The sequence below is a fragment of the Hymenobacter nivis genome (assembly GCF_003149515.1).
In the GTDB taxonomy this organism is placed as follows: Bacteria; Bacteroidota; Bacteroidia; order Cytophagales; family Hymenobacteraceae; genus Hymenobacter; species Hymenobacter nivis.
Genome location: NZ_CP029145.1, coordinates 689,609 through 802,174 on the forward strand (window position 1 = coordinate 689,609; position 112,566 = coordinate 802,174).

At 65.1% G+C, this 112,566-nt stretch carries 102 protein-coding genes, 1 tRNA gene and 3 pseudogenes (2 of these 106 only partly in view); 62 read left to right on the forward strand and 44 right to left on the reverse strand.

The genetic code is table 11. The features are described from left to right. The 8 genes from DDQ68_RS02845 to trmB form a co-directional block, all read left to right on the forward strand. Nucleotides 1–312 carry the final stretch of a tetratricopeptide repeat protein gene (locus DDQ68_RS02845; protein WP_109654643.1) on the forward strand. The gene continues 2,961 nt to the left of window position 1, outside the view, so 312 of the gene's 3,273 nt are visible here — the last part of the coding sequence; its start codon lies off the left edge, out of view; it ends in the stop codon at nt 310–312. A gap of 37 nt (nt 313–349) precedes the next feature. Beyond that, a complete protein-coding gene (locus DDQ68_RS02850) occupies nt 350–2,074 on the forward strand; it encodes a TonB-dependent receptor (protein ID WP_162549766.1) in 1,725 nt (574 codons plus the stop codon). Between the two features lie 124 nt (nt 2,075–2,198). Continuing rightward, nucleotides 2,199–3,410 carry an HU domain-containing protein gene (locus DDQ68_RS02855; RefSeq protein WP_109654647.1) on the forward strand — a complete coding sequence of 404 codons (1,212 nt, stop codon included), beginning with the start codon at nt 2,199–2,201 and terminating at the stop codon, nt 3,408–3,410. A gap of 15 nt (nt 3,411–3,425) precedes the next feature. Continuing rightward, nucleotides 3,426–4,133: a MotA/TolQ/ExbB proton channel family protein gene (locus DDQ68_RS02860; RefSeq protein ID WP_109654649.1), complete on the forward strand. Its 708-nt coding sequence runs from the start codon at nt 3,426–3,428 to the stop codon at nt 4,131–4,133. Between the two features lie 102 nt (nt 4,134–4,235). Next, nucleotides 4,236–4,652 (forward strand): ExbD/TolR family protein, encoded by a 417-nt coding sequence (locus tag DDQ68_RS02865; protein ID WP_109654651.1) that lies wholly within the window; start codon nt 4,236–4,238, stop codon nt 4,650–4,652. Between the two features lie 99 nt (nt 4,653–4,751). Beyond that, nucleotides 4,752–5,666 carry a hypothetical protein gene (locus DDQ68_RS02870; protein ID WP_109654653.1) on the forward strand — a complete coding sequence of 305 codons (915 nt, stop codon included), beginning with the start codon at nt 4,752–4,754 and terminating at the stop codon, nt 5,664–5,666. Nucleotides 5,667–5,916: 250 nt separating this feature from the next. After that, entirely contained in the window at nt 5,917–7,233 is a 1,317-nt protein-coding gene (locus DDQ68_RS02875; protein ID WP_109654655.1) for a bifunctional folylpolyglutamate synthase/dihydrofolate synthase, read from the forward strand. Between the two features lie 88 nt (nt 7,234–7,321). After that, nucleotides 7,322–7,987 carry a tRNA (guanosine(46)-N7)-methyltransferase TrmB gene (gene trmB / locus DDQ68_RS02880; protein ID WP_109654657.1) on the forward strand — a complete coding sequence of 222 codons (666 nt, stop codon included), beginning with the start codon at nt 7,322–7,324 and terminating at the stop codon, nt 7,985–7,987. A 121-nt stretch (nt 7,988–8,108) separates the two neighbouring features. Here trmB and DDQ68_RS02885 read toward each other — a convergent pair whose 3' ends face one another. Beyond that, nucleotides 8,109–8,945, reverse strand: a complete 837-nt coding sequence (locus DDQ68_RS02885) for a redoxin domain-containing protein (protein WP_211320223.1) — start codon at nt 8,943–8,945, stop codon at nt 8,109–8,111. A gap of 211 nt (nt 8,946–9,156) precedes the next feature. Next, complete coding sequence (locus tag DDQ68_RS02890; RefSeq protein ID WP_109654659.1) at nt 9,157–9,801, reverse strand: hypothetical protein; 645 nt, start codon at nt 9,799–9,801, stop codon at nt 9,157–9,159. Nucleotides 9,802–10,031: 230 nt separating this feature from the next. Here DDQ68_RS02890 and mnmA point away from each other — a divergent pair, with 230 nt between their 5' ends. The 5 genes from mnmA (at nt 10,032) to DDQ68_RS02915 (ending at nt 16,386) form a co-directional block, all read left to right on the forward strand. Beyond that, nucleotides 10,032–11,192 carry a tRNA 2-thiouridine(34) synthase MnmA gene (mnmA, locus tag DDQ68_RS02895; protein ID WP_109654661.1) on the forward strand — a complete coding sequence of 387 codons (1,161 nt, stop codon included), beginning with the start codon at nt 10,032–10,034 and terminating at the stop codon, nt 11,190–11,192. A gap of 159 nt (nt 11,193–11,351) precedes the next feature. After that, a complete protein-coding gene (locus DDQ68_RS02900) occupies nt 11,352–12,101 on the forward strand; it encodes a hypothetical protein (RefSeq protein ID WP_109654663.1) in 750 nt (249 codons plus the stop codon). Nucleotides 12,102–12,148: 47 nt separating this feature from the next. Next, entirely contained in the window at nt 12,149–13,825 is a 1,677-nt protein-coding gene (locus DDQ68_RS02905) for a S8 family serine peptidase (protein ID WP_109654665.1), read from the forward strand. Nucleotides 13,826–13,930: 105 nt separating this feature from the next. After that, a complete protein-coding gene (locus DDQ68_RS02910; RefSeq protein ID WP_109654667.1) occupies nt 13,931–15,658 on the forward strand; it encodes an acetate--CoA ligase in 1,728 nt (575 codons plus the stop codon). 65 nt (nt 15,659–15,723) lie between these two features. Continuing rightward, nucleotides 15,724–16,386: a carbonic anhydrase gene (locus DDQ68_RS02915; protein WP_109654669.1), complete on the forward strand. Its 663-nt coding sequence runs from the start codon at nt 15,724–15,726 to the stop codon at nt 16,384–16,386. Here the strand turns inward: DDQ68_RS02915 and aspA are convergent. Beyond that, nucleotides 16,376–17,782 carry an aspartate ammonia-lyase gene (gene aspA / locus DDQ68_RS02920; RefSeq protein ID WP_109654671.1) on the reverse strand — a complete coding sequence of 469 codons (1,407 nt, stop codon included), beginning with the start codon at nt 17,780–17,782 and terminating at the stop codon, nt 16,376–16,378. The genes DDQ68_RS02915 and aspA overlap by 11 nt on opposite strands. A 286-nt stretch (nt 17,783–18,068) precedes the next feature. On the opposite strand from aspA, the gene DDQ68_RS02925 reads away from it, so the two are divergent. Next, the gene (locus DDQ68_RS02925; RefSeq protein ID WP_068231792.1) at nt 18,069–18,392 is read left to right on the forward strand and encodes a hypothetical protein; all 324 of its coding nucleotides are present in this window, start codon (nt 18,069–18,071) and stop codon (nt 18,390–18,392) included. Nucleotides 18,393–18,450: 58 nt separating this feature from the next. On the opposite strand, the gene DDQ68_RS02930 is transcribed toward DDQ68_RS02925, so the two are convergent. Then, complete coding sequence (locus tag DDQ68_RS02930; protein ID WP_109654673.1) at nt 18,451–20,013, reverse strand: NAD(P)/FAD-dependent oxidoreductase; 1,563 nt, start codon at nt 20,011–20,013, stop codon at nt 18,451–18,453. Between the two features lie 150 nt (nt 20,014–20,163). On the opposite strand from DDQ68_RS02930, the gene DDQ68_RS02935 reads away from it, so the two are divergent. Next, nucleotides 20,164–20,694 (forward strand): DUF2911 domain-containing protein, encoded by a 531-nt coding sequence (locus DDQ68_RS02935; RefSeq protein WP_109654675.1) that lies wholly within the window; start codon nt 20,164–20,166, stop codon nt 20,692–20,694. A 100-nt stretch (nt 20,695–20,794) separates the two neighbouring features. Here DDQ68_RS02935 and DDQ68_RS02940 read toward each other — a convergent pair whose 3' ends face one another. The 3 genes from DDQ68_RS02940 to DDQ68_RS02950 form a co-directional block, all read right to left on the reverse strand. After that, nucleotides 20,795–21,223: a hypothetical protein gene (locus DDQ68_RS02940; protein WP_162549768.1), complete on the reverse strand. Its 429-nt coding sequence runs from the start codon at nt 21,221–21,223 to the stop codon at nt 20,795–20,797. A 120-nt stretch (nt 21,224–21,343) separates the two neighbouring features. Beyond that, a complete protein-coding gene (locus DDQ68_RS02945; RefSeq protein ID WP_162549769.1) occupies nt 21,344–21,850 on the reverse strand; it encodes a hypothetical protein in 507 nt (168 codons plus the stop codon). After that, entirely contained in the window at nt 21,847–22,842 is a 996-nt protein-coding gene (locus DDQ68_RS02950; RefSeq protein ID WP_109654681.1) for a tryptophan 2,3-dioxygenase family protein, read from the reverse strand. The genes DDQ68_RS02945 and DDQ68_RS02950 overlap by 4 nt, the downstream gene beginning before the upstream one ends. A 154-nt stretch (nt 22,843–22,996) precedes the next feature. Here DDQ68_RS02950 and sdaAB point away from each other — a divergent pair, with 154 nt between their 5' ends. The 4 genes from sdaAB to DDQ68_RS02970 all read left to right on the forward strand — a co-directional run bounded on the left by sdaAB (nt 22,997) and on the right by DDQ68_RS02970 (nt 28,004). Then, nucleotides 22,997–23,677, forward strand: a complete 681-nt coding sequence (gene sdaAB / locus DDQ68_RS02955; RefSeq protein WP_109654683.1) for an L-serine ammonia-lyase, iron-sulfur-dependent subunit beta — start codon at nt 22,997–22,999, stop codon at nt 23,675–23,677. 175 nt (nt 23,678–23,852) lie between these two features. After that, nucleotides 23,853–25,400: a TolC family protein gene (locus DDQ68_RS02960; protein ID WP_162549770.1), complete on the forward strand. Its 1,548-nt coding sequence runs from the start codon at nt 23,853–23,855 to the stop codon at nt 25,398–25,400. 107 nt (nt 25,401–25,507) lie between these two features. Then, nucleotides 25,508–26,911, forward strand: coding sequence for an efflux RND transporter periplasmic adaptor subunit (locus DDQ68_RS02965; RefSeq protein WP_109654687.1), 1,404 nt, complete (start codon nt 25,508–25,510; stop codon nt 26,909–26,911). 103 nt (nt 26,912–27,014) lie between these two features. Then, a complete protein-coding gene (locus DDQ68_RS02970; RefSeq protein ID WP_109654689.1) occupies nt 27,015–28,004 on the forward strand; it encodes an NAD(P)H-dependent glycerol-3-phosphate dehydrogenase in 990 nt (329 codons plus the stop codon). Between the two features lie 176 nt (nt 28,005–28,180). On the opposite strand, the gene DDQ68_RS02975 is transcribed toward DDQ68_RS02970, so the two are convergent. Further along, complete coding sequence (locus DDQ68_RS02975) at nt 28,181–28,495, reverse strand: DUF3592 domain-containing protein (protein ID WP_109654691.1); 315 nt, start codon at nt 28,493–28,495, stop codon at nt 28,181–28,183. A gap of 19 nt (nt 28,496–28,514) precedes the next feature. Between DDQ68_RS02975 and DDQ68_RS02980 the strand changes: the two genes are divergently transcribed. Beyond that, nucleotides 28,515–28,946, forward strand: coding sequence for an EamA family transporter (locus DDQ68_RS02980; protein WP_109654693.1), 432 nt, complete (start codon nt 28,515–28,517; stop codon nt 28,944–28,946). A 28-nt stretch (nt 28,947–28,974) separates the two neighbouring features. Here DDQ68_RS02980 and DDQ68_RS02985 read toward each other — a convergent pair whose 3' ends face one another. The 7 genes from DDQ68_RS02985 to pdxH form a co-directional block, all read right to left on the reverse strand. Further along, nucleotides 28,975–30,747 carry a hypothetical protein gene (locus DDQ68_RS02985; RefSeq protein WP_162549771.1) on the reverse strand — a complete coding sequence of 591 codons (1,773 nt, stop codon included), beginning with the start codon at nt 30,745–30,747 and terminating at the stop codon, nt 28,975–28,977. A 111-nt stretch (nt 30,748–30,858) separates the two neighbouring features. After that, entirely contained in the window at nt 30,859–32,622 is a 1,764-nt protein-coding gene (locus DDQ68_RS02990; RefSeq protein ID WP_109654697.1) for a hypothetical protein, read from the reverse strand. Between the two features lie 27 nt (nt 32,623–32,649). Further along, a complete protein-coding gene (locus tag DDQ68_RS02995; protein WP_109654698.1) occupies nt 32,650–33,240 on the reverse strand; it encodes a Maf family nucleotide pyrophosphatase in 591 nt (196 codons plus the stop codon). A gap of 76 nt (nt 33,241–33,316) precedes the next feature. Then, on the reverse strand, nt 33,317–34,576 hold the full coding sequence (locus DDQ68_RS03000; protein ID WP_162549772.1) for a hypothetical protein: 1,260 nt from the start codon (nt 34,574–34,576) through the stop codon (nt 33,317–33,319). A gap of 62 nt (nt 34,577–34,638) precedes the next feature. Continuing rightward, on the reverse strand, nt 34,639–35,079 hold the full coding sequence (locus DDQ68_RS22455) for a hypothetical protein (protein WP_162549773.1): 441 nt from the start codon (nt 35,077–35,079) through the stop codon (nt 34,639–34,641). Between the two features lie 13 nt (nt 35,080–35,092). Next, on the reverse strand, nt 35,093–36,451 hold the full coding sequence (locus DDQ68_RS03010; RefSeq protein ID WP_109654704.1) for a DUF1015 domain-containing protein: 1,359 nt from the start codon (nt 36,449–36,451) through the stop codon (nt 35,093–35,095). 307 nt (nt 36,452–36,758) lie between these two features. Continuing rightward, nucleotides 36,759–37,412, reverse strand: coding sequence for a pyridoxamine 5'-phosphate oxidase (gene pdxH, locus DDQ68_RS03015; RefSeq protein ID WP_109654706.1), 654 nt, complete (start codon nt 37,410–37,412; stop codon nt 36,759–36,761). Between the two features lie 264 nt (nt 37,413–37,676). Here pdxH and DDQ68_RS03020 point away from each other — a divergent pair, with 264 nt between their 5' ends. The 4 genes from DDQ68_RS03020 (at nt 37,677) to DDQ68_RS03035 (ending at nt 41,504) form a co-directional block, all read left to right on the forward strand. Beyond that, nucleotides 37,677–38,234 carry a YqgE/AlgH family protein gene (locus DDQ68_RS03020; protein ID WP_109654708.1) on the forward strand — a complete coding sequence of 186 codons (558 nt, stop codon included), beginning with the start codon at nt 37,677–37,679 and terminating at the stop codon, nt 38,232–38,234. A gap of 100 nt (nt 38,235–38,334) precedes the next feature. Further along, nucleotides 38,335–40,755 (forward strand): DUF349 domain-containing protein, encoded by a 2,421-nt coding sequence (locus DDQ68_RS03025; RefSeq protein ID WP_109654710.1) that lies wholly within the window; start codon nt 38,335–38,337, stop codon nt 40,753–40,755. A 287-nt stretch (nt 40,756–41,042) separates the two neighbouring features. Then, nucleotides 41,043–41,366, forward strand: coding sequence for a glyoxalase superfamily protein (locus tag DDQ68_RS03030; RefSeq protein WP_245897412.1), 324 nt, complete (start codon nt 41,043–41,045; stop codon nt 41,364–41,366). A gap of 65 nt (nt 41,367–41,431) precedes the next feature. Then, nucleotides 41,432–41,504: transfer RNA gene (locus DDQ68_RS03035), tRNA-Thr, on the forward strand. Between the two features lie 174 nt (nt 41,505–41,678). On the opposite strand, the gene DDQ68_RS03040 is transcribed toward DDQ68_RS03035, so the two are convergent. Continuing rightward, nucleotides 41,679–42,500 (reverse strand): universal stress protein, encoded by an 822-nt coding sequence (locus DDQ68_RS03040; protein ID WP_109654714.1) that lies wholly within the window; start codon nt 42,498–42,500, stop codon nt 41,679–41,681. A gap of 184 nt (nt 42,501–42,684) precedes the next feature. Here DDQ68_RS03040 and DDQ68_RS03045 point away from each other — a divergent pair, with 184 nt between their 5' ends. The 15 genes from DDQ68_RS03045 (at nt 42,685) to DDQ68_RS03115 (ending at nt 57,476) form a co-directional block, all read left to right on the forward strand. Next, a complete protein-coding gene (locus tag DDQ68_RS03045; RefSeq protein WP_109654716.1) occupies nt 42,685–43,671 on the forward strand; it encodes an NAD(P)-dependent oxidoreductase in 987 nt (328 codons plus the stop codon). 42 nt (nt 43,672–43,713) lie between these two features. Further along, a complete protein-coding gene (locus DDQ68_RS03050) occupies nt 43,714–44,190 on the forward strand; it encodes a BLUF domain-containing protein (protein ID WP_162549774.1) in 477 nt (158 codons plus the stop codon). Between the two features lie 13 nt (nt 44,191–44,203). Continuing rightward, nucleotides 44,204–45,697: a L,D-transpeptidase family protein gene (locus DDQ68_RS03055; protein ID WP_162549775.1), complete on the forward strand. Its 1,494-nt coding sequence runs from the start codon at nt 44,204–44,206 to the stop codon at nt 45,695–45,697. A 431-nt stretch (nt 45,698–46,128) separates the two neighbouring features. Next, nucleotides 46,129–46,569 (forward strand): hypothetical protein, encoded by a 441-nt coding sequence (locus DDQ68_RS03060; protein ID WP_162549776.1) that lies wholly within the window; start codon nt 46,129–46,131, stop codon nt 46,567–46,569. A 207-nt stretch (nt 46,570–46,776) separates the two neighbouring features. Beyond that, nucleotides 46,777–48,231 carry a BON domain-containing protein gene (locus DDQ68_RS03065; protein WP_109654724.1) on the forward strand — a complete coding sequence of 485 codons (1,455 nt, stop codon included), beginning with the start codon at nt 46,777–46,779 and terminating at the stop codon, nt 48,229–48,231. 9 nt (nt 48,232–48,240) lie between these two features. After that, entirely contained in the window at nt 48,241–48,462 is a 222-nt protein-coding gene (locus DDQ68_RS03070) for a hypothetical protein (protein ID WP_109654726.1), read from the forward strand. A 36-nt stretch (nt 48,463–48,498) separates the two neighbouring features. After that, a complete protein-coding gene (locus tag DDQ68_RS03075) occupies nt 48,499–49,368 on the forward strand; it encodes a universal stress protein (RefSeq protein WP_109654728.1) in 870 nt (289 codons plus the stop codon). Nucleotides 49,369–49,474: 106 nt separating this feature from the next. Further along, nucleotides 49,475–49,543: a hypothetical protein gene (locus DDQ68_RS24575; RefSeq protein WP_369076535.1), complete on the forward strand. Its 69-nt coding sequence runs from the start codon at nt 49,475–49,477 to the stop codon at nt 49,541–49,543. Between the two features lie 115 nt (nt 49,544–49,658). Then, nucleotides 49,659–49,904, forward strand: a complete 246-nt coding sequence (locus tag DDQ68_RS03085) for a hypothetical protein (RefSeq protein ID WP_109654732.1) — start codon at nt 49,659–49,661, stop codon at nt 49,902–49,904. A 382-nt stretch (nt 49,905–50,286) separates the two neighbouring features. After that, nucleotides 50,287–50,622, forward strand: a complete 336-nt coding sequence (locus tag DDQ68_RS03090; protein WP_109654734.1) for an ammonia monooxygenase — start codon at nt 50,287–50,289, stop codon at nt 50,620–50,622. A gap of 83 nt (nt 50,623–50,705) precedes the next feature. Then, nucleotides 50,706–51,989 carry a hemolysin family protein gene (locus DDQ68_RS03095; RefSeq protein ID WP_109654736.1) on the forward strand — a complete coding sequence of 428 codons (1,284 nt, stop codon included), beginning with the start codon at nt 50,706–50,708 and terminating at the stop codon, nt 51,987–51,989. A 239-nt stretch (nt 51,990–52,228) separates the two neighbouring features. After that, a complete protein-coding gene (locus DDQ68_RS03100; RefSeq protein ID WP_109654738.1) occupies nt 52,229–52,981 on the forward strand; it encodes an SDR family NAD(P)-dependent oxidoreductase in 753 nt (250 codons plus the stop codon). 8 nt (nt 52,982–52,989) lie between these two features. Beyond that, nucleotides 52,990–53,625: an HAD family hydrolase gene (locus DDQ68_RS03105; RefSeq protein WP_109654740.1), complete on the forward strand. Its 636-nt coding sequence runs from the start codon at nt 52,990–52,992 to the stop codon at nt 53,623–53,625. A gap of 377 nt (nt 53,626–54,002) precedes the next feature. Beyond that, complete coding sequence (locus DDQ68_RS03110; protein ID WP_109654742.1) at nt 54,003–56,405, forward strand: phosphoketolase family protein; 2,403 nt, start codon at nt 54,003–54,005, stop codon at nt 56,403–56,405. A 57-nt stretch (nt 56,406–56,462) separates the two neighbouring features. Next, entirely contained in the window at nt 56,463–57,476 is a 1,014-nt protein-coding gene (locus DDQ68_RS03115; protein WP_109654744.1) for a class I fructose-bisphosphate aldolase, read from the forward strand. Nucleotides 57,477–57,597: 121 nt separating this feature from the next. Here DDQ68_RS03115 and DDQ68_RS23345 read toward each other — a convergent pair whose 3' ends face one another. Further along, complete coding sequence (locus DDQ68_RS23345; RefSeq protein WP_211320224.1) at nt 57,598–57,927, reverse strand: CsbD family protein; 330 nt, start codon at nt 57,925–57,927, stop codon at nt 57,598–57,600. 665 nt (nt 57,928–58,592) lie between these two features. Here DDQ68_RS23345 and DDQ68_RS03125 point away from each other — a divergent pair. The 4 genes from DDQ68_RS03125 to DDQ68_RS03135 all read left to right on the forward strand — a co-directional run bounded on the left by DDQ68_RS03125 (nt 58,593) and on the right by DDQ68_RS03135 (nt 62,676). After that, a complete protein-coding gene (locus DDQ68_RS03125) occupies nt 58,593–58,802 on the forward strand; it encodes a hypothetical protein (protein ID WP_162549777.1) in 210 nt (69 codons plus the stop codon). Next, nucleotides 58,803–58,979 carry a hypothetical protein gene (locus DDQ68_RS22460; RefSeq protein ID WP_162549778.1) on the forward strand — a complete coding sequence of 59 codons (177 nt, stop codon included), beginning with the start codon at nt 58,803–58,805 and terminating at the stop codon, nt 58,977–58,979. A 36-nt stretch (nt 58,980–59,015) separates the two neighbouring features. Then, nucleotides 59,016–59,921, forward strand: coding sequence for a bestrophin family protein (locus DDQ68_RS03130; RefSeq protein ID WP_109654749.1), 906 nt, complete (start codon nt 59,016–59,018; stop codon nt 59,919–59,921). Between the two features lie 268 nt (nt 59,922–60,189). Beyond that, complete coding sequence (locus tag DDQ68_RS03135) at nt 60,190–62,676, forward strand: cation-translocating P-type ATPase (RefSeq protein ID WP_109654751.1); 2,487 nt, start codon at nt 60,190–60,192, stop codon at nt 62,674–62,676. A gap of 173 nt (nt 62,677–62,849) precedes the next feature. Here DDQ68_RS03135 and DDQ68_RS03140 read toward each other — a convergent pair whose 3' ends face one another. The 5 genes from DDQ68_RS03140 to DDQ68_RS03160 all read right to left on the reverse strand — a co-directional run bounded on the left by DDQ68_RS03140 (nt 62,850) and on the right by DDQ68_RS03160 (nt 67,874). Continuing rightward, nucleotides 62,850–63,833, reverse strand: coding sequence for an MlaD family protein (locus tag DDQ68_RS03140; protein WP_109654753.1), 984 nt, complete (start codon nt 63,831–63,833; stop codon nt 62,850–62,852). Nucleotides 63,834–63,898: 65 nt separating this feature from the next. After that, nucleotides 63,899–64,654: an ABC transporter ATP-binding protein gene (locus DDQ68_RS03145; protein ID WP_109654755.1), complete on the reverse strand. Its 756-nt coding sequence runs from the start codon at nt 64,652–64,654 to the stop codon at nt 63,899–63,901. Between the two features lie 121 nt (nt 64,655–64,775). Beyond that, nucleotides 64,776–65,534 carry an MlaE family ABC transporter permease gene (locus DDQ68_RS03150; protein WP_245897267.1) on the reverse strand — a complete coding sequence of 253 codons (759 nt, stop codon included), beginning with the start codon at nt 65,532–65,534 and terminating at the stop codon, nt 64,776–64,778. 325 nt (nt 65,535–65,859) lie between these two features. Further along, a complete protein-coding gene (locus tag DDQ68_RS03155) occupies nt 65,860–67,014 on the reverse strand; it encodes a TIGR03364 family FAD-dependent oxidoreductase (RefSeq protein ID WP_109654759.1) in 1,155 nt (384 codons plus the stop codon). 284 nt (nt 67,015–67,298) lie between these two features. Continuing rightward, nucleotides 67,299–67,874 carry a helix-turn-helix domain-containing protein gene (locus DDQ68_RS03160; protein ID WP_109654761.1) on the reverse strand — a complete coding sequence of 192 codons (576 nt, stop codon included), beginning with the start codon at nt 67,872–67,874 and terminating at the stop codon, nt 67,299–67,301. A 111-nt stretch (nt 67,875–67,985) separates the two neighbouring features. Between DDQ68_RS03160 and DDQ68_RS03165 the strand changes: the two genes are divergently transcribed. The 3 genes from DDQ68_RS03165 to DDQ68_RS03175 all read left to right on the forward strand — a co-directional run bounded on the left by DDQ68_RS03165 (nt 67,986) and on the right by DDQ68_RS03175 (nt 69,786). Next, nucleotides 67,986–68,723 (forward strand): HAD family hydrolase, encoded by a 738-nt coding sequence (locus tag DDQ68_RS03165; RefSeq protein ID WP_109654763.1) that lies wholly within the window; start codon nt 67,986–67,988, stop codon nt 68,721–68,723. A gap of 113 nt (nt 68,724–68,836) precedes the next feature. Next, nucleotides 68,837–69,340: a transposase family protein gene (locus tag DDQ68_RS03170; RefSeq protein ID WP_109654768.1), complete on the forward strand. Its 504-nt coding sequence runs from the start codon at nt 68,837–68,839 to the stop codon at nt 69,338–69,340. Between the two features lie 5 nt (nt 69,341–69,345). Then, nucleotides 69,346–69,786, forward strand: coding sequence for a transposase family protein (locus tag DDQ68_RS03175; RefSeq protein WP_109654769.1), 441 nt, complete (start codon nt 69,346–69,348; stop codon nt 69,784–69,786). A 243-nt stretch (nt 69,787–70,029) separates the two neighbouring features. On the opposite strand, the gene DDQ68_RS03180 is transcribed toward DDQ68_RS03175, so the two are convergent. The 6 genes from DDQ68_RS03180 to DDQ68_RS03205 all read right to left on the reverse strand — a co-directional run bounded on the left by DDQ68_RS03180 (nt 70,030) and on the right by DDQ68_RS03205 (nt 80,027). Next, the gene (locus DDQ68_RS03180; RefSeq protein WP_109654771.1) at nt 70,030–71,295 is read right to left on the reverse strand and encodes an alkaline phosphatase family protein; all 1,266 of its coding nucleotides are present in this window, start codon (nt 71,293–71,295) and stop codon (nt 70,030–70,032) included. A gap of 74 nt (nt 71,296–71,369) precedes the next feature. After that, nucleotides 71,370–72,575: an alkaline phosphatase family protein gene (locus tag DDQ68_RS03185; RefSeq protein ID WP_109654773.1), complete on the reverse strand. Its 1,206-nt coding sequence runs from the start codon at nt 72,573–72,575 to the stop codon at nt 71,370–71,372. Nucleotides 72,576–72,728: 153 nt separating this feature from the next. Then, nucleotides 72,729–74,312: a SusD/RagB family nutrient-binding outer membrane lipoprotein gene (locus DDQ68_RS03190; protein ID WP_109654775.1), complete on the reverse strand. Its 1,584-nt coding sequence runs from the start codon at nt 74,310–74,312 to the stop codon at nt 72,729–72,731. A 19-nt stretch (nt 74,313–74,331) separates the two neighbouring features. After that, nucleotides 74,332–77,637, reverse strand: a complete 3,306-nt coding sequence (locus DDQ68_RS03195; protein WP_109654777.1) for a SusC/RagA family TonB-linked outer membrane protein — start codon at nt 77,635–77,637, stop codon at nt 74,332–74,334. A 105-nt stretch (nt 77,638–77,742) separates the two neighbouring features. After that, entirely contained in the window at nt 77,743–78,324 is a 582-nt protein-coding gene (locus tag DDQ68_RS03200; RefSeq protein ID WP_109654779.1) for a phosphonate degradation HD-domain oxygenase, read from the reverse strand. A gap of 359 nt (nt 78,325–78,683) precedes the next feature. Then, nucleotides 78,684–80,027: an MFS transporter gene (locus DDQ68_RS03205; protein WP_162549779.1), complete on the reverse strand. Its 1,344-nt coding sequence runs from the start codon at nt 80,025–80,027 to the stop codon at nt 78,684–78,686. 283 nt (nt 80,028–80,310) lie between these two features. On the opposite strand from DDQ68_RS03205, the gene DDQ68_RS03210 reads away from it, so the two are divergent. From DDQ68_RS03210 to DDQ68_RS03220, 3 genes are all read left to right on the forward strand, one after another. Next, on the forward strand, nt 80,311–80,826 hold the full coding sequence (locus tag DDQ68_RS03210; RefSeq protein WP_109654783.1) for a hypothetical protein: 516 nt from the start codon (nt 80,311–80,313) through the stop codon (nt 80,824–80,826). A gap of 147 nt (nt 80,827–80,973) precedes the next feature. Further along, nucleotides 80,974–81,498, forward strand: a complete 525-nt coding sequence (locus DDQ68_RS03215) for a hypothetical protein (RefSeq protein WP_109654785.1) — start codon at nt 80,974–80,976, stop codon at nt 81,496–81,498. A 28-nt stretch (nt 81,499–81,526) separates the two neighbouring features. After that, on the forward strand, nt 81,527–81,736 hold the full coding sequence (locus DDQ68_RS03220; protein WP_109654786.1) for a hypothetical protein: 210 nt from the start codon (nt 81,527–81,529) through the stop codon (nt 81,734–81,736). A 487-nt stretch (nt 81,737–82,223) separates the two neighbouring features. Here DDQ68_RS03220 and DDQ68_RS03225 read toward each other — a convergent pair whose 3' ends face one another. Next, on the reverse strand, nt 82,224–83,228 hold the full coding sequence (locus tag DDQ68_RS03225) for an IS701 family transposase (RefSeq protein ID WP_109654788.1): 1,005 nt from the start codon (nt 83,226–83,228) through the stop codon (nt 82,224–82,226). Between the two features lie 83 nt (nt 83,229–83,311). Beyond that, entirely contained in the window at nt 83,312–83,671 is a 360-nt protein-coding gene (locus tag DDQ68_RS03230) for a helix-turn-helix domain-containing protein (protein WP_109654790.1), read from the reverse strand. Between the two features lie 239 nt (nt 83,672–83,910). Here DDQ68_RS03230 and DDQ68_RS03235 point away from each other — a divergent pair, with 239 nt between their 5' ends. Beyond that, nucleotides 83,911–84,351, forward strand: coding sequence for a hypothetical protein (locus DDQ68_RS03235; RefSeq protein ID WP_109654792.1), 441 nt, complete (start codon nt 83,911–83,913; stop codon nt 84,349–84,351). Nucleotides 84,352–84,528: 177 nt separating this feature from the next. On the opposite strand, the gene DDQ68_RS03240 is transcribed toward DDQ68_RS03235, so the two are convergent. Next, nucleotides 84,529–84,888 carry an Imm51 family immunity protein gene (locus tag DDQ68_RS03240; RefSeq protein ID WP_109654794.1) on the reverse strand — a complete coding sequence of 120 codons (360 nt, stop codon included), beginning with the start codon at nt 84,886–84,888 and terminating at the stop codon, nt 84,529–84,531. A gap of 721 nt (nt 84,889–85,609) precedes the next feature. Between DDQ68_RS03240 and DDQ68_RS03245 the strand changes: the two genes are divergently transcribed. Both DDQ68_RS03245 and DDQ68_RS03250 read left to right on the forward strand, forming a co-directional pair. Further along, on the forward strand, nt 85,610–85,921 hold the full coding sequence (locus DDQ68_RS03245; protein ID WP_109658301.1) for an IS1/IS1595 family N-terminal zinc-binding domain-containing protein: 312 nt from the start codon (nt 85,610–85,612) through the stop codon (nt 85,919–85,921). A 73-nt stretch (nt 85,922–85,994) separates the two neighbouring features. Continuing rightward, nucleotides 85,995–86,099: pseudogene (locus DDQ68_RS03250) on the forward strand (IS1 family transposase); the annotation flags it as partial. Nucleotides 86,100–86,257: 158 nt separating this feature from the next. Here the strand turns inward: DDQ68_RS03250 and DDQ68_RS03255 are convergent. Then, a complete protein-coding gene (locus DDQ68_RS03255; protein WP_109654796.1) occupies nt 86,258–86,797 on the reverse strand; it encodes a hypothetical protein in 540 nt (179 codons plus the stop codon). A 139-nt stretch (nt 86,798–86,936) separates the two neighbouring features. Between DDQ68_RS03255 and DDQ68_RS03260 the strand changes: the two genes are divergently transcribed. After that, complete coding sequence (locus tag DDQ68_RS03260; RefSeq protein WP_109654798.1) at nt 86,937–90,596, forward strand: AAA domain-containing protein; 3,660 nt, start codon at nt 86,937–86,939, stop codon at nt 90,594–90,596. 29 nt (nt 90,597–90,625) lie between these two features. Here the strand turns inward: DDQ68_RS03260 and DDQ68_RS03265 are convergent, their stop codons facing one another. Beyond that, the gene (locus DDQ68_RS03265; protein WP_109654799.1) at nt 90,626–91,702 is read right to left on the reverse strand and encodes a hypothetical protein; all 1,077 of its coding nucleotides are present in this window, start codon (nt 91,700–91,702) and stop codon (nt 90,626–90,628) included. Nucleotides 91,703–92,046: 344 nt separating this feature from the next. On the opposite strand from DDQ68_RS03265, the pseudogene DDQ68_RS03275 reads away from it, so the two are divergent. The 4 genes and pseudogenes from DDQ68_RS03275 (at nt 92,047) to DDQ68_RS03290 (ending at nt 96,182) form a co-directional block, all read left to right on the forward strand. Continuing rightward, a pseudogene (locus DDQ68_RS03275) lies at nt 92,047–93,312 on the forward strand (alkaline phosphatase). Next, on the forward strand, nt 93,313–93,966 hold the full coding sequence (locus DDQ68_RS03280) for a T9SS type A sorting domain-containing protein (protein WP_109654805.1): 654 nt from the start codon (nt 93,313–93,315) through the stop codon (nt 93,964–93,966). 276 nt (nt 93,967–94,242) lie between these two features. Continuing rightward, the gene (locus DDQ68_RS03285) at nt 94,243–94,557 is read left to right on the forward strand and encodes an L-rhamnose mutarotase (RefSeq protein WP_109654807.1); all 315 of its coding nucleotides are present in this window, start codon (nt 94,243–94,245) and stop codon (nt 94,555–94,557) included. A gap of 77 nt (nt 94,558–94,634) precedes the next feature. Further along, nucleotides 94,635–96,182: a M20/M25/M40 family metallo-hydrolase gene (locus DDQ68_RS03290; protein ID WP_109654808.1), complete on the forward strand. Its 1,548-nt coding sequence runs from the start codon at nt 94,635–94,637 to the stop codon at nt 96,180–96,182. Between the two features lie 45 nt (nt 96,183–96,227). Here the strand turns inward: DDQ68_RS03290 and DDQ68_RS03300 are convergent. The 3 genes and pseudogenes from DDQ68_RS03300 to DDQ68_RS03310 form a co-directional block, all read right to left on the reverse strand. Continuing rightward, a pseudogene (locus tag DDQ68_RS03300) lies at nt 96,228–97,184 on the reverse strand (IS630 family transposase). A 333-nt stretch (nt 97,185–97,517) separates the two neighbouring features. After that, nucleotides 97,518–97,730 (reverse strand): ribosomal maturation YjgA family protein, encoded by a 213-nt coding sequence (locus DDQ68_RS03305; protein ID WP_162549782.1) that lies wholly within the window; start codon nt 97,728–97,730, stop codon nt 97,518–97,520. Nucleotides 97,731–97,809: 79 nt separating this feature from the next. Beyond that, nucleotides 97,810–98,646, reverse strand: coding sequence for an oxygenase MpaB family protein (locus DDQ68_RS03310; protein WP_109654815.1), 837 nt, complete (start codon nt 98,644–98,646; stop codon nt 97,810–97,812). A gap of 285 nt (nt 98,647–98,931) precedes the next feature. Here DDQ68_RS03310 and DDQ68_RS03315 point away from each other — a divergent pair, with 285 nt between their 5' ends. Next, complete coding sequence (locus DDQ68_RS03315) at nt 98,932–100,041, forward strand: Gfo/Idh/MocA family protein (RefSeq protein ID WP_109654817.1); 1,110 nt, start codon at nt 98,932–98,934, stop codon at nt 100,039–100,041. 17 nt (nt 100,042–100,058) lie between these two features. On the opposite strand, the gene DDQ68_RS03320 is transcribed toward DDQ68_RS03315, so the two are convergent. Beyond that, on the reverse strand, nt 100,059–102,356 hold the full coding sequence (locus DDQ68_RS03320) for an efflux RND transporter permease subunit (RefSeq protein WP_109654819.1): 2,298 nt from the start codon (nt 102,354–102,356) through the stop codon (nt 100,059–100,061). A gap of 156 nt (nt 102,357–102,512) precedes the next feature. Here DDQ68_RS03320 and DDQ68_RS03325 point away from each other — a divergent pair, with 156 nt between their 5' ends. After that, entirely contained in the window at nt 102,513–102,764 is a 252-nt protein-coding gene (locus DDQ68_RS03325) for a hypothetical protein (protein ID WP_109654821.1), read from the forward strand. A 463-nt stretch (nt 102,765–103,227) separates the two neighbouring features. Here DDQ68_RS03325 and DDQ68_RS24580 read toward each other — a convergent pair whose 3' ends face one another. Together DDQ68_RS24580 and DDQ68_RS03335 are read right to left on the reverse strand one after the other, a co-directional pair. Continuing rightward, nucleotides 103,228–103,548, reverse strand: a complete 321-nt coding sequence (locus DDQ68_RS24580; RefSeq protein ID WP_109654823.1) for a transposase — start codon at nt 103,546–103,548, stop codon at nt 103,228–103,230. 9 nt (nt 103,549–103,557) lie between these two features. Then, nucleotides 103,558–103,809 (reverse strand): hypothetical protein, encoded by a 252-nt coding sequence (locus DDQ68_RS03335; RefSeq protein WP_109654824.1) that lies wholly within the window; start codon nt 103,807–103,809, stop codon nt 103,558–103,560. Between the two features lie 822 nt (nt 103,810–104,631). Here DDQ68_RS03335 and DDQ68_RS03340 point away from each other — a divergent pair. Then, nucleotides 104,632–105,387 carry a (Fe-S)-binding protein gene (locus DDQ68_RS03340; protein WP_109654826.1) on the forward strand — a complete coding sequence of 252 codons (756 nt, stop codon included), beginning with the start codon at nt 104,632–104,634 and terminating at the stop codon, nt 105,385–105,387. 276 nt (nt 105,388–105,663) lie between these two features. Here DDQ68_RS03340 and dapA read toward each other — a convergent pair whose 3' ends face one another. Next, nucleotides 105,664–106,530, reverse strand: coding sequence for a 4-hydroxy-tetrahydrodipicolinate synthase (gene dapA / locus DDQ68_RS03345; protein ID WP_109654828.1), 867 nt, complete (start codon nt 106,528–106,530; stop codon nt 105,664–105,666). Between the two features lie 70 nt (nt 106,531–106,600). On the opposite strand from dapA, the gene DDQ68_RS03350 reads away from it, so the two are divergent. Together DDQ68_RS03350 and DDQ68_RS03355 are read left to right on the forward strand one after the other, a co-directional pair. Beyond that, entirely contained in the window at nt 106,601–107,539 is a 939-nt protein-coding gene (locus DDQ68_RS03350; protein WP_245897269.1) for a polysaccharide deacetylase family protein, read from the forward strand. A gap of 246 nt (nt 107,540–107,785) precedes the next feature. Next, nucleotides 107,786–108,988 carry a lactonase family protein gene (locus tag DDQ68_RS03355; protein ID WP_109654830.1) on the forward strand — a complete coding sequence of 401 codons (1,203 nt, stop codon included), beginning with the start codon at nt 107,786–107,788 and terminating at the stop codon, nt 108,986–108,988. A gap of 23 nt (nt 108,989–109,011) precedes the next feature. Here DDQ68_RS03355 and ligA read toward each other — a convergent pair whose 3' ends face one another. From ligA to DDQ68_RS03370, 4 genes are all read right to left on the reverse strand, one after another. Then, entirely contained in the window at nt 109,012–111,099 is a 2,088-nt protein-coding gene (ligA, locus tag DDQ68_RS03360) for an NAD-dependent DNA ligase LigA (RefSeq protein ID WP_109654832.1), read from the reverse strand. Between the two features lie 144 nt (nt 111,100–111,243). Next, nucleotides 111,244–111,420 (reverse strand): hypothetical protein, encoded by a 177-nt coding sequence (locus DDQ68_RS22465; RefSeq protein WP_162549783.1) that lies wholly within the window; start codon nt 111,418–111,420, stop codon nt 111,244–111,246. A 48-nt stretch (nt 111,421–111,468) separates the two neighbouring features. Then, entirely contained in the window at nt 111,469–112,068 is a 600-nt protein-coding gene (locus tag DDQ68_RS03365) for a hypothetical protein (protein ID WP_109654834.1), read from the reverse strand. A gap of 136 nt (nt 112,069–112,204) precedes the next feature. Continuing rightward, a protein-coding gene (locus tag DDQ68_RS03370) for a hypothetical protein (RefSeq protein WP_162549784.1) crosses the window boundary here: on the reverse strand, nt 112,205–112,566 show its final stretch. Its footprint extends 400 nt past the window's final position; only the last 362 of its 762 coding nucleotides appear in the window; its start codon lies off the right edge, out of view; its stop codon occupies nt 112,205–112,207.

Below are 112,566 nucleotides of genomic sequence, written 5' to 3' on the forward strand. Positions count from 1 at the left end.
CGTGGCACGCTGAACTCCATCATCGACAACAAATTTCCGGTGGCTGAAATCGTGGCTGGCGCCCGCGAAAAGCTGGCCGCCCTGGGCCCCGACGATGCCGCTGCCCCAGCCAAAACCACCCCCGCCCGGCCCGCCAAGGCCGCGCCTGCCAAGCCCGCGCCGGCCCCCGCCAGGGGCGCGGCCGGGGCCCCGCGCAGCCAGCCGGCCGCGCCCCGCAGCGGTCTGTTGCCGGCTGCCACCCCCGCCGCCGGGGCCCCGGCCGATACGCTGCAACGCGCTGCCCCGGCCCCCGACAGCACCAGGCTCCGCTAGGCGCGAGCCCCATACTCTACTGTTTACTCAATTGCTAATGAAGCATTTATTAATTCGCCGCTTAAGTAAAGGTTTGCGCTTGCCGCTGGTGGGAGCGGGGGTGCTGGTTGCGGCCGGGGCCCTGTCCGCCCAGGCCCAGGCCACCAAGCCCCGCAAGGGCGGCACCATTCAGGAGGCGGAGATTGAGATTGTGAAGGACCGCGTGAACGAGCTGGGCACGGCCACCCGCAACTTCGATAAAGCTGCGGTGCCCGCCCCGCCCAAAACAACGCGCGCCCCTGCCTACACCTTTCCCGATTTCCGGCTGCCGCCCGACCGCCTCGTGCCCTCGGTGCAGGTGCTCACCATCAAGCAGGAGGAGCTGACGCCGCTCACCGGCAACTTACTCAAGGCGGGCATTGGCAACTATGGCACGTTCTACGGCCGCGCCTACCTGCACAGCGCCCGCAGCACCGACCACAGCTACGGCCTCGACCTCAAGCACATCAACTCCCTGACCGGGCCCGTGGACGGCCGCAACTCGGGCGTGTCGCAAACCAGCGCCGCCCTCACCGGCGAAATTTACCGCGGCAATGCGGCCTTCGGCGGGGCCCTCGACGTGAGCCGCGAGCGGTACAACTTCTACGGCTACACCGGGCCGGCCACCTCGCCGGTGCCTCAGCCCACGCCCGACGCCGGCGACCTTAAGCAGGTATTCACCCGCTTCGGGGCCCGGGCCTACGCCCGCAACCAGGCCCCCAGTGCCGCCCTGCAATACGACCTGGGCGTGGGCTACAAGTACTGGAACGACCATTTTTCGGCCTCCGAAAGCAACGTGCTGCTGAACGCCAAGCTCGGCTACGCCCTGAGCGACGACAGCCGCTTCGTGCTGAACGGCGACGCCTCCTTCATCACCGACAAGGACTCGGCCACCCGCTCGCGCAACTTCGTGCAGGTGACGCCGGCCTACGAGGTGAAGCGTGACCGCCTGAACCTGGCCCTGGGCCTCACCCTGGGCTACTCTTCCGACCTGCTCAATGGCGTGAGCCGCGGGGCCGTGTATCCGGCCATCCGGGTGGGCTACGCCGTGGTGCCCGAGCAGTTCACCGTGTACGGGGGCCTGGGCGGGGCCATCCAGCGCGTGACGCGCAACGACATCACCGCCGAAAACCCCTGGCTGAACCGCAACGTGTACGTGGCCGACACCCGCCGGGGCCCTACCGTGTACGCGGGCTTCACCGCCGCCCCGGCGCGCGGCCTGGCGCTGAACGGCCGCCTGACCTTCAGCCGCGACAAGAACCTGTACTTCTACCTCAGCGACCCCTTGCACCAGGATAAATTCAACTTGGTGTACGACGACGAGGGCACCACCAACGTGAACCTGCACGCCGAGGCCCTGTACGGCACGGGTGAAAAATTCCGCGTGGGGGCCCGGGCCGACTACAACCACTACGGCACCCGGGCGCTGGCCCAGCCCTACGGCCGGCCCGAGTTCCAGGCCACTATGTTCGGCACCTACAACGTATCGGAGAAGCTGCTGCTGGGCCTCGAAACTTACTTCTACTCGGCCAGCTACAGCGTCAGCTACGTCAACCAGGTGCCCGATTTTTACCGCGCCACGTCGCCGATTTACGACCTCAACCTGCGCGCCGATTACCGCATTACGTCAAATTTATCCATCTTTGCAATGGGTAATAACCTCGCCAACCGCCAATACCAGCGGTTTTACCGCTACCCCGTCAAGGGAATTAACATCATCGGCGGGGTGACTTACACGTTTTAAAGATTTAATTGTCGCTGGTTGAATTGTTGATTGTTAAGCGCTTACTGCCGGGCTAACGACCCGCGCTGGGAAGCGACCTTGAACAGCCAATCCTTGCCCCAGCCGCCGCCCAACGCCACTCTCTATGCACCTCGCCGACCACATCCGCCCCCTGCTCCGCGACCACGACTGCGTGATTATTCCGGATTTTGGGGGCCTGGTGGCCGACGCCGTACCAGCCCGCGTGCAGGCCAACCGCCACGCTTTAAGCCCGCCGGCCCGCCTCGTGGCCTTCAACCAGGCCCTTACCCGCAACGATGGCCTTCTCGTGGACGCCCTGGCCCAGCACTTGGGCGTACCCACCGCGCAGGCCCGCGAGGCCCTGCGCACCGCCGTAGCCGGCTTACAGCACGACCTGGACGCCACCAGCCGCACCGAACTGCCGGGCATCGGCGTGTTCCGCCGGGCTGCCGGCCGCGGCCTCTCGTTCGAATACACCGGCACTGATACGCTGCTGCCCGCCGCCTACGGGTTGCCCGAGCTGGCGGCGCGGCCCGTGCGCGCCGCGGCCCGCACCGGGGCCCGGGCCCCGCAGGTGCTGCCCGCGCCACGCCTGCACCCGTCCCGGCCCACCCGCCGCCGCGTGTTCAGCTACGCGGTCATCGGCCTGGTGGCCGGGCTGGTGGTGTCGGCCAACTACTTGTTTGCCCTGCACACGGGCTACATTCCCGTGGCCTGGCAGAGCCGCCTGCCGCTGTGGGCCAATGCCCGCCCCGCCACGCCGGGGCCCCAGCAGGCCGGCCTGGCCCGCCAAACCTGGAACGCAGTGCCCGTAGTCCCTACGGCTATCGTTGTGCCCACCGCTGCGGCCCCCAGCCTGTTGGCCGAGGCCAACGCCCTGGCCGCGACCCCTGAAATCCCCGCGCCGGTACCCGCCGCTAAAGCGGTGGCCGCGCCCATCACTGTTGCGAAAACCGCAGCTCCTGCGGCCAAGCCAGTAGCAGCCGTCGCCAAGCCTGCGGCGGTTAAGCCGGCCGTGGTAGCAGCAGCCAAAGTTGCGCCGGCCGCCGCCAAAGCTGCTCCGGTAGCCGCTGTGTTTAGCACCACAATTAATGCGCCCACGGGCCGTTACTACATCGTGGGCGGCAGCTTCCGCACGTTGGCGGCGGCGCAGGTGCAGCGGCAGGCGTTGGCCAAGCTGGGCCACCGCTCGCGCGTGGTGCTGCCCCGGTTCAGCGGCCATAAAATCAAGGTTTCCATCGACGACTACGCCGACAAGCTGACGGCCGAGCGCGAGGCCCAGCGCATGCGCACCCAAACCCACCTGGGGAAAGACCTCTGGGTGCTGGCTAATTAAAGCTACTTCGTACGAATGTCCATTTTCCTGTTGCAGGTTACCAACGCGGCGATATCAGCCGCCCCCGATTCTGTAAACGCGGCCGTGAACGCCGCTAACCAAGCCGACGGTGGGCTCTCGCTCATCGACCTGATTCTGAAGGGCGGCTGGATCATGCTGCCCCTGTTCATTCTGCTGTTCGTTTCGGTCTATATCATCCTGGAGCGCTACCTCACCATCCGCAAGGCCGGGGGGCAGCCCGAGTCGTTCATGAACGGCATCCGGGCCCTGATGGTGAAGAGCGACATCCAGGGCGCCAAGCTGCTGTGCGCCCAAAACCCCTCGCCGCTGGCCCGCATGGTCGAGAAAGGCCTGCGCCGCCTGGGCCTGCCGCTCACCGAAATCGAAGCCAGCGTGGAAAACGTGGGTAAGATTGAAATCGCCCGCCTCGAAAAGAATATCAATATCCTGGGCATCATCGCCGGCATCGCGCCCATGCTAGGCTTCGTAGGCACGATCATCGGCGTAATTAAAATCTTCTACGCCATCAACGCCACCGGCGACTTCGGCATCGCCCAGATTGCCGGGGGACTCTACACCAAGATGGTAACTTCGGCCGCGGGCCTTATCGTGGGCATCATCGCCCACGCCGGCTACCACTGGCTCAGCATCCTGGTCGAGCGCATGGTGTTCCGCATGGAAAACTCGGCCATCGAGTTCATGGACATTTTGCAGGACAATTAGTGAATGAGTGAATGAGCGAATGAGTGAGGTTTTCGTTTCCAGCGTTACCTCGCTTACTGGCTCTTAACAACTCACTCATTCGCTCATTCACTCACTCATCGCATGAATCTTTCCCGCCGCCATCGCCTGACCTCGCACGTCGAAACTGGGTCGATGAACGACATCATGTTTTTTCTGATGCTGTTCTTTCTCATCGTCAGCACGATGGTGAACCCGAACGTCATCAAGCTGTTGCTGCCCAATGCTAAAAGCAGCAAGCAGGTGATGAAGCAGCCTATCACCGTATCGGTGGATGCCGCGGGGGCCTACTTCGTCAACAAGAAGCCCGTGCAGCCCACCGAGCTGGAAACGGAACTGACGGCCCTCATCGGCAAAAACAACCTCGACACGCCCACTGTGGTGCTGCGCGTCGATGTCTCGCAAAACGTGCAAAAGCTGGTTGACATCCTGGAAATTGGGAACCGTTTGAAGATCAAAATGGTGATGGCTACCCAGGCTCAGCAGGCTGCTAGGAAATAGCTTGGCTTTAGCTGATACCTATCAGCAGTTAGCTCTCGTTTAAGAAGCAGTAAACCACAAGCTAACAGCTGACAGCTAGTAGCTAACCGCTCAAAAGCAATGGCCCTCGATTATCCCGAACAGCACCGCCGCGAGGCCCTGATTGGTACCGTGGCCATCCACGTGGCCCTGGTGCTATTTTGCCTGTTCACCGTATTCAGGGGCCCCAACCCGCCGCTTGATGAGATTGCCACGCCCGGCGGCGGCGGCTTGGAACTTAACTACGGCGTGGACGCCGCCGGCAGCGGCGACGTGCAAACCACGGCTACCGCCAACGCCTCGCCCAACCGCCAGGACAGCCGCCCGCCCGCCGCCGCGCCCGAGCCCCGGCCCGTAACAGCCGTGGCCCCGGCCACGCCCACGCCCCCGGCCGCCGAAAAAATCATCACCAGCGACGCCGAGGAAAGCCCCGTGACTGCTCCCGTGGTGGCCACGCCCGCGCCGCCCAAGGTGGAAGTAAAGGAAGTGCCTAAGCCGGCCCGCAAGGTGGCCGTCACATTCTCGCCCAAGGGCACGGCCACCGGCGGCGGCAACGGCGTGAACGGCAGCAGCACCGCGCCCACTGGCAACAGCAACGGCGACCGCCCCGGCACCGTGGGCGACCAAGGCGACCCGCGCGGCTCGCTGAACGCTAAGGCACTGTACGGCAGCGGCAATGGCGACGGCGACGGCTCGGGCGGCGGCAGTGGCCGGGGCCGCGGCAACGGCAGCGGCGACGGCTTGGAAATGAGCGGTTGGGCAGCGGCGGCGGTGCCCAAGGTGGCCGCCGTGGATGATAACTCGGGCATCGTACGCTTTCGCATCAAAATCGATGAAAACGGCGAGGTGGAAGGCGTCACCAAGGTATCGGGCAACGTGTCGCCGGCCCAGGAAAAGCTGTGCCGCGACGCCCTGCAAAACGCCAGCTTCCGGCGCACCAATAACGGCAGCGGCGGAGCCACGGGTTTCTACACGTTCAAAATATCGGTGCAATAACCTGCCATTTAGAGCAGTTTCCAAGCAAGTGTATAGGGCGGGCTACCGGCTTTTCGCCGGCTGTCCGCTCGCCTTTCGCGCCGGTAGTTCTACCGACGAGCGGACAGCCGGCGAAAAGCCGGCAGCCCGCACCCAATAAGCTGTACACTGACTTGGAAACCGCTCTAAAAATTAACATCTATCATTTAACAGTTGGACTCTGACCGTTTGATTGACTGTAGATTGTTAAATGATAAATGTTAATTGTTAAATGAACTACGAAGAAACTCTGGCTTTCCTTTACGCACAACTACCCATGTACCAGCGGGTAGGGGCGGCGGGCTTCAAAAAAGGGTTGGGTAACACCGAGGCCCTGCTGGCGGCCATGGGCCACCCGGAGCGGCGCTTCCGCAGCGTGCATGTGGCGGGCACTAATGGCAAGGGCAGCAGCTCGCACCTGCTGGCGGCGGTGCTGCAAAGTGCGGGCTACCGCGTGGGCCTCTACACCTCGCCGCACCTGCGCGCTTTTACCGAGCGGGTGCGCCTGAACGGGCAGGAACTGGCTCCCGAGTACCTGGTGGTGTGGGTGGAAAAGTGGCGCGGCCTATTTGCCGACGTGCAGCCCTCATTTTTTGAAATGTGCGTGGCCCTGGCCTTTTGCTACTTCGCCGATGAAGCCGTGGACGTGGCCGTGGTGGAAGTGGGCCTGGGCGGCCGCCTCGATTCCACGAACGTCATCACGCCGCTCGTGTCGCTCATCACCAACATCAGCTACGACCACCAGGCCCTGCTGGGCGACACGCTGCCCGAAATTGCGGGCGAGAAAGCGGGCATCATCAAGCCCGGCGTGCCGGTGGTCATCAGCCAAACGCAGCCCGAAGTAGCGGCCGTATTCGCGGCCAAAGCCGCCGCCGAAACCGCGCCCCTCACCTGGGCCGACCGCGTGTACGCCGTGGTGCCGGGGCCCGCCGGGGCCCCAGCGGACACGGCGGCGGGCACCCAGCTTTTCGACGTTGCGCGCGCCGGGGCCTCGTACCTGCCCAGCGCCGCCCTGGGCTTGCTCGGCGACTACCAGGCCCTGAACCTGCCCGGCGTGCTGGCCGTGCTCGACGAGCTGCGGACCCAGGGCTTTGCGCTGCCCGAGGCCGCCGTGCGCCAGGGCCTGCGCGACGTGGGGCCCCTCACCGGCCTGCGCGGGCGTTGGAGCATTCTGGGCCACGCGCCGTTGGTAGTGGCCGACACGGGCCACAACGAGGCCGGCCTGCGCCTGGTGATGCAGCAGCTGCTGCGCGTGCCGCACGAGCGGCTGCACCTGGTCATCGGCACGGTGAACGACAAGGACGTGGGGCCCGTGCTGGCACTGCTGCCGCCCGACGCCACGTATTATTTTTGCCAGGCCGATATCCCCCGGGCCTTGCCGGCCGATGAGCTGGCGGCCCGCGCCGCCGCCGCGGGGCTGGCCGGCCGCTCCTACGGCCCGGTAGCCGCCGCGGTAGCCGCCGCCCGTGCCGCCGCGGGCCCCGCCGACGTGGTGTTCATTGGCGGTAGCACCTTCGTAGTGGCCGAGGTGGCCGAGCTGTACCAATAGCCTGTAGCGCAGCTGTAGCTAAAGTCTGCGCTACGGCCGTTCAGCCGGCCCTATAACTTTCATCCATTACTCTGCTTACTTTCCTGCTTTGCCCCGCGTCAAACTCCACCGCTTTGCTGACAACGCCACCCGCCCCGACGTCATCGAGCCAGGTAAATCCGAATTTGGGACCTTGGCGGGCCGCTGGCGGGCCGATTTCTTCCATAACGACCACCCGCTGACCCTGGAAATGGGCTGCGGCAAGGGCGAGTACACCGTGGGCCTGGCCCAGCGGCACGCGCAACGCAACTTTTTGGGCCTCGACATCAAGGGCGAGCGGCTGTGGTCGGGCAGCACCCGGGCCGCTGCCCTGGGCCTGGCCAATGTGGGCTTCGTGCGGGCCCAGGCCGAGGCCCTAACGGCGCAGTTCAGCCCCGGGGAGCTGGGCGAAATCTGGATTACGTTTCCGGACCCGCGGCCGCGCGACCGCGACATCAAGCGCCGCCTCACTTCGCCGCGCTTCCTCAACCAGTACCAGGAGCTGCTGGCCGCCGGGGCCCCGCTGCACCTCAAAACCGACAACGACGGCCTGTTCGACTACACCCTGGAAATCCTGGCCGCCCGCCCGGGCACGGCCGTGGAGGTGAGTACCCGCGACCTGTACGCCGAGCAGGGCCCCGGATTTGCCGAGGCCCAGGCCATCCAAACCAACTTCGAGGGCAAGTACCGCGCGGTGGGCGTGCCCATCAAGTACCTGCGGTTCCGGCTGAGTTAGGGCCCCAGGTCAGCCAGTTTTGCCCAGGTGTAAGATGCCGTTGCCCGGGCTCCGGGCCCCAAAACTAATACTCCGGCGCACCGCTCATTGGGCGGTGCGCCGGAGTATTAGTTTTGGGCCATTACAGGGTACTTAAGATGAATTTGGCGTTGATTACGTGTTCGTTGGCTTCGCTGAGGGAGTTGAACACGTAGCGCACGCGCCCTTCGCCGTCGAGCACGTAAGTGACGCGGCCCGGGAGCAGGCCCAGCGCGGCGCGGGGCACGGCGTACTTCTTGCGCAGCTGCCCGCCGTTGTCGCTGAGGAGCGGAAACGGCAGGTCGTACTTGGCGGTAAACTGGCGGTGCGAGCGTTCGGAGTCGGAGCTGATGCCGATGACTTCCGCGCCCAGGGCCGCAAAGTCTTGGTACTGGTCGCGGAACGAGCAGGCTTCCTTGGTACAGCCCGACGAGCCGTCTTTGGGGTAGAAGTACAGCACCACGGGGTGGCCGCGGTGCTCACTGAGCTTGAAGGTGGTGCCGGCGGTGGTTGGCAGGTCGAAGTCCGGCGCCAGGTCGCCCACGCGCAGGGCGTGGGCGAGGCCGTCGGCCAGAATCGGCCGCAGGTGCACGTTGAGCTGGAGCTGGTTGGGGCCCAGGGGTAGGGTGAGGTCTTCGCAGCCGCCGTAGCCCGCCACCAGTGTGTTGGGGGTGCGGGTGGGTAGCTCCAGCGTGAAATTACCCGCCGCGTCGGTACTGACCACCTGGCTCGTACCCTTGACCAGCAGCGTGGCCCCCGGCAAGGGGTTGCCCTCGGGGTCGAATACCCGGCCTGCCAGGCGGTAGGTCAGGGCCGGCGCGGAGGATCCCGTATTTCCCTGCATGGCGAGCAAGGCGGCGGACGGACGGGTTTTAACGGTTTGCGCCTGCCCGGCGAAGACGGTGCCAAGGGCAAGGACGAAAGCGAGCGAGTAGTTCATGGGGAGCGAAGAGTTGGACCACCTACGCTCCAGGTGCCGCGGCCAGTTTGCCGCCCCACTTGCCCACTCGGCCAACGGCTACTTATTCCTCGTAAAATGCTCGAATAACCAGGCGAAAGGCGCCCCGCCTTCGCCAAGCGATAGGGCCCAGTTGGGCCCCTGGGCGTGCAATTTGCCGTGCAGCTTGGGACCGCGGGGCCCCAACTGGGCCCTATTCCACTGCCTCCAGGGCCTCAAAAATCTCTTCCAAACCGGTGAAATCGCGCAGGCCGGGCTTGAGCTCGTCGCCGCCTTGCAGCACCAGGCCGGCCGGGCGCACGCCGTCGAGCAGGCCGGGCAGGTCGGCGGCGGCGAAGTCGCCGCCCAGCCACAGCGGAAACTGCCGGGCCAGGGCCTCCAGCTGCGCCTGCCAGCCCACGAGGTCGGCCCCAGCGGGCAGCGTGACCAGCAGGGCCCCGCCGGTGGGGGCGAAGTCGGCGCTGCGCAGCTCGTGGGCCAGGTCGGGGTCGATGAGCGCCTGCAGAGCGGTGAAGAGGTCGGTTTCGCGCAGCACCGGGAAGGGCAGGGGCTCGTGCATACCGGGGATGAAAAAGGGTGCGTCGTGCAGCAGTACCCGGTCGAGGCCGCAGGCGGCGGCCACGGCCACGAGCTGCGCGGGGTCGGCGTTGCCGAACTCGCCGATGAGCTCCACGCCCGCCACCCAGCCGGCCAGCTCCCGGGCCGTGGCGGGGTCGATGGCGCCGGGTAGCTCGGGGTCGAGGGTGAAGATGAGGCCGTCGGCGCCCATGCCGGCGCAGTAGCGCGCGTCGGATAAGTTGTTGATGCCGCGGACGAGGACGGGGATGCGAAGGGCCATGGTTTGAATGTGAAGAGGCGGAGGAATATGGCAGATGTGGTAAATGATACCGGGGCAAAGGTCGCACGGACAAATCTTCATTTGCCTATGCCCTTCACATCTGCCGCATTCACTTACATCCCTCACATCCTTTGCATTCCCCCACATTCTTCACATTTTACTATCCGCCGTACCTTTGCGTTTCGAACCGCAGCCAAACCATTCACCTTTCGGGTGCTGTTCAGAACCAAATGGAAAACAACCCCAAAGGCCGCGTTCTCGTGGCCATGAGCGGTGGCATCGACTCGTCGGTGGCCGCCGTGCTCCTGCACGAGCAGGGCTACGAAGTGGTCGGTATGACCATGAAAACCTGGGACTACGCCTCGGCGGGCGGGTCGAAAAAGGAAACCGGCTGCTGCTCCCTGGACAGCATCAACGATGCCCGGCAGATTGCCGTGGACCTGGGCTTCCCGCACTACATCATTGACATCCGCGAGGAATTCGGCGATTTCGTCATCAACAACTTCACCGATGAGTACCTGGCTGGGCGCACGCCCAATCCCTGCGTGCTCTGCAACACCCACATCAAGTGGGACGCGCTGCTACGCCGGGCCGACCAGCTCGGCTGCCAGTTCATCGCCACGGGCCACTACGCCCAGGTGCGGCAGGGCGCTGATAGTGGGCGCTTTATCGTGAGCAAAGGCCTGGACGACAACAAGGACCAGAGCTACGCGCTGTGGGGCGTGAGCCAGGCTAGCCTGAGCCGCACGCTGTTTCCGCTGGGCCAGATGCGCAAGACCGAGATTTACGACGAGGCCCGTCGCCGCGGCTTCACCGCGCTGGTGAACAAGCCCGAGAGCTACGAAATCTGCTTCATCCCCGACAACGACTACCGGGGCTTCCTGCGCCGGCGTGTGCCAGGCTTGGAGGCCCGCGTGGCCGGCGGCCGCTTCGTGGATAAAAAAGGGGTCGAGCTGGGCCGCCACGAGGGCTACCCGTTCTACACCATCGGGCAGCGTAAGGGGCTGGGTATCGCGCTGGGCTTCCCGGCCTACGTGACGGAAATCCGGCCCGATACCAACGAGGTGGTGCTGGGCAACTACGACGACTTGGCCAGTACGGCCACCGTGGTGGGCCAGCTTAACCCCGGCAAGTATGCCACCTTGGAGGGGCACGGCCTGGTGCCGGCCGTGGTGAAGGTGCGCTACAACCACGACGGGGCCCCCGCGTTCCTGGAAGAAGTAGGCGGCAAAATCCACGTCTATTTCGAGGAGCCCGTGCACGCCATTACCCCGGGCCAGGCGGCCGTATTCTACGAAGGCGACGACGTGCTGGGGGGCGGCTGGATCGAGCGCCACGTCATCGGCGAGGCGCCCGTGCCGTTTGCCCACGCCGCCGCGCCGGTGGCGTAGGGCCCCGGCAGGCGGCCACCGCGCCAAGATAAAAAAGCCAGGATAAAATAAGATTATTGGCGGGTTGCGGAAGAATTCTACGGGTCTTCGGCGGCCCGCCAATAACTTGCCGGCTGTTCCCGTTTATTCGCTGTTCTATTGTCTATTCTACCGATTGCTATGCGTTTACGCTACCCGCTCCTGAGCGCTGCCGGGGCCCTGTTGGCCTTGGCCGGGTGCCGCACCCAAGATTCGCCCGCGCCCGACCTGGGCAACACCTACTACCCCGTGGCCGTGGGCACCTACCGCGCCTACCAGGTGGTGGACACGACCTGGAATAACTACGTACGAACGGTGGGCACGCCCTACCAGCTGCGCGAGGCCATCACGGGCACCTACGCCGACGCCGCCGGCCAACTGGCCTACCGCGTGGAGCGCGCCCGCCGCGCCACCACTGCCGATGCCTGGGTGGCCGACAGCGTGTTTGCCCTGAGCGTGAGCCTCAACGCCGTGGTGCTGAACCGCGGCAACAAGCGCACCGTGGAGGCGGTATTTCCGGCGCGCACCGGCCGTATCTGGAACTTCAACGCCTTCAACAACAACTCGGCCGACACGGTGAACGCCGACACCCGCAGCTACCGCCGCGTGGGGGCCCCCTACACCACGGCGGTGCCCGGCGGCACGGCCCGCGCCTACCCCACCACGGCCACCGCCGTGGACACGGCCCTGAACAACACCAACGTGTACGAAGACAACCTCTACTACCTGCGCACCTACCAGCAGGTACTGGCCCAGGGCGTGGGGCCCGTGCTGCGGCGGCGGCGGCGCTTCATCTACACCGGCGGCACGAGCGGCGCGCTGCCGGTGCCGGGCCAGGTGTTCGCCGGCTACATCCACCGCGAGACCCTGATTGACGCCGGCAACCTATAAGCTGCGCTTTGGCTAATGCTATTTTTCTACTTGATTCTGTGAAGTATATGCGTGCGTTTTGGGTGCGGGCCCTGGCCCTGGTGGCAGCAGTGCTGATTGGCGAAACAGCTCCCGCCCGGGCCCAGGGCCCCGTACGCCGCCACCTGGTATATTTCCGCGATAAGGCCGGCACGCCCTACCGGGTCGACCAGCCCGAGGCGTTTTTGTCGACCCGCGCCGTGGCGCGGCGGCAGCGCCAGGGCATCGCTGTGGCCTCGCGCGACCTGCCCGTGAGTCCCGCCTACCTGGCCCAGGTGCGGGCCGTGCCCGGGACCCAAATCGTGTACCCTTCGCGCTGGCTGAACGCCGTGCTGGTGGCCTGCGACTCGGCCGTGCTGGCGCAGGTGCAGGCGCTGCCCGCCGTGCGCCAGGCCACCACTCTCAGCCGGGGCCCCCGCCCGGCGGCCCCGGTGTGGGCCCCCGCCCCGGCCCAGACCAGCCAGCAAACCTACGTGGTGGGCACCCGCCCCGACTACGGCCGCACTTTCGCCCAGGACCAGCTCATCGGGGCCGTGGCCATGCACGACGCTGGCTACCAGGGCGAGGGCATGCAAATAGCCGTCTTCGACGCGGGCTTTCCGGGGGCCAACGCGCCGGGGCCCCTCCAGCCGCTCTTTGCCGAGCAGCGCGTGCTGGGCACCCGCAACTTTGTGGACGGTGGCCAGCAGGTGTACCTGCGCAGTAGCCACGGCACTAGCTGCTTGTCGCTGATTGCTGGGGCCCAGGCGGGCGTGTTCGTGGGCACGGCCCCCAAGGCCTCGTTTCACCTGTGCATCACCGAAGATACGGGGTCGGAGCGGCCCGTGGAGGAAGCCAACTGGCTGGCTGCCGCCGAGTACGCCGACTCGGTGGGCGTCGACGTTATCAGCTCGTCGCTGGGCTACACATCCTTCGACCCACCCGCCGCACCCCATACTTACGCCGACCTCGACGGGCGCACGGCCCTGGGCTCGCGGGCCGCGGTGCTGGCCGCCCGGGCGGGGATGCTGGTGGTGAGCGCCGCCGGCAACGAGGGCGCTAACAACTGGCGCTACGTGGCCGTGCCGGCCGACGCCGACTCCATCATCTCGGTGGGGGCCGTCGACTCGCTGCGCCGCCACGCCAGCTTCAGCTCGTACGGGCCCACGGCCGACGGGCGCATCAAGCCCACGCTGGCGGCCATGGGCGTGGCCAGCGCCGTGGTCACGGCCAGCGGGGCCGTGGTGCGCGGCAACGGCACCTCCTACGCCTGCCCCGAGCTGGCCGGGCTGGCGGCGGGCCTCTGGCAGGCCCACCCGCGGCTCTCGGCCCAGCAAATCATCCTGGCCCTCACGCGCACGGCCTCACAGAACGGGGCCCCCGACAACGTGCTCGGCTACGGCATCCCCGATTTTGCGGCCGCCGATGCCTACGCTGCCACCCTGGTGCCGCCCGTTCCGCTGGGGCCTGTGCCCGCCCGTGTGCAGCTCTACCCCAACCCCACGCACACCGGCCAGCTGCTGCTGGTGCTGCCCAAAGAAATGCAGGACAAGGCGTTAGAGATTAGCATCATCGACGAGCGCGGGGCCGTGGTGCGCCGCGTAGCACTGGCGCCCGCCGGGGCCCAGGAGGTGGCTCTCGACGCCGGGGCCCTGGCCAAGGGCACGTACCTATGCGAGGTGCGCGGCGGCGGCCAGCAGCAAACCGTGCGCTTCGTGCAGCAATAGGCGGGCAGCAGGCACGGGAATAGGACTAAATAATAGAAATATAGTTCAATATCGTGGGCGTGGGGCGGGCCGTATTGACGGTTTATATGCTTCCCTACCCACCTTATGAAAGAGTATTTTCAGCATTTCCAGCGCCTGGCCCGGGCCGGCGCCTACGCCGGGCTAGGCCAGCAGCCCGTGCCCAAGCCGGAGTTTTTCAACTGGACCGCTGAGATTTTTGAGGGCCTGCACGTGGCCGCCCACCCTGGCAAGGCCGCCCTCGTGCTGGTGGGCGACGAGGTGGGGACCCCGGCCCAAAGCTTCAGCTATGGTGAGCTGAGTGGCCGCGCCAACCGCCTGCTCAACTACTGGCAGGCCGCTGGCGTGGGCCCCGGCCAGGCCGTGTTGCTGATGATGCCGGTGGTGGTCGAGCTTTGGCTCACCTACCTGGCCAGCATTAAGGGCGGACAGGTGCTGGTGCCGGTGGCTACTATTCTTTCGGTGCCCGACCTCGTGTATCGCTTCGGCCGCCTGCTGCCCGCCGTGGTGATGGCCGATGCCGAGAACGCCGAAAAGATCGACCGTGCCGAGCAGATTTTGGGCCAGTGTATTGGGTTGAAGATGCTGGTGGGCCCTACCGAGCGCCCCGGCTGGGTAAGCTTCGGGGCCACCGACGACCAGCCCGCGGACGCTGCCGCCGCCGCCACCCGCGCCGACGACCCGCTGTTTTTGTTCTTCACCTCGGGTACCACGGGCCTGCCCAAGGTGGTGGTGCACACCCACTTCTCGTACCCGGTGGGCCACCTGAGCACCGCCGCCTGGATTGGCCTGCGGCCCGACGACGTGCACTGCAACGTATCGCAGGCCGGCTGGGCCAAGTTTGCGTGGAGCAGCTTTTTCGCGCCCCTGAGCGTGGGGGCCACGCTGCTGGTGCACCGGCCAGCGGGCAAGTTTGCGGCCGGGGCCCTGCTGCGGGTGCTGGCCCAGCAGGGCGTCACCACGTTTTGCGCGCCGCCTACGGTGCTGCGCCTGTTGATTCTGGAAGACCTGGCGCAGCACGCGTTCCAATTCCGCGAGTGCGTGAGCGCCGGCGAACCGCTCAATCCGGAGGTCATCGACGCCTGGCGACGGGGCACTGGCGTGCTGCTGCGCGACGGCTACGGCCAAACCGAGAGTACCGCCATGGTGTATAACCTGCCCGGAAGTACGGTGCGACTGGGCTCGATGGGCCGGCCCTCGTTTATGTACGATGTGGTGGTGGCCAACGACGAAGGGGTGGAATTGCCGGCGCTGGCCGAGGGCCACATCGCCGTGCGGATGCACCCCGACCGGCCCAACGGCATCTTCAAGGAGTATTTCGGCGAGCCCGAGCGGGCGGCTACCGTGTTTCGCCACGGCCTGTACTACACCGGCGACAAGGCTTACCGCGACGCCGACGGCTACGTATGGTTCGTGGGCCGCGACGACGACGTGATTAAATCGAGCGACTACCGCGTGGGGCCTTTCGAGGTCGAAAGCGTGTTGATTGAGCACCCGGCCGTGGTGGAAGCCGCTGCCGTGGGCTCACCCCATGCCATCAAGGGCTATGAAATCAAAGTATTTCTGATGCTGCGCCCCGGCGTGGAGGGCTCGCCAGCCCTGGCGGCCGAGCTGTTCGCTTTTTGCCGCGAACACCTGGCCCCCTATAAAATGCCGCGCATCCTGGAGTTCGTGCCGGAGCTGCCCAAAACCACCAGCGGCAAAATCCGCCGCGTCGAGCTGCGTGCCCAGGAAGCCCAGCACCGCCAACTGGGAGCCGCGCGCCCGCACGAGCACTTCTACGGCAAACTGGCTTCCGAAAGCAGCCCAACCTAAGGCCGGCCAGGCGAAGCCGGGGCCGGTAGCTGCGTCAGTTTTATGGGCTCTAATCCCTTTTGAACATGATTTCTTACGAAACACTCTTCGAAAACAACCGCCAGTGGATTGCGCAAAAAACCGCTGACAACCCAGCCTATTTCGCGGAATTGGCCAAAGCGCAAACCCCGGATTATCTCTACATCGGCTGTAGCGACAGCCGGGTGACGGCCGAAGAACTCATGGGGGTGGGCCCCGGCGAAGTGTTCGTACACCGCAACATTGCCAACCTGGTGAACAACATCGACCTCAACGTGATGTCCGTCATCAACTACGCGGTCAAGCAGTTGCGGGTGAAACACATCATTGTGTGCGGGCACTACAACTGCGGCGGCGTGCAAGCGGCCATGGTACCGGAAGACCTGGGCATCCTCAACCCGTGGCTGCGCAACATCCGGGACGTGTACCGGCAGCACGCCCCGGAGCTGAACGCCATTGCCGACCCGCAGGAGCGCTACAACCGGCTGGTGGAGCTGAACGTGCGCGAACAGTGCGTCAACGTCATCAAAACCGCTGTGGTGCAGTTGGCCTACCTGTCCGACGGGTACCCGGTGGTGCACGGCTGGGTGTTCGACCTCCACACGGGGAGCCTCATCGACTTGAACATCGACTTTGAAGGAATTTTGAAGGACATCATGGACATGTACAACCTGGCAAGCCACTCGCCCGCGGGCCCGCCTACTGCATGAACACCGGCCGGATAAGGTTCTCAAACGTGAAAATCTCGTCCCATTTGGCCTGGGTGAGCAGCTGGCGCTCGGTCACGGCGATGTCGTGCACGGATTTGCCGGTGGCCAGTGCCTCCTTAGCAATGCTGGCGCTGGCTTCGTAGCCCAGCACGGGGTTGAGCTGCGTGACGATGCCGATGCTGTTGTGCACCAGGGCCGCGGCGTGCGCAGCGTTGGCCGTGATGCCCACCACGCATTTCTCGCGTAGCGTATCGCAGGCGTTGGTGAGGTACGAAATGGAAGTGAACAGGGCGAAGGAAATGACCGGCTCCATCACGTTAAGCTGCAACTGGCCGGCCTCGGCGGCCATCGTCACCGTAAGGTCGGCCCCGATGACGTAGAAGGCCGTCTGGTTCACCACCTCGGGCACTACCGGGTTCACTTTGCCCGGCATGATGCTGGAGCCGGGCTGCAAGGCCGGCAGGTTAATCTCGTTGATGCCACACCGGGGCCCCGACGAGAGCAGGCGCAAGTCGTTGCAAATCTTGCTCAGCTTCACCGCTGTGCGCTTCAGCACGCCCGAGAGCTGCACGTAGGCCCCCGTGTCGTAGGTGGCCTCGATGAGGTCGCCGGCCAGCAGCAAATCCAGGCCCGTGACGGCGCGCAGGTGCTGCGTGACGAGGCCCGCATAGCCGGGCGGCGTGTTCACGCCGGTGCCGATGGCGGTGGCCCCCATGTTGATTTCGGAGATGAGCCGGCGCGAATCGTCAATGCGCAGCAGCTCCTCGCGCAGGTTGGTGGCGAAGGCGTGAAACTCGTCGCCCATGTTCATCGGCACAGCATCTTGTAGCTGAGTGCGACCCATTTTCAGCACGTTGTGGAATTCCGCACCCTTGGCGGCGAAGGCCTCGGCCAGGGCCCCCAGGGCCTCGCGGTAGCCCACCAGCTTGTTGTTGAGGGCAATGCGGAAGGCGGTGGGGTAGGCGTCGTTGGTGCTCTGCGAGCAGTTGACGTCGTTGTTGGGGTGGCAGTATTGGTAGTCGCCCTTGGGATGGCCCAGCGCCTCCAGGGCCACGTTGGCAATCACCTCGTTGGCGTTCATGTTCACCGACGTGCCCGCCCCCCCCTGGATCATGTCGGTCAGGAACTGGTCGTCGAATTCGCCCGCCGCCACCCGGTCGCAGGCCGCCACGATGGCATCGGCAATGGCCGGATCGAGTACGCCCAACTCCTTGTTGGCCAAGGCCGCGCCCTTTTTCACGTAGGCCAGCGCCTGCACAAATAGCGGCTCGGAGCGAATGGGGATGCCCGTGATGCGGAAGTTTTCCAGCGCCCGCAGCGTCTGGATGCCGTAATACACGTTGTTGGGAAGGGCGCGCTCGCCCAGGAAATCGTGCTCGATGCGGGAGGTGCTCATGCTAAAAAGGGGAGGGGAAGGGTAAAATAATTGGTGGTGCTCCAACGCAAAGGTGTGCTTCGTCGCGCAATTTCTGGTCAGGCCGCGCGGCGGGTAGCGAACCGATAGGGCCCCGGGGCCCCGGCCAGACCAGGCCATTGCGGCTTCACCATATTTGACCAAAATAATTAGCCAAATACTTTGCGGGTGCTAATATGATTGTGAAAAAAATCTGCTAAATTAGCGTTCCCGCGCACGAAATGCGGGTTAATCTGGTTAGTAAACCGTACTACTAATTCTGCGCATTATGCTGCAAATGATGATTACCAAGCGCATCGGGCGCCGCCAGTTCCACTTCACCGTGCAAGGCAGTAACTTCCATGAAACCGTGGCCGAGTACGACCGCCTGAGCTTCCCCGACGTGGCCGCCTGCGGCCTGTGCGGCTCCGACAACCTTGACCTGACGAGCCGCGTGGCCCAGGGCAAGTTCAAGTACACCTCCGTAAAATGCCTGAGCTGCCGTGGCGACCTGACCTTCGGCAAGATGGAGCGCGACGACCAGACCGTGTTCCTGCGCAAGAAAGACAGCGGCGAGCTGGACTGGCGCGCCTACGAAAAAGCGGAGAAATAGGCCCCCGCGCCCGGGGCCCCCAGGGATTTTCCTTGGGGCCCCCGCCCTTTCTACCACGCTACAGCAGCGCGGCAATGGCCTCGGCCACCCGCTCGCCGTCCATGGCGGCGCTCACGATGCCGCCGGCGTAGCCCGCACCCTCGCCGCACGGAAACAGGCCCCGCACCACCGGGTGCTGCAAGGTGTGCTGGTCGCGCGGAATGCGCACCGGGGCGGAGGTGCGGCTTTCCACGCCCACGATTTGGGCGGCGTTGGTGGCGTAGCCGGGTATTTTACGGCCGAAGCTGGCGAAGCCCTGGCGCAGGCGCTCGGCCAGCGGGGCCCCCAGCACGTCGTCCATCTGCACCGATACCAGGCCGGGCTGGTACGAGGTTTCGAGCAGCTGGGCGGAGGGTTTTTTCTTCAGGAAGTCGCCCAGCAGCTGGGCCGGGGCCCGCTGGGTGCCGCCGGCCGCCTGGCAGGCGCGCTGCTCCAGCGCCTGCTGGAAGCGTAGGCCGGCCAGGGCCCCGTACTGGGCCACGTCGAGGTCCTCCAGCTCCACGGCGGCCACGATGCCCGAGTTAGCGAAGCGCGAGTCGCGGCGGCTGGGGCTCATGCCGTTCACCACCACCTCGCCGGGGGCCGTGGCCGCGGGTACGATGAAGCCGCCCGGGCACATGCAAAACGAAAACACGCCCCGCTGGCGGCCCTGCACCTCGGTTTGCTGCACCAGGGTATAGGAGGCGGCCGGCAGCAGCCCGCGTTCGGGCCGGCGGTACTGGGCGCGGTCAATCAGCTCCTGCGGGTGCTCCACGCGCACGCCCAGGGCAAACGGTTTGGCCTCAATCAGTATCCCGCGCCGGTGCAGCAGCTCGTAAATATCGCGGGCCGAGTGGCCGGTGGCCAACACCGTGGCGTCGGCGGTCAGGGCCGCGCCGTCGGCCAGCACTACGCCGCGCAGCTGGTTATTTTCCAGGATAAAATCCGTCACCCGGGCTCCGAAGCGCACCTCGCCGCCGGCGTCGGCAATGGCCTCGCGCAGGGCCCGCACCACGTCGGGCAGCTTGTTGGTGCCGATGTGGGGGTGGGCGTCGACCAGGATATCGGGCGTGGCGCCGTGCTGTACCAGGCGGCGCAGCACGCGGCCCACGTCGCCGCGCTTGGTGGCGCGGGTGTAGAGCTTGCCGTCGGAATACGTGCCCGCGCCGCCCTCGCCGAAGCAGTAGTTCGAGTCAGGGTCCACGGTTTGCTCCTTATTGATGGCGGCCAGGTCGCGGCGGCGGGCGCGCACGTCCTTGCCGCGCTCCAGCACGATGGGCCGCAAACCCAGCTCGATGCAGCGCAGCGCGGTAAACAGCCCCGCCGGCCCGGCCCCCACAATCAGCACCGTGCGCCGGGCCCCGGCCACGCTCGGGTACTGAAACCAGGGCCCGAACAGCTCGCGCGGCGGGGCTCCGCGGTACACCTCGGCCCGCAGGCGCACCAGCGGCTGGCGGCCGCGCGCGTCAATCGAGCGGCGCAGCAGGTGCACAAAATCGGCCTCGCCGGGCCGCAGGCCGGCCTGGCGCAGGATGGCCTCGTAGCGGGCAAATTCGTCAAAGGCCACCTCGGGCGGCAGCAGTATTTCCAGTTCTTGTTTCACGGGGTGGGGCGGAAGGTGGTTATCCTTCTAACGGGTGAATGCGGGCGTAAAGATCGGCACCCGCGGCGGATTTTTGGGCCCCGGGCCAAACCAATAGCCGGGCTTGTATCTTGTGGGTCTATTCACTCCACCCACTTTTTTGTTCGTTTTATGCAATTCCGTTTTTTCGCGCCGGCCCTGGGGGCCCTGCTGTTCGTTTCGGCCGCCGTCCAGGCGCAGAACAAGATGCCGGAGGATAAATCTAAGCGGCCCAGCCCGCCGGCCACTGCCACGGCCGTCGTGAACGGTACTACCGTCACCATCGATTACAGCCGCCCGTCGCTGAAGGGCCGCAAGGCGTTCGGCGGGCTGGAGCCCTACGGCAAGGTGTGGCGCACGGGTGCCAACGAGGCTACCACGTTTACGGTGGATAAGCCGGTGAAAATTGAGGGTAAAACGCTGCCCGCCGGCAAGTACGGCCTCTTCACCATTCCCACCGCCACTACCTGGACGGTCATTTTCAACAAGGTGCCCAACCAGTGGGGTGCCTTCGGTTACAAGGTCGCCGACGACGCGCTGCGCATAACCGTGCCCGCCAAAAAGCTCGCCGCCCCGGTCGAGGTATTCGACATCGCCGTCAACAAAGCCGGCAAAGTGGCCATGAAGTGGGACAACACCGAGGTCGCCTTCACCGTGAAGTAGGGCCCCGGGCGTTCATTTCGACGCAAAAAAAGCGTCGGCCCGCAGGGGTCGGCGCTTTTTTTGCGTAGGGCCCCAGGGGGCACGTGGGCGCGGCTTGTAGTTACCGGACGGTCACCGTGTCGGTCAGGAACTTGGTGCCGTCGGTGGTGCGCGTGAATTGCACCAGGTACTTGCCAGCTTGCTTGGCTGTGAAGTAGTACGACAGGGCCCGGGGGGCGGGCGTTTCGCCGGTGCAGGCGCACTTGGCATAGTAGCCCACCGGCCGCACAAACAGGGTGGTGCTGCCCGTGCCCGCCGGCGTTTCCTGGAACTGCCGCAGCTCGATGCAGCTGGGCGTGCCCAAATCGACGGTGGTTTTGATTTCGAACGCCACGCCCACTTGGGCCGAGCCAGTGGTAGGCGCCGTCAACACGGCGGCAAAAAACTCATTTTCGGCGCAGGCGTCGTCATTTTTCTTGCAGCCGGCCAGCTGTCCGGCCGCAGCCAAGGCGAGGAGGAGTAGGGCCCCGCGGGTAAAATTTGTCCTCATAACAGGAAAGGAAATAATAATTGGTAGGGGATGGTACCGGTAGGGATTTGTGCCGCCGCAAGGATAAGGTCAATGCCGCTAACAAGTTCAAAAACGGGCGTGTTTGTTGTCTATCCATGGTTATGCAGCGGGCTGGGACCTGAGTAGCCCGAGCTGCTTGTTGCATAAAAAGAGCAGGTAAACGGCGACAACGTTGATCCCGAGCGTAACCAGGTCATGCTCCCGGTTTATTGTTATTTCAAGGCTTGAAAGGGTCAAATTGCACAAGAACTTCGGTGCGGCCGTCAGGTCCATTCCTAGCATAAACCCAGCGCCCGCCACGTATTTCAAGGCGTAGCCATTCACCGCAAAAGAGAAGATTTGCATGGCTTGGTTGATGGCGGACAGGCGCAAGCCCCGTGCGGGCTGTTGCAAAACTAGGGGCCCACAGTAAATGGAAAACCCTTCCCAAAGCACCATCGCAACAATAAGTAAATAGATGCCCGAAACATTCTGAACGTGCGCGACCATCCACGCCCACAAGGCAATTCCTAAAACTCCACCTGCTATTTGATAATAGGCCAGAAATTTGACCGCACCAACATACTGTTTATCAACATATTTGGTCAGTTGGATATTCCTAATCATATTGACTGCGGCGCCACCTCCGCCAGCACGTTTTCCACCCAACTTTTGCCCCAGTCTTCCAGCTCCTGGGCGCTCCAGAGAGCGGGGTAGAAGATGCGGCGCTGGAACTTGGGCGGCAGGTAGCTGCGCCAGTTGGTGCCGCCGGTGGCCGCCACGTCGATGGGGTCGCGCTGGAGGTAGCGCACGGCTGACTTGAAGTGCACCAGCGGCCAGTTCACGTTCACGCTCACGTCGAGCTGGCGCAGGGCCCGCACCAGGCGCGGGTGGCGCTGCTCGGCTTCGGGCAGGCGTTGCACCACGGCCCACACGTTGCGCTGCTGGTAGGCCTGGGCGTGGGCCACGAGCTGGGCCGTGTACTTGCGCTCGAACTCAATTAGTGTTAGGGCCTTGGCGCCGGTTGCTTCCACCGTGGCCCCGGTTTTCCAATAGATGCAGCCGAAGAGTTGCTGGTGGTCGGGGCTTTGGCCTAGGGCCAGGCGCTGCTCCTCGTCGGTGAGGTTTTCGAGGGCTGTGCTGGCGATTTCAATCAGGCGGTACTGCACGCTCTGGAAGCCCGAGGCCGGCATCAGGGCCATGCGAAAAGCCAGGAACTGCTGCTTGTCCATGCCGTCCACCATCACGTCGAATGAGTCGATCAAGTTCTCGAAGTAGCGGTTGATGCGGCCCACGCGCAGCACCACTTCGCCCAGCGTGGGCGCGGCCAGGGCCCCCAGCTGCTCGTACTCGCAGAGGCAGAGCTTGAAGTACAACTCCGTGATCTGGTGGTACATGATGAAGATGCGCTCATCGGGCAGCTTCGTGAGTGGGCGCTGGAGCGAGAGCAGCGTATCAAGCTCGATGTAGTCCCAGTAGTTGACGTAGTCGGCGTGGTAGAGGCCTTCGAGGTAGGCGGCCAGGTCCTGGCCGTCGGCGGCGTACTTGCTTTGCAAGCGGCGCAGCTGAGCCAGCACAGCGGGCGAAAATTCGTGGGAAGAAAGCGGGTCGGCAGGCATGGCAGGGGAGAAAGAAGGCCCAAAAATACCCCGCGCGTGGCAGCCAGCCCGCGGCGGCGGCGCAATGCCTGGTATGCAAAACCGTCTATATATAACCGGACCCCTGCGTACCTCGGCGGCCGTCCGGCCGTTGGGCCCTACTTTTGGTCTTGCTATGGCAGAAAAATCCAGTATTTTCGACATGATCGGCCCCGTGATGATCGGGCCTAGTTCATCGCACACGGCCGGGGTGGTCCGCATTGCGCGGGCCGCCATCCGCATTTTGGGGGCCGTGCCCACCGAGGCGGTGGTCACGTTCTATAACTCGTTTGCCCGCACTTACGAGGGCCACGGCTCTGACCGCGCCATTGTGGCCGGGCTGCTGGGCTACCTGCCCGACGACGTGCGCATCCGCACGGCCTTCGACCACACCGCCGAAGCCGGCCTGCACTACACGTTTCAGAGCGTGGGCAACGCCTCCACTATGCACCCCAACACCATCAAGCTCAACCTGCTCGACGGGACCACCGGCCGCCGGGTGGAGGTGGTGGGCCAGAGCCGCGGGGGCGGCGTGATCCGCATCGTGGAGGTCGACGGCTTCCCGGCCGACTTCTCCGGGGCCCTGCACACGCTCATCGTGGACGCCCGTGACGAGCCGGGCTCCATCGCCTTTATTGCGTCGGTGATTGCGCGCGACGACTGCAATATCGCCACCATGTTTGTGAGCCGCAAAGGCAAAAACGACGCCGCCCGCCAGTTTATTGAGATGGACAGCCCCGTGAAAGACCTGACCCTGGCCTACTTGCGCGCCCTGGGCTGGGTGCAGCACATCACCTACATCCCCACGCTGGAGTAGCCAACGCGGGTGTTCCGCACTGTTGCTAACAACTTGCTAAACTACAAGAAGATAAGTTATTCAAGCATTAAGATAAGTTATTTAAGCATTCGGCCTTGTAATGCGTTCTCCCCGGCGTTCGATTACCGGCCCGTTGCGGGTTATTCTCCACCGACCAGTTTTAGTACCGTTTGCAATGAAAACTACACACACGCTCCCGGGGCCCCGTTGGGTACCGGGCCTCCTGGCGCTGTTGGGCGTGGCGCTGCTGCCAGCCGGGCCGGTACGGGCCCAAACGCCCGCCGCCCCGCCGGCCTTGGGCACGGGCCCCCCAGCCGCCCCCGTGCCCACGAGCCCCTGGACGCTGCAAGCCGCCGTGGACTACGCCCTGGCCCACAACCTGAACGTGCGTCTCAACCAACTCCAAGCCCAGAGCAACGGCCAAGTGCTGCGCCAGAGCAAAGCCGCCCTACTGCCGACCGTCAACCTGAACGCCACCCAGGGCTGGAACTACGGCACCTACGTGAACCCGGTGACCTCGCAGTTCCAAAACGCCACCACCCGCTCCAACAATTTTGCGGGGCAGGCGCAGCTGGTGCTGTTCCAGGGGTTTCAGCTGCGCAACACCATCAAGCGCAACGTGCTCGACTACGAGGCCAGCCTGGAGGACACCGAAAAATCGCGCAACGACCTGAGCCTCAGCGTAGCCTCGCAATTTTTGCAGCTGGTGCTGGCCCAGGAGCTGGTGCTCGCCAACCAGACGCGCGTGGCCAGCGACCAAGCCCAGATTGACCGCTCCAACATCCTGCTCAAGGCGGGCAGCATCCCCGAAAGCACGCTGCTCGACAGCCGCTCGCAGCTCGCCACCGACGAGCTGAACGTGATTACGGCCCAAAACCAGGCCGACCTGGCCCGCCTGGCCCTGCTCCAGTTGATGAACATCGACCCGGCCGTGGCCCAGGGCTTTACCATTGAAGTGCCCGCGCTGCCCGACCCCGACCAGGAGGCGCCCTACGTGGTGGACCTCAACCAGACGTTCCAGATTGCCGCCGGCACCAAGCCCGAAATCCGGGCGGCCGACCTGCGCGTGCAAAGCGCCCGCCGCAGCACCGACATTGCCCGCGGGGGGTACTACCCCCGGCTTTTTCTCAGCGGCTCGCTCTCTACGGTCTTCTCGTCGTCGCAGTCGACGCGCATCTTCACGGGCGATTCCACTAGCGCCCAATCAATTCCGGTGTTTCAAAACACCCCCATCGGGCTCGTGCCCACGTCTTTCCAAGTCGTCACCGGAAAACAACCCAACTTCCAGACGCTGCCGACGCGCTTTTTCGATCAGCTGGGCAACAACTACGGCAAAGCCATTCAGTTTGGCCTGCAAATTCCGGTGCTCAACGGCTTGCAGGTGCGCACGGGCGTGCAGCGGGCCCTCATCAACGAGCGGTCGGCCGCCGTGCGCGCTGAGCAGGCCCGCCTCACGTTGCGCCAGGGCATCGAGCAGGCCTACGCCGACGCCCGCGCCGCCCAGCTCCAATACGCCGCCGCCACGCGCCAGGTGGCAGCCCTCACGCTCACCCAGCGCAATTCGGAAATTCGCTTCAACAACGGCCTGCTCAACGGCACCGAATTCAACATTGCCAAAAACAACCTCACTTTCGCCGTTTCCAACCAACTGCAATCCAAGTACACCTTCATCTTCCGCCGCAAGGTGCTCGAATTTTACCAGGGCAAGCCGCTCACGTTGTAACATTTAAAATTTGACAATTAACATTTAGCAACGGCCAAGCCAGTGGCGGCAGTTGCGGATGTTAAGGGTTGACTGCTAAATGTTGAATGTTAAATGATACTTGTTAAATGAAAAATAACCGTTTACTCTACATATTGGTGGCCCTGGTGGTCGTGTTGATTGGGGGCTTTGCCGTGGCCAAAAAACAGGGCTGGGTGGGCAAGCCCACCGGCACCGAGGTGCTCGTGGAAAACGCCGGCCCGGCCAACATTACCGAAAAAGTGAGTGCCTCGGGCAAGGTGCAGCCCGAAACGGAGGTGAAAATCTCGCCCGACGTGTCGGGGGAAATCATCGCGCTGTACGTGCAGGAGGGCGATTCCGTGAAGAAGGGCCAGCTGTTGCTGCGCATTCGCCCCGACAACTACCAGGCTCAGGTGAACCTGCAAAGTGCCCAGGTGGGTACCCAGCGCGCCAACGTGGGCCAGGCCGACGCCCGCTTGCAGCAGCTGATGGCCACCGCCAAGCAAACCGAACTGACGTATCGCCGCAACGCCTCGCTGTTCAAACAAAAAGTAATTTCGCAGTCCGACTACGAGGCCAGCCAGGCCGCCTACAACGCCTCGCAGGAGGAAATTAACTCGGCCCGCCAGGCCATCCGCGCCGCTCAAAGCACCGTTACGGCGGCCTCGGCCTCGCTGGAGGAAGCGCGCAAGAACCTGAACAAGACCACCATCTACGCCCCGGTGAGCGGCACGGTGAGCAAGCTCAACGTGAAGAAGGGCGAGCGGGTGGTGGGCACCACCCAAATGGCGGGCACCGAAATTATGCGCATCGCCAACCTCAACAACATGGAGGTGCGCGTGAGCGTGAACGAGAACGAGGTAACCAACGTGAACCTGGGTGACTCGGCCGAGGTGGAGGTGGACGCCTACGCCAGCCGTAACGAGAAGTTCCGGGGCATCGTCACCAATATCGCCAACACGGCCAAGGACGCGCTCACGGCCGAGGCCGTGACCGAGTTTGAGGTGCGCATCCGGCTGCTGCCCGAGAGCTACCGCCACCTCGTGCGCGTGGTGAGGGGCCAGACTATCGTGCCTTTCCGCCCGGGCATGACGGCCTCGGTCGACGTCATCACCGAGCGCAAGGCGCACGTGCTCAGCGTGCCGCTGTTTGCCGTCACCACTCGTTCCGACTCGGCCGTGGCCAAGTCCGAGGGCCCCAGCGGCGGCGGCGGCGGCATGGGCCGGGCCGGCGGCACGGCTACCCTGGTGGGCCCCAAAACCAGCCCCGACAAGCCTGCCATCCAGGAAGTGGTGTTCGTGGTGAAGGATGGCCGGGCGGTGCTCACGCCGGTGAAAACGGGTATCACTGACTCCAAGAACATTGAAATCCTGGGCGGCCTAACCGCCGGCACGCCCGTCGTCACGGGCCCCTTCCGGGCCGTGGCCAAGGAGCTGAAGGACGGCGGCCGGGTGGTCATCAAAGACGCCAAAACCCTGAGCAAGGAAGCCCTGGCCGAGCCCAAGCCGTAACGCCGGGCCCCGGCGCGCCGTTACCACGGTTGCGTTCCTTGGCCTTCCCCTGCGCCGCCGGCCCCTGCCGGGGGCCCCATCCTTCCTTCCCCACCCGTTCCCGTTGGAAAAAATTGCTATGCTCGGCGGCGGCTCCTGGGCCACCGCCCTCACCAAAATCCTGAGTGAAAACGGCGCCCGCATCGACTGGTGGCTGCGCGCCAAAGACGATGTGCAGCACTTGCTGCGCACCCGCCACAACCCGCGCTACCTCTCGTCGGTGCAGTTCGACCTGAACCGGGTGTACCCCGCTACCGACCTGGCCGACGTGGTGGAGGAGGCCGATTGGGTAGTGCTGGCCGTGCCCGCCGCCTTCGTGCAGCCCGTGCTCGACAAGCTCGGCCGCGACGCCCTGAAGCACAAAAAGGTCGTGTCCGCCATCAAGGGCATGATTCCCGGTAAAAACCAGCTCGTGACCGATTACGTGGCCGAGCGCTTTCGGCTGCCGCGCACCCAGCTAGGCGTTATCGCGGGGCCCTGCCATGCCGAGGAAGTAGCCCTCGAAAAGCAGAGCTACCTCACCATCGGCTCGCCCGACGCGGCCCTGGCGCAGGGCTTCTGCGAGCTGCTGCGCAACCGCTACGTGCGCGCTCACCCGGCCCTGGACCTCGACGGCATCGAGTACTGCGCCGTGATGAAAAACATTATCGCTCTCACCGGCGGCATCGCCCACGGCGTGGGCTACGGCGACAACTTCCTGGCCGTGCTGGTGAGTAACGCGGTGCAGGAAATCCGCCGCTTTCTGCAAGCCATTAGCCCGTTGCAGCGCGACCTCTCGGCCTCCGCCTATCTCGGCGATTTGCTGGTGACGGCCTACTCGCAGTTCTCGCGCAACCGCACCTTCGGCGGCATGGTGGGCCGCGGCTACTCCGTCAAATCGGCCCAACTGGAGATGAACATGATTGCTGAAGGCTACTACGCCGTCAAGTCCATCCACGAAATCAACCTCAAGCTCAAGGTCCACATGCCCATCACCACGGCCGCCTACCGCGTACTCTACGAAAAGGTATCCCCGCAGGTGGAAATGGAGCTGCTGAAGGAGCAGCTGCGGTAAAGACTGCTTCATTTATGACTGCTCCTTTTCGATCCTCGAATCCCTGCCACGGTAGGGATTTCTTTTTTTGAGGGATGATGAAAGGCTAAAGTTTGATGAATCACCTAAATTAGTTAAACGCTTTTTCTAATAGGTTCGGCATGACTGCTTTTATTAATCGAAAGCAAACGATTTTTTTAAATCAATTTGAAATTTTTAGGATTGTCTAACTCATAAATTAATGCGACTTTTTCTCCTTTTGTAAATCTTGGGAAAGCCATTGCCCAGCCAGAATAATCTATTTCCTCGATAGTTTCCCCTTGAGTAGTTTCAAAACGAATAACTGGTCGAAAAACCGATATGCGGCTTAGAATAAATTTATTGCGCACAACTGTTCCCTGTACCTGTACGCCATGTTCGCGTAGTTTCTGCCTTTGTTGATAATCCTTGGCGTAACCGCGAATGGCAAGAATGGCTATAAAGATCATCCAAACAATAAAAAACCAGTCCATCCTGTAAATCTATTAATATATGCCCAACTGGCTGCCCCTTGCCTTGCTCACGGCTCTATGCCTGGCGCTTTACAACTTCTTCATTAAGCTGGCCGCTGAGCATCTGCCGCCGGCCGTGGGGGCTGTGGTGCTGCAACTGGTGGCCGCGGCCCTGGGCGGCGCGTGGCTGCTGCGCCTCAAGCTGCAAGGGCAGCCGCTGCCCGTGAGCGGCAAGGGCCTGGGGCTGGCGGTGCTGGCCGGCCTGGGCGTGGGGCTGGCCGAAATCCTGACGTTCGTGGTGTTCCGGCGCGGGGTGCCGGCCTCCGTGGGCACGCCCGTGATTGTGGGTGGCTCGGTGCTGTTCACGGCCGTGCTGGGGCTAGTGGTGCTGCGCGAGGGCCTGAGCTGGCCGCAGGCGGGCGGCCTGGTGCTGGTGGTAGTGGGCATTGCGCTGCTGGCGCGCGGGCACTAGCGGGCCAGGGGGCTGGCCAACGGGCCTTTTAGTCGAATAGCGGGTCGTGGCCGATGGGTTGGCCCGGGGCGGGCAGCGCGTAGATTTCGTCTACGCCGTCGTGGTAAGCGGGGCGGGCGGGCAGGGGCGGGCGGTAGGGGCCCTGGTAGTCGGGCGGTACTACCACGTAGCGGTAGCGCACGCCGGGCTGGGCGCTGGTGTCGAACTGCCAGCGGCGGCCGGGCGTGCGGTAGTGGGCCAGGAACAGAAAGTGCAGCGACGACTCGTTGACGCCCACCAGTACGCGGCCCGGTGGCTGGGTGGCCAGCCAGTCGAACGCCCGCCAGATGGCCTCGATGTACTGGCGGTTGCCGTTCACCAAAAACTGCATGGTGTACGCCTGGTAGCCCACGAACAGCGCCATGCCCAGCCCCGCCAGCCGGGGCCCCCAGGGCCCCGGGCGGGCCCGCAGCACTGCATCGACCACGAGCCCTACCAACACGAAGAAATACAGCGCTTTGTAGAGTAGCACCCGTTCGGGTGGCAGCACCCGCTGCACCGCCAGTAGGGCGTAGGGCAGCAGCACAAACCACAGCGCGGGCAGGCCCAGGCGGCGCACCGCCGCCCGCAGATCGGGCGCCAGGGCGGCCCCCGCCTGGGCCCGCCCCCCGGCCCGCAGCAGCCACCCGAAGGCCCCGAGCCCGGCCCCGAACGCCAGGGCCCCCACCGTGCGCTGCCCGGCCAACGTGCCCTCCGTGAACCACGCGAAGGCTGGAAATGCCCGCACGAAATCCGCCCACGGCAGCGTCGCCACGTAGCCGTTGGCCAGCAGCAGGCGCCAGCCCGAGAGCAGCAGCAGCGGTGCGTACAGCAGCGCCGCCCCGGCCCCGATGCCCGCCCCCACGGCCACCGCGTGCCCCAGCCGCACCCAGTCGCGCCGCCCCAGAAATACCAGCCCCAGGTAGCTGCTGGCCGAGGCCACCACGTAGGCAAACGAGGGCACCGTATAGCAGCCCAAAATGCCGCTGATGAGCAGCGCGGCCCAGGCCACGCGCGGGCCCCCGGGCCGGGCCAGCAGCGCTACTAGCGCGAAAAAATGGACGCCCGCCAGCGTTATCAGCAGCCAGTAGCCGCGCCCGGCCACGGCGTTGTACATGCTCAGCTGGAGCCACGCAAACAGGGTGAGGGCCATCAGCGCCGCCCGGAATGTGCCAAACCGCACCAGCCCCGCAAACAGCGCCACCGTGCCTACCGTGGTGGTGAGTAGTACCGGCAGCCGCAGCGTAAACCACACGTTGGGGTTCACTTGGTAAAATAACCAGCTCAGCGTATTAGGCAGCACGTGGTTGTTGGGAATGGGGTAGTAGCTGCTCACCGCCAACAGCCCCGGGCGAATAAAAAAGTCGTAGGTCGCTACTTCTTCCGAATGGTAGGATTTTGTGATTCCGAAGAAAATGCGCGCCCCCAGGAGCAGCACCAGGCTCAGCCCCGCCGCCCAGCGCTGAGCCGGCGGCAAGGCGGTAAGCACCCGCCACGCGCCCGCCAGGGCCGCCCGGGTTTCGGTGCCCAGGGCCCCCAGCTGCAGCCGCCCGGCCTGGCCCGCGCCCACCACGGCGGCGGCCAGTGCCAGGGCGCCCGCTCCGGCTAGGGCGACGTGCTGGGCCAGCGCAAATTCGGCCGCCGTTACCCGCACGGGCAGGTAATCGTAAAATCCGTTGTGAAACGTAATGCGGCCCAGGGCCCGCACGTCGGCGTAGGTGGCTTGGTTGAGCACCAGCGCTGCGTAGGTGGCGCAAAGGGCCAGGGCGCCCAGCAGGAGCACTGCAAAAAAGCGGGCATTGCCGGGTACGGTAGAAGGAGCGGAAGGCAAAGTCAACGTAAAAAACAAGCAAAAAAAACGTGTCGTCCCGCCCTGGGCCCACAAAACCGGCCCTTATCGCGCCGGCGGCAGGACGTAAATAACGACGAGCGCGTCTTGGTACGCCGCCCGGTAGGGCAGGGCCAGCGACCAAGCGGGGCGGGGGGTGGGGCCCTGGGGCCACACCAGGTAGGGGTAGCGTACGCCCGCCACGGGCCGGGGGTGTAGCAGGCGGGGGGTGCCGTTCAGCAAAGCGTAGTGGTCAAACATGAGCTCGTGGTAGGGGGCGCCCACCACTGCGGGGCCGGGGGGCTGGGCCCGCAGCCAGCGGTAGGCGCTGGCCACGGCCAGGTCGTCGGCGCGGCTGGTGCGCAGCGTCGGTACCTGGTCGTAAAGCTCCCACCCCCGAAAGGCGAGCAACCCTACCAGCAACGCCAGCGGGGCCCACGCTGCCCAGTGGCCCCGCCACCGGGTGGCGGCCCAGTCAGCCCCCAACGCGGCCAGTAAGTATAAAAAGAAAGTGGCGTACATCAGCGCCCGGGCGGGTACAAATACGCGCTGCGCCAGGGCCAGCGCCACCGGTACCACCAGCAGCGCCCAGCTGGCCCATGCCAGCCACCGGGCCCGGGCCGGCCACTGCGCCGGGGCCCCGCGCCGCAGCGCCAGCGGCACCAGCGCCACCAGCGCCGCGCTCAGCAGCAGCCCCAGCCGCACCGGGCCCAATAGCATGCCCGCGGTTTCGTACAAAATGGCGGGCCCCAGGGCCCAAAAAGTGGCCAGTGGCTGTGCCACCACGTAGCGGTTGGCCAGCAGCAGGCCCCACCCCGACACGCATCCCACCGGCGCGTAAAGCACCGCCACGGTAGCCACCACCACCACGCCGGCGGCCACCAGCTGCCCCCAAAGCCGGTGGCGCAGGGCCGGCGGGCGGGCCAGGGCCCCTACGGCCAGCACGGCCCCCAGCGCGGCCAGGGGCGCGGCGAAGGTGGGGATTACGTAGAGCCCCGCCACGCTGCTGCCCACGAACACCGCCCATCCCAGCCGCCGGTAGCGGGGCCCGCTGGCCAGGCCCACCGCCGCAAAAAAAGCCAGTTGCACGCACCCCAGCTGCACATAGTACCCGCGGCCGGCGGCGGCGTAAATGATGGCCACTTTGGTGAAGCCGAACAAAGCCACGGCCAGGGTGGCGGTCCGGAAGTTGCGAAAATGCGTGAGCAGCGCGTAGCTCAGCGCCGTGCCCGCCAGGGCCGCCAGCAGCGACGGCAGCCGCATCACGAGCCGCGCCTGGCCCGGTAGTAGCTGCTCCAGTACCCAGGCCAATAGGTTGTAGCCCACGTGGTTGTTGGGCATTGGGTAGAAGCTGGTAACGGCCACCGCGCCCTCGCGCACAAACGAATCGTAGGACGCAATTTCGTCTGGGCTGGGCGGGTCAAGCAGTAGCCACGCCCCCCAGGTGAGCCCCAGCCCCAGCCACAGGGCCCCCGCCCCGGCCCGCTCGGCGCCCGAGAGCCGGCCCACCGTGCGCCGCAGCGCGGCCCCGGCCCGGCGGGCTTCCTGGCCCAGGCGGCGCAGCTCGCGGCGGTACGCGGCGTGCCGCAGCAGCGCCAGGGCCCCCAGCAGGGCGGCGCCCACCAGCGCCCATCCGCCGGTGCGGTAAGCGGCGTAGCGTTCGGGCGTGAGGGCCAGCACCAGGCGAATGGGGCCGTTGGGCACCACCTCGTAGTACGGCACCTGCCCCAACCGCGCCACGGCGGCGTAGGGCGTGGTCCCGTAAATGGCCATCAGTAAGGCGCTGGCCGCCAGCAGGCACCCGGTGCCCAGGAGTACGAAAAAGCGCATGAGGCGAAAAGAATCAGTGAACGGCCGCTACGCGCCGGGGAGGCCGGCCGGCAGGGCCCCCAGTCGCGCCAGTTCGGCCCACACCCGGTGCACGGGCAGGCCCATCACGTTGAAGTACGACCCCTCGAGGCGCGTCACGCCCACCATGCCCACCCAGTCCTGGGCCCCGTAGGCCCCGGCTTTGTCAAAGGGCTGATAATGGGCGATGTAGAAGTCGATTTCGGCCGGACTCAGGGGGCGGAAGTGCACGGTGGTCTGGTCCGAAAACACCACTTGCCGGCCGTCGCCGGCCCGCAGGCACACGCCCGTGAACACGTCGTGGGCCCGCCCTTGCAGGCGCGTGAGCATAGCGGCGGCCTCGGCCGCATTGGCGGGCTTGTTCAGCACGTCGTCCCCCAGGCACACGATGGTGTCGGCGGTGATGACCAGCTCGTCGGGGGCCAGGCCGGCGGCGTAGGCGGCGGCTTTGTGGGCGGCCAGGTACTCGGCTACTTCGGCCCGCTGCAGGTGGGGCGGAAAGTCCTCGTCCACGTCGTGCAGGCGAATTTCGTAGGCCAGGCCCAGGTCGGTCAGCAGTTGGCGGCGGCGGGGCGAGTTAGACGCTAAAATCAGGCGCATGGCAGCAATAAAAACGGCTCCAAAGTAAAAATAAAACAGCGGCAGCGCGAAGCGGCAAAACTACGCGCCGCGCTGCTTAGGGGCGTGGCATAGCATCCAAGCGCTGGTACACGCACAGCGGGCCAGTGCAGAGCTCAGCGCGGTAATGGTTGGGCGTTAACCAGGCTGGCGGCGCCTCACCGCGGCTGAGCACTAAGTAGTCGTAGCTCCCGGTGCGGACACTGGGCCGTGTTTCTGGGCCTTGCATGGCGGGCGGCGGGCGGTGCTGTAGCCAGGCTTGGTGCGCCAGGTACAAGGCGTAGCCAGGTACATCGATGAGCACACGCCGTGGGCGGCGGGCGATGAGCCACTCGGAGGCTTGCTGGTAGCTTTGGTCATCGCGCCGCGCCGCCGCTTGCGTTCGCACTTGCTGGGCCACACGAAACCCGGCGTGGCCTAGGCCTAGGGCACCCGCCAGGGCCCAGGCGGTTCGCCCCGGGCCCTGCCACCGGCGTGTTACTGCCTCCAGCGCTAGGCCGGCCAGCACCAAGGCCGGCCATACGGTATGGTACAAGGTGCGGCCGGGCGGCATTACCCCCTGCGCCAGCAGCAAGGGCACGGGGGCTACCGTACCCGCCCACGCCAGCCACGCCGCCGGCCGCCATGCGGGCGGGGCCCAGCGCGCCACCGCGGCGGGCCCCATGGCCAGTAGCCCGAGCAGCGGCCACACCAGCACCGCCCGGCCGTAAAGTAGCGTCACGGTGATGGGCACGTAATAGGGCAGGAGACGCTGCCAGAAAAAGGCAGGAGGCATGCGTGCCACGAAGGGGTTGTTCAGCAGCAGTGGCCAGCCCGTGAGCCAACCCACGGGCAAATAGAGTAGCGCCACCAAAGCGGCCACGCCCGCGCCAGCCACCAGCGCCTGGCAACGCAGCCGGGCCCCAGCGCGGCCCCTGCCTAGCACCACCAGCGGCACCATTGAACCGGCGAAAGGGTAGAGAAATGTCGGGATTAGGTAAAAGCCCGCCACGCTGGCCCCCATCCACACTGCCCAGGCAAGTCGGTGGCCGGCGGGGCCCCGCAGCAGCACCAGTGCGGCCAGCCACGCCGCCTGCACGCACAAGACCTGAGGCCCATAGCCGCGGGCTGTGACGGCGTATTCTAAGCTCATGGGCGAAAACTGGAAGAGTAGCGTAGCCAGCGCCGCCACGCGCCACGTGGTAAGGTGTGCTAGCGCCACAACCCCCCCCACCAGCCCCACCAGCCCCAGCCCAAACACGGGCAGGCGCGCCAGCAAGTCGGGGGTGCCCACCGGTGACCAGTGCAGCAACGGCCACACCAACAGGCTGTGAAGCACGTGATTGTTGGGTAGTAGGTAAAAGCCCGCTGCCACGGCCGGGCCCGGCGCCACGAAGTAATCTACCGTGACGAACTCGTCGGGGTTGAACGGTACCTGCCCAGCAAATACGTGCGCAAGGCGGCCACGGCTAGCAATAGGGCCCCGGCGGTCCACTGGGTGGTTGGGTTCTGCCGCCGCCAGCCCGCCGCCAGCGCCCGCCCAGCCCGGCGCGCGTCGCGGGCCAGGCGCTGTCTCTCGTGGCCCGCGGCCTTGCGCCAAAAGCCCAGTCCTAAGGCCCCTGCGGCCAGCAGCCCGAAGGCCACCCCGCGCAGCCAGGCGTAGTCCCAGGCGTTGTGGGCCAGGGGATGGGCGGGCCAGGGGGCAGAGGCCCGCCCGGCGGCGGCATTGGCCGCGTCCAGCGCTGTGGCTAGGGCCCCGTAGGGCACGAATCCGTAGAGCAGCACCAGGTGCAGTCCCACCAGCCCCGCGCCGGCCAACAACAAGAGCAGCAAAAAGCGCATACTGGTGGCGGGCCTACGCGGGCCCCGCGCCGGCCGCGGGGCCCTGGAAATACTGGTCGAACGCGTTGCCGGCCTCCTCGTCGGCGATGCTGCTGAAGAGGAAGCCGGCCAGGGTTTTGGGGTAGAAGAAGGTGGACTTGGCCGGCATCACAGCCCCGGAGTGGCACACGGCCTCCACCTCGGCCATCGTCACCTCGTTCACGATGAGCGCGGCGCGGGCCTCGCCGCGGTCCACCCGTTGGAGGCACTCAGCGAAGCTGCGCACGTAGGCCGCGCCCGGCCAGGCGCGTTGCGCGTTGGGGCCCCGCAAGCCCAGGGTTTTCTCCAGCACGAAGAAATGCAGCACCGTGAGGTCCAGGCCTTTCACCTCGGCCGTCGTGTCCCAGTCCAGTTGCGCGTGCGCTTCCGGCCGCAGGCGGATTTTGTAGGCCTGCCCGCCTAAGTACAGCCCGAAGGCCCAGCGCTTACCGGCAATTACCTCGGGTAAGTCCGTGGCTTCCTCCAGCGGCAGCACCGTGAAGTAGGGCCCCAGGCGGGCCAGAAACTCGGCGTTGGTCAGCGCGCCGCCGCCGGGGCCCCCGGGCAGTTCCAGCAGCAGGCGGTGGGTGGGCAGGATGCGCAGGTCGTCGCTGGCCGCGTTGGTGAGGTACATGAGGTGGTAGTTCCAGGGCTCGCGGCCGGTGGCGGCGGGCCCGGCCTGGGCCTGGCGGGCGTGGCGGTGGGCCAGTGAGCCCTCGTAGCGGTGGTGGCCGTCGGCCAGAATCACCTCACGCCCGGCCAGCACCGCCTGAAACCGCCGAATCACGGCCGCGTCCTGCACCACGGCCAGCACGTCGCGGGCGCCCTGGTAGTCGTCCTCGGTTTGGTAGAGGGGCGATTGCATGGCCTCGTCGAGGTAGGTTTCCAGTTCGAAGGCGTCGTCGCGGTACAGCCCGTGGGTGGCGCTGGTCTGGAACTCGGTGCGGGCCAGCAGGGCGGTGCGGTCGTGCACGCTGGCGGGCAGCGTGTTTTCGTGGCGCAGCACCACGCCCTCGGCCCAGTCGTAGGCCCGGATGTGGCACATGAAGCCCTTGCGGCAGTATTCGCGGGCGCTGCCCGGTAGCCGGAAGTACTGGTAGTAGGCGTAGATGCCGGGCAGCGCGTCCTGCCGGAGCACGCCCTCGGCTTCCCAGCGCCGCAGCGTGGCCAGGGCCGCGCCGGCCGGGTCGTCGCCCTGCGGTACGGCCAAGTGAATGGAGTTGAGTGGGTTGTGGTAGAGCGCCGCCCGCTGCCGGGCCGATACCACGTCAAATAGCGGCGACGCGTAATTGCCAATGTCGGCGCCTAGGGCCGGGGCGTAGCGCCAGCCGCGCAAGGGTTGGATTTCAGCCAATGGAATTCATTTCAGTTAACAGTTATCATTTAACACGCAACGTTCACCATTCGGCGGCCGCCGGAGCAACGGCTTCGGGAAGCAAAACCGGATTAATCAACCACGAGCCCACCCCCAAATACAGCTGCTTGCCAAGCGCTTGTTAAATGATAAATGATAGTTGCTGTACTCATCGCGCAGTAGAGTCCGGGGCTTGCCCCCGCCCGTCGTTGCACAATTGGCGCGCGGTTCGCGCAACGGCGGGCGGGGGCAACCCCCGCACCCTACTGCTTTTTCGCAAATTACTTCGCGACGAGTATAAATGAATTCACGGGGCCAGGCGCGAGATTTTCCAGGCCCCGTCCACGAGGTCGTACACCAGGCGGTCGTGCAGGCGGCTGGGGCGGCCCTGCCAGAACTCGATGCGGTGCGGGCGCAGGATGTAGCCGCCCCAGTGCGGCGGGCGCGGCAGCGGGTCCTGGCCGGTAAATTCGGCCTCCACGGCCTGCTCGCGGGCCTCTAAGGCTTCGCGGCTGCCGATGACCTGGCTTTGGGGCGAGGCCCAGGCCCCGAGCTGGCTGCTGCGTGGGCGGCTCTGGAAGTAGGCGGTCGACATGCTTTCCGGCGCTTTTTCTATGCGGCCCTCCACGCGCACCTGGCGCTCCAGGCCGGGCCAGAAAAAGCTGATGGCGGCCAGCGGCTGGCCGGCCAGTTCGCGGCCCTTGCGCGAGTTGTAGTTGGTGTAAAACAAAAAGCCAGCGTCGTCGGGCAGGCCCTTGAGCAGCACCACGCGGGCGCTGGGCTGGCCGGTGGCCGCGTCCACGGTGCTCAGGGTGAGGGCGCTGGGCTCGTCGAGGCGGGCGGCCACGGCCTCGTCGAGCCAGGTGCGGAACTGGCGCACGGCGTCGGGCTGGACATCGGCCTCGGCCAGGGTGCGCTGGGTGTACGATTGGCGCAGGTCGGCAAGCTCTTGGTCGGTCATGTTAGTTAACAGTTAATATTTGTCATTTAATAAAGCGCAGGGCGCGCGGGCCCCCGCCAGCAGTTGGGCCCCACCGCGGCCGCCCCTGCGGCGGAACCTGGCTACCCCGCCGGCGGTTGATTCTTAGCCCGGCAGCCAGTTGCGCCGTAAAAGCGGGCGCAAGGTACTATGGCCGGCCGGGGCCCTACGGCCACCGGTCCGGGCGCTGGGGCCCCGCGCGCGACTAATACCCTGTTAAACGATAAATGTTAACTGTTAATTGAAATGATCCCCGGCACGCTCCTCATCTCGCAGCCCTTCCTGGGCGACCCCAACTTCGAGCGCAGCGTGGTGCTGGTGTGCCGCGACGCGCCCGCCAGCGGTACCTTCGGGCTCGTGCTGAATCGCCCTACTGAGCTGCTGCTCAGTGATGTGCTGACCCTGCCGCTGGGGTTGGCCGGGCCCGCCGCCGCGCTGCCGCTCTTCGCCGGGGGGCCCGTGGAGCCCGACACGCTGCACTACCTGCACCGCCGCCCCGACGTGCCCGGGGCCGCCGCACTGGGCGACGGTGTGTACTGGGGCGGCGAGTTTGCGGTGCTGCTGGAGCTGCTCGGTACCGGGGCCCTGGCAGCGGCCGACGTGCGCCTGTTTGTGGGCTACGCGGGCTGGGGCCCCGGGCAGCTGGCCGCCGAGCGGCAGGCCCGCAGCTGGGTCACGCACCCGGCAAGCGCCGGGAAAGTGTTTACTTTGGCAACGGATGCGTTCTGGCGGGAGATTTTGCGGGAGAAGGGCGGACGCTTCCAGGCCTGGGCCAACTACCCGGTTGACCCACGCTTAAACTGAGCCGCCGTACTTTCGCGTCCCGTACCACCCGCTTTCAACCGCTCCCATTAGCTCCCCCCACCCGGTCCCGCGTTGTGGACCGGTCTTTCCGCCGTTGCGTATGTCAACCGAACAAACCCCCCAGGCCCCGCAGTCGGGCGGCCCCCAGCCCGGGGGCGAGGACCGCATGAGTATTCTCGAACGCCGCCTGGCTGAAATTCAGGCCCAAAACGACGCCGCCCCGGCTCCGGAGCCCGCTTCTAGCGTCGCTCCGGAGCCCGGCACGCCCGAAGCCGTCGCCGCCGCCGAAACCGCCCACCACGTGCCCGACCCCGTGACGGTGGACGGCGCCGACGTATCGGCTCCGCAGGCCCGCGCCGTGGCCCACTACGGCGACGCCGCCCCCGCGCCCGATGCATCGGCCCTGCCCGCCACGGAGTCGGAGGCCGGGGCCCCGGAAGCGGAGGCCACCGCTGCTGCTGAGGCCTCAGCGGCTGAGGCTGCCGCCCCGGCGGCTGAAGCTGAGGCCCCCCACGGCCACACCGTGGAGGAAATTGCCCCGCTGCCCACCGTGGATTTGCACAACGCCGAGGAGTTGCTCGACGCCCCCGAGGGCGTGGCCACGCTGCCTACTTCGTCGGGAACGCCCCTGGGCGACGCCCCCGCCGACCCTGACGCGCTGTCGCTGCCGGAAGTGCCCGCCGTAGGCGCGCAATCCGAAGCCAACGCTGCCGAAGCCGAAGAAGCTCACGCATTGTCAGCGGCCGAAGGGGCCCCCACGGCCGAACCCGCCGCGGAAGTGCCCGCCGCGCCGGTGGCCCTGGAGTCCCCCGACTTCACGGCCCTCGACCTGCCCGCCCAGGCCCAGTACCTGGTGCAGGAGCTGCGGGGCCCCAATGCCCAGCGCAACCGCAAAACCGTGCTCGACCTTGTGCGCCAGTACGAGGCCAACGTGGGCCACGCCCGCTCGGCCGCCCGCCAGAAATTTGCCGAAGGCGGGGCCGATGCCGAAGCCTTTGCCTTCCAGCAGCCCGAGGGCCAGATGGAATTGAACAGGGCGTTGCAAGAATTCCGCGAGGGCCGCGCCAAAAACGCCAAGGCCGAAGACGCCAGCCGCGGCGATAACCTGGCCAAGAAGCAGCAGCTCCTCGACCAGCTCCGCCAGCTGGTGGAAGCCGCCGAAACCAAGGACAGCTCGGCCAAGCTCAAGGCGCTGCAAGGCGAGTGGAAATCCACCGGCCCGGTGCCCCAAACCGACAGCCAGCCCATCTGGGATACCTACCACGGCCTGCTTGATATCTACTACAGCAAGCAGGGCCGCTTCTTGGAGATGAAGGACCTGGACCGCCGCCGCAACCAGGAGGCCAAGGAAAACCTCATCAAGCGCGCCGAAGGCCTGATGGCCCTCACCGGTATCAACAAGGCCCTCGACGAGCTGACCAAACTGCACGAGGACTGGAAGAATATCGGGCCCGTGCCCAACGACCAGCGCGAGCCGCTGTGGCAGCGCTTTATTGCCGCCTCCGACGCCCTGCACCAGCGCCGCAAGGAGTTTTCCGACGGCCGCTCGACTCAGGAGAAAGCCAACCTAGTGGTGAAAAAGGCCCTGCTGGAGCGCATCCAGCCCTTCGCCGAGTTCGACACGGACCGCGTGAACCTGTGGCGCTCGAAAACCGACGAGCTGCAGGAAATCAAGGCTGAGTGGGAAGCCGCCGGTCTCGTGCCCCGCGCCCAGGCCGACGCCCTTAACAAGCAGTACTGGGCCGCCTACAAGGCATTCTTCAACCGCAAGAACGACTTCTTTAAGTCGCTCGACAACGAAAAATCGGCCAACGTGAAGGCCAAGCAGGTCCTCATCGATCAGGCTGAGGAAGCCCAGAACAATCCAGATGCCGAGGCCGCCCGTGCCGTCGTCATGCGCATCCAGAAAGAGTGGAAGGACGTGGGCCGCGTGCCCGACAAGCTGGCCGACAAGCTCTGGCACCGCTTCCGCAACGCCTGCGACGCCGTGTTTGACCGGCCCAAGCACGAGGCCCGCCAGCGCGAAGAGAAGGCCACCGCCTCCTCGGGCGAGCAGCTGGCTTACCTTGACCAGGTGGCCCAGCAAGTGGGGGCCCTCGGCGACGAAAACCCCGGCTCGCTGGAGGGCTTCCGCGCCGTGCTGGCCGACTGGTCGCAGGCCTTCGACGCCACCGGCACTGGTGACCGCAGCGAGGAGCAGCTGCTCGGGCTGCTGGGCCAGTACCTGGCCGCCGTGCCCGGCCTGAGCTACGCCGAGCGCTCCGAGCTCTTGTTTCAGGCCGAAGTGGCCCGCCTCAAGGCGCGGCCCCAGGCGCAGCAGCAGCTTACGCGCAAGGAAATGGCCCTGCGTAAGGAAATCAACGAGCTGGAAAACGACCACGCCACGCTGCAAACCAACCTGGCGTTCTTCGCCCGCTCCAAAAACGCGGCCCAACTGCGCGAGGAGTACGAAGGCCGCATGGCCGAAGGCCAAAAGCGCATCGACGTGCTCAAAAAACAGCTGAAAACGGTGCGCGCCTAAGCACCCGCTACCAGCCGGCCACGCCGCCGGCGGGCGCACCCCGGTGCCGCCCGCCGGCGGCGTTATTGCTTCAGCGCGGCGTGCGCTTGCCGTATTTTAGGTAAGCAGCCATTAGCTTTTAGCGGCTAGCTATTGGCTTATTTTCTGATCAGCAAATTTTTAGTAAGCAGTCAATGCGTGTTTGTTTTTGGCTAATTAATTAGGGGCCTGGCAATGCGCTCCGCGGCAATTTCTCTCGCCTCCGCACGGTAACGCCCGTTTTCCGCATCCTTGATTATGCCCAGGCCCTGGCTTTTTACGTCGAGTGGCTGGGCTTTTGCACCAACTGGGCCGACCGGCTCATCGGGCCCCCCGTGTACCTGCAAGTGGCGCGGGCCGACGTGGTGCTGCACCTCTGCGGCCACCCCACCGACGGGGCCCTAAGCAGCCTGGGCCGGGCCGAGGTGAAAGGCCTGCCAGCCTTTCACTGCAACTTGCTGCGCCAGCCCCCCCTGTTTGCCGCCCCCGTGCTGGCCCGTGCCGCGTGGAGCGAACGGGTGCTGGAAATGACTGTAACCGACTCGTTTGGCAACCGCATTGTGTTCTGCGAGCCCGCTAGCCTGTACGCGTAACCTTTTTTGCTTAGCGCCGTGTTTGGCAAAATGGCTAACCAAACGTACTTTTGCCCCATCGTCTCGCCTCCTTAGCTCAGTTGGTAGAGCTTCTGACTTGTAATCAGAGGGTCGTTGGTTCGAGTCCGACAGGAGGCTCATACTTAGATTACCGGACAGCCCGAAAAGGCCCTTCTCGCGTCGCAGAAGGGGTTTTCCGGGTTTTCCGGGTTTTTTGCGTTTGGTTTGGCATGAGGGCTGCCTTACGCCCTATGCCGGGTGGAACTGGGAAATGTTTTTGAAACAGGTTGGGCGGTGTTGCCCGCCCAATGCCTACGCTGTCGGCAGTACCAGTACCGGTAATGAGCTGTGCAGCAGCACGTGCGCTGTCACGCTGCGGTGAAACAGCGCGCCTAAAAAGCTGCGTGGTCGCGCCACTAGCACCACTGCATCGAATTCGCCGGTGGCAGCTACTTCCAGGATGCCGCCCGCCGGCGAGGCGTGCACTAGGGTGCGGGAAGCCAGCCCGCCGCTCAGGTCCAGGGCCAGCCCGGTGCGTTCCAGTGCCTCGACGGCGGCGGCCGTGCCGGTGGCGGCGCTGCCCTGGTCGGGGGCCACGTGTAACACGGTGAGCGCGGCGGGCAGCGCGCTGAAGAGGTGCCGCACCAGGTCCGCGTGGGGCCCCAGGCTGAAGGGCTCGGCGTCGAGGGCCAGCAGCAGGCGGTGCGGCACGGTGGGCGCGGCGCCCATGGGCACCACCAGCATGGGCTGTGGCGCGGCGCGCAGGATGTCGAGCGCAGCGGTCGAAACTAACTCTTCGGGCGTGTTATCGGTGTCGCGGCGGCCGAGCACCACCAGCGCGGGCTGGTGGCGTGCCAGGGCGGCGGCCACGGCCTCGGCCATCTGGCCGTGGGCCATTTCGGCCGTGGCGGGCGCGGCCAGCCGCTGGGTCAGGCTGGCCAGGGCAAGGTTGATGGTTTCCTGGTTCAGGGTATCGACGCGGCCGCTGAGGTGCTCGGGGTCGAGCAAGGAATCGCGGCGCACATGCAGCAGCACGAGGCGCGCGCCAAGGGCCCTGGCTAGCGCGTCGGCGTAGGCTAGGGCGTGGTCGGCGGGTTGAAAGAAATTGGTGAGTACGAGCAGCGAGAGCGCCATGGCCAGGGCAGGAGGGGGGTGAAACCTGCCCGTAAAGAACCGGGCGCGGGCCGCCGCCGGGGCTACCAAACGTCAGCCCCGCGGCTGATTTTTATCATGGGGTCGGCCTGGTCGGGGCCGGAACCTTGCAGCAGTATTCAGGGGAATGCTACCCGTTGATCAATCAGATTTTGTTTTTTTGACTATGAACGTAACCGTTTTCAGCGCGCTGGCCTTCGAGCAGCCCTTTCTGGACCAGGCCAACGCGGGCCGGCACGCGGTGCAGTACTACGCGCAGTGCCTCACCGACCAGACTGTGCCGCTGGCGCAAGGCGCGGCGGCCGTCAGCGTGTTTGGAAGCGACGACCTGTCGGCCCCGGTGCTGGCGCAGCTCTGGGCGCACGGCGTGCGCTACGTGCTGGTGCGCGCCGCCGGCACCGACCAGGTAGACCTGCCCGCCGCCCACCGGCTGGGCCTGCGCATGGCCCACGTGCCCGACTACTCGCCCCACGCCATTGCCGAGCACGCCGTGGCCCTGCTGCTGGCCCTGGCCCGCCACCTGCGCCGGGCCGACCAGCAGCTGCGGGCTAACGACTTCCGCCTCGATAAGCTCATCGGCTTCGAGCTGCGCGGCAAGACGGTGGGCATCGTGGGGGTGGGGCACATCGGGGCGGTGCTGGCGGGTATTTTGCACGGTTTTGGCTGCCGGCTGCTGGGCCAAGACCTGCGCCCCGACGATGCGCTGCGCCAGCGCTACGGCCTGGAGTACGTGGACCTGCCCACCCTCTGCGCCCAGGCCGACATCGTCAGCCTGCACACGCCCCTTACTGCCGCAACCCAGCACCTGTTTGGCGACGAGCTACTGGGCCAGCTGAAGCCCGGCGCGGTGCTGCTCAACACCGGCCGCGGCGGCGTGCTCGATACCGCAGCTGCCCTGCGCGCATTGGCCAGCGGCCAGCTCGGCTACCTGGGCCTTGATGTGTACGAGGGCGAGCAGGGCCTGTTTTTTGCCGACCACACCCGCGACCCGCTGCGCGACGCCACGTTTGCCAAGCTGCTCACCTACGATAACGTGCTCATGACCGCGCACCAGGGCTACCTCACCCGCGAGGCGCTGGCCAGCCTTGCCGCCGCCGCCGTGGCCGCCTTTGATGCCTGGGGCCAGGGCCAACCGGCCGCCCACGAGCTGTAGGCGCGGCCCGTCTCCTCCATCTCTCTTCTGCAATTTTTTTTCGTGGACCTCTATCACCTCATTTACCAAAGCCAGGCGCTGGGCGCCTTCGGCGCGCCCGAGCTGGCCACCCTGCTGCACCGGGGCCGGGCCCACAACCAAGCCAACGGCATCTCGGGCGTGCTGCTGCACACCCCCGAGGGCCGGTTTCTGCAGGTGCTGGAAGGGCCCCAAACTGCCGTGCGCCACCTCTACTACCACGTTATCCTTTCCGATGCGCGGCACTTTCACTGCCAGGTGTTGGGCGAGGGGTTCTGTGCCCAGCGGAGCTTTGCCGGCTGGACGATGGGCTGCCGCGTGGCCCGCCCCGCCGACCTGCGGGCCCTGTTGGGCGAGGCCCCGCCCGATGGCCTTGGCCTAGTCCACCGGCCGTACCCCCGCTTCCAGCTGCTGGCCTTGCTCGAAGCCTTCGTGGTCCAGGACGCCGCCGAAACCGACTTGGCGCACCCGTTGGATAGCCGTCCCACCCGCCACTTTTAGTCCTGCCCCCGCCTTGTCCTTCTTTGCTGACACCCGCAGGCTTAGCTGTGGCGCGGCTGTGCTGCTGGCCACGCAGTGCAGCTCAGCGCCCACGCCGCCGGGGCTGCCGCCGGGGCTGCCGTCGGCACGGGGTGCCGCCGCCAAAACCCAAGCTGCCAACCCGGTAGATTCCCTGGTGCGGGCGCTGCTGGATACTACGGCGGCCGGCAGCGCCCGCCGCGCCGATGAGCGCCTGGGCTTGCAGGCCGGGGCCGACGTGCGGGCCTTCTACGGTCCTGCCCCCGCACCTGCCTGGCTCGCTGCCGACAGCCTTGGCTCCGATGCCCCGGCCGCCCTGGCGCTGCTGGCCGGGGCCCCCACCCACGGCCTGAACGCCGCCGACTACGGCCGGGCTCTCCTGGGGGCCCTGCGCGACTCGCTCGCCCAGCCCGGCCTACCCGCCCGGCGCGCCCGCCAGCTGGCCCGCTTCGAAGTGTACCTGACCGATGCTGTGCTGCGCTTCATGCGCGACCTTGGCCGCGGGCGGCTGCGGCGGTACGCCGCGTCGGCGCGGGAGCGGGCCGCTGGGCCGACCGGCCAGCCGGCGGCGCTCCTGCGGGCGGGGTTAGTCAACGATGCGGTGCCCGCCGCCATGCTGGCCGGCCAGCCCGCCAACCGCGAGTACCGCCAGCTGCAGCAGGCCCTGGCGCAGTGGCTTGCGCTGCCCAGCGCCCCGGATTCGGCGGCGCAGCACCAGGCCCGCTACGAACAGGTGGCCGCCAACCTGGAGCGCTGGCGCTGGGATGCGCTGCCGCCCACGCCTGATTACGTGCTGATTAACATCGCGGCCTGCGAGCTGCTGGTGGTGGCCCACGACTCGGTGCTGCGCCGCCACCGGGTGGTGGTGGGCAAGCCCACTACGCCCACGCCTACCCTCAGCAGCGCCATCGACCGCTTCACGCTGGCCCCCGACTGGCACGTGCCCCGCTCCATTGCCACCCGCGAAATGCTGCCCCGGCTCAAGCGCAATGCCGGCTACCTGGCCCAAGGCAATTACGCCCTCTACAACGGCCAGGACCACCTAATCGACCCGCGTAGCGTTGATTGGGCGCGGGTCACGGCCCGGAACTTTCCCTACACTATTCGCCAGTCGGCCGGCTGCGATAACGCACTGGGCAACATCGTGTTCCGCTTCGCTAATCCGTACGCGGTGTACCTGCACGATACGCCTGAGCGCCAGGTGTTTGCGCAGCCCTACCGCGCCCTGAGCCACGGCTGCATTCGCCTGGAAGGCCCCTTCGAGCTGGCCGCCTACCTGCTGCGGCGCGGCGGCCAGCCGGCGCAGCTGCCCAGCGAGGCCGCGTGCGCCCGCCAGCCCCGCCCCCGCGAGGTGCAGCTGCGCCGCCCCATGCCGCTGTTCGTGCGCTACGCCACCTGCACGGCTGAGGGCGGCCACCTGCGCTTTCTGGCCGACCCCTACCACCGCGACGAAGTAATACGCCGGGGATTATTCGGCCCGAAGTCGTAACCCGCATCCAGTAAAGCCCTGCGGACCGCGGCTTTGGGAGTCGATATAATTCACTCACGAATAGCGCCTTGGTGCTTTTTCAACTGAGTTCAATACCCAAAGCCTGCTGGCAACCCGCAAGGGTTCCTGGCCAATGCCCAGCAGCCGGCCAGTACCTGAGCCGCGGTGGTACCTAACGAAGCTCATCCTCAGAGGATGAATTTTGTCATAAAAGGCGGGGGTGGGCGCACCTACTTTTGGATGGCCTGTTTTCTTCCTTCCACGATGCTTTTTCTCCTTAAAATAGTCGCCGCTGCGTTGGTCCGGCGGTCGCTGGCCCCAGCGGGGAGTTCTGCGCCCGTGCCAACACCCCAGCCGTGGTAGCGCCGGCACCGGAAATAGGGCCCCTGGGCCAACCGGCGGCGCGGCGCAAGCCCCGTGCCTGGGCAGCCATGAAAATCCCCTGTCTATTCTGGTTGGCCTGGGTGCCGGGCCAGGCAGTGCACGCGCAGGCCATGGCAGCGGCAGATGTGCCGCCGCTGGCCTTTGGGGTGATGTTTCGGCAGTATCCGCAGGCCCGGCAGGTGAGCTGGCGAAGGTTTGACGACTGGTACCAGGCCAGCTACACCCAGGGCCAGATCCGCCGGCTGGTGCGGTTCAGCAGCAACGGCGATGTGGAGGCCACGGGCCAGGACATGGTGCTCAGTGCGCTCTCGCCGCCAATCAAGCACACCCTGGCCACGTATTACCCCACCCGCACGTTCTGCCGCGCCATCGAGGTAACCAATGCCCGCACCGGGGGCCTCACCTACGAGATGGCTACCTGCGAAACCGCCATCAGCCGCACCGTGACGCTAACGGCCAACGGCCGGAAAATACCCCGCCCCAAATAGCGGGGGGGAGGAGCTTTTTACGCCGCGTTTGCCCGTGCGCTGGCTGCGCCGCCGGCTGGCCAAGGGCTGCCCCCGGGCGGCTACCTGATAAATGTCAGTTAATAAGGAAGTAATCATCAGGGCGTTGTGAAGTAGTGGGGCGGAGATTTGTAGCCTGCTCAGTTCCTCACCCCGGCCGGGCAGTGGCCAGCCCTTGTTCCTTTTCCCATGCAAATCCTGGAAACCTTCGCGCCGCCCATTACGGCCGAGCACCTGTCGGACGCCGACATCATGGCCGCCATCGAGCTGTTTTTCCTGACCAATAAGGGCTTGCCCGCGCACCTGATTGACGTGGCCACCCACGACGGCATCGTGCAGCTGACCGGCATCACTGACAACCTGTTGGCCAGCGAGCGGGCCGAGGAAATCGCCCTGGCCGTGCGCGGCGTGCGTGGGGTAGTCAATGAGTTAGTCATCAGCACCCCCGACCTGCCCAACGACGAACTATACCGCGCCGTGACCCAGGCCCTGAACGACGACCCCGCTACCACCGACTACAACGTGGCCTGCCGCGTGGCCGAGGGCGTGGTGACGCCCGTGGGCGTGGTGCAGTCGCGGGCCGAGCAGCATCTGGTGCTGCGCGTGCTGCGGGGCGTGCGCGGCGTGCGCCGCCTCATCGCCGATGAGTTGACCATCCGCTGGGGCGAAATCCAGAACTCGGATGAGGAAATCAGCACCCAAATTCGCGAGCTGCTGGCATGGGACATCCGCGTGTTCAGCAACGAGCTAGTGGTGCGTACCAACGACCAGGTGGTGCACCTGAGCGGCACGGTGGGCACCGCCGCCGAGCGGGCGCAGGTGGTGGCCGTGGCCTACCAGGCCGGCGCCATCCGCGTCGATGCCCGCGACCTGTTCGTAGCCTACTGGGCCATCAGTGGCGAGCTGCGGCGCGAGAAATTTGCGCAGCGCAGCGACGAGGACATTGCGCAGGCCGTGCGCGACACTTTCCGCTACGACCCGCGCGTGCTCTCGTACCAGCCGGTGGTAGTGGTTCATAACGGGGTCGTTACGCTGACCGGGCAGGTGAGCAGCCTGCGCGCCAAGCAAAGCGCCGAGTGCGATGCCCGCCACGTGGTGGGCGTGTGGAGCGTGCACAACCTGCTGAAGGTGCGCACCCGCTGGTTCACGCCCGATGTGGCGGTGCGCCAGGCCATCCTCAACGCGCTGGCGCGCGACCCCTACGTGAGCGTCTTCGATTTCCGGGTGCGGGTAGCCAATGGCCGCGCCCACCTCGACGGGCTGGTGAACAGCCACTTCGAGCAGGCCCAGGCCGCCGGGGTGGCCGGCGGCGTAAGCGGCGTGGCCGAAGTGGAGAATAGTGTGCGCGTGCTGGGCAGCACCGGCTTTGCCGGCCCGCCCGCCGCCTGGTACCCCGGCGCGCTGCGCCCGGCGGCCTACCCCAACGCCGATTCTACTCTGGCCGGGCGCATCCGCACACTGTTTTTCTGGTCGGCCAGCCTGCACAACCAGGACGTGGTGGTGCTGGTGGAAAACGGCCGCGCCACCCTCACGGGCACCGTCGATACCTGGCTCGACCGCGAGCAGGCCGCCTTCGACGCCTACGAAGCCGGGGCCCTGGTGGTGGACAACGACTTGCTGCTCTCAACCGATAGTGGGCTATAGGCCAGCACCATGCGCTCTTTTCCCCGCACCAGCGCGGCTGGCCCGCCACGGGCGGCCAGCCGCCACGACCCCGGCCGGGTGAGCCCGGCCGCCCTGCGCATTGCCCAGGAAGCCGATGCCACCATGTCGCCCGACGGCTGGGAGGCTGAGTACTCCCCGCCAGGTTTTCTGGCCGAAGCACCGCCGGCCAACCTTGTTTTCTCCCTGGCCGGGGCACGGCCAGCGGCTTAAGTTCAGCTCACTCAACTCCCCCGCCTTTTTCGGGTTATGAATCCTTCCCTGCTCGTACTGGCCAATTTGCCGGCCGCCGCCGCCCACACGGCGCGCTACGCGGCGGCCCTGGGCCGCCCGCTGGGCCTGCGCCTGGCGCTGCTGCATGGCAACCGCTACCTTGCCCTGCTCGAACCGGAACTGGTGGGCGCCGGGGCCGCGCCGCTCGCCCGCAGCGCGGCCCAAACCGTGGCCGCCCCGCGCGCCCGTGCCCGCCGCCTGCCCGTGCCCGCCGAGGTGGCCGTGCCCACCGAGGTGGCCGAAGCGGGCGGGCTCGGGCTGCTGGAAGACGAGGTGGCCGCCGCCATCGGGCGCTACCAGCCGCTGCTGCTGGTCCTGGGCCAGGGCCCCGGGAAAGGTATGTTCAATGAGCTGCTGCGCCGCCAGGTGCTGCCCGTGCTGCGGGCCACCGGCCGGCCGGTGCTGCTGGTGCCGGCGGCCCCGCCGGCTACGGCGGGGGCCCCGGCGGCCCCGCGCCGGGTGCTGGTAGCCGTGGATGGCGAGTCCTTCGGCCTGGCGGCAGCTTCCCGCAACCTGGGCGGGCTACTGGGCTCGTGGGCCGCGGCTTATACCGTGGCCCACATCGACCGGTACAGTGCGCTCCTGGGTACTTCGGCCCGGCAGGCGCGGGCCGATGTGCGGGCCAGCAAGCTGCTGCCGCCCGCCACGCCCCTGGCCCTGTACAAGGTGAGCGGTGCAGCCCCGGCCGCCGGCATCCTGCAAGCCATTGCCGATACGCAGGCCGATATGCTGGTGCTCATTGCCCGGCCACGCAGCTTTTGGAGCGAGGTGTTTCACCGCAGCGTCACGGCAGCGGTGCTGCGCCACTGCCCGGTGCCGGTGCTGCTGCTGCCGGCGGCGGGGTAGGGGAGAAGTGATGAGCTATTAGCGGGGCCTGTAAGCAGTTCTTAGTTTTTGCTTTGATAAACAATGAGTTGCGAAGCAGGCCCTGCAACATGTGGACGAGCACCACGTGTCGCTGCCCCTGAACTGGCAGCCGGGCCAGAAAGTCCTCCTGCCGGCTCCCGTTACCCTCGCTTAACTCCATGAGCACCTGATAGAGGTCAGCCCGCCACCTGACGGACATCATGCCTGCGCCCGTGGGGCCCCGGTAGCTTTGTAGTTAATAATTATCGCTAATTCTTTTTTCTCTACCCATGAGCAAGTTACTGTTAGCCGTGCTGGGCAACTACAATCAGCAACTGAGCGCCACCCTGGCCCAGGCCGAGCAGCACTGGCCCAGCTTATCCGTCATCGAAGACAGGGTGTTTTCTGAGGAGGAGGTGGAGGAGCAGCGCCGGGCGCTGCTGTTGGCAATGGCTTATCTCGACCAGCTTAAGCAATTGCTCAACCGCCACGCCGACCAGCCGGCCCCCCCGTTTTGTTTAGAAGCCCTTGGTTGAGGTAGCGTCAGAACGATATAAAGACGCATCCTTGCGTCTCCGGCTCGAACGGCTTGTCCGGACATCGTTCAATGCTAAGTAGTCGCGCAAAAGTAACCGTAGCAAAAAAGGCGGTCATGCTGAGCGTAGTTGAAGCATCTCTACCGCAACAGTAATTATTTACCTACGAGGTAGAGATGCTTCGACTGCGCTCAGCATGACGTTCAATTCAATACGCTTACTCATGCGTGAGTACTTAAGACGTAAGGATGCGTCTCTACGTCGTTCCAAGGGCCAAAAATTAACTCAAACAGCTTCTTAAGAAAGCCCGGCCCCGCCCGACAGCGCGCCGGGAGCCGGAGCTGCCTGGTTGAACCCCCTCACTTTACTAACCCGCTCGCCCATGCTGTCCACCCTTCCGTCCGTTGCCGGGCCCCCGCCCGAAGCCGCCGTGCTGTTGGTGTTGCTGCCGCTTGCCCCGTCGGGGGCCGGGCAGGTGGCAACCTGCGCCGCGCTGCACACCTTGCAGCAGCAGCTAGGCGCGGCCATCCGGGTGCTGTGCGTGGACGAGGCCGCCCACCCCGATGTGGTGCGCAGCTTCGACGGCCAGGGCCTGCCGGCCTGGGTGCTGATGCGGCACGGCGTGGAGCTGTGGCGGCAGCCCGGAATGCCCAGCAGCGCCGCCACGGTAGCGCTAATAATGAGCAAGCTGGCCTTGCTACCCGTCGCCAGCAACTAAGCCAGGGACGAGGAAAATCAGAAAATAAGCCGCTTCCTGCGTAGAAAGCAATAAATCCGCTTTTTACCGCTTGGCGACTACCCATGGAAATTCTCTTTATTCTCGCGCTAGTCGTGCTCAACGGCGTGTTTTCCATGTCGGAAATCGCCCTGGTGTCGGCCCGCAAGGCGCGGCTGGCCGCCGAGGCGGCGGTGGGCGATGCGCGAGCCGCGGCGGCCCTCACCCTTGCCCAGGCCCCCAACCGCTTCCTCTCGACGGTGCAAATTGGCATCACCCTCATCGGCATTGTGACGGGGGTGCTCAGCGGCTCGGGCCTCACGCGGGGCTTGCAGGGGCTGGTGAGCCGGGTGCCGGGGCTGGGGCCCTATGCCCAGCCGGTGGCCGCCACCCTGGTGGTGGTTTTTATCACCTACCTCTCGGTGGTGGTGGGCGAGCTGCTGCCCAAGCGCATCGGCCTGGCCAACCCCGAGGGCATTGCCAAGCTGGTGGCCGGGCCCATGAGCTGGCTCTCGCGGCTGGCCACGCCCTTCATCTGGCTGCTGAGCGTGTCGAGCGACGGGCTCATTAAGCTCTTGCACATCGAGACGAATGCCGACGACAAAGTGACGGAAGAAGAGATAAAAGCCCTGGTGCGGGAAGGCGCGTCGGAGGGTGCGATTCAGGAAATTGAGCACGATTTGGTGGACAACGTCTTTCGGCTGGGCGACCGCCGCGTGGGCTCGCTGATGACCACCCGGGCCGACCTTATCTGGCTCGACGTGCGCGCCGACGTGGCCGCGTTGCGCCAAACCGTGCTCGCCCACAAGGCTTCGGTGTACCCGCTCGGCGAGGGCAGCCTCGACCAGGTTTTGGGCACCATATCCTCCAAAGACCTGCTCAGCGATGACCTCAGCCAGCAGCTCGGCCGCCTGCGCGAGCTGTGCCAGGCGCCTGTATACCTGCCCGCCGCCAGCAAGGCCTACCACGCGCTGGAGCTGTTTCGGCGCTCGCGCTGCCACCACGCGCTGGTAGTGAACGAGTACGGCAGCGTGCTGGGCCTGCTCACCATCAATGACATTTTTGACGCACTAGTGGGCGATATTGACCAGGAGCCCGCCTCGCAGGAAGTGGTACCGCGCGCCGATGGCTCCTTTTTGATTGACGCGCAGTTGCCCTTCGCCGAGTTTGCCGAGCGCTTCCAGCTCACGGCCGCCGAGCGCCAGGGCCTCACGGGCTTTAATACGCTGGGCGGCTTCCTGCTCCAGTTGCTCAATGCCGTGCCCCAGGTCGGGCAGCACATTACCTGGCAGGGCCACTACTTTGAGGCAGTGGACATGGACCGCAGCCGCATCGATAAAATCCTGTACCGGCCCAAGGTGGCGGGCTAGCGGACGGTCTTCTCTGGCGAGGTAAGAGGTAAGTTATACTCATCGCGAAGCAGGGTACGACCCCGTACCCTGCTTCGCTTCCGCAAAGCACTTCACGACAAGTATACCTGACAAAAATCAGGCAATCAGCCAATTATTATCAGGGCCCTGCCACGCCCTGCCCCGGACCTTTATGCCTGGCCGGCTACCTGCCCTTACTGGGGCCAGGGGCGGCTTTCACGGCATAAAGGAGCTATTTTATGGACAAGGATTTGCAAGGAAAAACGGCCCTGGTTACCGGGGCGGCCTCGGGCATCGGCCGGGCGGTGGCGCTGCTCTACGGGCAGCACGGGGCCAAGGTCATGGTATCGGACATCGACGAAGAACAAGGCCGGCAGGTAGTGGCCCAACTGAAGGCCGCCGGGGCCGAGGCCCGGTTCTGCACGGCCGACGTGGGCGACCCCGCCCAATGCGCCCGGTTGGTGCAGGAAACCGTGGCTGCCTTCGGCACGCTCGACATCGCCTGCAACAACGCCGGCGTCACCGGCGAGCTGAGCCTCACCGCCGACTACTCGCTCGAAGGCTGGCAAAAGATTATCAACGTGAACCTTAACAGCGTATTCTTCTGCCTCAAATACGAGCTGGAAGTGATGCTGAAGCAGGGCGCGGGGTCCATTATTAACATGTCGTCCATTCTGGGGCAGGTGGGTACGCCCACGCTGGCGGGCTACGCCACGGCCAAGCACGGCGTGGTGGGCCTCACCCAAACGGCGGCCATCGAATACGCCGCGCAGGGCATCCGCATCAACGCGGTGGGCCCCGGCTACATCGACACGCCGCTGCTAAGCGGCTTTTCGGCGGAAGCCAAGCAGGAACTGGTAGCGCTGCACCCCATCGGCCGCCTGGGCCGGTCGGAGGAAGTGGCCGAGCTGGTCATCTGGCTCAGCTCCGACAAGGCCTCGTTCGTGACGGGCAGCTACTACCCCGTCGATGGCGGGTACCTGGCTAAGTAAACAGCTCAATGACTGGATCTTCGCCCCTCCCAACGCAGCCCATTGCCATGCTCTTCGTGGATATTGGGGGCGTGCTGCTCAGCAATGGCTGGGGCCTGGCCTCGCGGCAGCTGGCTGCCACTACCTTCGGGCTGGATGCGGCCGAGATGGAGCAGCGCCACCACCTGCTGTTCAGCACCTACGAGCTGGGCCGGCTCAGCCTGGCCGACTACCTCCGGCAGGTGGTTTTTTACCAGCCGCGGTCGTTCAGCGCGGCCGATTTTCGGGCGTTTGTGTTTGCCCAGTCGCAGCCCCACCCCGACATGCTGGCCTTGATACCGCAGCTGAAAGCCCGCTACCACCTCAAAATCGCCGTGGTCAGCAACGAGGGCCGCGAGCTGAATGCCTACCGCATCCACACGTTCGGGCTGGCTGGGTTCGTGGATTTTTTCGTGTCCTCGTCATTCGTGGGCCTCAGCAAGCCTGACCGCAACATCTTCCGCCTGGCGCTTGATTTGGCGCAGGTGCCGGCCGCGCAGGTGCTTTACCTGGACGACCAGCCGCTATTTGTGGGCGTGGCGGCCGGCCTGGGCATCCAAGGGATTTGCCACGTTGATTACGCCTCCACTTGTACCCAGCTGGCCGCTTTTGGCCTGACGATTTGACCACAGCGGCTTTCTGGGGTGCCTGCTCCGGTCCGGCGCCGCAGGCGTCCGACCGGTTGACGAGTGCGCTGCCTGCGCTAATCGCGCGGGTATCGTTTCCACGTCAACCGGTCGGACGCCTGCGGCGCCGGACTGGGGCAGGTATTCTTAGAAACTGCTTTAACTCACTGCTTCCATAGTCACTGCTGCTGAGCTATTTCTGGTTCTCAACGGCGGCTCATCCAGTATCAAGTTTGCCGTGTGCAAGCCGGGCGAAACCCCGCGATGCCGGCTACCTGCCCGGCCTCCGCAGCCGACAACGAGGAGCGCACGATTGCGCAGCTCGTCCACCAGCTTTTGCCGGCTGATGAAATCAAAACCGCTTAACCCCAAGCCCAATGGAAACCAACATCTTAGCCCCGCCGGCCGTGCGCCCGGCTCCCACGCCGCTGCTGGCGGAAGAAGTTGCGCTTATCGATGCCTACTGGCGGGCGGCCAACTACCTCTCGGTGGGCCAGATATATCTGTGCGATAATCCCTTGCTGCGCGAGCCGCTTACGCTGGCGCACATCAAGAAGATGCTGCTGGGGCACTGGGGCACCACGCCGGGCCAGAACTTCATCTACACCCACCTCAACCGGGTTATCCGGCGGCACGACCTGAACATGATTTACATCTCGGGCCCCGGCCACGGTGGGCCAGCGGTGGTGGGGAGCACCTACCTGGAAGGTACCTACAGTGAGGTGTACCCCAATATCAGCCAGGATGAAATCGGGCTAAAACGGCTGTTTACGCAGTTTTCTTACCCCGGCGGCGTCTCCAGCCACGCCTCGCCCCAAACGCCGGGCTCCATCCACGAGGGCGGCGAACTGGGCTACTCGCTCAGCCATGCTTTCGGAGCGGTATTCGATAACCCCGAGCTGATCGTGGCCTGCGTAATTGGCGATGGCGAGGCCGAAACCGGGCCGCTGGCCACGTCCTGGCACGCCAATAAGTTCCTCAACCCGGCCAGCGACGGCGTGGTGCTACCTATTCTGCACCTCAACGGCTACAAGATTTCCAACCCCACGGTGCTGGCCCGCATCACGCATGAGGAACTTGACCAGCTGCTGCGCGGCTATGGCTGGACGCCCTACTACGTGGAGGGCCACGAGCCCGCGCTGATGCACCAGGCCATGGCCGCCGCGCTGGAAGAGGTGGTTTGCGACATCCACCAGATTCAGCAGCGGGCCCGCGAGCACGGCGACCTCACCCGGCCGCGCTGGCCGATGATTGTGCTGAAATCGCCCAAAGGCTGGACCGGCCCGAAGGAAGTGGATGGCGTGCCCAACGAGGGTACCTTTCATTCGCACCAGGTGCCGCTGGCCGTGTCGGCCAGCGCGCCGCCCGAACATCTGGCGCAGCTAGAAGGCTGGTTAAGAAGCTATAAGCCTGAAGAGTTGTTCGACGCCGCGGGCCGCTTGCGGCCTGAGCTGGCCGAGCTGGCCCCGCGCGGCAACCGCCGCATGGGGGCCAATCCCCACGCCAACGGCGGCCTGCTGCTGCACGACCTGCACCTGCCCGACTACGCCGACTACGCCGTGGCCGTGCCCGCGCCGGGTGCCGTGGAGGCCAGCGACACGGGCACGGTGGGCCAGTTTTTGCGCGATGTGCTGAAGCTGAACCAGGAGCCGCGCAACTTCCGCGTTTTCGGGCCCGACGAAACGATGTCGAACAAGCTCGAAGCCGTGTTTGAAGCCACCAATCGCCAGTGGGACGCCGCGGTGGAGGTCAATGACGAGTTTCTGGCGCCCGACGGGGGCGTGGTGGAAATGCTGAGCGAGCACCAGTGCGAGGGCTGGCTGGAAGGGTATTTATTGACTGGCCGCCACGGCTTGTTCAACTGCTACGAGGCGTTCGTGCACATCGTTGATTCGATGTTCAACCAGCACGCCAAGTGGCTCAAGCTGACGCTCGAAATTCCGTGGCGGCGTAAAATTTCTTCGCTCAACTACCTGCTCACGTCCACTGTGTGGCGGCAGGACCATAACGGCTTCACGCACCAGGACCCGGGGTTTATCGACCACGTTATCAATAAGAAAGCCAGTATTGTGCGGGTGTATTTGCCGCCCGACGCCAACTGCTTGCTCTCGGTGATGGACCACTGCCTGCGCAGCCGCCACTACGTGAACGTGATTGTGGCCGGCAAGCACCCCGCTCCGCAGTGGCTGGCAATGGACGCGGCCCGCACGCATTGCGCCGAGGGCATTGGCCTCTGGGCCTGGGCCAGCACCGACGCCGGCCAGGAGCCCGATGCCGTACTGGCCTGCTGCGGCGACGTGCCGACCCTCGAAATCCTGGCCGCTGCCAGCATCCTGCGCGAGCATTTGCCGGAGCTTAAAATCCGGGTTATCAACGTGGTCGATTTGATGAAGCTGCAGTCGGCCACCGAGCACCCCCACGGCCTGGATGAGGCCGATTACGACGCGCTGTTTACCCGCGACAAGCCCGTCATTTTTGCCTTCCACGGCTACCCCTGGCTGGTGCATCGCCTCACCTACAACCGCGCCAACAACCAGCACATGCACGTGCGCGGCTACAAGGAGGAGGGCACCATCACCACGGCCTTCGACATGACGGTGCTCAACGACATGGACCGCTTTCACCTGGCCATGGACGTGCTCGACCGCGTGCCCGGCCTCGGCAACAAGGGCGCGTATCTCAAACAGCAGCTGAAGGATAAGTTGGTGGAGCACAAGCGCTACATCAACCAACACGGCGAGGACATGCCCGAAATCCGCAACTGGCAGTGGAAGGCCTGAGCAGCCTGTAAAACGGAGTGCCACTCCGTTTTACAGGTCTATTTTAATAGCAATACCATGAATATAAACCCCTTAACCACCACCGCCCAGGCCCTTGTAGTTCCCGGCAAAGGCCTGCTGGCGATGGACGAAAGCACCGGCACCTGCAATGCCCGCTTCGCTGCCCTGGGCCTCCCCGAAACCATAGAAGCCCGCAGCGCCTACCGCGAGCTGCTGGTGACCACGCCGGGGCTGGGCGAGGGCATCAGCGGGGCCATTCTGTTCGATGAAACCATCCGGCAGCACACGGCGGCGGGCGTTTCGTTGGTAGAAATCTTGCAGCAGGCGGGCATCATCCCCGGCATCAAGGTGGACCTGGGCGCGCACGAGCTGGCTGGCTTTCCTGGTGAGCAGGTCACCGAAGGGCTCGATGGCCTGCGCCCGCGCCTGACCGAGTACGCGGCGTTGGGGGCCCGCTTCGCCAAGTGGCGGGCGGTGCTCACCATTGGCCACGACCGGCCTAGCCGGGCCGGCATCGCGGCCAATGCCCATGCCCTGGCCCGCTACGCCGCCCTGTGCCAGGCGGCCGGCCTGGTGCCCATCGTGGAGCCCGAAGTGCTGCTGACTGGCTCCCACTCCCTGGCCCGGTGCGCCGCCGTGACCGAGGAAGTGCTGCACGAGGTGTTCGCCCAGCTGCGCATGCAGGGCGTGGCCCTGGAAGGGATGCTGCTGAAGCCCAGCATGGTGCTGGCCGGCGCCGACTGCCCCAAGCAGCCCACCACTGCGCAGGTGGCCGACGCTACTGTGGCTTGCCTGCTGCGCACGGTGCCGGCGGCCGTGCCGGGCGTGGCGTTTTTGTCGGGTGGGCAGTCGCCCGAGGAAGCCACGCGCCACCTGGCAGCCATGCACGAGCGGTTTGCCGGCCGGCTGCCGTGGGCGCTGACGTTTTCGTTTGGCCGGGCGCTGCAACAGCCGGCCCTGGAAATATGGGCCGGGCAGGCGGCCAACGTGGCCGCCGCCCAGCAGGCGCTGCTGGAACGGGTGCGCGGCAATATGGTGGCAATTACGGCGGGTAGCGCAGTGGCCATGTAATTGCCAAGCAAGGGCCCGGGCCCTTGGAGCCACGCAACGCGCCCCCCGCCGGGCAGTGCCGGACCAACTTGGTCCGGCACTGCCCGGCGGGGGGCGCGTTATGCGTCAGTTGACGGGTGCCTTACAGCGCGTTCAACATTTTGACGACTTGGCGCTTGCGCATGCCCAGTTTGGCTTGCAGGCGGCCCACCAGCTCGTGGCCTTTGCCTTCCACGTAGGTCAGGTCTTCGTTGGTGAGCTGGGTGTAGGCGTGTTGCAGCTTGGTTTTGAGCTGGTCCCAGTCGCCGCGCAGGTGCAGGCGGTGGTCCACGCGCAGGTTGCGGAACTTGCGGCGGCGCTCGATGCTTTTTTGGGAGTACAGCAGGATTCCGGCGAGGGCCCCTACGCCAGCCCCGGCGAGGGCGGTGAGCAGGACTTTACCGGTTTTGTTTTTGGGGGTTTCGCACGTCATGGCAAGTGAGCTAAAAAAGTGGGGGAGGCCGCCACCGGCCAGCGGTAGCGCGGGTCGGTGGTGGTTTAGCAAAGGTTCCGCCGCCCGGTGTCCGCTGGCCCTGACTATCGTCAGAACAATGGATGACGTTCGTCATGCATTGTTCAAATGGTGCAATTTGCCCGCCTTGCCGGTCCACCGCCGTGGGCCCCGGGTGCGCCGGGGCAGCTCGTGTTGCGCCCGGGCCATGGCGCAGAATTACGCCGCGCCCGTGCGCCTGCGCCGGCCGGCTGGCCGGCTGGGTTGCGCGGGGCCCCCGCTGCTGCCCGCACCCAAGCCGCCAGCACCGGCTTGACAAACGTCAGCCTTTTCAATGATTACCGTCAGGGTAGGGGTGGGCGGCAAGGGCGAATTTTGATTTTGCCTCCTTGCTCTGGTGGGCGGTGCCGCGAGGAGTTTGCCAGCAGCAAAACTCCGCCGTGCCCGTACCTTTGCCCGCCCGTTTGAGCAGGCCCCTGGTAGCGTAGGGACTCCTCGTTTTCTTATATGCGCCACCACCTTTTATACTGCTCACGAAGTGGAATGCGAAAACGAAGTAGGGTGCGGGGCTTGTCCCCGCCCGTCCTTGAACGGTTCCGTCGGCTTTCGTTCCACGACGGGCGGGGACAAGCCTCCCACCCTACTTCGTGACGAGTACAGTTGAATCTCCCACGCTCGTGCTCGACTACGACGTTGTGGACTACCTGCTGAATGCCCGATGGGGCCCCGAGCAAACCCTGGCCTCGACCCAGGCCGGCTACGAGCAAATTCTGGCGGGGCTGCCGGCCCAGCACTGCCACCGCCTGCTCGACGCCCGCCGCGCCGCGCATCTGGTGTGGAACGAGCTGGCCACCTAGATGGCCACCGACTGGTGCCCGCGCGCCCACCGGGCGGGCCTGCTGCGCCACGCCGTGGTCTTTGCCGAAGACTTCTTTGGGCACCTCGCCACCGAGCTGGTGCTGGCGCGGGTAGGCGGCCAGCTCGTGGGCTTCAACTCGGAAGCCGCTACCCGCCAGATGCCGCTGGCCCCGTAGGCTGGTTGCTGCCGTTTCTGTCTCTCCTTCCCCCTTATGCTGCTCGATACCAGGCTGCCCGCGCATTACATCTTCCGGGGTATTTGGCCCGATATGGCGCGGGTATTGTTGATTTCCAGTTTTTTCCACTTTCTGAAGCTGGCCCTGGGGGCCTACCTGCCGCCCGTGCCGTTGCAGCTGCCTACCATTTTGGGCAGCCTGATTTCGCTGCTGCTGGCCTTCAAAACCAACCAGTCGTACGAGCGCTGGTGGGAGGCCCGCAAAATTTGGGGCGCCATCGTCAACGACTCGCGCACGCTGGTGCTCCAGGCCACCGGCTTTGTGCCCGAGGCGCAGCTGGCCGGCCCGGCCGCGCCCCTGCGGGCGCTGGCCTACCGCCAGATAGCCTGGTGCTACTGCCTGGGCGAAACCCTGCGCGGCCTCGACCCCGCCGCCACGTTGGCGCGTTACCTGCCTGAAAAAGAAGTGGCTTATGCTCAATCGCAGGCGAATAAGCCGCTGGCCCTGCTGGCCCTGCACACCGCCCAGCTCAAAGAATGGTACCAGCTGGGGGCCCTCAACCCCTTCCAGCAAGTGCAGCTGGATGCTACGCTGGTGCGCCTCTGCGATGCCCTGGGCCAGGCCGAGCGCCTCAAGAGCACGGTGTTTCCGGCCAGCTACCGGCGCTTGGTGCACTTCTTTATCTACCTGTTTCTGCTCACGCTCTCGCTGGGCCTGGTGCAAACCATCGGCCTCTGGGAAATCCCGGTGCTGCTGATCACGGCTTCCACCTTTTTTCTGCTGGAGCGCACCGCCCGCGAGCTGCAAGACCCCTTCCGCAACGCGCCCACCGATACGCCGGTCACGGCCCTGGCCCGCACCGTCGAAATCAACCTCTGCCAGTTGCTGGGCGAGGTAGCGGCGCCCGCGCCACTTGCGGCCGAGGCGTTTTACCTGCTGTGAGGGAGCGGTCCGGTCCGCTGGCGCAAGCCGGCCGGCCGGCTACCGCTGGGTGGCCTAAGGGGGGCAGCAAAAGCAAATATGGAGCCTTTAGCTGATAGCTATTGGCTTTCTTGTTGATTATTAGTTTATTACCTCCAGATCAATGAAATGCTTGGTCTTAATCAATCATACACTGCCTCGAGCGCGATAAGCTGATCATTAATATGAAAGCCAATAGCTAAAAGCTAATGGCTCAATACTTAGCTATCTATTTCGAAGATTTTTACCAATGCTCAACGCCCAGCCTCAACCCCCCGGCCTCTCCACCGCGGCCATTGCCGCGGCCCGCGCCGCGCACGGCCGCAACGTGCTGCCCGATAGCGCGCCCACCGGCCTGCTGGCCACGCTGAAAGACGTCGTGACCGAGCCCATGTTTCTGCTGCTGCTGGTGGCCTGCGGGGTGTACGTGGCGCTGGGCGAGGGGGCGGAGGCCCTCACGCTGGGGGCGGCGTTGCTGGTGGTGGCCAGCATTTCGGTGTACCAGGCGCTGCGCAGCGACGCGGCCCTGGGGGCCCTGCGCGCGCTGACCCAGCCCCGGGCCCAGGTACGGCGCAACGGCGCGCTGGCCACCGTGCCGGTCGAAGACCTGGTGGTGGGCGACGCCGTGCGCGTGGCCGAAGGCAGCCGCCTGCCCGCCGACGGCACCATTACCGAAGCCAACGACTTTTCGGCCGACGAGGCCATCCTCACCGGCGAGGCCGTGCCGGTGGCTAAGGCCGTGGGTGCGGCCGTGTTTGGGGGCACCAGCACGGCCTCGGGCAGCGCCTGGCTCACGCTCACGGCCGTGGGCGGGCACACGAAGCTGGGCCTCATCGGGGCGAGTATGGCCGCGATTGAAACCGAAAAAACGCCCTTGCAGCTCCAGGTGCAGCAGTTCGTGGCCCGCATGGCCTGGGTGGGGCTCGGGGCGTTTGCGCTGGTGTGGGGCGTAAATTATGCCAAGTCGGGCGATTGGGTCACGGCCCTGCTCTTCGGTCTCACGCTGGCCATGTCCATTTTGCCGGAGGAAATCCCGGTGGCTTTCAGCAGCTTCATGGCCCTGGGCGCGGCGCGGCTGAGCCGGCTGGGCGTGCTCACCAAGCAGCCCCAAACCGTGGAAAGCCTGGGCTCGGCCACCGTCATCTGCACCGACAAAACCGGCACCCTCACCGAGGAAGGCATGGCGGTCCGGCAGGTGTACGACGGGGCCGCGGCCGCCCTCGCCGTCCTGCCCGGCCCGCTCGCGCCCACCGCCGCGGCGGTGCTGGCCTACGCCCGTTACGCCAGCGAAACCGAGCCTTTCGACCCCATGGAAAAGGCCATCGTGGCCGCTTTTGCCGCCGCCGACCCGGCCGCCGCCGCCGCGCCCGCCCCCATTCTCCACGAGTATCCGCTGGGCGGCACTCCGCCCATGATGACGCACGTGCGCCAGGTGGGCGGCCAGCCGCTAATTGCCGCCAAAGGGGCAGTCGAGCACGTGCTGGCCGTGTGCCGCCCCGCCCCGGCGGTGGGCGCCGAAATCCGGCGCGTCACGCAGGCGCTTTCGACGCAGGGCTACCGGGTGCTGGGCGTGGCGCGGGGCACCCAGCCGGGCCCCGGCTTTCCGGCCGCGCAAGACGATTTTGCCTGGGAATTCTTGGGGCTGGTTGCCCTCGAAAACCCGCCCAAGGCTAACGCGGCAGCCGTTATCCGGGCCTTTCTTGCTGCCGGCATTCAGGTGAAGATGATAACCGGCGACTTCCCCGAAACGGCCCAGGCCATTGCCCGCCAGGTAGGCCTGCCGGGGGCCGGTACGCTGCTCACCGGCCAGCAGGTCATGGCCCTGCCGGCCGCCGAGCTGCTGCCGCTGGCGGCCCGCACGGCGGTGTTCGCCCGCATGTTTCCGGAGGCTAAGCTGAAAGTAGTGGAGGCCCTGAAAGCCACCGGCGAGGTGGTGGCCATGACCGGCGACGGCGTGAACGACGGCCCCGCCCTCAAGGCTGCCCACATCGGGGTGGCCATGGGCCGGCGCGGTACCGAAGTGGCCCGCCAGGCCGCCTCCCTGGTGCTCGTGAACGACGACCTGGGCGGCATGGTCACGGCCATCGCCCAGGGCCGGCGCATCTACCAGAACTTCAAAAAAGCGGTGTTCTACGTCGTCTCCATCCACATCCCGATTGTGCTCACCGTGGCCGTGCCGCTGCTGGCGGGCTGGCGCTGGGAAAACCTGTTTACGCCCGTCCACATCATTTTCCTGGAGCTGGTGATGGGCCCCACCTGCTCCATTGCCTTCGAAAACGAGCCTGCCGAGGCCGGCCAGATGCGCCAGCCGCCGCGCCCGCTCACCAGCACTTTCCTGGCCGGGGCCGAGCTGGGCCGTAGCCTGGCGCAGGGCCTGGGCATTGCGGCGGCCGTGCTGGGCGTATACTATTACTTTATGCAGCAGGGCGCGGCCCTGCCGGTGGTGCGCACGCTCACCTTCGCCACGCTGGTGCTCAGCAACATCGGCCTCACATTGGTCAATCGCTCGTTCACGCAGTCGGTGTTCCAGACCCTGCGCGTGCCCAACCGCCTGCTCTGGCTGATGCTGGCCCTCACGCTGGCCCTGCTGCTCGTGACGCTGCTGGTGCCGCCGGCGCAACGCCTGTTTGGCTTCGCGCCCGTGCCGCTGGGGGCCCTGGGCTGGTGCGCCCTGGCCGCGCTGGTAGGGGTAGGGTGGGTGGAGGGGTACAAGGCCGTGCTACGGGCGCGGGACTAGACGCGGGTGGCTGGATGCAATTGTGGGGTCGTAGGTATACGATTCGCGCAGTTTACGGGTCGGGGTACGCTCCGGTCCGCCGGCTTTTTCAGCCGGCCGACCGGTTGTCGTCAGGGAGAACAACTGGGTACTAGTCAACCGGCCGACCGGGCCGTGCCCGGACCTGAAAACTGCTACAGATGCCTTGCTGAGTCGGCGGCGGCGCGGGCTTTCCGCTTGGCTTGCTTCTTGAAATAGCAGCGCAGCAGGAAGTTGTGTTGCAGGGCCGTCATGCTCTGGTCAAACTTCTGGGTGCTTTGCTGCACGTGGCGCAGGGTTTGGCGCACCTGGCGGGCGGCGGTGGTGTCGGTCAGCAGCGTGTGGGCGGGGCCCCGGCCGTCCAGCAGCTGGTGCCGGAGGCCGGCCACGGTAGCGGCCAGCGTGTCGGTGGTGCGGGCCAGCTGCTGGCCGGCGTGCCCCAGTTGGGCGGGCAGCTTGTCGTCGGTGAGGAGGTAGCCCAGCGGGCCCCGGCCCTGGCGCACGCCCTGCGTGAGCTGGGCAGCATTGGTGGCGGCGCGGCGTAGCTGGGCGCTGGCAGCGGTCACGTGGTCCAGGCTCTGGCGCACGTTGGCGGGCAGCTGCTGGTCATTCAGCAGCTGCCAGAGGGCGCTGGTGTCGAGCCTGGTCGCCATTTGGCGCAGGCTGTGGGTGATGGCGGCCAGGTTCTTGTTGGAGACGTCGAGGGTGCCGAGCATAACGTCGATGCTGGGCGGGGTGGTGGTGCGCAGCACGTCGCCGGCCCGCACGGGCGGGGCGGGGGCGGCCTGGGCGGTGAGGTTGATGATGGTGTTGCCCACTAGCCCGTCGGTGCCGATGGTGGCTACCGCGTTTTGGCGCACGAAGCTTTGCGCGTCCCGGCTCAGGCTCATGGATACGCGTACGGTGCTATCGTTCAGTAAATCAATGCTTTTGACGTTGCCCACCGAAATACCGCCCAGGCGTACGTTGTTGCCGGTGAGCAGGCCCGACACGTTGCGAAAATCGGCCTGCACCACCAGGCTGCGGCCAAACAGGTTTTGGTGCCGGCCCATCAGGTATAGTAGCGCCAGCAGAAACCCCACGCCCAGCACTGTAAACAGGCCGAGGCGCACGCTATTACCGGGGGAGTTCTGGGACATGAGCGGGGGTGGATAGTGAGCAGTGGCCGGGTTCCGGCCGGCCCGCGCGAGCCGGCCGGAACCCGTTAAATGAAAAAGTCGTGCACCTTGGGGTCCGTGTTCGTGCTCACTGCGGCGTACGTGCCTTCGGCGTAGCAGCGGCCCTCGGCGAGCAAGGCCACGCGGTCGGCGGTGAGGCGCACGCAGGCCAGGTCGTGGGAGATAATGAGGGCCGAGGTGTTGTACTTGGCTTGTACGGCGCGGATGAGGTGGTCGATTTCGCGGCCCGTGATGGGGTCGAGGCCGGTAGTGGGCTCGTCGTAGAGAATGATGTCGGGCCGCAGGATGAGCGTGCGGGCTAGTGCGATGCGCTTGCGCATGCCGCCCGAAAGGGCGGCCGGCAGCAGGGCGGCCGTGTCGGCCAGGCCCACGTCTTCGAGGGCTTGCTGCACCAGCTCGTTTTCCTGGGCCGGGGTGTGGGCCAGCCGCTGGCGGCGCAGCGGAAAGAGCAGGTTTTCGCGCACCGTCATCGAGTCGTAGAGGGCGTTGCTTTGGAAGAGGAAGCCCAACTTGGTGCGCAGGCGGTCGAGGCCGGCGTGGTCGAGGGCCCCCACGTCCTGGCCCAGCACCGTGATGGTGCCCGCGTCGGGCTTTATCAGGCCGATGATGCACTTGATCAGCACTGATTTGCCAGCGCCTGACTTGCCCAGCACCACAATGTTTTCGCCCCGGTTGAGGGTGAGCGAAAAGTCGCGCAGCACGTGGTTTTCGCCAAATGCCAGGCTCACGTCGGCCACCGTGAGCACGGCCTCTGCGGGGCGGGGCGGGGGGGGAGGAGGCATAATTTTGGCAAGAGAAGAGCAATGGCGCGGCGCTCCGTTGCCGGGCGGGCAGCACCGGGGGCAGGCCGGCATTCTGGCGTTTCCGGGCGGCTGCCCAACGGGGCGGCACGCCGTTGCATGGTCAAATCAGCCCCAGCGCGGTGCTTACGAGCACGGCCACCAGGTCGAGCAGGAAAATGGCCAGCGAGCTGGCCACCACGGCCGAGTTGGCGGCGCGGCCCACGCCGGCGGTGTCGTTGCTGGCGTAGTAGCCCTTGTAGCAGCTGATGAGGCCGATGGCAAAGCCGAAAAAGAAGGTTTTTATCACCGCCGGCAGCAACTGGCCGAAGGTGAGGCTGTTCAGAATGTGGTTGGCAAACAGCAGCAACGAGGTGGAGCCCCGCATATTAACGCCCACGTAGGCCGAGAACAGCCCGATGGCGTCGGCGAGCAGCGTGAGCACCGGCACCATGAGCGTGGTGGCCAGCACCCGCGTGACGACCAGGTACTTGAACGGGTTGGTGCCCGACACGTCCATGGCGTCAATCTGCTCGGTTACGCGCATCGAGCTGAGCTCGGCCCCGATGTTGGAGCCCACCTTGCCGGCCACCATCAGGCCCGTGATGATGGGGCTCAGCTCCTGAATGATGGTGAGGCCCACCATGACCGGAATCCACGACTCGGCCCCGAACTGCACCATGGTGGGCCGCAGCCGCAGCGTGAGCACCAGCCCCATGATGAAGCCCGTGATGCCCACCAGCGGCAGCGACTGGTAGCCCACGGCGTAGCATTGGTAGAAAAATTCCGGCACCTCGTAGCGCGGCCGAAACCCCTCGCGGAAAAACCGCCCCGCAAACCGGGCGACGGTGCCGGTTTCGGCGAGCAGGGAGGTAACGGACACGGGATACGGGATAGGGGGTGGGCAATCAACGGCTGGCCCAGCACGCCGGACAACGGCTGTCCTGTGCTAAGGCCAACCCTGGGTAGGTAAGGGGCAAAAGTACCGGTCCCCGCTACCCATCCGGCATGACGTGGCTTAGCTCATCCACCTGATTTTTATCAGGTTCTGCGGCCCCCCGGCCCTGCTTGCCCGCCTGCGCGCGTTCGATTTTGTGAGCACCCGCGCGCCCACAATTCCCGCTGCCGGCGCGTGGCCACCGCGCTGGGGCCCTTGCACAGCCACCCCGGCGCCTAGCCGCCCGCCCGCGACGCGGCCAGCCGGGGCCTTACAGCCCCAATTGCGCCACGTGGTGCTGGGCGAAGCCGGCGGCGGTGGTCATGCCCTTGCCGCCAATGCCGGTGACGAGGTGGAGGCGCGGGTCGGGCGAGTGCTGAAAAATCTCGGCCGACCGGCTCTGGGTGTAGAAGCCGTTCCAGGTGCGCTGAATGCGCCAGTCGGGCAGGTCGAGGATGCGGCGGGCCTCGGCCAGCAGCAGTTGGTTGAGGTGGTCGGAGTTGTTGAAATCCAGGGGGTTGGCGCCGGCTACGTCGGCGTATTCGTGGGTGTCGCCGAGGATGATGGCGCCGTCGAGGGCCTGCTTGAACAGCAGGTGGATGCCCCACTGGCGCAGCTCCGGGGCCACGTCGTCGGGCCGCAGCTGGGCAAACGACGGGCAGCTGTGAAACGCGTGGTAGCGCCGGATGCTGAGGCCCGTGAGCACGGAGCCCGGCAGTGCCACCTGGGGCAGCGGGTAGGTGGCCAGCATCTGGAGCTTGACCAGTTGCAAGTCGCTCTGCGCGAACACGTCCGGGAACAATTGCTGTACGTCGCGGCCGCTGCACACCACCACCTGGGCCCCCTGGTAGCGCCGGCCGTGGGTATCAATGACCGTGGCGCCGGCAGTGCCGGCTGTCGCTTCGCGCACCGGCGTGGCCGGCCGGTAATCGAGCTGCCAGCGGGCCACGAGGTAGGCCAGCAGGCGGTGGATGAGTAGGTCGGGCTCGGCGGTTACTTCCTGCGCAAAGTGCAGGCCGCCGGCGCAGTAGTCGGCGCGCACGGCGGGCAGGTGCTGCCGGCACTGGGCCCCGGTGAGCACCGCCGAGGCGTAGCCTAGGGCCTGGTAGCGCGCATGCTTTTCTTCCAGTACCTGCATTTCCAGCGGCGACGAGGCCAAGTAGAGGGCGCCGGTGGGCCGGATCGAAATGTCGCATTCGGCCTGGATGGCCTTGTAAGTGGCGAGACTGGCGCGGGCGTAGTCGAACCACGTGCCCTCGGCCATGCCCGAGGGGATGATTTGCCCGAAGTTGCGCACGGTGGCCGCCATTGGCCGGGCGTCTTTCTCCAGCAGCAGCACTTTCAGGCCGCGCTGCAACGCGAAGTAGGCGTGGAACGCACCCAGGGCCCCCGCGCCCACAACGATTAAATCATACGAATTCTCCATGTGGCGCTGGCGGTTAGTGTAGCCGGCACAAACGTAACAGTTGTTGATCCATATGAAACTATTGGAACAGTTATGAATGCGTTATTTCTGGGGCCTTGGGGAGTGATAAAAGTTGATATGCCCCGTTCGGCGAACGCCTCACCCCCCGGCCCCCTCTCCGAAAAGGAGAGGGGGGTATGTTCAATGAGAAGATTAGTTGGCGGTCGGTTTGCTGTTGCCTCCCCCTTTCTTTTTCAGAGAGGGGACCGGGGGGTGAGGCGCCCGCTGAACGGCAGCCAACCCGCCTAATCGGTATGCCGCAGTAGGTACACTTTCAGCACCCGGGCGGGCTGCTCGGTATTGTTGCGGACGGAGTGGGCCAGGACTCCGTCGAAGTAGAGCGTGTCGCCGGGGCCCACGGCTACTTCGTCGTCTTTGAAGCCGTAGCGCACCGTGCCTTCCAGTCCGTATACCAGCTCCAGGGCGTTGGTGGATAGGGGCTTGCGGTAGGTATTGGGACTGATGACTACCTCGTTGACGCGCAGGCTATAGTTGAGCAGGTCCTGCGAGAGCAGGTACTTATAGCGCAGGCCCTTGGAATCATCGCGCGGCTCGGGACGGCCTTCATCGGCGCGCACCAGCAGGTAGGGGGCCGCGGCCTCGCCGGTAATGTTTTTCACCAGCACCGACACGTCCACTTCAAGCGAGGTGGCGATTTCGACCAGTACGGAGAGCGAGGGCACGGTGCGAAAATTCTCAATTTTGGAGAGCAGGCCCGCCGACAGGCCGCTGCGCTTGGCCAGCTCGCGCAGGCTCAGCTTTTTGGCTTTGCGCAGCTCCAGGATGCGGATGCCAATTAAACTCAGCTTATCGTGCTTCATGCGTAATAACTAGAAACGGTAAACGTAACCTAAACGTGATGATGGCGGAACACACCGCCGTTCCAGGGTCGTACATTTGTTGCATATTAGTAAACAATAACGCGCTTTCCAATGGCTTCTTTGCAGCTCGTAGTTTTCGACATGGCCGGCACCACCGTCCGCGACCAGCACGAGGTGGAAGCCTGCTTCGCGCAGGCCGCCGCCGCCACCGGCCTGCGCGCCACCGCCGCCCGCATCCTGGCCGCCCAGGGCCAGGCCAAGCGCTTCGTATTTGAGGCGCTGTGGCGCGAGCAGCTGGGGGGGGGCGTGCGCCTGTCCGTGCTGGAGGCCCAGGTCGATGAGTCGTACCACGCGTTTCGTCGCATCCTGGAGGCCTACTACCGCACGGCCGCGGTGGTGCCCACGGCGGGCTGCCTGGAGCTGCTGGCGTTTCTGCGGGGCCGGGGTGTGCGGGTGGCCCTCACCACGGGCTTCTACCGCGCCGTGACGGACCTGCTCTTGCACCGCCTGGGCTGGGACGCGGGCCTGGATACCCAGTACCGCGGCACTGCGCACTCGTTCATCGACTTGTCCGTGGCCAGCGACGAGGTGGCCGCGGGCCGCCCCGCGCCGCTCATGATCCAAAAAGCCATGCAGGTGTTCGGCATTACTGATCCGCAAAGCGTATACAACGTGGGCGATACGCCCTCAGACCTCGAATCGGGCCGGCGCGCCGGGTGCGCCCGCAGCCTGGGTGTTGTCAACGGCACCCATACCCGCCAGCAGCTGGCCGCCTGCCCCAACGATGGCCTATTTGCCTCGCTCGCCGAGCTACACCAGCACCTGCAAGCCGAGTTGGTGCCGGCTTAGGGGCCTAGCCAAATAGGGCCTGTTATGCTGAACGCAGTGAAGCATTTTATCAATAAAGCTAATTCGGAAGTGTGTGTTAAGTTACTGCCCGTAGGCGAGGCGTAAATTTGGCTATGGATTACCTGAGTTTGCGCGAGCGGCCCCGCCAGTTTCTGGCCCTAACCAGCTTGCGAGCGGCGGAGTTTGACGACTTGCTGACCGACTTTGCCCCGGCCTGGGAGCGCCACCACCGCTACCACACCCTGGAAGGAACCCAACGGGCGTTCCCCGCCCACCGCGAGCGGGCCAACGCCGTGCTGGCGGGCAGCGATATAAAGCTCTTTTTTCTGCTCACCTACCTCAAAAGCAACGCCTTGCAAGAGCACCAGGCCGCCAGCTTTGGCATTTCGCAAGCGCGCGTCAGCCACTTGGCTACCGCCCTGCTGGGCGTGCTCAACCAGGTGCTGGCCCGGCGCGGGCTGCTGCCCGTGCGCGACGGCGGCGAGTTGGCTCAGCGCCTGGCTAACCACCCGGAGCCGGTCTTTGCCTACGACGGGGTCGAGCGGGGCGTACCACGTAACACGGACCGGGAGGCCCAGGCCGAGGAGTACAGCGCCAAAAAAAAGCGCACCGCGTAAAAAACATGACCTTATGCGATTCCACGCAGTACGTGCATTTTCTCTCGGCTACGGAAAGCGGGCGAGCGCACGACAAAAAACTGGCCGACGAGTACGCGCTGCACCTACCGGCGGGCTGCGTGTTACGGCAGGATTTGGGCTTGCTGGGCCACGCCCCGACCGGGGTCGTGGTGGAGATGCCCCACAAGAAGCCGCCGAAGCGGGAGTTGACGTTTGCCCAAAAGCTGTATAACCAGTTGCTGAGTCCGTTGCGCGTCGTTATCGAACACGCGCACAGCGGTATCAAGCGCCTGCACATGGTGCAGGGCACTATCCGCTTGCGCGGCGAATGGGTGCGCGATACGGTCATGGTCGTGGCCTGTGGGCTGCACAACCTGCGCGTGCGCAGCCCGCACCGCGCCTATCGCGCACCTGTCCACGCGAAACTCGCTAACTACGCCGAATAAGCTTTAATATAGAACAAGTCGTTCAGCGGTGCTAAGTAGTCGCGCAAAAGTAACCGTAGCAAAAAAGGCGGTCATGCTGAGCGCAGTCGAAGCATCTCTACCGCAACAGTAATTACTTACTTACGAGGTAGAGATGCTTCGACTGCGCTCAGCATGACGTTCAATTCAATACGCTTACTTATGCGTGAGTACTTAAGATCCTTCGCTGCGTTCAGCATGACAAATTCTCATTCAGATAGCCGCTTAGTCGGTGCCGCCGGGGGCGGGCGGGCCGGGCGGCATCAGCCAGGCGTTGGCGGTGTTGTGGGCGCCTTCGAGCACGATTTTATAGAAGGCGGCCGGGTAGGTGGCGCGGCCCACGGCCAGGCGCTGCCGGCCCAGCGGCACGGTGCCGAGCAAAGTGTACTCGTCCGCGCCGCCGGTTTTGGCGCGGTTGGTGGCCGTGGCCCACACCTTTAGCGGCTCTGCTGGGCCCCCCAGGGCTGCCCAGCTGATGCGCAGGCTGTCGGGGCCGGCCCGCACTTGCGGCGCGGCCACCGACACGGGCCCCAGCAGGGGTACCCCGTCGAGCTCGCGCTGGGCGGCCACGGGCAGCGGTACTTGCAGGAACCGGGCAATGGTAGGCAGAATATCCACGATGGCCACCGGCTGCTGGCGGGCGGCGGCATTCACGTCTTTTGCACTGAGCACCAGCCAGGTGGTGCGCTCGCGCGCCGACTGCCCGCCGTGGTTGCGGCCGGTGGTGGCGTCGCGGCCGTGGTCGGTGGTGAGCACCAGCAGCCAGTCTTCGCGGAAGTGCTGGCGGCGGTAGACGAGGGCAGCCTGGAGCTGGCCGATTTGCGCGTCGAGGTAGCCTACGGCGGCGCGTAGCTCGTCACCGTCGCCGTGGCGGTGGCCCACGTCGTCGGTGTGCTCCAGGTACACCCACGAGAGGTCGGGGCCCTGGGCGCGCAGGCACTGCGCGGCTTCGGCCACCACGCGGTCGTCGATGGCGCGGGTGTAGCGGCTGGCCTTGTCGTGCCGAAAGGCCGTGGTGTCCAGCTCGTAGCCATCGGCTTTGTAGTCGAAACGCAGGTTGCCGGCCGTTGGTAGGCCCTCGCCCACGAGCTTGGTGCGGTTGTCGGTCCAGGTCGAGAAAATGGCGATCTTGCGGGCCGGCTGGGCTTCTTTTACCAGGCGAAAAATGGTGGGGTAATTGTAGTTGGGGGCCGCGATGGCGTTGTCCCACACGTTGTGCTTGTAGCCCCAGGTGCCGGTGAGCAGGTCGTTGTAGCCGGGCGCGGAGATGGTGGGCGTTTCGGTGTAGGTGCCCGCCGCACCGCCCACGTGGGCCCGCAAATAGGTGCCGCCCGCAATAATCTTCTTGATATGTGGTGCCGGCGCGGCTTCCAGCACGTCGGCCGGAATGCCGTCGGCAATAACGAACACCACCTTGCGGGCGGGTGTCTGCGCCGGGGCCATCCAGTGGGGCCCCATCAGGCCCATCAGCAACAGGCAAAAGGTTTTCATGCGGCGCGAAGGAAGTGGGAGCGAGGGGAAGGGTTGGTGGAGCTCTGCCCCCGGCGGGGCCCCAGCGGGTATTCTTATTCGCCGGTGGTTACGTTGCCGTCGTTGCGCCAACTGGGGGCCAAGGCGTGGCCGGTGAGCGGGGCCTCGGGGCGGCGGCCCAGCTTTTTGCCCGGCGCTCTGCGGCCCAGCACCGCCTCGATGGACTTGCCCGTGGCGGGCGTGGGGGCGTAGGGTACGCCCAACAGCTGAGCTAGGGTGGCGGCCACCTGGTTTTGGTAGAGCTGGCCGCTGCGGGCCTCGCCGGTGGCGGGCGTATCGGGGCCCAGGGCGGCGAACCAGATCTGGTCGGCCCCGGCCACGTCGGCCCCGTGGGTTTGCCACTGGGTGCCGGCCACGCCGCGGCCGTGGTCGGTGGTGATGAGCAGGGTGGTTTTGCCCCGGTACTGCGGGTCGCTTTGCAGGTAGGCCCAGAGCTGGCGCAGGAAATCGTCGGTGTAGCGGGCCGCGTGCAGGTAGGCCCCGTACTCGCCGCCGTGGGCAAAGTCGTCGGTATCGCCGAAGCCGATGTAGAGTACCCGGGGCTTTTTGCGCTTGAGGTAGGCCAGGGCGTACTGGTCGGTGAAGGCGTCGAGCCGCTCTTCGCCGAAGGGGCTGGGCGTGGCGGGCAGCAGCTCGTTCAGTACCAGCTCCTGGGGCGAGAGGCCGGGGCCCGGGGCGGGCCGCATCCCGGCGTTCACGGGCAGGCCGCTGCGCTTCTCGTTGAGGATGTACGGAAACGCTTCCCACGAGCCGAACACCGCTACCTTGCCCTTAAAAGTTGGCTGTTGGTTGAGTATTTCCAGCACCGAGGCGTTGGGGTTGTCCAGCGGATCGTTGCTGCGGATGCGGGCGTCGTCGGGGGCCCCAGTCAGGATTTCGTTGTAGCCGGGGTATGAGAAGCGCATTTTGTTGGTCACATCCACCAGGCTGCCCGCGGTGCGGTTGCCGTAGAGCTGGCCCTGCTTGGCCACGGTGCCCCACAAAAAGGGCATCAGGGCCTGGCGGCGCTGCTCGGGGAGGCCCTGGCCGAAGTCCTTTTGCAGGGCCTTGCGGTCGGCGTAGTAGTATTTGCTCTGGCGAAACAGCGCCGAGTCGGCCCCGCCGAACACCTCCTGCCAGCGCATGCCGTCGAGGGTGACGAGTACCACGTTTTCGGTGCGGGGCTTGGCGGCTTGCGCGTGGGCCCCCGGGGCGAGGCCGCCGGCCAGGGCCGCGAGGAAGAGGAAACGGAAGGGGCGCATGGATGCGGGGGAAGGGGTTTTTAAAAATGAACGACGGTTGGCCAACCACTGGCGGGTTTGGCAGGGTATTTTTCAGTTTTAAAAAAATACCCTGCCCGTTGCGTAGCCTATTTTTCTGTTTGTAAAAAATAAGCTACCGAACCCACTGGTCATTTATTTCAGCACGTACATCACGCCGTTGATGTCGTCGTTGCTGCCGTACTGGCTGGCCAGCGCGGCCTGGTAGTTTGCGGTATTGGCCGTGCGCTCCGAGGCGGGGTACTTGAAGCGCGCCGCGATGCGGCCGCCGTTGCCGGTGCCGGGGCCCGTGGTGAAGGCGGGGATGCCCGTGCGGCGGTAGTTGTAGTAGGCCTCCAGGCCCGCGTGACGGAACAGGGCGAGGTACTTCTGCTGCAAAATCTGGGTCAGGCCGGTGCCACCGCTGGCATACTGCACACTGGGCTGGGCGTAGTAGGTGGCGTAGCTGATGGGGATGGTGTAGGTGTCGTAGTTGGCCCCGCTGGTCACGTCCGTCGAGCCAGGACGGTAGAAGGACGCCACGTAGGGGCCCTCCGTGGGCAGGCCGTAGAACGCCATTGAGGCCTGAATGCCAGCCGTGTAGTACGGCTCGGCGTTGCCCCCCGCCAGCCAGCCGCGGTTGATGCCCTCGGCAATGTTCAGGGCCAGCTCGGGGTAGCCAATCTGAATGGCCGGCTCGCCGGTGAGGGTCGAGAAGTAGCGCTTGCGGTTCAGAAACGAGTACTGCTGCAAGCCGGCGTTCACATACATCACGCCCAGGTCGAGGCCGGCGTCGGCCCCCACGAACGATGAAAAGGCGGTCGGGCTCTGCTTCTTGTTGTCCACCAAGTCGCGGGCGGGCTCGCAGGTGGCAAACACGCGCGGGTCCTGCAAGCTGGTGAGCAGGCCCACATAGGTGGCGGCCATGTTTTTGCGCGAGCCGTCCTGGCCGAAGTTGCGGTTGTTGTTGGGGTAGAAGTTGTTGGTGGCCGCCACCGCCACGTACTGCATGTTGTCGGCCGCGCTGGTCATGAGCGGGTACTTGGTGGGGCTGCTTACGATGGCCGCAAACTGCCCCGCGACGTTGAGGTCGGCATCGCCGTTCTTTTTGCTTAGCGCCAGCAGCAAACGCACGCGCAGGGTGTTCACCACTTTCTGCCACCTGGTGAGGTCGCCGCCGAAATAGATGTCGCCGCTGATGGTGGTGGTGCCGCCGGCGATGAGTGTGGTCAGGTCGGCGTTAGCGCTTTCCAGCCACTTGAAGGACTGCACAAATACCGCCTTTTGTGGGTCGTACACGGGCGTCAGGCCATCAAGGCCCAGCAGGGCCTGGCTCTGCGGCAGGTCGCCCATTTCCAGGCTCATGCGGGTGTAGAAGTAGGCCCGGAAGAAGTTGCCCATCGCCTCGTACGGGTTCATGGCGGGCGAGCCGGCGGCCAGGGCCTGCTGTTCCATCAGGCCCACGTTTTTGAGGGTGGTGTAGTACACGGTGCCGCTGCCGAAGTCGTAGCGGTTGTTGCCGTAGTAGTCGTAGTTGTTGAGGTAATATTGGTTCCAGGCCTCGTATTGGCCGTTGGGGGCTTCGTAGGCGTCGTTGAGAATGCCGGTGAAGAGCAGCGCGGCCGGCACGCTGTTAGGTTTGTTCTCGTTGAGGGTCAGCTCGTCGAGCGTTTTGTTGCAGCTGGTGGTGGCCAGGGCGAGGCCTACGAGCAAGCCACCGGTTTTGAAGATATTTTTCATCCTGTTGGGGCGGTAGCCGTTAGAAAGTAGCGTTCAGGTTCAGGCCGTAGCTGCGCACGGTGGGCGACTGCAAGCCCGTCACACTGATGGCCGAGTTGTACTGGTCCAGGTCCACGTCCTTGAAGCGCTTGTCGCCGTAGAAATAGAGCAGGTTGCGGCCGATGAGCGACACCGACACCCGCTGGATAAACGAGTTGGCCAGCAGCGTGCGGGGCAGGTCGTAGCTAATGGTCACTTCGCGCAGCTTGGCATAGGTCTTACTCATCAGGTTGGATTCCTGCACGCCGTAGTACCGGCTCACGTAGTCCTGCACGAAGGCCACCTGTGTGTTGGGCGCGTACTGCAAGGCCTCGGGGTTGAGGATGGCACCCGTCTGCGAGTCGTAGTTAATCTTGCCGCCGTTGGCGATAACGACCCCCTCGCCCACGAACGCGCCCTTGTAGCCGGCCGCGCCGTAGTTCTGCCAGTCCTGGTAGCGGGCCGCGCCCAGGGCCCCTTCGGCCGTGAGGGCGTTGCGGCCGCCGCGCATGGTTTTGTTGAACATGTAGTCCGTCGTGACGCCGCCCACGGCCCCGTCGAACTGGAAGCCCAGGCTCAGCGACTTGTAGTGGAACTTGTTGTAGATGCTCCATTGGTAGTCGTTGTTAAGGTTGCCCAGGTACTGCGCCACAGGGTTGGTGAGGGGCTTGCCGGCCGCGTCGTTCACCACTTGCCCGTCGGGGGTGCGCACGAAAGCCGTACCGTAGAACTTATCGGTGCGGTCGCCCACGCCGTAGAACGTCTGGTACAGGCTCTGGCCCGCCGGCAGCTCGCTGTATACCTGCTTGTAGGTCGACCAGTTCACGAGCACGTCCCAGCCGAAGCCGTTGGCGTTCTGCACCGGGCTGCCCGTGAGGCTCAGCTCGTAGCCGGTTTTCTTGGTTTTCAGGGCGTTGATGTACTCGGTGGTGTAGCCCGTGGCCGACGAGAGCGGGTTGGGCAGAATCTGGGGCCCGTCGATGTACTGGAAAGCGGTGGCGCTCAGGCCCAGGCGGTTTTGCAGAAACTTCACGTCCAGCCCTTCCTCGTAGTTCACGCGGGTGCTGGTTTTGAGCGCGGGCGCAAACAGGCTGTTGGTGCCATAGCCGGCCGCCTGGTTGTTGTAGGGCTTGCTGGTGGAGTAAAACGACTGGAGCGAGTAGTCTGGTCCGTTGTAGGGCGAAGCGTAGGTATTGCCGTAGCCGAGCGGGTTGGTAAAGAGTGAGTTGCCCGTGCTGCCCCCGAAGGCCGTGATGGAGTTGAACGGGGCCGGCCCGATGGTGGGCGCCGTGGCGTCGGTGCGGATACTGGCGAAAGAGCCGCGCAGCTTCAAAAAGGAAATGGCGCGGGGCACGGCCACGTAGTCCGATACCACCGTGGCCAGCGACAGGCTCGGGTAGTAGTAGGTGGTCGGCGTCTGGAAAGCCGACGAGCGGTCGATGCGGCCCGTGGTAGAAAGGGTAGCGAAGCGGCCCAGCGAGGCATCGAGCGAGTAGTAGGCGCTCAGCACCCGCATCTGCGAGTTGAAGCTCGTGCTCTGCACCGGGTTTTGCGAGTTGCTGAAGGCGTACACTTCCGGCACGTTCAGGTAGTCGGTCGAGGTCCAGTTCGAGTTGTAGGTGAAATTGCGCACGTTGCCGCCCACCAGGCCCGAGAGGTTCAGGAATTTCTGGGGCCCCAGGTCGTAGTTGAAGTTCAGGAAGCCTTCCGCGTTGTGGTCAAACAGGTTGCGGCGGTCTTCGCGGTAGTCGCCCTGGTTGCCCTCGCGGCCGTAGGGGTGGGCCGAAAACGGCATCTTCTCGGTGCGCAGCAGGTTGTAGGTGCTGATTTGGGTGCGCAGGGTGGCGCTCAGGTGCCCGTCAATCTTGTAGTTGCCGGTGAGGTAGCCGTAGGTGTCGTTCTTGTAATGGCCGCGGGTCCACTTCTCCACCATCAGCCAGGGGTTGTGGTAGCGCTGGTACTCGGCAAACACCGATTGCGTGCCCACCTTGCCCGGCTGCCAAATGCCCCGGATGTCGGGCGCGTTCACGTCCCAGTCGGCTCCGGTCCACACCACCGAACTGTAAATGAGGCTGTTGGGCCCGTAGTCCACGTCCGGGAAGTTGTCCGTAAATTGGCGGTTGAAGTTCAGGTTGGCCTCAATCTTAAAGCGCGGGCTCGGGTTGAACGCGCCGTACATGTTGAAGTTGACGATGTTGACGCCGTTGTTGGGAATGTAGCTGTTTTGCTTCTGCTGCGACACCGAGAAGCGCGTGGTGTAGGTGTCGCCGTTGGCACTGAGCGCGACGTTGTTGTTGGTCTGGAAGCCCGTGCGCAGGAAGTGCTGGAGGTTGTTGGCCCCGCGCGCCAGCCAGGGCGTGCCCTGGCGCACGCCGTTCACCACGGGCGAGTCGTACTGCGGAATCAGCTGGCCGTTGAAGTAGGGGCCCCACACGTCGTAGTCGCCGTCCACGCCGCCGGGCGCGCCGCCCTTGCCGTCCACGAATTTATAAAACGTGTTCTCGCCCGGTCCGTACGAATCCTGCACGCGCGGAAACGCCAGGAAACCCGACTGGATGACGTTGCTGCTGTTGAGCTCCACCGTGAAGCCCTTCTTGTTTTTGCTGCCCTTTTTGGTAGTGATGAGGATGGCCCCGTTCTGGGCGCGGTTGCCGTAGAGGGCGGCCGCGGCTGGGCCTTTCAGCACGGTGTAGGTCTCGATGTCGTCGGGGCTGATGTTCCAGGTATCGGTATCAATCGGGAAGCCATCCACTACGTACAGCGACAGCAGGTTGCCCCGGATGGACACGTTGGGCGCCCGCAGCAGTTCGGCCGAGGGGCCCACCGAAAGGCCGGCCACCTTGCCCACGAGGCCAGTGATGGGGTTGGGGTCGCGGGCCCGCACCAGGTCCTCGCCGTTCACTTGCTGCACCGCATAGCCGATTTTGCGCGTTTCCTTGCTCACGCCCAGGGCCGTCACCACTACTTCGGCGAGCTGCTTGTTGTCGGTGGCTAGGGCAATGGCGAAGGTTTTCTGGTTGCCGACGGGTACTTCCCTTGAAGTCGTGCCCACGGAGCTGAACGTCAGCACCTCACCGGGGCCGGCGTTCAGCACAAACCGGCCGTCGGCGTCGGTGCTCGTGCCGCGGGTGGTGCCTTTCACCAGCACGCTCACGCCCGGCAGGGGCTGCTGTTGGTCGTCGCTCACCACGCCGCTCACCACGCCGCTCACGGGGGTGCCGGGGCCTTGCGCCCGCAGTAGTTGCGGCGCCAGTCCCAGCCCCAAGACCAGCAGCAGCACCTGAAACATTCTGTAAAAGCTTCGCATAGACAATGAGAGAGTTGGTGAATTGGTGAATGAATGAGTCGGTTATTCGGTGAAGGGGGGAGTCGGTGAATGAGTGAGTGGGTGAGTTGAGGCTAATTCACGCACTCACCGACTGGCTAAGTGCCTCAGAGCCATGCGTTTGAAATGGTCAAGGGAGCCCACGGGGTAGTGTTCTTCTTTGGCCTGGTCGTCCCATCCCCGTAGGCGGATGATGGTGGCGGCGTCGGGGTGTTGCTCGAACGCGGCGGCTTCGGCGGCGCCCATCGGACCGCCCTGGAAGGCCAGCGTGGCCTGGCTGGCCGGCGAGAGCCGGCGTAGGTACGCGGGGTGTTTGTGGGTGAGGTAGCGTTTGGCCAGCACGTGGCTTTCGACCAGCGTGGCCAGGCGTTCGGAGAAGCCCCGGGCCCGTAGGTACTCGGCCCCCAGCCGTTCGTGGTCCACGGCGCCGAAGCCGTCCATCGCGGCGGTATCGGCCGTATTGGCGCACAGGTGCCCCAGGTCGTGGAAGAAGGCGGCCAGCACTACCTCCTCTCCGTAGCCGGCGGCTTCGGCCAGTGCGGCGGCCTGCCACATGTGTTCGAGTTGCGACACCGGCTCGCCGATGTAATCGGCGTGGCCGTGGGCCTCGTACAGCGCAAAAATAGCCTCCACGGTTGCCTGGGGGGTGTCGGGGATATGGGGTAGCATCTTGTGGCCGGGGTTGGAAGTGCGCAAGCCTGGTTTGTTTTTCGGGCGGGCGGGGTTCGGCGCTGCGTGCGTCGTGTGGCCAGCGGCCGCGCCGCCCGGGCCCTGGCGGCCAATAGGAGTACCGGCCAGGCCGGGGGGAGGGCCATTGAGCAGCGCCGGAGCTGCCCTGTGTTTAGCGTAGCGCGGCCTGATGATTAAAAGCAGTACCTGCCGCTGGTGTCCAAAATATTATTGGCAAAGGTCCAAGCTGCCCGGCCGCGGTAGGTCGCCGATTAGTCATCAAATCGTTAACTAATTATGACCCGGACTTTCCTATGGGTAAACACTGGTGCCCTGACCTCCCCACCGGATTGCGCGCATCAAGCGGCTTGGGCCGGGGGTGGGGTTACCTGTTGGGCCGCCACTACAAGTCCCGGCCGCCGCTCCTGGGTGCGGTAGAACACCAGCGCCGCCCCCGCCGTGGCCGCGGCCACGGCGGCCAGCGCCACCCAGGCCGCGGCCCAGCCCTGCCGCTCGGCCAGGGCTCCGGTGAGCCACAGGGCCCCGGTGCCGCCGGCGTAGCCCACGGCGTCGAGCAGGCCCGCCGCGGTGGCCGCCCCCTGCCGGCCGCCGGCGTCGAGGGCCATGGCCCCCGACAAAAACGAGTAGGGCCCCAGCAGCAGCAGGCCCACCAGCGACGTGAGCACTAAGGGCAGGGCGGGGCCGCTGGCCGGCTGCGTCATCAGGGCCAGTACGGGCACCAGGCCCACGCAGGCCCCCAAAATGAGTGCCCCGCGTTGCCCCCTCAGCCAGGCATCGGAGAGGTAGCCGGCCCCCAGGATGGAGGCCATGCCGCACACCGAGTACAGCGCGCTCCACTGCGACGCCGCGCCCTCCGAGAGGTGTGCGGCCTCCACTAGGTAGGTGGGCACCCAGAAGCTGAACGCCTCGCGCAACGCCGTGAGCCCGAACGACATCGCCAGCATCAGCAAGAAGGCCGGGCTGTGGAAGTAGGGCCCCAGCAAGTGGCCCAGCGATGCGGGCCGGTCGGTCGTGGGGCCCGTTCCTTTCTCCGCGAAGAGGCTGTTGGGGTTGGTGGGCGGGGCGGCCAGGCCCACGCTTTCGGGCGCGTCCTTTAGGCTGAACGCGCAGCCCAGCGCCACCGCGGCCAGCACGCCCGCCGCCGTCATGAAAAGCCCCCGCCAGCCCAGCCCCTGCACCAGCAGCTGCCCCAGCACTAGCTTGGCCACCACGTCGCCAAATAGATAGCTCAGGCTTAGCAGGCCCATCACGCGGCCGTAGGACCTGTATGAAAACCAGTTGGCCGCGGTTTTTACCAGCCCGGCCCAGCCCATGGACTGCACCAGTCGGTTGGCGGCCCAGGCCGCAAAAAACACCGCCACGCCCTGCCCCAGCCCAAACGCTACTGTAGCCGCCACGGCCCCCGCCATGCCCAGCAGGAAAATCTTTTTGCCCCCCAAAAAGTCGCCCAGTACGCCGTTTAGCACCTTGCCGGCGGCGTAGAACAGTACGCCTACCGAGGCAATCTGGCCCAGCACTTCTTTATTCAGGCCCCGGCCGCCAAACTCGCGGATGAGCAGCGGCGCGGCAATGGCCAGGTTGGAGCGGCACACATAGTAGGCGCTGTAGCCCATAAACAGGCTCAGACCAGTGCGCAGCTGCCAGCGTTTCAGCTCCGAAGACGGGGCTGAGCGGACGGGCACGGGGGTGGGCAATTTGCTCAATTAGTCAGGGTATTTTTCGAATGCAAAGTTGCGTCTTTGGCGGCCCTGGCACGTTGCGGAAGTGTTAACAAATTGTCTGCGTTTGTTGAATAGAGGGAAAGTATCCAATCCGGCTTCTGGCCCGGGGCCATGATAATTATCAGGTTCGGGCCTGATGAACGTCATGGCCGTCGGGGCCCCCCGCCAGCACTTTTGCACTGGTTCCCCCGGGCGGACTTGCCCGGGGCCCGGTTCCGAGTCCACTTACCTTTTCGTTTCTCCCATGTCCCCTTCCAAGCAAACCCTAGCCGATCAACTCGCGGCAGCGGCGGCCCTCCACTTGGGTCCCGGTGCCGGGGGGCGCTCGTCCAAAGCCGTGGCCAAAACGCTGCGCCACTTGGCCAAGCAGCTGCACAAGGCCGCCCGCCGCGCCGAGCGGCCCAGCGCCAGGCAGGTGCGCAAGGCCCTGGCCGGCCAGCTCACCGCCGCGCTGGCGCCGTTCCTGCGCCCGGAAATCCCCGCCGGCGGTGCCATTGCGGAAGCCGTTGACAGCACCGTGAAGCGCCTGGCTACCCAGCTGGTCAAGCTGCACCGCAAGCAAGACAAAGCTCTGGCCAAGCAGGCCCGCCGGTCCGTGCCCGCCCCGGTTTCCGCGCCCGTCCCGGTTCCCGTGCCCGCAGCAGTCCGGCCGGTTCCGCCGCGTCCGGCCGTCAAGCGTCCCGCGTCCAAGGTGGTTCCGGCCCACCTCATCAAGCCCAAAGCCAATGGCGTGGTGGATCTGTCCGTCCTGGGGAAATAAGCCGGGGCCCCGGCCAGTCGGCTACGTGCCCAAGCCCTGCCCCAGTGGACTTGTCCTTGCCTACTCTACCCTACTAAAATTCGGGGCATAAAAACGGGGCGGTCCGACCTTTGAGGTTTTCTACGCCGAAAAAGCCCGTCCTGCCCCGTGAAGCAAGGCGTCATGGCCAAAATTACAACGGTTTTACAGCACCTGCCCGTGGTGCGCAACCTGGCCCATCAAAAGTTTGGCAGCCAGTTTATTATTGCATTGGTAAGAAGCTGCAACGGGCAATTTTGTAAAGTGGCGCAGCACCTCAACGATGCCGTTAAACCAGCCTCGAACGAAACCCGGGTTCAGGATTTCTTCCGCGAGACGGACCTGCACTCCCTGGTGCTGGCGCAGTCAGTGCTGGGCCTGCTGCCGGCGCGGGGCAAGTTGCGCCTGTGCCTGTGCCTGGACCGCATGGAAGGGGACTTCGGCCAGGGTCAGGTCAATGCCCTGCTCCTTGCCGTGGGTCAGGGCGCGTTTCAGGTGCTGCGCTACTGGGAACTGCTCGACCATCGCCGCGGCAATTCCAACGCCGCCCAGCGCATCGCCGTGCGTCAGGTCTGCGTGCGGGTGCTGGGCAAAGACCGCATCGGCGGGGCGCTGGGCGACCGCGAATTCGTGGATCATTCCTGGTTTAAGTAGCTAAAAGTCAATGGGTTGGTTGGTTGACATGCGGTTGCCCCGCCACCACCTGCTGCCCTGTTCGAGTGGGCGCCGGCAAGCCATTGCCGACCTGGGCCTGGCCGTCGGCCAGGTCCGGCGCGTGGCCCATTGCCAGGTGGACGGCGTCTGGGGACAGGCGTGGGTCAAAGCGCTGGTCGACGGGAATTTTCTCTTTCGCTTCGGCAACGTGGGCGGGGCTTACCTGGGGCAGCGCTAAGCGAAGCGGTGGACGATTGAGCAGTATTTTCAGAACCTCAAAGGCGGGGGCTCCAACTGGGAAGCCAGCCCCTTGCGCTGCCCTGGTGAGCGTGGCCTACGCCTTTTGCCTAAGCATGGGGACACGAGCCGACGGGGAAAAGCCCATTACCCGTAAAAACCACGGCTACCGGGCCACCAGCCTGAGCCGACACGGCTTGAATGTGCTGCGCCAAATCAGCTGCGCCAAATCAGCTGCGCCGGCGCAAAACCGGACGGGGAACTTGCCGAGATGGTGGGCACGCTACTGCGCTGGTTTTGTTGGCAAATCACTCGTTGTCAAACTACTATAAAAATAGTAGGGTAGAGTTGAAGACAGTAAAAGCCTATTACGGACGTATTAGAGAATTTCCGTTAGAGCAGGAGCGAAATTATTGGGCACCCAAATTGTTGAAGCAATCGGATGAGAAGCTTGGCGGAATAACAGCAAAATACCAGGATAATAGGACTTACGCAAACGCGAGCGAAGGCTGGCGTAATTCATGTCGCATATACTCATCCAAAAAGCCTTGTTTGAGCTGATAGACGGTTTGTTTGGTTTGGTAGGCGGCTTGTTTAAGGCAGGTCCAAGCGCGCACGGCCAGGGCAATATGATTGCGCTGACTGCGGGCCAGCCGGCACTGGCAGGCCTGCACGCCGGTGAGTTGCTTGAGTTCGCGGTGAAACTGCTCAATCGTCCAGCGGACGCTGCTTTCGTGTTCGGCAGCGGCCGTGTGCAAGGGCTCAACCTCGTTGGTGAGGAGGTAGTCCGTCCGGTGGGTGGACACCAGTACGCGGAAGAGTTTCAGTTTGCAATCTTTGGGCATGCCCTTCACTTTCAGGATTTTGCCAGCTTCTACTTCGGCGGCCGACCAGCACAGGCAGGCCACGGGCTGGTAGGGCTGCTGGCCGCCGGAATCATCGACGAGCCGGTTGCTTTTCAGCGGGCAGTAAAATGTTTTGCCTTCGTCCAGCAGCCACTTGAACAGGGCCGTGGTGGCGTACCAGCTATCCATGAGCACCGTGCGGTATGGGATACTGCGCGGGGCCAATTGCCCGAGCATGTCGGCCACATGGTCGAGCTTGGTCTTGCCGTCGGTGTCGGGGGCGAAAAGGCGGTAGTCAATGAGCCAGAACTGGTCGGTTTCGGGGTTGACGTACACACACGTCACCAGGCCGATGCCGGCAATCACGCCGTGGGCGTTGCCGCTGTACTGGCGGCGTACGAGTTCGATGCGCCGGCTGTGGTGCTTGTCGAGCACCGTGTCGTCAAACAGGACGTAGCCCCGCGCGCTGAGCATCACCTGTGGGCGTACTTGCTGCCAGAGCTGGCGGGGGGTGAAACGCCGGGTTTTGAGAAAATAGCGCACGTTGTCGTGCGAGAGGCCCTCCAGATGCTCGGCCAGATACGTCCCCGTGTAGTTGACCTGGCTGCTCACCAAAAACTGCCCGTACAGTTGTGCCGTCACTTTCATGGCTTTTCCTTTCAAGTTACACTTTTTGCGTAAGTCCTAGATAAATTAATGAGCATTCTTTCCCGGATTGTTTCTGAAGCAGCTTAAGCTGCCGCCAGCAGCACCTCCGCCAACAAGCCCAGATACTGGTGCAGGGCCTTCATCATTTTAGCGATGAACTTGCGCTTACGGTTCAGGATTTCGCTTACCCGGTTCTCGCCGCCCAGCCACGCGGCGAGGTCGCGCTGGCGCAGGCCCTGTTTGGTCATTTTGTACTTGATATACTCGATGGGGTCGGGCTCGGGAATGGGGTGGTGGCGGGCCTCGTACGCCTCAATCAGCGTAGCCAACACGTCCAATTCGTCAAACGCTGGTTCGCCGGGCTCGGCCTGAAAAATGGTTTCCACGCGGGCCAGGGCGGCGCAGTGGTCAGCTTCGGTGCGGATGGGCTTGATGGCTTTCATGTGGTAGCGGTGTCTACTCGGCCTGCACCACAAACTGGCGGACGGCTTGGCTCACCAGTTGGTTGAGGCTGAGGCCCCGGCCCGTGGAAACCAGCGCGACCTTGCTTCCTGGTAACGCGATATTTTTTTAGGGATATTGCTCGGATGCGGTTAGGCGCTGGCCGCAGTTTAGCGCGAAGCGCACAACTGCTGGCTGGCAAGTGGGGCGAGTTTGTAACTCGCAAAGGTAAACGGTCTGTTTGCGCAAATCGCCGGGCCTCTGCACGGCCGAACGCCTGTTGCACCGCCTTGCCTCCATCTTCCCCGCCGCTGCTTTCCTGGCGCTGGCCGCTTGCAGCACCGACTCCAAGCCCGACAAGCCGGAGAAAATAGCCATTGCCGCGCCGCCCGCCGTGCTCACCTTCGAAAGCGCGAAAAGCCTGGTGGCGGTGGCCTCGTCCGACACGATTTGGAACGGCATCGCCATATCCGACAACGACCCAAACATCACATCCGAAGCCTTGGCGAAGAAGGTAACGTGCTTCTTTAACTCGCCCACCTGCGGCGGCACCACCATCGACGCCGCCGGCAACCTGTGCGTAACTGACGCCAACGAAAAGCGTATTCTGAAGGTGACGCCCGCCGGCCAAAGCAGCGTGCCGGTGCAGGACCCGCGCCTGATTTGGGCCGATGCCCTGTAGATTGACCACGCCGGCAACCTCTGGATTCCGGCCGCGCAAATTAACCGCACCGCCGGTCAGCAAAAGGGCGTGCAAACGGTGGCCTTCCCGGTGCAGCTCTTCAAAATGCCCATCGGGGCTAAGCCGTTTCGGAACTAAAAATTAAGCCTATTTGGAAGTCCTAATGGCCCCGGGGCCCTATTGGAAAAAATCCTCCGGGTCGGTTTGCTGGAAGTATTTCTCCAGCTTGGCGAGGTCGCCGAAGTAGGGCTGCACGCAGGCCAGGAATGCGCGCACCGTGTCGGGGGTGTCGGCGTAGGCCAGGAACGTGTCGCCGGTTTCGTCAAATTCCAAGTGGTCAAGTAATTCGGGCTGAAATTCTTCGACGATGGTTTCGAGGTGCTCGCGCCACGAAGCGCCGCTGCCCACGAAGCCGAAGTCCTCGAACAGGTCGTGGTAGTCTTCGAGCTTACCGGCGTGCGCCACGATGGCAAACTGACGGGCGGGGTTGGCGGTCGTTTTGGCGGCGGCGACTTCAAAGGGAAACGTGCTGGTCATCAGGGTACAGGAACGGGTGGGGCCCCGCTGTTCCGGGCCGGCGGGGCTGGTTGCTCAGGCGCCGCACCACGGCGGGGTCCACCACCGGGGTCCAAAACGGCTTGGCGGCAGTGCCCGGCCTACGGGTTACGGATTTTGCAGTGGGCGCGGCTGGCGGCCGGGGCGCTTCGTGGGGCACGGGCCGCGTTTGCCAGTCGAAGGTAGCGGTCCGGGTCCCCTTGCCGCGCTTCATCAAGCACGGGGCCCAGCCGTGGCCTTACCGGGGCTGTACCTAGGTATCCTCGTCGCCCCGCGCATCGCCGGCCGTTGCCGGCGATGCGCGGGGCGGCCAGTGTGTACCGCACGGCCTTACTTTTTGGGAAATGGCGCGCAATAAAAAACGGCCCTGGGTAGGGCCCCACGCCCCGCGCTACCCCACGCCCCGGCCGGGGCCGCTGGCGGGGCCCAAAAAAAGCAATTCCCTGCGGCCCGCCCGCTGCCCTGCCGGGCCCCGCGCCCGGTGGCCCCGGGCCGTCTGCCCGCTTTGTGGACGAGGGTGCGGCCAACGCCTGGCTGGCCGCGCTGGGCGTGAGCCAAGGGCCGGGCTAGAAAACGGCGCACAGCCGCCCAGGCAGGGCGCAGCAGCCGGAAAATTAACGTGCACCGTAGGGCCGCATTTGCGGTTTATACAGTGAAATCTGGGGTCGTGTGTTGAGTATGTATAGAGGGCATATTTTTTGGGATGGTTTTAGAACCCGTTCTCTGCCCGTCCTGTCAGCAACCGGATGCCGTCTATCGGTACGGCAAAGCCACCGATGGCACCCAGCGCTACCGCTGCACGGCCTGCCGCCGCACCTTTCAACTGCGCTACCGCCATAAAGCGCATGCGGTGGGCGTGCGGGCTAAAATCACGGACATGGCCCGGAATGGCAGCGGGATACGGGATACAGCCAGGGTGTTGGGCATCCGTCCCCAAACCGGGATGGGCGAACTAAAAAAGGCGGTGGTCCAAAGCGAGATGATTTCGGTATTTCACTCAATTTATGATGTCTGAATATTCGTCCTTCCAGCTTTCCTGACGTGTTTTTAAGCTGACTTAATTAACAAACTAAAGGTCCGGTATCATCCTGCTTTGGACCACCGCCAGTTTTTCTAAATCATTAACCAATCATATTGGCGCAATTAAATATTTTATTTGCGATTATAATTGCAAAATTAAAGCATTACCTTAAACGGACTACCTCTTGCCTTACCACTGCGCAACATCAGTTACTTAAATACCGTGGTAGTGACGCGAACTATAAAGTTCGCGCTACCGCCGGGCCTCCTTACGCACCAACCTGATGATTGCCCGGTGTTATTCGTACAGCGGCAACAATGGCCAATGCGCTCAGCGCCGCCGACGCCAGAAAAACAGGCCCACGCAGGCCAGCGCCAGCCCGAGGATGGCCCAGTCGCGCCGCTGGCGGGCCTGCTGGGCCGCGTCGAGGTCATCTTCGAGGGCGAGCTGGCGGGCCATGGCGCGCCGCTCGCGCTCCTGCACATTCAGTTGCTGGTTGCGGGCTTCGGCCAAGCGGTCGGACGTGAGGTTGCGGTCGTCGCGGCTGGTGCTTTGCAGTGTGGTGGCCGTATTTTGGGCCGCCTGGGCCGATTGGTTAAGCACGGCTACAATCTGCTCGTCCTTGTTCACAATGCCCTGCAACGCGTCCACCACGGCCTGCAAATCCTTTTTCGACGGCTGGCCGCCGAGCCCAAACAGGCTGTTGCGCTGGGCCCGGGCGGCGGCGTAGCGGCGCGTAAGGACCTGGCGCTCGGCCAGCAGGCGGGGCAGGGGCGATGCAGGCGGCGCAGGAGCGGGCGGCGGGGCTTGGGCCAGGGCCAGCAGGGGCCCCAGCAGGAAGGTGAAAAGCAGGCGGAAGGAAACGGTCATGGGTAGGATTGCCGGCGGCGGCCCGGGGCCCCGGCGGTGAGGCGATTTGAACAAGTACGAGCAACAATACGCACGGGCGGCATTTACGACCACCAAACGCCCCGCGGCGCTACCTTTAAGGATCTATCCGCCGCCCGTTTTGCCCAAATCTTACTACGCCCGCCTTGCCGCGCTGGCCACGGCCCCCGCCGCCACGCCCGCCGACCAACTGCCCAAGCTGCGCCAGCTCCTTGAACAAGTGCTGCGCGACGAGTGCCGCCGCCGCGAAGCGCCCTTTGCCGACCTCAGCCAGGCCATCGGCCTCGTGGCCTACGACCACCGCCTGCCGCCGCTGCTGCGCCGCCAGCTTCAAAACCTGCGCCTCACCGCCAACCTGGTGCTGCACGAAAGCTACCCCGGCACCCCCGCCGAGGCTGCGGCCGGCTTCGGGGCCCTGGCCCGCCTGGTGCAGCACCTCACCGGGGCCGCCTACGAGGGCCCTGTGCCGGCCGGCGGCTTGCAAGCTACTGATGAGCAAGACCTAGCCCGTGCCGAAGCCCTCGCGGCGCAGCCCCTGGCCGCCGCGCCCACCTGGCGGGTGCAGGTGCTGCACGCCGACCTGGCCACCGGCCGGCTCACTGCCGAAATGAGCGCGCTCGCCGACGGCTGCCCCGCGGAGCCCTTCGACATCGACCTGCCCGCCGCCTACGAAAACCTGCTGCCGCTGGCCGCCGCCCTGCACCCCGTACTGCACCTGGTGGGCCCCGTGGCACAGCCCGACGGCCGTATCCGCCCGCGCCGGGTAGTGCTGGAGCCCGATTACCTGGTGAACGTGACCACCATCGCGGAGTGCGCCCAGGCCAGCGGTACCATCCCCGAATGGGCCCTGCTGAACGCCTTTCTACCCGATGAGACCTCGCGCCCGCTGGTAGTCGGCAACCTCGTGAACATGCTGCTGGACGAGGAAGTGAGCCACGCCGCCCGGCAAGACGAATGGGCTGCTGATAGTCAGTTGTCAGTTGTCAGTTGTCAGTTGTCAGGAGACAATGGGCAGGAAAGCGCTGACAAACAGCAGCTAACAACTAATAACGAGCAACTAATAACTGACAACGAACAACTAGCAACTGACTTCGACCTGGAGGGATTTTTTAAGCGGCGGTTGTTCCGTTCGAATCCGCTCACCATTAGCGCGCTGCCCGACTTCCAGACGCGCACGGGCGTGCCCGAGCTGCTCGGCGACCTGCGCCGGCACTACCGCACGCTGCGGGCCAGCCGGGCCCAGGGCTTTATTGCGGGCAGCCGCACGGGCTACCAGCAGCAGCCGCTGCGCGTGGCCGACTGCTTCCTGGAACCGTCGTTTTTGTCGGCCACCTACGGCTTGCAGGGGCGGCTCGATTTACTGCATGAAAGCCCCACCGGCTACGACATCATCGAGCTGAAAAGCTCGACTAAAGTGCCCCACGGCGAGCCCTGGAGCAACCACGCCGCCCAGGCCCAGCTCTACCGCCTGCTGCTGGAGTCGGTATTTGGGGCCGACGGGGCCACCGCCGGCCGCGGCCGCACCAGCATTTTGTACTCCAACGCCGCTCCCGACCAGGCCCCCGTGCGCCGCGTAGACCAGGACGCCGAGCTGGTGGACCGGCTGCTGTCGGCGCGCAACCAGCTGGTGGGCACCGAGCTGTTGCTGGCCCGCGCCGCGGGCCCCGGGGCCGTGGCCCAACTGCTGGCCCCCGTGCTGCGCCCCAACCTGGCCGCCCTGCCGCCCTTCGGCAGGGCCAAGGCCGAGAAAATGGCCCAGGCCTGGGCCGCCGCCGACCCCGTGGAGCGCGCCTACTGCCTGGAAATGACCCGCTTCGTGGCCCGCGAGATGCGCCTGACTCTGCTTGGCGATGACGCCCGCCCCGGCGACGCCGGCGGCCAGGCTGGCCTGTGGCGCCTGCCCGCCGCCCGCAAGCACCAGAACTTCAGCCTGCTCGACGGCCTCGAGCTGAGCGAAGACCACAGCAACGCTCCCGATGATGCCCGCGGCGGCCTGGGGCCCCACCTCATTTTCCGGCGTCCGGCCGGGGGCCGCGAAGTCAACTTCCGGGCCGGCGACACGCTCATTCTTTACCCAAGGAAAAAAGCTGTTAGCGCTCAGCCGTTAGCTGTTAGCTCTCCGCTGGGCGAAGCCGATGGCTTGAGTCAGGGCGAAGCCAATAGCCAACAGCCAACGGCCAACAGCCAAGCGCTGAGTGTGCTCGACGCGCAGGTGGTGAAGGTGGTACTGGCCGAAGACCTCACTGCCGCCGGGCAAGTGGTGCTGAGCGTGCGCAACCGCCGGTTGGCCCCGCGCTACCTAGCCGGCCACTCACACTGGGCTCTGGAGCCCGACACTTACGACACGTTCCGGCGCGAATGGGCGGGCCTGTCGGCCTTCCTGGGCCTGCCCCCCGAGCGGCGGCAGCGCTTGCTGGCTCGCCTCGGCCCGCGCCGGCCCGACGGCTGGGATGCCGCCGTGCCGCCCGCCACCGCGGCCCCCGAGGTAGTGGCCCGCGCCCTGGCCGCGCCCGATTGGTTTGTGCTCTGCGGACCGCCCGGCACGGGCAAGACGCGCGCCGTACTCAAGGAGTTGGCCGTCAAGCTGTATCAGGACGATAAGCAGGCCCTGCTGGCCGCCTACACCAACCGCGCCGTGGATGAGATTTGCGAGCAACTGGTGGCGGCCGGGCTGCCGTTTATTCGCGTCGGCTCGCGGCTGGGTACGTCCCCGTCGTACCGGCCGTACCTGCTGGATAATATGATTCGGGATTGCCCCAGCCGGCAGACGGTGCGGGCGCGGCTCACGGGCTGCCCGTTCTATGTGGGCACGGTGGCCAGCCTGTTGGGTAAGCCGGAGCTGTTCTTGCTCAAGCAGTTCGACCTGGCGGTGGTGGACGAGGCTAGCCAGGTGCTGGAGGGCCCCATGCTGGCGCTGCTGGCCAAGGTGCCCAAATTCATCCTCATCGGCGACCACCGCCAGCTGCCAGCTGTAGTATCCCAGGGTCCCGAAACCAGCGCCATTGCTCCGGAAGTGGCCGGTTTGCTTCGCGACGAGCTGGGCCTTACCAACCTGCGCAACTCGTACTTCGAGCGCCTGTTCCGACGCGCCGAGGCTCATTGGCCCCACGCCCACGGCACCCTGGCTGACCAGTACCGCATGCACGCCGACCTGGCCGCGCTAGTGAACGACGACTTCTACGACGGCCAATTGCGCTGCCCGCTGCCCTGGCAGCATGCGCCCCTCAGCCGCCCCGCCTGGCCCGCGCCGGCCGATGCGTTCCTGGCGCGGGTGCGCAACGAGCGCCTGGTGTTCGTGCCCACCCGCCGCCAGCCCGAGGATTTGTCGATGAAGGAATCGGCGCAGGAAGCCGAGCTGGCCGCCCGCGCCGCCGCCGCCGTAGCCCAAGGCTACGGGGCCGATTTCAACGCCGAAACCACGCTGGGCATCATCGCTAGCTACCGCAACCAGGCAGCCCGCATCCGCGCCCGCCTGGCCCAATTAGCGGTCGAGCTGAACTTGCCCAACCTGCTGCAAGTCAGCGTCGATACCGTAGAGCGCTACCAGGGCTCGCAGCGCGACGTCATCATCGTCAGCTTCTGCTGCCACCACGAGCACCAGCTGGAACTGATGGCCTCGCCCGACGAAACCGGCCAAGTGGACCGCAAGCTGAACGTGGCCCTCACCCGGGCCCGCCAGCAACTCATTCTGCTGGGCAACGAGCTGGTACTACGCCGGGCCCCGCACCACGCCGCCCTGCTGGCCCGCATGGAGGCCGCCGCAGTGGCTGGTGAAATGTAGCTCGGACTACAAAGCCCAAGCTACATAAGCTACGGCCAGTTCGCCAGGCCCGGCGTAGCTGCCGGGGCCCGCTGCGCAAACTTCCGAAATTCCTTGGCGGTAAGCACCGTTACCTCGTCGGCGCCGGCCAGCCACACCCGCTGCTGGGCATCGACCTGCACCAGTAAGGGCGGGGCGGAAGTGGTGGCGCCGGGCAAGGCCGGCAGCGGCACCAGCAGGCGCTGGGGCGCTACTTCGTCGGTAGCTGGGGCGGCGAGGGCCCCGGCCGGGGCGGCGGGCAGCAGCAGCAGGCCCATGGCCGTGGCGAACACGCGGCCCGCGCCGGGCACGCTGGCCACGCCGAACACCTTGTTGCCCGGCCGGCCGAGGAACTTGACGGTGGGCACTTCGGCCTCGCCGGCGGCCTGGGATTTGGGGTTGAGCACGCTGATGGCGTCGGACATGATGACCCACAGGGCCCCCGTATTGTCGGGCAGCAGCTTTTCTACGAGGTTGTCGGGGATTTCGCGGTTGGCTACGCCTTCCTCATTGTAGCGCGTCCACGCGGGGCCCTGCTTGCGGTTGAGGCCCATGTTGGTGCCCAGCCACACCGAGCCATCGGCGGTGGCCGCGCCGGCGGTGATGGCCGGCGTATTCAGCTCGGCCACGAAGGCGCCGTCCGGGGCCCGGCGGAATGCTTCGTAGTCATCGGCCCCCGCCCACAGGGCCCCCTGCGCGTCCTGAAACAGCGCGGTGATGCGGGCCGTGGCCGCCGCGCCGGGCAGCGCCAGCGGGTGCGGGCGGCAGCCGGCCGCGCCCAAACTCAGGCCCTGGGCCCCCTGCCAGGTGCCCAGCCAGAGCACGGTATCGGCCGCGCTGGTGCACTGGATAACGCTGGGCAATTGGTGCTTGCGCACGAACTGCGCCCCTTCGAGCCGGAACACGCTGTGCTGCGTGACGAGGTGTGTGGCCCGCCCGGCGCGCAGCAGCGCCACGGGTTGCTCGTGGCCCGCCACGGTATAGTGGGGGCGGGGGCGGGCCGCGGCCGCCTGTGAGGCCCCCGGCAGGAGGCCCAGCAGGGCCCCCAGCAAAAAGTGGCGGCGGAACAGGGGGTGGGGCAGGGGCATGGGGGCGGGAAGAAACGGGTGCCGCAAAGGTAAAAACGTGCCCCGGGTGGCGGGTTATGGTAACATTAATTCATTGACTGATACTTTTTTCATTTGTAATGAAGACTTGATGAGTGGGTAATGTCGGCCTCATGGCGCGCGCGCAATTTTACGGGTTGCTAACGCTCATTCACTCCCTCCCACCATTTGTTGGTTCTTATGAAGGTCAGATTTTTACTCGCTGGGGGCCTGCTGCTGGCCGCTGGGGCCCGGCACGAGGCCCGCGCACAGGCGGCTTCCACCAACCAAACGTCATCCTCTACATTGGCGACGGCTTCGGCCTGGCCCCCAAAACGGCCACCCGCATGGCCCTGGGCCAGGGGCGCGACGGCAAGCGCTACGCTACCGACGCCGGCTTCCAGGTGCTGAACCTGGACCGGATGAAGTACAATGCCACCGTGACCACGCACTCGCTCAACTCGTGGATTACGGACTCGGCCCCAGGGGCCTCGGTATACGCCTGCGGCCGGCCCGGCAAGCAAGACAACGAGGTGATTTCGCTGAACGTCTCCAACGGGGCGGCCATCGAAACCATTCTGGAGGCGGCCAAGAAGCAAGGCTACGCCGTAGGCCTGGTAAGCACGGCCCGCATCACGCACGCCACACCGGCCGCGTTTGCCAGCCACATCTGGTACCGCGACTTGGAAGACTACATCTCGGCCTAGTACATTGCCTCCACTGAGATGCAGTACGAGGCTATTTTCAACGCCAGCCCCACGGCCGCCTACCGCTACACCGCCGCCCGCGACTGGGTGCTGCCAGCCCCCAAAGTAGGCGTGGAGCTCGACGTGCTGTTCGGCGGCGGGGCCCGCCACTTCATGCCCCGCACCCGCGGCGCGGCTAGCTCCTACGAAGCGGTGGTGGACCGCACCGGGGCCCCCATTGCGAACACGGCCGGCGCGCCCGTGACCCTGCGTGGCAACCGCGCCGACGACGTGGACCTGGTGAAGTACGCCGTGGAGCAGCGCAACTACCAGTACGTGAATAGCCGCGACGCCCTGCTGAACATTGACCTGGCGCAGTACGGCCCCGGCGGCAAAAAACTGCTGGGCCTCTTCAACGCCTCGCACGTCAACTACGAGCAGGACCGCCAGACGAGCGCCGCCTGGGAGCCCTCGCTGGCCGATATGACGGCCACGGCCATCAAGGTGTTGCAGGCCAAAAGCAACGGCAAGGGGTTCTTCCTGATGGTGGAAGCTGGCCGAATTGACTACCTGGAGCACTTCAACACCGGCGGCATTGCGGTGGTGGCGGGCCCGGGCACCACCAATCAGTACGCGGTCGAGGCCGACCAGCCGGTGTACGCGGGCGGCGGCGACGCCGGCGGAATGGCCACGCCCACCTCGGCGCGCGCCACCGGCGTGTACGGCTCCGATTACATGATCAAGGAAGTACTGGCCTTTGACTACGCCGTGGCCGAGGGCCGGGCTCTGCTAGCTACGCCCACCAGCGGTAAGACCCTGATTTTTAGTACATCCGACCACGAGTGCGGCGGCTTTGCTGTAACGGGCCTGCACGATGAGGCCGACGCTAATCGCAACGGCACCAAAATTCGTACCTACGCCGGCTAGGTGGGCAAGTCGGTGAGCGCCGAGGCCGGCTATGCCATCCTTACCAACTTGGTGTGCGGCGACGGCGGGGCCAACGGCTGGTTTCCCGACTACACGCTGGCCACTTTCCAGGGCAAAACCTACCCGCAGCCTACCTCGGCCACGGCCAGGCGCATTGTGGTGGCCTATGCCTCCAACCCGCTCACCAACGGCAACGGCGCCGCCCAAACCGGCGCCGTGGGCAACCATACGCCGCAGGATATTTGGGTAGCCGCGGAGGACAACACTAACACTCACGCCCAGCAAATTACCGGGCGCGGCTTGCTCGACAACACGGCCATCCTGGCTGAGTTCATACAATTGACGGCGTTCGCCACCGTGCTCAGTACCCGTGGCAGCGGCGTGGGGCCCCTGGCCACGGCCAGCGTACAGCTGAGCCCCGTGCCGTTTGCCGAACGCTTCCAGGTAGCCTTCACCCTGGCCACGGCTGGGGCCGTCACGGTAGAATTGTTCAACGAAGCCGGCCAGAAAGTGCAAACTGTGGTGAGCGGCCAAGCCTTTGGCCCCGGGGCCCACGCCGTGGCCGTGGACGGCGCCCGCTTGCGCACCGGCCTCTACGTGGCCGCCGTGACGGTGGACGGCCAAGTGGTTTCCCAGAAAACCATCAAACTGTAAAGCCGCCGCGCCTAACCAGCGGCAGTAGAAAAGAGGAGCGGCTTGCCGCTCCTCTTTTTTTTTTTTGGCCCCCCGGGGGCGGAGCAGAACGGCCCCGGCGCACCGAAGAGTACAGGAAGGCTAGGCGGCAACCGCGGAGCTACTTGCGGGCCGGTGGCTGGGGCCCCCGGCCGTTGGCCCGCGCTGGCTTTTGCCGCCGATTCACCCGCGAATGTGGCGCCACGAACGGATTGGGATTCTGTTAGTAACTTGAATATTAGTTAAGTAAACAAGCCAATGGAAGAAATTGCCTTCACCATGCTGCTGCTGCCCGGGGTGGCCGCCGAGTACCAGCGCCGCCACGACCAAATTTGGCCCGAGCTAACGGGGGCCCTGCGCGCGGCTGGCATTCGGGACTATTCTATTTTTCTGGACGCGGCCAGCGGGCGGCTGTTCGGGGTGCAGAAACGGCTGGCCGGCCACACCGCCGACGCCCTGCCCGGCTTGCCCGTGATGCAGCGCTGGTGGGCCCACATGGCCGATTTGATGGAAACCAACCCCGATAATTCCCCGGTGGTGGTGGTGCTGGCGCGGGTGTTTCACCAGGAGTGACCAGGTGGCGGGCCGCCGGTGGGCACGGCTTGCCCTTAAACCCTGATTCCTGGCAGTTTCCGGGCTTACTTGCGGCCATGAAGAAACCTTACCTGCTGGGGGCCCTGCTGGCCGCGGCGGCCGCCGCGCTGCTCGCCGCCGGGGCCCCGCCCGTGCCCGCGCTGCAAAAAGTGCGGCAGTACCGCCAGCGCCACGAGCGCGAGCTGCTGGCTGATTTCACGCGGCTGCTGGCCATTCCGGGCGTGGCGGCCGACTCTGCCGGGCTGCGCCGCACGGCCGGCGCCATCGCCGGGCTGATGCGCCAGCGCGGCATTGGCGGGGTGCAGCTGCTGGGGGCGGCCACGCCGGGCGTGCCGCCGGCCGTGTTCGGCGAGGTGCGCGTGCCCGGGGCCACGCGCACGCTCGTCTTTTATGCCCACTACGACGGCCAGCCCGTGAACCCCGCCCAGTGGGCCCCGGGCCTCAGCCCGTTCGTGCCCATGCTGGCTACGGGGCCCCTCAGCGCCGGCGGCCAGGTGGTGCCGCTGCCGCCGGCGGGCACGCCGCTCAGCCCCGACTGGCGCCTCTACGCCCGCGGCAGCTCTGACGACAAGGGCGGGGTGATGGCCATATTGGCCGCCTACCAGGCCCTGGCCGAAAGTGGCGTGAAGCCCACGGCCAACCTCAAGTTTTTCTTCGAGGGCGAGGAGGAGCGAGGCTCGCCGCACCTGGCCGAGCTGCTGGGCCGGCATAAGGCGCTGCTGTCGTCCGATTTGTGGATTATTTGCGACGGGCCGGTGCACCAGTCGGGGCGCAAGCAGGTGGTGTACGGGGCCCGGGGCGACGTGAACGTGGGCCTGACCGTGTACGGGCCCACGCGCCCGCTGCACAGCGGCCACTACGGCAACTGGGCTCCTAACCCGGCCATGGCTCTGGCCCGGCTGCTGGCCTCGATGCAGGATAGCACCGGCCGCGTCACCATCGCCGGCTTCTACGACGACGTAGTGCCGCTGACTGCCGCCGAGCAGGAAGCCGTGCGCCAGATTCCGAACAACGACGACGCCATCCGGCAGGGGCTGGGCTTTGCCCGGGCCGACGGGCGGGGCCAGTCGCTGAGCGAATTGATCAACCAGCCCTCGCTGAACATCAACGGGATGCGCAGCGCCAACGTGGGGCCCCAGGCGGCCAACGTCATCCCGACCACGGCTGAGGCTGTGCTGGATTTGCGCCTCGTGTTGGGAAACGACTACCAGCGGCAGGTCGCCAAGGTAGTGCGCCACATTGAGCAGCAGGGCTACTTCGTGACCCGCACCGCGCCCACCGCCGCCGAGCGCGCCCAGCACCCGCGCTTGGTGCAAATAGTGCCCCAAACCGGCTACAACGCCCAACGCACGCCCATGGACCTGCCCCTGGCCCGCCGCGTGGTGCAGGCCGTGCAGTCGACGGTGGCCGAGCCGGTGGTGCGCCTGCCCACTTCGGGCGGGAGTCTGCCCCTCTTTGCGTTCAAGGAAACGCTGGGGGCCACCACGCTCACCGTGCCCATCGCGAACTACGACAACAACCAGCACGCCGAAAACGAAAACCTGCGCCTCGGCAACCTGTGGGACGGGATGGAAACGATGGCTGCCGTGATGACTATGCCGTAGGCAACGGAATTTTTTCCAGGACCAGCACCTAGAGCGGTTACCAAGTTAGTGTACATGATATCCGCAGTGGTCAAACCAATTTTTAGCGTCGGTTTCGCTTATCCACTCGGCAGCGGCGCAAATAGCCTCTTCCAACAGGTCGTGGGTGCGGGCTTGTGCCGTTCGCAACCAGGTTTTGAGCTTACTTAAGGCGAGCTCAATCGGGTTGAAATCCGGCGAGTAGGGCGGCAAATACAGCCGCCGCGCCCCCTATTTGTGCGCTATTTCGTCCAGGCCCGCCACTTTATGCACCGACAGGTTGTCGAGCACTACCACGGCGCCGGGCCGGAGGGTAGGCCCAAGTACTTGGTCCAGGTAGGCGGCAAAAACGTCCCCGTTTACCGCCCCGTTGACGCGGAGCAGCGCCCCGAGGCCAGCGGGGGTGAGGGCCGTGAGGGCCGCCAGCAGCGTCACGTTCGGTCCGCTGTGCAGGGGCACCGCCGGTTGCAGCCGTTGCCCGCCAGGGGCGCGACCGTAGCGGCGGCAGTAGGTCAGATTCGTGCTGGTTTCCTCGACAAAGACGAAGCGCGTAAAATCCTCTTCGGCCAGTGCTTCCACAAATTCTTTCCGCAACCCTACGACCCGCTCCGTGCCGCGCTCAGCGGCGTGCAGGCTTTTTTTGCGGCGCCAGTCCAGGCGCTCACACGCCCGCCAGGTAGCGCTGGTGCTCAGCACCGGGCCACCGGCTGCCAGCAGGGCCTGCGCCACTTCGGCCAGGGTGGCATCGGGCTGCTCGCGCAGGCAGGCGAGCAGGCGTTGGTCACCGGTGGTATCCAGGCGGGGAGCCGGGCCAGGGTGTAGCGGGAGCGCGGCGAGCGTGCCTGTGGTGCGCTGACGACGTAAGAGCTTGTTGGTAAATGATAACGAAACGGCAAAGCGGGCAGCTACCTGACAAATTTTGGCGCCGGGTTCGGCGCACGCGGCGGCCACGCGCTCCCGTAAATCCAGTGAATAAGCTTTCATCTCACCCTTTACGGCTAAATCGTGTACACTAAATTAGTAACCGCTCTAAGTAATGGATACGCGAGGAATTGGGCCACGAAGGACGCTTTTCCTGGGGAACTGTTACGGCGGATCATGACATGAAAAACGTAAGCAGTGGCATTGCGATTAATTACGATTAGCTGCCAAATAACCCCACACGTCGGTAAATAAGACCGATATTCATGTTGCGTCCACGGGTGAAAGAAGCGGTTGATATTGCACCCCCCGGGGCTCCTACGCCGCCCAGGCGGCCCGGCGGCGCTCCACGCCGGCCACCAGCAGGGCCCCCAGGGTATAGGCCAGCACGTTGCCTCACTCGAACTGGCTGCCCACCACGAGCCGCACCGCCGCCGAGTGTAACAGGCTCAGGCGCGCTAGTAGGTGGGCGTACTGGGAAGCCTCGATTAAGTAGGAAACTAGCAGCGCCGTCCAAACGGTGCGCGCAGCCGGCACCGCCCAAAAGCTGCGCAGCAGGCAGTAGAGCATGACGGTGGTCAGCAAATCGCCCCCGTAGGGCCGCAACAAGGCATCGTGGGCGATGCCGGCCTCCGCGCCGAATAAAAGCGCGGCGGGCAGGAAATACCCGCGGCGAAAAGCGAGCCCCTCAGCGGGTGGGGGAACGGTGGGGGCCCACCGGGCACCGTGCGCCGGTGGGCGTGGGCAACGGCTCCGCGTACGCCGCCGGGGCCCCGTCGAGCGCGCGGATGCGGGCCCGGTAGGCGGCGGGCAGTAGGGCGCTTTTGGCCCACTGGCTGATGGCTAATTGCTTGGTGTGCTGGTACAGGGCCAGGGCCGGCCGCAGCCCCGCGCCGGTACCCAGGTGCAGCAGCGCGCGCACGGCGGGCGGCACCACCAGGCCCTGCACGGCGCGCAGCAGCGGGTAGCGCAGGGGCCCCAGGTGGCGGCGGTACTGCCGGTACAGGTCGGTGGTGTAGGGGCTGGGGGCCAGGTGCTCGGCCAGGTGCTGGGCCCGGGCGGCCCGCCATTCCGCATAGGAGGTGGGCAGCCCGGGGATGCCCATGCGCTGGCCCACGCGGCAAAATACGGCCACGATTTCCTCGCGCTCGGGGTCCGTCAGGGGCCGTTCCAACACCTCGAAGGCCCGGATGGAGTAGGCGATGAGCAGGAATAGCACGTCGCGGTAGGCCCAGTCGGGGATGGCTTGGCCGCGCTTGGCCTCCACCGCCGCGTGGATGGCGGCCATGGCGTCGATGGCCCGCTCGGCCCCGGCGCGGTCGGCAAATACGATGCGGCGGGCGTAGTCCACTGTCGAAAACAAGCGGCCCAGCGGGTCGGCCGGCAGCCGACCGGTAAAGTACAGCCAGTCCACGGCCTTGTTGAGGGCGAACTCGGCCGCGGCCCCGGCGAAGATGAACAGCACCGTATCGGCGGTACCCCAAATGCGGCGCACAATGGAGTCGGGGGCCACGAAATAAGTCATAAGTGACAGTGATATAGAAGAATAAACGGCTACGAGCCATAGCTCAACCGTCCAAATACACAGGTGCCAAAAGAACTTTGAAATACAAAGTTAAGCTCTTCACATTCCTTTCAAACGATTCAGCCGAAGATTTATATCCCAAGTGGGCCCCGAATGGCTTCCTTTTGGCCAACCCGCACCGGCAAAATAGCAAAGGCCGCCGCCTGGGGCCCTCTGCGCGCACCCGGGGGCCGGGAGCTGCGAAATACTGCTAACTTTCCGCGCCATTATTTAAGCCTGAAACCCATGCTCCGTTCCCTCGTCGCGCTTTTTTCCTTGCTGTTACTACTAACGACGGGGCTGCCCGCCGGGGCTCAAGTCAAGCCGCGGGGCCCCGTGCGGGTGGGTGTGGCGGGCCTCACGCACACCCACGTGCACGGAATTCTGGGCCGCGCCAAGCGGGGCGACATTGAAATTGTGGGCATCGCCGAGCCCAACCGGGCGTTGGCCGAGCGCTACGCCAAGCAATACGGCATCAATATGTCGTTGGTATACAGCTCACTGGATGAGATGCTGAAGAAAACCAAGCCCGAGGCGGTCACAGCGTTTGGTAGCATCTACGAGCACCTGGCCGTGGTGGAGGCCTGCGCGCCGCGCGGCATCCACGTGATGGTGGAAAAGCCGCTGGCCGTGAGCTTGGACCACGCTCGCCGGATGGCGACGTTGGCTACAAAGTACCACATCCACCTGCTCACCAACTACGAAACTACCTGGTACGGCTCCAACCGCCGGGCCTACGAGCTGGTGGACCAGGAAAAAGCCATCGGTGAGATCCGCAAAGTAGTGGTGCACGACGGCCACCAGGGCCCCCAGGAGATTGGCGTAAACAAGGAATTCCTGGACTGGCTGACCGACCCGGTGCAAAACGGCGGCGGGGCCCTCGTCGATTTTGGCTGCTACGGCGCTGACCTGCTGACGTGGCTCATGCACGGCGCCCGGCCCCAGTCGGTTACGGCCGTGACGCGGCAGCTCAAGCCCGCGGTATACCCTAAAGTAGACGACGACGCCACCATCCTCGTGAATTATCCCGGGGCCGAGGGCATCATCCAGGCGTCGTGGAACTGGCCGTACGCGCGCAAGGACATGGAGATTTACGGGCAGACGGGCGCTGTGTTTGCCCACGATGGCAGCCATTTGCGCGTGCGGCTTAGCGAAAAGCAGCCAGCCCAGGACCAAGTGGCCCCCGCGCCCCCGGCGCCCTACGACGAGCCGTTTGCCTACCTGGCGGCCGTCGTGCGCGGCACCGCGCCGGAGGACGTGCTGTCCGCGCTGCCCACCAACCTGGTAGTAGTGGAGATTCTGGAAGCCGCCAAGCAGTCGGCCAAGGAAGGCAAAACGGTATACTTCTCAAAATGAGTAGGGCCCCCGGGGCCCTAATTCAGCACCTGCTCGATGACCGGCTTGCGCTTGTAGAAGTACAAAATTAACAGCGGCAGCAGCGTCAGCTCGGCCACCACGCCGAAGACCAGCGTGAGGCCGATGAGGAAGCCCACGTAGAAGGTGCCGTCGAACGACGAAAATAATAGCGTGGAGAAACCGCCGACCAGAATCAGCGACGTGACGATGACGGCTTTGCCGGCCAGCAGGTAGGTGTGGCGCACGGCTCGGAACACGGACGTTTCGTGGGCCAGTGTGAGGCGCAATTTGCTGATGAAGTGGATGGTATCGTCCACCGCGATGCCGAAGGCGATGGTGAAGATGATGCTCGTGCTCACCTTCATGTTCACGCCGGCCAGCCCCATCACCCCGGCCACAATGAGGATTGGTACCAGGTTGGGGATGAGTACGATAATGGTCATTTTGAACGACTTGAACAGCGCCAGCACGATGAGTGTGACCATGAGGATGTCGATGCTCATGCCGGTTATCATATTGAGCGTCAGGTTCTCGTTATTCTTGTCAATCAAATTCGACGAGCCCGTGAGGCGCGTGCGCAGTACCGTGGAGTCGATGCGGGTGCGTAGGAACTGGCGCAGTCCGGCATTCAGCGCGTCGGCCCGGATGCTGCCCACGTCGGCCATGCGGCCGGTGAGGCGGCCGGCGCGGCCGTCGGGCAGCGCCAGGGCCCTAAACTCGGGCTTTTTGCGGAACAGGCGCAGCTTGCTTTGCAGCCCGCGCAGCTCGGCCGAATCGGCGGGCAGGCGGTACGCTTCGAGCCCGCCGCCGTGCAGGGCCTTGCGCACTGACTTCACTAGCGTGACGGGCGAGGCGGCGAAGCGCAGGCCGTAGGGCCCCCGCAGGTAGTCCTCGATGCGGGCGGTTTCGCGCAGTACGGCTAGGTCGTACACGGTGCGGCCGGGGGCCGGTTTTAGCTCCAGCTCGAAGGGCCGCACGCCGGCGAATTGTTTCTCGAAAAAGGCGAAGTCGAGCCGCACGGGATCGTTCTTCGACAAATCATCGAGCAGCGCGGAGTTGATGTGCACCCGCGTGGCCAGCCCGATGGAGCCCGCCACCACCAGTCCGCTGACCGTGAAAATGAGCCGCCGCCGCGCCAGCACCTGCCGAAACAGGCGGCTCAATACGCCGTCCCAGCTGTGGCCCTGGGTGCGCGCCACCCGCAGCTGCGGCTTCTTAAGGAGCGTGAGCAGGGCCGGCAACAGCGTGAAGCTGAGCACAAACGCCAGCAGCACGGCAATGCCCGTGAAGAGCCCAAAGTTGTAGATGGGCCGGATGGAGCTGGTCATCAGCGTGAAAAAGCCCAGGCTGGTGGTGACGGCCGACAGCGCCGAGCCGAAGCCCGATTCCTTGATGGTGACGCGCAAAGCGTCCTTTTTGCTGGCCCCGTAGCCCAGCTCGGCCACGTAGCGCGTGATGATGTGCACCGTGTCGGAGGTGCCCACCACGAACATCATCACCGGCAGCAGGGCCGTCATCAGGTCGATGCGCACCCCACAGGCCCCCATCACGCCCAGGCCCCACAAGATGGCCCCCAGCACCACTACCAGCGGCAGCGCCACGCCCCACCAGGTGCGAAACGTGAACCAGAGTAGCCCCGTCACGAGTAGCACCGAGAGGCTCATGAACACGATCAGTTCGCGCTGAAGCCGGTCCACGAACACCGATTGGGCCACGGCGCGGCCCGCCAGGTGGTAGCTGCTTTCGGGGAAGCCGTAGCGCTTGAGGCCCCCGCGCAGCACGGCCAGCAGCGAGTCGCCGGGCGGTTTTTTGAGGTCGGCCGTGGTTTGGATGACCAGGGCCACGGCCCGGGCATCGGGGCTGAACACGTTGCCCACCAAGCCCGGCGTGCGGTAAATCAGGGTCGAGTCGCGGGCCCGCTGGGCGGGGTCGGCGCGGTAGGCAGCCGGATGCAGGTAGGGCAGGTTGAAGACGCCGAAGCCTTCCACCACGGGGTTGGCCAGGGTGGTAGGGGAGGTGATGGCCACCACGTGCCGCTGCCCCCGGGCCAGCCGCGTCAGCGAGTCGACGCGGCCCAGGAAATCGGCGTCGAATACGGTGCGGCCCTTGGGGGCCTCCAGGCCCAGCAGCAGGTAGTCGTTGTCGTTGCCGAAGCGCTTGGTGTAGCCCTGGTAGTAGTCCAGGTCGGGGTCGCCGGCGGGGTAGAAGTCGTTGAAATTGTAGTTGAACCGCAGCTGGGCCACGTAGAAGGCGCTGAGGGCGGAGAGCAGCCCCAGCACGAGCAGGGCAAGGTAAGCGGAACGGCGAAGGGACATAGACAAGGAAGGCGCGAAACCGGTTTTCGCGGAGGAAAGCGGGCCCCGGCGGGCTACGCCAAACATTGGGCCGCCCGTTGTACTTTTAAGAACAGCAAGCGGAAAACGCCCCGTTTTGTCCTTTTGTTTCTCCCAATCCCTTCCATAATTTCTACCATGAAAAATACTCTGCTCGCCCTCGCCCTGTTTGCCTTCACCGGCACCGCCGCTTTTGCTCACGAAACGCCCGGTAAAACGGCCAAAGGCAAAAAAGACACCTGCCCCGCTATGGCCGCTGCCCAATGCACCCGTATGGCCAGTGGCAACACTGCTGGCATGCCCGCCTGCTGCCGCGCCAAAATGGCGAAAATGGCTGCCGCTTCGGCCACTACCGCCCAGATGAAGGCCCCGGTAACGAAGACGATATAAGGGACTTAACTTATCTTAATAAAAAAGCCGCCCTGGTAACGAGGCGGTTTTTTTATGGAGTAGCGATTTTGGTACTATTCCGTTTGCACAACAGTTGCCGGGCGGCTGCCAGCGCATTAACTACCAACCTGTTGTCGCTTATAATTTGCTCCAACTCTTCGGTTGGTTTTCTGGAGAATTTCTTTTTGAACTCAGCTATTTCCTCTTGCCGCTGTTGGGCGATTTTTTTCGTCCGATGGTTTGATCAATGCTAAAAGGAAAGGATTGATTTTTTGGCAATGGTCTAAACCAAGGTGCTAAACTCGTTATTTAATATAATGATTTTGAGGAAAAATTATTGGATAAATATATTGTTAACCAATGGTTTATGCATGAAATAAAAATAAATTCTAAGTCTGATTAATGATTTTGCAAATCATCATAAATTAGACGACTGCCTTATCCCTTATGATAATGAGTCTATTTAAGGTTTGTACTCTGGGGGTATTTTACGAAATAGTAGGACGGTAAACGCCAGGAAATGGAAGGCGAGCCAGTTGCCCACGGTGGTTTCGTAGCGGCCGAGCAGGGTTTTGAAGCTGTCGAGCCAGGCATTAGTCCGCTCAATAGCCGTGCGTTCGCGGTAGAGTTCAGGGTTGGTATACGTGTCCTCAGCGGTTTCGCTGGTGCGGGAGTGTGGATTCCGGGCGATATTGGCTTCGATGCCGTGGCGGAAGCAATCGCCGCGTAAAACCTTGGCGTCAAAGCCGCTATCGGCATTGAGAAAGAGGCCTTCGGGTGAAATCTGCGCTTCTTATACCAGCGCGCATAGCTCCCCGAACGAGGTTTCGGTGGCAAACAGGTTGTGGTGATTGCCGGCCTGCGGGCTGGCGCAGGCCAGGGGCGGGCCCGTCTTATCGGCCGGCAACAGCAGATTAGTGGTGCGGGCAGCTTTGCGCCCCTGATGGTCGATGGCCGCCCCGCCGTTGTGGGTGCGGGCGCAGCGGCCACCGGGTTGGATGCTCGACAAGTCCAGGCGCGCTTTGTGCAGGTGCAGCAGCGTCACCTACCGCTTCTTCCACGAGCCGTCCTTGCGCCACTCGTTAAAGTGGTAGTACGCGCTCTGCCAGCTCAGGATATACTGCTCACGAAGTGGAATGCAAAAACGAAGTAGGGTGCGGGGCTTGCCCCCGCCCGTCATTGAACGGTTCGGTCGGCTTTCGTGCAACGATGGGCGCGGGCAAACCCCGCACCCTACTTCGTGACGAGTATAGTTTCCGTAAAAACCGGCTGCCAGTGGCAGTTACCGCCACTGGCAGCCGGTTTTGAGCTTATGCAAAATGGGCTCCACCATCCCCAGCAGGTCGGCTTGACAAGCCGGCCCGCGGGTACCGGTGCGCAAGTAGGGCAGTATTCAGGTACGAATAATATCTTTGCGCAGGACTTCCATCGAAGGGGGATTTGAGTGAGTCGCACCCCAAATTTCCAACTTCTTTGGGAGTCTTTTTGCATCACACCCATCCCCCTCCCAGAAATCTTAAACAGGTCCAATCAGTGCTTTAGGTGCTGTGCTACTTACCTCGTCCATTATTATTAAATACTGAAGCTGTTTAGGAAGTCGTCAGAACGTCACGCTGAGCTTGTCGAAGCATCTCTACTGCTTCGTTAAACAATTGATTCAATATGCGGTAGAGATGCTTCGACAAGCTCAGCATAACGTTCTATCTTGAATTTCCAGACTTCCTAAACAGCTTTACTATAGGTTTTTCCGTCAGAAACAATCCACCATTACGTAACTACCCACAGTTGGCATAGGGTTTTGCCTCGTGCCGTTTCCTCGCAAGCCGCGGCGAAGCAATACGGGGGCCGGCCGGCTTACTTTTGCTCTATGCCCGCCTCCGCTCCCATCGTCGATATTTTCGTGCCTTGCTTTGTAGACCAGCTCTACCCGGCCACGGCCCTGAGCATGGTCAAAATCCTGGAAGCCGTGGGCTGCCGAGTGCACTACAACCCCGCCCAAACCTGCTGCGGCCAGCCCGCCTACAACGCCGGCCACCTGGGCCCCGCCCGCGCCGTGGCCGCCAAGTTCATTGAGGATTTTACTCCTGCCCCCGCCGCCCCGGGGCCCCGCTACGTGGTCAGCCCCTCGGCCTCGTGCATCGGCATGGTGCGCAACAGCTTCACCGAACTGTTTGCCGGCCAGCCCGAAGCTGCCGCCTGCCGCCCCGTGCAGGCCCGTGCCTACGAGCTGACCGAGTTTTTAGTGGACGTGCTGGGCGTCATGGCCATCCCCGGGGCCCAGCTGGCGGGCGTTTATACTTACCATGACTCCTGCTCGGGGCTGCGCGAGTGTGGTATCGGCCCGGGGCCCCGGCTGCTGCTCGATGGCGTGGCTGGCCTTACGCGCCGCGAAATGGCCGAAACCAGCACCTGCTGCGGCTTCGGCGGCACGTTCGCCGTCAAGTTCCAGGCCATTTCGGTGGCCATGGCCCAGCAAAAGGTTGAGCACGCCCTCGACACCGGCGCCGACTACATCATCAGCACCGACGTAAGCTGCCTCATGCACCTGGAGGCCTACATCAAGAAGGAAAAACTACCCCTGCGCTGCCTCCACATCGCCGATGTGCTAGCCAGCGGCTGGTGACATCATTTAACATTTAACAAGATAGTCACTTGATTATTTGGTTTTTAATCCGGTTGTAAGCGGTATTTTACCAGGCTCCCCACAAAAGGGTATCATCCAACGAACTGTTCGTTAGATGTAAGAGCCGTTCCCGAACAAAAAGCTACATGAAGAATAACTTCATGCTTCGCTGCGTGCAACATGACGGCACAGCGACTATTAACCGCTGTTACGCAGTGCCTTCGGGCTAGGCACTACCCCCTGACCCTACTGCTGTAACAGCAGGGGCAACTGCCGTTACAGCAGCTTTTGGATGCGGTCTTGCAAGCCGGGGGTGGCTTCTATCAGGGGGAGGCGCACCGCGGCGTCGCACACGCCCAGGGCGGCCAGGGCAGCTTTTACGCCCACGGGGTTGCTCTCCTCGTACATCAGCGGGTTGAGGGGTAGCAGCTCGAAAAGCAAGCGGCGGGCCAGGGCGAAGTCGCCGGCCAGGGCGGCGCGAGTCATGTCGGAAAAGCGACGCGGCGAGGCGTTGGCCAGCACCGAAATAGCCCCCACGGCCCCGGCCGCGGCAATGAGCGCGGGCGTCATCATGTCGTCGCCGCTCAGCAGCGCGAAGCCCGCCGGCTTGAGGGCCCCGATGGTGAGGCACTGCTCCAAATTACCGCTGGCCTCCTTGATACCCACGATGTTGGGGTGGCGGGCCAGGCGCAGGGTGGTATCGGCGCTGAGGTTGGAGCTGGTGCGGCCGGGCACGTTGTAGAGCACCAGCGGCACCGGGCTGGCATCAGCCAGGTGCTGGTAGTGCGCCAATAAGCCGGCCTGGCTGGGCTTGTTGTAGGCGGGGCTGGCCGAGAGCACGGCAAACACGTCCTGCAAATCGACGACGCGGAGTTGCTCGGCGACGGCGGCCGTATCGTTGCCCCCAATGCCGTACATGATCGGCACGCGGCCCGCCACGTGGGCCTTGGCCGTGCGCAGCAGTTCGGCCCGCTCGGGGGCCGTCACGGTGGGCGACTCGCCAGTGGTGCCATTGATAACGAGGTATTCCACGCCGCCTTCGATGCAATGGTCGAGCAGGCGGTGCCAGGCGGCGTAATCAATTGAAAAGTCCGCGGCAAAGGGCGTGACCAGCGCCACACCGGTGCCGTGCAAGATATTCATGGGAGGGGCTAAAATGAGGTAGCTTTACGAGCAAAAATACACTCCCTTTCGCGCCCAGCGCTTTCTTTCCTTGCATCCCTCTGCTTACTTCCTGCTGGCTACCCTAGCCCTGGCCTCGGCCTGCGAATCGAAAACCGCTACTACCGGCGAGGCCAACGTGGCCGCCAAGTCGGCCACCGTGGCCGCCACCACCGCCGCGGCCGAAGACCCCGCCGACGCTCCCACGTCGGGCGCGGCCGCCACCGCCACCGACGAGGCCAACGCCGCCCCGACCCCCGCCCCCGGCACTATCCCGGCCGCCAAAGCCGCCGACGCGGCCGCCATCTACGCCCGGCCCCAGGTGCCCATTCTCTGCTACCACCAGATCCGGGACTGGACCGGCCGCGACTCAAAAGGCGCTAAGGACTACATCGTTCCGGTGGCCGCCTTCAAGGCTCAGATCAAGATGCTGGCCGACTCGGGCTACCATACCATATCGCCCGACCAGCTCTACGCCTACCTCACCACCGGGGCCCGGCTGCCGGCCAAGCCCATCATGCTCACGTTCGACGACACCGACCTGGACCAGTTCACCGTCGCCCGGCCCACGCTGGCGCAGTACGGCTTCAAGGCCATGTACTTCGTAATGACCGTGAGCCTGGGCCGCCCCCACTACATGAGCAAGGCGCAGGTGAAGCAGCTCTCCGACGAGGGTAACGTCATCGGCTCGCACACCTGGGACCACCACAACGTGAAAAAATACCAGGGCCAGGACTGGGTGACGCAAATCGACAAGCCCACCAAAACGCTGGAGGACATCACGGGTAAGAAAATCAATTACTTCGCCTACCCCTTCGGCCTCTGGAATCCGCAGGCCTTCCCCGAGCTGAAGCAGCGCGGCTTCGTGGCTGCCTTTAGCTTGGCCGAAAAGCGCGACCAGCAGGACCCGCTCTTCACCATCCGCCGCATCATCGCCAGCGGCTACTGGAGCCCGCGCACGCTGCACAACAGCATCGTGCAGAGCTTTTAGGGGCCCTGGGGGCCCTAGTTTACCTGATAAAAGCCCGGCGCCTGCCTTGTCCTTACCCACAGCTTAAGAAAGTGCCAACCTGTCGGCCGGCGCTTTCTTAAGCTGTGGGTGAGGACAAGGGGCTTGGGGCCCTGGGCGGTGCGGCGGCTCTTTAATTTAATCGTGCGTACTTCGCGGAGGCCGCGGCCAGGGCCTACAATTGGGCCCCCGGGCGCGGTCGCCGTTCGTCTTTTTTCTTTCGCGCTGATGTTAAAACCTGGTTTATTTAATCGTTTTATCGTGGCAGTGGCCGCGCTGGCCGCCGGCTCCGGCCTACTAGGCTGCGCCCGCACGGCCCCCGCCACCGGCGGCGCGGCCGAGCTGGTGTACATCGGCACCAACGTGGCGTCGGAGCAGGAAAACACCATCTACCTCTACCGCCTCAATCCCGCCACGGGGGCCCTGGTGCCGGTGAGCGCATACAAAGGCGGCGCCCAGCCCACTTACCTGGCGATGGACGCCAACCACCGCCACCTTTACGCGGTGAGCGAAACGGGCACCTTCAAGGGCCAGGACCACAGCGGCGGGGTGAGCACGCTGGCCGTCGATGGCCGCACGGGGGCCCTCACCATGCTCGGCCAGCAGTCCTCCACGGGGGCGTCGCCCTGCTACATCAGCCTCGACAATACCGGTAAAAACGCTTTGGTAGCCAATTATATGGGCAGCGCCATAGGTGGCAACGTGGCCATGCTACCGGTGCAGCCCGACGGCCAGCTGGCCGCCGCCACCGCCACCGACCAGCACCAGCTGCCCGTGGGGCCCCACGCCAACCAGACCATGCCCCACGCCCACTCGCTGCTGCCCGACCCAGCCAACCGCTTCGCCTTTTCGGCCGACCTGGGCACCGACAAGGTGTATGCATATCGCCTCGACGCGGCGCAACACAGTTGGCAGCCCCTGCCCGCACCGGCATTCGCGGCGAAGCCCGGTGCGGGGCCCCGCCACCTCACCTTCCACCCCAACGGCCGCTACGCGTACCTGGTTAACGAGCTGAATTCTACGGTTACGGCCCTGGCGTACAATGCCACCGCGGGCACCTTCCGCGAGCTGCAAACGCTGACCACACTGCCGGCCGGCTTCAGCGGCGACAACTCCGGGGCCGACGTGCACGTGGCCCCCGACGGACGTTTTCTATACACCTCCAACCGGGGCCGTAATAGCATTGCCGTGTTCGCCATCGCCGCCGACGGCCAGCTCGCGCCCGTGCAGGACGTGGACACGCAGGGCAAAACACCCCGCAACTTCGCCCTCGACCCCAGCGGCCGGCTGCTGCTGGTGGCCAACCAGAACTCCAACAACGTCTTCACCTACCGCGTTGATAAACAAACCGGGCGGCTCACCCCCACTGGCCAGCACATCGACGTGCCCTCGCCTATGTTTGTGGAAGTCGTGCCGGATTTCACGAAGTAGCAACCGGTGCGGGCCCCTGCATTTTACCCAAACAGTTCGCCCTGGGCCCCTGTTGCCGGCGACTCGGCTTCCGTTTCAATCTCAATTTCGCCAGCGGCGGGCAGCAGGGCCATCAGGTCGGCTTCGGAGATGATGGGTACTTTGAAGCCGATGGCTTTTTCGCGCTTGGCGGGGCCCATATTTTCGCCTGCCACCAAGTAGCTGAGCTTCTTGGAGATGGAGCCGGTAATTTTACCGCCGTTCGAGACGATGATATGTTGCAGCTCGTCGCGGCTGTGCTCGGCGAATACGCCCGAGAGTACGAATGTGAGACCCGCCAGCCGGTCGGAGGCCGGCACGGGGGCCTCGCCGGTGAGGGCCAGCTGCACGCCGGCTTGGCGCAGGCGCGCGAGCAGTTCGCGGTTTTGGGGCTCTTGCAGCCAGGCGGCGGCGGCCACAGCAATTACGCCGCCCACCTCGGGCACAGCGGCCATTTCTTCGGCCGTGGCGGCGGTTAGGGCATCGACGTCGCGGTAGTGCTGGGCGAGCTTTTGGGCCACGGTTTCACCCACGTAGCGGATACCCAGCCCGAACAGCACCCGCGGGAACGGCACCTGCTTGCTGGCCTCGATGCCGGCAATGAGGTTGTCGATGGACTTCTCGCCCAGCCGCTCCAGCGTCACTAGCTCGGCGCGGCGTGCGGGCAGGTCGTAGATGTCGGCCGGCGTGTTCACCAGGCCCAGGTCGAAGAGGCGGCCCATTGTTTCGGCCCCCAACCCGTCGATGTTCAGTGCTTTGCGGCTCACGTAGTGCTCCAGCCGGGCCTTGAGCTGGGGCGGGCAGCCGCGCTCGTTAGGGCAGCGGAAGTGGGCCTCGCCCTCGGGCCGCACCAGCGGCGTGCCGCAGGCCGGGCACACGGTGGGATACACGATGGGCAGGGCCCCGGCGGGCCGGGCGGCGAGCACCACGCCCGTGATTTTGGGGATGATTTCGCCGCCCTTTTCCACTAGCACCGTGTCGCCGAGGCGCAGGTCGAGGGCCGCTATCTGATTGGCATTGTGCAAAGTGGCTCGCTTGACGACGGTACCGGCCAGCGGCACGGGGTCCAGCAGGGCCACGGGCGTCACGGCGCCGGTGCGGCCCACGTTGTACTGCACCTCACGCAGTTGGGTGCGGGCCGCCTCGGCCGGGTACTTGTAGGCAATGGCCCAGCGTGGGCTTTTGGCCGTGAGGCCCAATTGGTCTTGCTGGCGCAGGTCGTCTACCTTGATAACGATGCCGTCCGTAGCCACCGGCAGGGTGAAGCGTTGCTTCTCCCACTGGTGGATAAACTCCAGCACCTCAGCCAATGACGCGCAGACTCGCCACGTGTCCGATACCGGCAGGCCGTAGGCAGCCAGGGCCCCCAAGGCCTCGCTGTGCGCGGTGAAGTGGCGGCCCGGCGTGAGCAGCGAGTAGGCAAAGAACCGTAGCTTGCGGGCCGCTACCTGGGCCGAATCTTGGAGCTTGAGGGTGCCGCTGGCGGCGTTGCGGGGGTTGGCCAGCAGGGCCTCGCCGTTCTGCTCGCGCTCAGCGTTCAGCTCGGCAAACACGGGTAGTGGCAGGAACACTTCGCCGCGCACCTCGAAGTCGGCGGGCTGGCCGGGGGCCGGGCGCAGGTGCAGCGGCAGCGTGCGGATAGTGCGCACGTTGGCCGTCACCACGTCGCCGCGGGTGCCATCGCCGCGCGTCACGCCCTGGTGCAGCTCGCCGTTTTGGTAGGCCAGGCTCATGGCTACGCCATCGAACTTCAGCTCGCACACGTAGCGGTACGGAGCCCCTTCCAAACCCTTCTGCACCCGTTCGTCGAACTCGCGCAGGTCGTCTTCCGAGTACGTGTTGCCCAGGCTGAGCATGGGGAAACGGTGCACCGAAGTGGCGAACTGCTTCGTGACGGTGCCGCCCACGCGCTGGGTGGGCGAGTTGGGCAGCGCCAGCGTGGGGTGCGCGGCTTCGAAGGCGCCCAGCTCGGCCAGCAACTGGTCGAATTCCTGATCCGACACCTCGGATGTATCACGCTGGTAATATTGGTGGTTGAGGTAGTGAAGGCGCTCGGTAAGGGCCTGCATACGGGTCTGAATAGCGTCGGACATACAAACAAAATAACAGCGGGTGGGCCACGGCGGCAAAAACAGCCCGGCGGCCGAAGCGCCGCCGGGCTGGCAAATAACGGCCCCCGGCCCGGGCCCAACGCAAAAAGGCCGCCCAAAGGCGGCCTTTCGGGCAACAACGCGGCGCTACTGGGGCGGGGCTACCGGGGCGCCGGGGCCCACCGGCACGTCGGCGCCGTGGCCGCTTACTTCCACTTGGGGGCCCACGGGCAATATGGGGTTGATGGGAGCCACCGAGGGGAAGAACCGCTCATACAACAGGATGACCACCAAAACGGCCACAAACGACAGGAAGAATTTCATCGGGCAAAAAAGCAGGTAAACGTATTAAAACCAAAACGAACAAGAAGCTTACTGACTCAGCACCACGGCCTTGCGCAGCTTACGCACGTAGGCCAGGCGGCGTTCCGAGCCGTCGGGACCCGGGAAGTCGAAGGCCACGGCGCTGGGGTCGGCGCGCAGGGCCTGCCACACGGCCGCGTCCACTTCGGCGGGCTGGGGCTCCTGTGTGGGCACGGCGGGCTGCGAGAAGTGGCTGGCGGCAAAAAAGGTGTTCATGCCGCGCAGAATGGCAATTTCCTGGTCGCGGATGGTGGTGGGGCGGGCATCAGCCTGGCCGTCGAGCAGGGCGCGGGCCGGCAGCACCTCGTGGCGCAGGGTATCGCCGGCGGTACTGGTCACGATGAGGTGCACCTGGCCGGTGAGGATGCGCGCGCCGCGCAGCTGCACCGTGAAGTTGTCGCGGGTTTTGGGGTTGGAAAACGCGTGGGTGGCGCGCACCGTGTTCAGCACGGTTTGGCTGTTGAGGCGGTTGCGGGCCCCGGGGGCCGGCGGCACGTAGGTAGTGCGGGGGTCCTTGTTGGTGTTAGCGGTTTCGCGCTCGGTGGTAGCGCACGAAAAAGCGGCGGGCAACAGAGCCGCCGTTACGAGGTAGCGGAAAAATGATTGCATATAAAATAATGATACCTGGAAAGGAACTCAAAAGTAATGCCGGAACGGTGGGACCCCGCGGCCTCGCCGCATAATGATTACTGAATATACGAAAAAGACCTCGGCAAAGGATATCATTAGCCGCCATTCTACGACCTCAAAATAACCCAATCTCGAACCCTACCACCCAAGGCGGCAGGTCGGGGCCGTCGCTCGGAGCACCGCCGGAGCGGCGCAGGGGGCTCAAGCGGCGGCGGGCCACCAGGGCGTAGCGGTCAAAGCCCAGGCGGGCTCCCGCACCACCGGCCCAGCGGCGCAGATACGGCAGGCCGGCGTCGGTGGTGGTGATGCGGGCGGGGCCCCCGGGGGCGGGGTAGTCAGCGGCGGTACGGGCGGTGCCGGCCACCCAGCCGCCCCAGGCCAGCAAATCGAGATACGAGCCCACGGTGTTGCCCCGGCGGCCGGCGTTGAGGCGCAGCCCGCCCTCGGCCTGAATTTGGTGCAGGCCCAGGGATTCGG

What these genes read in the sequence shown, in the direction of transcription:
- DDQ68_RS22460 (WP_162549778.1), top strand. Translation starts at nt 58,803, where the DNA reads ATGGCCACCGACTGGTGCCCGCGCGCCCACCGGGCGGGCCTGCTGCGC.
- DDQ68_RS03225 (WP_109654788.1), bottom strand. Translation starts at nt 83,228, where the DNA reads ATGAAAGTGACGGCACAACTGTACGGGCAGTTTTTGGTGAGCAGCCAG.
- DDQ68_RS03340 (WP_109654826.1), top strand. Translation starts at nt 104,632, where the DNA reads ATGCCCGCCTCCGCTCCCATCGTCGATATTTTCGTGCCTTGCTTTGTA.
- DDQ68_RS02925 (WP_068231792.1), top strand. Translation starts at nt 18,069, where the DNA reads ATGCTGCAAATGATGATTACCAAGCGCATCGGGCGCCGCCAGTTCCAC.
- DDQ68_RS03070 (WP_109654726.1), top strand. Translation starts at nt 48,241, where the DNA reads ATGCGCTCTTTTCCCCGCACCAGCGCGGCTGGCCCGCCACGGGCGGCC.
- DDQ68_RS03175 (WP_109654769.1), top strand. Translation starts at nt 69,346, where the DNA reads ATGACCTTATGCGATTCCACGCAGTACGTGCATTTTCTCTCGGCTACG.
- DDQ68_RS22465 (WP_162549783.1), bottom strand. Translation starts at nt 111,420, where the DNA reads ATGAAATTCTTCCTGTCGTTTGTGGCCGTTTTGGTGGTCATCCTGTTG.
- DDQ68_RS03290 (WP_109654808.1), top strand. Translation starts at nt 94,635, where the DNA reads ATGAAGAAACCTTACCTGCTGGGGGCCCTGCTGGCCGCGGCGGCCGCC.
- DDQ68_RS03085 (WP_109654732.1), top strand. Translation starts at nt 49,659, where the DNA reads ATGAGCAAGTTACTGTTAGCCGTGCTGGGCAACTACAATCAGCAACTG.
- DDQ68_RS03165 (WP_109654763.1), top strand. Translation starts at nt 67,986, where the DNA reads ATGGCTTCTTTGCAGCTCGTAGTTTTCGACATGGCCGGCACCACCGTC.
- DDQ68_RS03365 (WP_109654834.1), bottom strand. Translation starts at nt 112,068, where the DNA reads ATGCAATCATTTTTCCGCTACCTCGTAACGGCGGCTCTGTTGCCCGCC.
- DDQ68_RS03130 (WP_109654749.1), top strand. Translation starts at nt 59,016, where the DNA reads ATGCTGCTCGATACCAGGCTGCCCGCGCATTACATCTTCCGGGGTATT.
- DDQ68_RS03355 (WP_109654830.1), top strand. Translation starts at nt 107,786, where the DNA reads ATGTTAAAACCTGGTTTATTTAATCGTTTTATCGTGGCAGTGGCCGCG.
- DDQ68_RS02875 (WP_109654655.1), top strand. Translation starts at nt 5,917, where the DNA reads ATGAACTACGAAGAAACTCTGGCTTTCCTTTACGCACAACTACCCATG.
- DDQ68_RS02975 (WP_109654691.1), bottom strand. Translation starts at nt 28,495, where the DNA reads ATGGACTGGTTTTTTATTGTTTGGATGATCTTTATAGCCATTCTTGCC.
- DDQ68_RS02950 (WP_109654681.1), bottom strand. Translation starts at nt 22,842, where the DNA reads ATGCCTGCCGACCCGCTTTCTTCCCACGAATTTTCGCCCGCTGTGCTG.
- DDQ68_RS03090 (WP_109654734.1), top strand. Translation starts at nt 50,287, where the DNA reads ATGCTGTCCACCCTTCCGTCCGTTGCCGGGCCCCCGCCCGAAGCCGCC.
- DDQ68_RS03265 (WP_109654799.1), bottom strand. Translation starts at nt 91,702, where the DNA reads ATGCCCCTGCCCCACCCCCTGTTCCGCCGCCACTTTTTGCTGGGGGCC.
- DDQ68_RS03140 (WP_109654753.1), bottom strand. Translation starts at nt 63,833, where the DNA reads ATGTCCCAGAACTCCCCCGGTAATAGCGTGCGCCTCGGCCTGTTTACA.
- DDQ68_RS02990 (WP_109654697.1), bottom strand. Translation starts at nt 32,622, where the DNA reads ATGCGCTTTTTCGTACTCCTGGGCACCGGGTGCCTGCTGGCGGCCAGC.
- DDQ68_RS03160 (WP_109654761.1), bottom strand. Translation starts at nt 67,874, where the DNA reads ATGAAGCACGATAAGCTGAGTTTAATTGGCATCCGCATCCTGGAGCTG.
- DDQ68_RS02900 (WP_109654663.1), top strand. Translation starts at nt 11,352, where the DNA reads ATGCGTTTACGCTACCCGCTCCTGAGCGCTGCCGGGGCCCTGTTGGCC.
- DDQ68_RS03170 (WP_109654768.1), top strand. Translation starts at nt 68,837, where the DNA reads ATGGATTACCTGAGTTTGCGCGAGCGGCCCCGCCAGTTTCTGGCCCTA.
- DDQ68_RS03200 (WP_109654779.1), bottom strand. Translation starts at nt 78,324, where the DNA reads ATGCTACCCCATATCCCCGACACCCCCCAGGCAACCGTGGAGGCTATT.
- DDQ68_RS02965 (WP_109654687.1), top strand. Translation starts at nt 25,508, where the DNA reads ATGAAAAATAACCGTTTACTCTACATATTGGTGGCCCTGGTGGTCGTG.
- DDQ68_RS03320 (WP_109654819.1), bottom strand. Translation starts at nt 102,356, where the DNA reads ATGTCCCTTCGCCGTTCCGCTTACCTTGCCCTGCTCGTGCTGGGGCTG.
- DDQ68_RS03065 (WP_109654724.1), top strand. Translation starts at nt 46,777, where the DNA reads ATGCAAATCCTGGAAACCTTCGCGCCGCCCATTACGGCCGAGCACCTG.
- sdaAB (WP_109654683.1), top strand. Translation starts at nt 22,997, where the DNA reads ATGGCAGAAAAATCCAGTATTTTCGACATGATCGGCCCCGTGATGATC.
- DDQ68_RS02995 (WP_109654698.1), bottom strand. Translation starts at nt 33,240, where the DNA reads ATGCGCCTGATTTTAGCGTCTAACTCGCCCCGCCGCCGCCAACTGCTG.
- pdxH (WP_109654706.1), bottom strand. Translation starts at nt 37,412, where the DNA reads ATGACCGACCAAGAGCTTGCCGACCTGCGCCAATCGTACACCCAGCGC.
- DDQ68_RS03040 (WP_109654714.1), bottom strand. Translation starts at nt 42,500, where the DNA reads ATGGCGCTCTCGCTGCTCGTACTCACCAATTTCTTTCAACCCGCCGAC.
- DDQ68_RS03285 (WP_109654807.1), top strand. Translation starts at nt 94,243, where the DNA reads ATGGAAGAAATTGCCTTCACCATGCTGCTGCTGCCCGGGGTGGCCGCC.
- DDQ68_RS02890 (WP_109654659.1), bottom strand. Translation starts at nt 9,801, where the DNA reads ATGGCCCTTCGCATCCCCGTCCTCGTCCGCGGCATCAACAACTTATCC.
- DDQ68_RS02885 (WP_211320223.1), bottom strand. Translation starts at nt 8,945, where the DNA reads ATGAACTACTCGCTCGCTTTCGTCCTTGCCCTTGGCACCGTCTTCGCC.
- DDQ68_RS03180 (WP_109654771.1), bottom strand. Translation starts at nt 71,295, where the DNA reads ATGAAAACCTTTTGCCTGTTGCTGATGGGCCTGATGGGGCCCCACTGG.
- DDQ68_RS03100 (WP_109654738.1), top strand. Translation starts at nt 52,229, where the DNA reads ATGGACAAGGATTTGCAAGGAAAAACGGCCCTGGTTACCGGGGCGGCC.
- DDQ68_RS03210 (WP_109654783.1), top strand. Translation starts at nt 80,311, where the DNA reads ATGTCCCCTTCCAAGCAAACCCTAGCCGATCAACTCGCGGCAGCGGCG.
- DDQ68_RS03255 (WP_109654796.1), bottom strand. Translation starts at nt 86,797, where the DNA reads ATGACCGTTTCCTTCCGCCTGCTTTTCACCTTCCTGCTGGGGCCCCTG.
- ligA (WP_109654832.1), bottom strand. Translation starts at nt 111,099, where the DNA reads ATGTCCGACGCTATTCAGACCCGTATGCAGGCCCTTACCGAGCGCCTT.
- aspA (WP_109654671.1), bottom strand. Translation starts at nt 17,782, where the DNA reads ATGAGCACCTCCCGCATCGAGCACGATTTCCTGGGCGAGCGCGCCCTT.
- DDQ68_RS03020 (WP_109654708.1), top strand. Translation starts at nt 37,677, where the DNA reads ATGATCCCCGGCACGCTCCTCATCTCGCAGCCCTTCCTGGGCGACCCC.
- DDQ68_RS03185 (WP_109654773.1), bottom strand. Translation starts at nt 72,575, where the DNA reads ATGCGCCCCTTCCGTTTCCTCTTCCTCGCGGCCCTGGCCGGCGGCCTC.
- DDQ68_RS03025 (WP_109654710.1), top strand. Translation starts at nt 38,335, where the DNA reads ATGTCAACCGAACAAACCCCCCAGGCCCCGCAGTCGGGCGGCCCCCAG.
- DDQ68_RS03240 (WP_109654794.1), bottom strand. Translation starts at nt 84,888, where the DNA reads ATGACCAGCACGTTTCCCTTTGAAGTCGCCGCCGCCAAAACGACCGCC.
- DDQ68_RS03325 (WP_109654821.1), top strand. Translation starts at nt 102,513, where the DNA reads ATGAAAAATACTCTGCTCGCCCTCGCCCTGTTTGCCTTCACCGGCACC.
- DDQ68_RS03115 (WP_109654744.1), top strand. Translation starts at nt 56,463, where the DNA reads ATGAATATAAACCCCTTAACCACCACCGCCCAGGCCCTTGTAGTTCCC.
- DDQ68_RS03105 (WP_109654740.1), top strand. Translation starts at nt 52,990, where the DNA reads ATGACTGGATCTTCGCCCCTCCCAACGCAGCCCATTGCCATGCTCTTC.
- DDQ68_RS03075 (WP_109654728.1), top strand. Translation starts at nt 48,499, where the DNA reads ATGAATCCTTCCCTGCTCGTACTGGCCAATTTGCCGGCCGCCGCCGCC.
- DDQ68_RS02860 (WP_109654649.1), top strand. Translation starts at nt 3,426, where the DNA reads ATGTCCATTTTCCTGTTGCAGGTTACCAACGCGGCGATATCAGCCGCC.
- DDQ68_RS22455 (WP_162549773.1), bottom strand. Translation starts at nt 35,079, where the DNA reads ATGCGCTTTTTGCTGCTCTTGTTGTTGGCCGGCGCGGGGCTGGTGGGA.
- dapA (WP_109654828.1), bottom strand. Translation starts at nt 106,530, where the DNA reads ATGAATATCTTGCACGGCACCGGTGTGGCGCTGGTCACGCCCTTTGCC.
- DDQ68_RS02870 (WP_109654653.1), top strand. Translation starts at nt 4,752, where the DNA reads ATGGCCCTCGATTATCCCGAACAGCACCGCCGCGAGGCCCTGATTGGT.
- DDQ68_RS02980 (WP_109654693.1), top strand. Translation starts at nt 28,515, where the DNA reads ATGCCCAACTGGCTGCCCCTTGCCTTGCTCACGGCTCTATGCCTGGCG.
- DDQ68_RS02945 (WP_162549769.1), bottom strand. Translation starts at nt 21,850, where the DNA reads ATGATTAGGAATATCCAACTGACCAAATATGTTGATAAACAGTATGTT.
- DDQ68_RS03220 (WP_109654786.1), top strand. Translation starts at nt 81,527, where the DNA reads ATGCGGTTGCCCCGCCACCACCTGCTGCCCTGTTCGAGTGGGCGCCGG.
- DDQ68_RS03145 (WP_109654755.1), bottom strand. Translation starts at nt 64,654, where the DNA reads ATGCCTCCTCCCCCCCCGCCCCGCCCCGCAGAGGCCGTGCTCACGGTG.
- DDQ68_RS03110 (WP_109654742.1), top strand. Translation starts at nt 54,003, where the DNA reads ATGGAAACCAACATCTTAGCCCCGCCGGCCGTGCGCCCGGCTCCCACG.
- DDQ68_RS03155 (WP_109654759.1), bottom strand. Translation starts at nt 67,014, where the DNA reads ATGGAGAATTCGTATGATTTAATCGTTGTGGGCGCGGGGGCCCTGGGT.
- DDQ68_RS03230 (WP_109654790.1), bottom strand. Translation starts at nt 83,671, where the DNA reads ATGAAAGCCATCAAGCCCATCCGCACCGAAGCTGACCACTGCGCCGCC.
- DDQ68_RS02865 (WP_109654651.1), top strand. Translation starts at nt 4,236, where the DNA reads ATGAATCTTTCCCGCCGCCATCGCCTGACCTCGCACGTCGAAACTGGG.
- DDQ68_RS02850 (WP_162549766.1), top strand. Translation starts at nt 350, where the DNA reads ATGAAGCATTTATTAATTCGCCGCTTAAGTAAAGGTTTGCGCTTGCCG.
- DDQ68_RS02960 (WP_162549770.1), top strand. Translation starts at nt 23,853, where the DNA reads ATGAAAACTACACACACGCTCCCGGGGCCCCGTTGGGTACCGGGCCTC.
- DDQ68_RS03310 (WP_109654815.1), bottom strand. Translation starts at nt 98,646, where the DNA reads ATGACTTATTTCGTGGCCCCCGACTCCATTGTGCGCCGCATTTGGGGT.
- DDQ68_RS02905 (WP_109654665.1), top strand. Translation starts at nt 12,149, where the DNA reads ATGCGTGCGTTTTGGGTGCGGGCCCTGGCCCTGGTGGCAGCAGTGCTG.
- DDQ68_RS03195 (WP_109654777.1), bottom strand. Translation starts at nt 77,637, where the DNA reads ATGCGAAGCTTTTACAGAATGTTTCAGGTGCTGCTGCTGGTCTTGGGG.
- DDQ68_RS02915 (WP_109654669.1), top strand. Translation starts at nt 15,724, where the DNA reads ATGATTTCTTACGAAACACTCTTCGAAAACAACCGCCAGTGGATTGCG.
- DDQ68_RS03245 (WP_109658301.1), top strand. Translation starts at nt 85,610, where the DNA reads ATGGTTTTAGAACCCGTTCTCTGCCCGTCCTGTCAGCAACCGGATGCC.
- DDQ68_RS03315 (WP_109654817.1), top strand. Translation starts at nt 98,932, where the DNA reads ATGCTCCGTTCCCTCGTCGCGCTTTTTTCCTTGCTGTTACTACTAACG.
- DDQ68_RS03060 (WP_162549776.1), top strand. Translation starts at nt 46,129, where the DNA reads ATGAAAATCCCCTGTCTATTCTGGTTGGCCTGGGTGCCGGGCCAGGCA.
- DDQ68_RS03045 (WP_109654716.1), top strand. Translation starts at nt 42,685, where the DNA reads ATGAACGTAACCGTTTTCAGCGCGCTGGCCTTCGAGCAGCCCTTTCTG.
- DDQ68_RS03095 (WP_109654736.1), top strand. Translation starts at nt 50,706, where the DNA reads ATGGAAATTCTCTTTATTCTCGCGCTAGTCGTGCTCAACGGCGTGTTT.
- DDQ68_RS02910 (WP_109654667.1), top strand. Translation starts at nt 13,931, where the DNA reads ATGAAAGAGTATTTTCAGCATTTCCAGCGCCTGGCCCGGGCCGGCGCC.
- DDQ68_RS03135 (WP_109654751.1), top strand. Translation starts at nt 60,190, where the DNA reads ATGCTCAACGCCCAGCCTCAACCCCCCGGCCTCTCCACCGCGGCCATT.
- DDQ68_RS02940 (WP_162549768.1), bottom strand. Translation starts at nt 21,223, where the DNA reads ATGAGGACAAATTTTACCCGCGGGGCCCTACTCCTCCTCGCCTTGGCT.
- DDQ68_RS02855 (WP_109654647.1), top strand. Translation starts at nt 2,199, where the DNA reads ATGCACCTCGCCGACCACATCCGCCCCCTGCTCCGCGACCACGACTGC.
- DDQ68_RS23345 (WP_211320224.1), bottom strand. Translation starts at nt 57,927, where the DNA reads ATGACGTGCGAAACCCCCAAAAACAAAACCGGTAAAGTCCTGCTCACC.
- mnmA (WP_109654661.1), top strand. Translation starts at nt 10,032, where the DNA reads ATGGAAAACAACCCCAAAGGCCGCGTTCTCGTGGCCATGAGCGGTGGC.
- DDQ68_RS02935 (WP_109654675.1), top strand. Translation starts at nt 20,164, where the DNA reads ATGCAATTCCGTTTTTTCGCGCCGGCCCTGGGGGCCCTGCTGTTCGTT.
- DDQ68_RS03190 (WP_109654775.1), bottom strand. Translation starts at nt 74,312, where the DNA reads ATGAAAAATATCTTCAAAACCGGTGGCTTGCTCGTAGGCCTCGCCCTG.